The organism is Bacillus pretiosus (assembly GCF_052947655.1).
This window is the reverse complement of record NZ_CM129593.1, coordinates 4,293,091-4,408,433: the sequence shown is the minus strand read 5'-3', so window position 1 is coordinate 4,408,433 and position 115,343 is coordinate 4,293,091. Positions and strand designations below refer to the sequence as shown.

At 36.6% G+C, this 115,343-nt stretch carries 114 protein-coding genes, 2 tRNA genes and 4 other annotated features (1 of these 120 running past the window's edge); of the genes, 95 read left to right on the top strand and 21 right to left on the bottom strand.

Annotated elements, in window-relative coordinates; translation table 11 throughout:
- The 4 genes from pheS to ACU8YW_RS22660 all read left to right on the top strand — a co-directional run.
- Positions 1-1,022, top strand: the 3' portion of a protein-coding gene (gene pheS / locus ACU8YW_RS22675; protein ID WP_000388220.1) for a phenylalanine--tRNA ligase subunit alpha. The gene continues 13 nt to the left of window position 1, outside the view; only the last 1,022 of its 1,035 coding nucleotides appear in the window; the start codon falls outside the window, past its left edge; the stop codon is at positions 1,020-1,022.
- Positions 1,023-1,040: 18 nt separating this feature from the next.
- Entirely contained in the window at positions 1,041-3,461 is a 2,421-nt protein-coding gene (gene pheT / locus ACU8YW_RS22670) for a phenylalanine--tRNA ligase subunit beta (RefSeq protein WP_088609280.1), read from the top strand.
- A gap of 142 nt (positions 3,462-3,603) precedes the next feature.
- Positions 3,604-3,855, top strand: a binding site (T-box leader).
- Positions 3,856-3,907: 52 nt separating this feature from the next.
- Entirely contained in the window at positions 3,908-5,299 is a 1,392-nt protein-coding gene (asnS, locus tag ACU8YW_RS22665; protein ID WP_000432172.1) for an asparagine--tRNA ligase, read from the top strand.
- A 92-nt stretch (positions 5,300-5,391) separates the two neighbouring features.
- Complete coding sequence (locus tag ACU8YW_RS22660; RefSeq protein WP_087985370.1) at positions 5,392-5,526, top strand: YuzL family protein; 135 nt, start codon at positions 5,392-5,394, stop codon at positions 5,524-5,526.
- 44 nt (positions 5,527-5,570) lie between these two features.
- Here the strand turns inward: ACU8YW_RS22660 and ACU8YW_RS22655 are convergent, their stop codons facing one another.
- The 3 genes from ACU8YW_RS22655 to rnhC all read right to left on the bottom strand — a co-directional run bounded on the left by ACU8YW_RS22655 (position 5,571) and on the right by rnhC (position 7,148).
- Positions 5,571-5,813: a hypothetical protein gene (locus ACU8YW_RS22655; RefSeq protein ID WP_088064540.1), complete on the bottom strand. Its 243-nt coding sequence runs from the start codon at positions 5,811-5,813 to the stop codon at positions 5,571-5,573.
- Positions 5,814-5,826: 13 nt separating this feature from the next.
- Positions 5,827-6,096, bottom strand: a complete 270-nt coding sequence (locus tag ACU8YW_RS22650) for a hypothetical protein (protein ID WP_088064539.1) — start codon at positions 6,094-6,096, stop codon at positions 5,827-5,829.
- Positions 6,097-6,212: 116 nt separating this feature from the next.
- Complete coding sequence (gene rnhC, locus ACU8YW_RS22645) at positions 6,213-7,148, bottom strand: ribonuclease HIII (protein WP_088064538.1); 936 nt, start codon at positions 7,146-7,148, stop codon at positions 6,213-6,215.
- A 124-nt stretch (positions 7,149-7,272) separates the two neighbouring features.
- Here rnhC and zapA point away from each other — a divergent pair, with 124 nt between their 5' ends.
- The 12 genes from zapA (at position 7,273) to srtB (ending at position 22,411) form a co-directional block, all read left to right on the top strand.
- Positions 7,273-7,542, top strand: coding sequence for a cell division protein ZapA (gene zapA / locus ACU8YW_RS22640; protein ID WP_000082701.1), 270 nt, complete (start codon positions 7,273-7,275; stop codon positions 7,540-7,542).
- Position 7,543: 1 nt separating this feature from the next.
- Positions 7,544-8,083, top strand: a complete 540-nt coding sequence (locus tag ACU8YW_RS22635) for a CvpA family protein (RefSeq protein ID WP_000565411.1) — start codon at positions 7,544-7,546, stop codon at positions 8,081-8,083.
- Positions 8,084-8,138: 55 nt separating this feature from the next.
- Complete coding sequence (gene polX, locus ACU8YW_RS22630) at positions 8,139-9,857, top strand: DNA polymerase/3'-5' exonuclease PolX (protein WP_088064537.1); 1,719 nt, start codon at positions 8,139-8,141, stop codon at positions 9,855-9,857.
- Between the two features lie 19 nt (positions 9,858-9,876).
- Positions 9,877-12,237 carry an endonuclease MutS2 gene (locus tag ACU8YW_RS22625; RefSeq protein ID WP_048544317.1) on the top strand — a complete coding sequence of 787 codons (2,361 nt, stop codon included), beginning with the start codon at positions 9,877-9,879 and terminating at the stop codon, positions 12,235-12,237.
- A gap of 194 nt (positions 12,238-12,431) precedes the next feature.
- Entirely contained in the window at positions 12,432-13,121 is a 690-nt protein-coding gene (locus ACU8YW_RS22620; RefSeq protein ID WP_088064536.1) for a 23S rRNA pseudouridine(2604) synthase RluF, read from the top strand.
- 108 nt (positions 13,122-13,229) lie between these two features.
- Positions 13,230-13,480: a binding site (T-box leader), on the top strand.
- A 117-nt stretch (positions 13,481-13,597) separates the two neighbouring features.
- Positions 13,598-14,923, top strand: coding sequence for a branched-chain amino acid transport system II carrier protein BrnQ6 (gene brnQ6 / locus ACU8YW_RS22615; protein ID WP_048544310.1), 1,326 nt, complete (start codon positions 13,598-13,600; stop codon positions 14,921-14,923).
- 498 nt (positions 14,924-15,421) lie between these two features.
- Entirely contained in the window at positions 15,422-16,129 is a 708-nt protein-coding gene (isdC, locus tag ACU8YW_RS22610; protein ID WP_098133590.1) for a heme uptake protein IsdC, read from the top strand.
- Positions 16,130-16,148: 19 nt separating this feature from the next.
- Positions 16,149-18,896 (top strand): NEAT domain-containing hemophore IsdX2, encoded by a 2,748-nt coding sequence (isdX2, locus tag ACU8YW_RS22605; protein ID WP_446894003.1) that lies wholly within the window; start codon positions 16,149-16,151, stop codon positions 18,894-18,896.
- A gap of 75 nt (positions 18,897-18,971) precedes the next feature.
- Positions 18,972-19,847, top strand: coding sequence for a heme ABC transporter substrate-binding protein IsdE (isdE, locus tag ACU8YW_RS22600; protein WP_088064533.1), 876 nt, complete (start codon positions 18,972-18,974; stop codon positions 19,845-19,847).
- A 27-nt stretch (positions 19,848-19,874) separates the two neighbouring features.
- Positions 19,875-20,858 (top strand): FecCD family ABC transporter permease, encoded by a 984-nt coding sequence (locus ACU8YW_RS22595; protein ID WP_087985361.1) that lies wholly within the window; start codon positions 19,875-19,877, stop codon positions 20,856-20,858.
- Complete coding sequence (locus ACU8YW_RS22590) at positions 20,848-21,618, top strand: ABC transporter ATP-binding protein (RefSeq protein WP_000403736.1); 771 nt, start codon at positions 20,848-20,850, stop codon at positions 21,616-21,618. The genes ACU8YW_RS22595 and ACU8YW_RS22590 overlap by 11 nt, the downstream gene beginning before the upstream one ends.
- Before the next feature lie 31 nt (positions 21,619-21,649).
- The gene (srtB, locus tag ACU8YW_RS22585) at positions 21,650-22,411 is read left to right on the top strand and encodes a class B sortase (RefSeq protein WP_088064532.1); all 762 of its coding nucleotides are present in this window, start codon (positions 21,650-21,652) and stop codon (positions 22,409-22,411) included.
- A 68-nt stretch (positions 22,412-22,479) separates the two neighbouring features.
- Here srtB and isdG read toward each other — a convergent pair whose 3' ends face one another.
- Positions 22,480-22,803: a heme oxygenase gene (gene isdG / locus ACU8YW_RS22580; RefSeq protein WP_000587825.1), complete on the bottom strand. Its 324-nt coding sequence runs from the start codon at positions 22,801-22,803 to the stop codon at positions 22,480-22,482.
- A 295-nt stretch (positions 22,804-23,098) separates the two neighbouring features.
- Here isdG and ACU8YW_RS22575 point away from each other — a divergent pair, with 295 nt between their 5' ends.
- Complete coding sequence (locus ACU8YW_RS22575) at positions 23,099-24,298, top strand: class I SAM-dependent rRNA methyltransferase (protein ID WP_446894002.1); 1,200 nt, start codon at positions 23,099-23,101, stop codon at positions 24,296-24,298.
- Positions 24,299-24,337: 39 nt separating this feature from the next.
- Here ACU8YW_RS22575 and ACU8YW_RS22570 read toward each other — a convergent pair whose 3' ends face one another.
- On the bottom strand, positions 24,338-24,532 hold the full coding sequence (locus ACU8YW_RS22570; RefSeq protein ID WP_001014310.1) for a YwbE family protein: 195 nt from the start codon (positions 24,530-24,532) through the stop codon (positions 24,338-24,340).
- The gene (locus tag ACU8YW_RS22565) at positions 24,533-24,706 is read right to left on the bottom strand and encodes a hypothetical protein (protein ID WP_048544295.1); all 174 of its coding nucleotides are present in this window, start codon (positions 24,704-24,706) and stop codon (positions 24,533-24,535) included.
- Between the two features lie 169 nt (positions 24,707-24,875).
- Between ACU8YW_RS22565 and ACU8YW_RS22560 the strand changes: the two genes are divergently transcribed.
- The 6 genes from ACU8YW_RS22560 to ACU8YW_RS22535 all read left to right on the top strand — a co-directional run bounded on the left by ACU8YW_RS22560 (position 24,876) and on the right by ACU8YW_RS22535 (position 30,070).
- Entirely contained in the window at positions 24,876-25,568 is a 693-nt protein-coding gene (locus ACU8YW_RS22560) for a response regulator transcription factor (protein WP_087985356.1), read from the top strand.
- A 1-nt stretch (position 25,569) separates the two neighbouring features.
- Positions 25,570-26,505 carry a HAMP domain-containing histidine kinase gene (locus ACU8YW_RS22555; protein ID WP_088064531.1) on the top strand — a complete coding sequence of 312 codons (936 nt, stop codon included), beginning with the start codon at positions 25,570-25,572 and terminating at the stop codon, positions 26,503-26,505.
- Between the two features lie 124 nt (positions 26,506-26,629).
- Positions 26,630-27,553, top strand: a complete 924-nt coding sequence (locus tag ACU8YW_RS22550; RefSeq protein ID WP_088064530.1) for an ABC transporter ATP-binding protein — start codon at positions 26,630-26,632, stop codon at positions 27,551-27,553.
- A 188-nt stretch (positions 27,554-27,741) separates the two neighbouring features.
- Positions 27,742-28,446, top strand: a complete 705-nt coding sequence (locus tag ACU8YW_RS22545; RefSeq protein ID WP_149213771.1) for an ABC transporter permease — start codon at positions 27,742-27,744, stop codon at positions 28,444-28,446.
- A gap of 34 nt (positions 28,447-28,480) precedes the next feature.
- Positions 28,481-29,353, top strand: a complete 873-nt coding sequence (locus ACU8YW_RS22540; RefSeq protein WP_426934084.1) for a DUF4097 family beta strand repeat-containing protein — start codon at positions 28,481-28,483, stop codon at positions 29,351-29,353.
- 24 nt (positions 29,354-29,377) lie between these two features.
- Complete coding sequence (locus ACU8YW_RS22535) at positions 29,378-30,070, top strand: ABC transporter permease (RefSeq protein WP_149213773.1); 693 nt, start codon at positions 29,378-29,380, stop codon at positions 30,068-30,070.
- A gap of 62 nt (positions 30,071-30,132) precedes the next feature.
- Here ACU8YW_RS22535 and ACU8YW_RS22530 read toward each other — a convergent pair whose 3' ends face one another.
- A complete protein-coding gene (locus ACU8YW_RS22530) occupies positions 30,133-30,465 on the bottom strand; it encodes a YfjL-like protein (protein WP_087985349.1) in 333 nt (110 codons plus the stop codon).
- 138 nt (positions 30,466-30,603) lie between these two features.
- Positions 30,604-31,107, bottom strand: a complete 504-nt coding sequence (locus ACU8YW_RS22525; RefSeq protein WP_149213775.1) for a DinB family protein — start codon at positions 31,105-31,107, stop codon at positions 30,604-30,606.
- 552 nt (positions 31,108-31,659) lie between these two features.
- On the opposite strand from ACU8YW_RS22525, the gene ACU8YW_RS22520 reads away from it, so the two are divergent.
- The 8 genes from ACU8YW_RS22520 (at position 31,660) to uvrC (ending at position 40,546) form a co-directional block, all read left to right on the top strand.
- Positions 31,660-32,868 carry a BclA C-terminal domain-containing protein gene (locus ACU8YW_RS22520; protein WP_426934083.1) on the top strand — a complete coding sequence of 403 codons (1,209 nt, stop codon included), beginning with the start codon at positions 31,660-31,662 and terminating at the stop codon, positions 32,866-32,868.
- Positions 32,869-33,057: 189 nt separating this feature from the next.
- Positions 33,058-34,743 (top strand): long-chain-fatty-acid--CoA ligase, encoded by a 1,686-nt coding sequence (locus ACU8YW_RS22515; RefSeq protein ID WP_446894001.1) that lies wholly within the window; start codon positions 33,058-33,060, stop codon positions 34,741-34,743.
- A 106-nt stretch (positions 34,744-34,849) separates the two neighbouring features.
- Complete coding sequence (gene fadR / locus ACU8YW_RS22510) at positions 34,850-35,437, top strand: fatty acid metabolism transcriptional regulator FadR (RefSeq protein ID WP_000742213.1); 588 nt, start codon at positions 34,850-34,852, stop codon at positions 35,435-35,437.
- An 11-nt stretch (positions 35,438-35,448) separates the two neighbouring features.
- A complete protein-coding gene (locus ACU8YW_RS22505) occupies positions 35,449-36,225 on the top strand; it encodes an enoyl-CoA hydratase (protein WP_426934082.1) in 777 nt (258 codons plus the stop codon).
- Positions 36,226-36,303: 78 nt separating this feature from the next.
- Entirely contained in the window at positions 36,304-37,077 is a 774-nt protein-coding gene (gene etfB / locus ACU8YW_RS22500) for an electron transfer flavoprotein subunit beta (RefSeq protein WP_001029035.1), read from the top strand.
- A 36-nt stretch (positions 37,078-37,113) separates the two neighbouring features.
- A complete protein-coding gene (gene etfA, locus ACU8YW_RS22495; protein ID WP_000101967.1) occupies positions 37,114-38,091 on the top strand; it encodes an electron transfer flavoprotein subunit alpha in 978 nt (325 codons plus the stop codon).
- A gap of 208 nt (positions 38,092-38,299) precedes the next feature.
- The gene (gene trxA / locus ACU8YW_RS22490) at positions 38,300-38,614 is read left to right on the top strand and encodes a thioredoxin (RefSeq protein WP_001018943.1); all 315 of its coding nucleotides are present in this window, start codon (positions 38,300-38,302) and stop codon (positions 38,612-38,614) included.
- A gap of 147 nt (positions 38,615-38,761) precedes the next feature.
- On the top strand, positions 38,762-40,546 hold the full coding sequence (gene uvrC, locus ACU8YW_RS22485) for an excinuclease ABC subunit C (protein ID WP_426934081.1): 1,785 nt from the start codon (positions 38,762-38,764) through the stop codon (positions 40,544-40,546).
- Between the two features lie 114 nt (positions 40,547-40,660).
- Here uvrC and ACU8YW_RS22480 read toward each other — a convergent pair whose 3' ends face one another.
- The gene (locus ACU8YW_RS22480; RefSeq protein WP_000042225.1) at positions 40,661-41,110 is read right to left on the bottom strand and encodes a YslB family protein; all 450 of its coding nucleotides are present in this window, start codon (positions 41,108-41,110) and stop codon (positions 40,661-40,663) included.
- Between the two features lie 299 nt (positions 41,111-41,409).
- Between ACU8YW_RS22480 and sdhC the strand changes: the two genes are divergently transcribed.
- The 4 genes from sdhC (at position 41,410) to ACU8YW_RS22460 (ending at position 45,137) form a co-directional block, all read left to right on the top strand.
- Positions 41,410-42,036 carry a succinate dehydrogenase cytochrome B558 gene (gene sdhC / locus ACU8YW_RS22475; RefSeq protein WP_000678354.1) on the top strand — a complete coding sequence of 209 codons (627 nt, stop codon included), beginning with the start codon at positions 41,410-41,412 and terminating at the stop codon, positions 42,034-42,036.
- A 13-nt stretch (positions 42,037-42,049) separates the two neighbouring features.
- Positions 42,050-43,843, top strand: coding sequence for a succinate dehydrogenase flavoprotein subunit (gene sdhA, locus ACU8YW_RS22470; protein WP_000676749.1), 1,794 nt, complete (start codon positions 42,050-42,052; stop codon positions 43,841-43,843).
- A complete protein-coding gene (gene sdhB, locus ACU8YW_RS22465) occupies positions 43,836-44,597 on the top strand; it encodes a succinate dehydrogenase iron-sulfur subunit (protein ID WP_001291827.1) in 762 nt (253 codons plus the stop codon). Before sdhA ends, sdhB begins: the two co-directional genes overlap by 8 nt.
- Positions 44,598-44,690: 93 nt before the next feature.
- Positions 44,691-45,137: an acyl-CoA thioesterase gene (locus tag ACU8YW_RS22460; RefSeq protein WP_000822749.1), complete on the top strand. Its 447-nt coding sequence runs from the start codon at positions 44,691-44,693 to the stop codon at positions 45,135-45,137.
- 36 nt (positions 45,138-45,173) lie between these two features.
- Here the strand turns inward: ACU8YW_RS22460 and ACU8YW_RS22455 are convergent, their stop codons facing one another.
- Positions 45,174-45,953 (bottom strand): M15 family metallopeptidase, encoded by a 780-nt coding sequence (locus tag ACU8YW_RS22455; protein ID WP_048541274.1) that lies wholly within the window; start codon positions 45,951-45,953, stop codon positions 45,174-45,176.
- Positions 45,954-46,218: 265 nt separating this feature from the next.
- Here ACU8YW_RS22455 and motA point away from each other — a divergent pair, with 265 nt between their 5' ends.
- Both motA and motB read left to right on the top strand, forming a co-directional pair.
- The gene (gene motA, locus ACU8YW_RS22450) at positions 46,219-47,013 is read left to right on the top strand and encodes a flagellar motor stator protein MotA (RefSeq protein ID WP_060488187.1); all 795 of its coding nucleotides are present in this window, start codon (positions 46,219-46,221) and stop codon (positions 47,011-47,013) included.
- Complete coding sequence (motB, locus tag ACU8YW_RS22445; RefSeq protein WP_001256743.1) at positions 47,003-47,791, top strand: flagellar motor protein MotB; 789 nt, start codon at positions 47,003-47,005, stop codon at positions 47,789-47,791. Before motA ends, motB begins: the two co-directional genes overlap by 11 nt.
- A 24-nt stretch (positions 47,792-47,815) precedes the next feature.
- Here the strand turns inward: motB and ACU8YW_RS22440 are convergent, their stop codons facing one another.
- Positions 47,816-48,643 (bottom strand): 5'-nucleotidase, lipoprotein e(P4) family, encoded by an 828-nt coding sequence (locus ACU8YW_RS22440; protein WP_426934080.1) that lies wholly within the window; start codon positions 48,641-48,643, stop codon positions 47,816-47,818.
- 343 nt (positions 48,644-48,986) lie between these two features.
- Between ACU8YW_RS22440 and ACU8YW_RS22435 the strand changes: the two genes are divergently transcribed.
- The 3 genes from ACU8YW_RS22435 (at position 48,987) to ACU8YW_RS22425 (ending at position 51,644) form a co-directional block, all read left to right on the top strand.
- The gene (locus tag ACU8YW_RS22435) at positions 48,987-49,871 is read left to right on the top strand and encodes an ABC transporter ATP-binding protein (RefSeq protein WP_142954172.1); all 885 of its coding nucleotides are present in this window, start codon (positions 48,987-48,989) and stop codon (positions 49,869-49,871) included.
- Between the two features lie 2 nt (positions 49,872-49,873).
- Positions 49,874-51,094 (top strand): ABC transporter permease, encoded by a 1,221-nt coding sequence (locus ACU8YW_RS22430; protein WP_088123467.1) that lies wholly within the window; start codon positions 49,874-49,876, stop codon positions 51,092-51,094.
- A 118-nt stretch (positions 51,095-51,212) separates the two neighbouring features.
- A complete protein-coding gene (locus ACU8YW_RS22425; RefSeq protein ID WP_000512998.1) occupies positions 51,213-51,644 on the top strand; it encodes an Rrf2 family transcriptional regulator in 432 nt (143 codons plus the stop codon).
- A 59-nt stretch (positions 51,645-51,703) separates the two neighbouring features.
- On the opposite strand, the gene ACU8YW_RS22420 is transcribed toward ACU8YW_RS22425, so the two are convergent.
- Together ACU8YW_RS22420 and ACU8YW_RS22415 are read right to left on the bottom strand one after the other, a co-directional pair.
- Entirely contained in the window at positions 51,704-52,369 is a 666-nt protein-coding gene (locus ACU8YW_RS22420; RefSeq protein WP_000913204.1) for an MIP/aquaporin family protein, read from the bottom strand.
- Between the two features lie 143 nt (positions 52,370-52,512).
- Entirely contained in the window at positions 52,513-53,478 is a 966-nt protein-coding gene (locus ACU8YW_RS22415) for a DMT family transporter (protein ID WP_048541288.1), read from the bottom strand.
- Between the two features lie 100 nt (positions 53,479-53,578).
- Here ACU8YW_RS22415 and ACU8YW_RS22410 point away from each other — a divergent pair, with 100 nt between their 5' ends.
- Entirely contained in the window at positions 53,579-54,151 is a 573-nt protein-coding gene (locus tag ACU8YW_RS22410) for a helix-turn-helix domain-containing protein (protein ID WP_098764102.1), read from the top strand.
- 66 nt (positions 54,152-54,217) lie between these two features.
- On the opposite strand, the gene ACU8YW_RS22405 is transcribed toward ACU8YW_RS22410, so the two are convergent.
- Positions 54,218-54,403 carry a PspC domain-containing protein gene (locus ACU8YW_RS22405; protein WP_000044337.1) on the bottom strand — a complete coding sequence of 62 codons (186 nt, stop codon included), beginning with the start codon at positions 54,401-54,403 and terminating at the stop codon, positions 54,218-54,220.
- A gap of 334 nt (positions 54,404-54,737) precedes the next feature.
- Here ACU8YW_RS22405 and ACU8YW_RS22400 point away from each other — a divergent pair, with 334 nt between their 5' ends.
- The 6 genes from ACU8YW_RS22400 (at position 54,738) to ACU8YW_RS22375 (ending at position 59,856) form a co-directional block, all read left to right on the top strand.
- Positions 54,738-55,979, top strand: a complete 1,242-nt coding sequence (locus ACU8YW_RS22400; protein WP_075312488.1) for an amidohydrolase family protein — start codon at positions 54,738-54,740, stop codon at positions 55,977-55,979.
- A 98-nt stretch (positions 55,980-56,077) separates the two neighbouring features.
- On the top strand, positions 56,078-57,373 hold the full coding sequence (locus tag ACU8YW_RS22395; protein ID WP_426934079.1) for a purine/pyrimidine permease: 1,296 nt from the start codon (positions 56,078-56,080) through the stop codon (positions 57,371-57,373).
- A 165-nt stretch (positions 57,374-57,538) separates the two neighbouring features.
- On the top strand, positions 57,539-57,763 hold the full coding sequence (gene gerE, locus ACU8YW_RS22390; RefSeq protein ID WP_000659484.1) for a spore germination transcription factor GerE: 225 nt from the start codon (positions 57,539-57,541) through the stop codon (positions 57,761-57,763).
- 186 nt (positions 57,764-57,949) lie between these two features.
- On the top strand, positions 57,950-58,237 hold the full coding sequence (locus ACU8YW_RS22385; RefSeq protein ID WP_048541328.1) for a hypothetical protein: 288 nt from the start codon (positions 57,950-57,952) through the stop codon (positions 58,235-58,237).
- A 158-nt stretch (positions 58,238-58,395) separates the two neighbouring features.
- Positions 58,396-59,058: a type 1 glutamine amidotransferase domain-containing protein gene (locus tag ACU8YW_RS22380; RefSeq protein ID WP_046956269.1), complete on the top strand. Its 663-nt coding sequence runs from the start codon at positions 58,396-58,398 to the stop codon at positions 59,056-59,058.
- Between the two features lie 159 nt (positions 59,059-59,217).
- Positions 59,218-59,856 (top strand): TetR/AcrR family transcriptional regulator, encoded by a 639-nt coding sequence (locus ACU8YW_RS22375; protein ID WP_088064521.1) that lies wholly within the window; start codon positions 59,218-59,220, stop codon positions 59,854-59,856.
- 50 nt (positions 59,857-59,906) lie between these two features.
- Here the strand turns inward: ACU8YW_RS22375 and ACU8YW_RS22370 are convergent, their stop codons facing one another.
- Positions 59,907-60,590: a type 1 glutamine amidotransferase domain-containing protein gene (locus ACU8YW_RS22370; RefSeq protein WP_426934078.1), complete on the bottom strand. Its 684-nt coding sequence runs from the start codon at positions 60,588-60,590 to the stop codon at positions 59,907-59,909.
- Between the two features lie 369 nt (positions 60,591-60,959).
- On the opposite strand from ACU8YW_RS22370, the gene ACU8YW_RS22365 reads away from it, so the two are divergent.
- From ACU8YW_RS22365 to ACU8YW_RS22325, 9 genes are all read left to right on the top strand, one after another.
- Positions 60,960-62,285, top strand: coding sequence for an MFS transporter (locus tag ACU8YW_RS22365; protein WP_426934077.1), 1,326 nt, complete (start codon positions 60,960-60,962; stop codon positions 62,283-62,285).
- Positions 62,286-62,494: 209 nt separating this feature from the next.
- Positions 62,495-63,304, top strand: coding sequence for a glutamate racemase (gene racE / locus ACU8YW_RS22360; protein WP_000774000.1), 810 nt, complete (start codon positions 62,495-62,497; stop codon positions 63,302-63,304).
- 131 nt (positions 63,305-63,435) lie between these two features.
- The gene (gerM, locus tag ACU8YW_RS22355) at positions 63,436-64,485 is read left to right on the top strand and encodes a spore germination protein GerM (RefSeq protein ID WP_097908278.1); all 1,050 of its coding nucleotides are present in this window, start codon (positions 63,436-63,438) and stop codon (positions 64,483-64,485) included.
- A 128-nt stretch (positions 64,486-64,613) separates the two neighbouring features.
- The gene (gene rph / locus ACU8YW_RS22350) at positions 64,614-65,351 is read left to right on the top strand and encodes a ribonuclease PH (RefSeq protein WP_001261765.1); all 738 of its coding nucleotides are present in this window, start codon (positions 64,614-64,616) and stop codon (positions 65,349-65,351) included.
- 11 nt (positions 65,352-65,362) lie between these two features.
- On the top strand, positions 65,363-65,971 hold the full coding sequence (locus ACU8YW_RS22345) for an XTP/dITP diphosphatase (RefSeq protein WP_142310503.1): 609 nt from the start codon (positions 65,363-65,365) through the stop codon (positions 65,969-65,971).
- 13 nt (positions 65,972-65,984) lie between these two features.
- Complete coding sequence (locus tag ACU8YW_RS22340; protein WP_097908276.1) at positions 65,985-66,488, top strand: metallophosphoesterase; 504 nt, start codon at positions 65,985-65,987, stop codon at positions 66,486-66,488.
- A gap of 109 nt (positions 66,489-66,597) precedes the next feature.
- A tRNA-Gly gene (locus tag ACU8YW_RS22335) sits at positions 66,598-66,671 on the top strand.
- Position 66,672: 1 nt separating this feature from the next.
- Positions 66,673-66,746: transfer RNA gene (locus tag ACU8YW_RS22330), tRNA-Arg, on the top strand.
- Positions 66,747-67,158: 412 nt separating this feature from the next.
- Complete coding sequence (locus ACU8YW_RS22325) at positions 67,159-67,359, top strand: hypothetical protein (protein ID WP_000124458.1); 201 nt, start codon at positions 67,159-67,161, stop codon at positions 67,357-67,359.
- An 85-nt stretch (positions 67,360-67,444) separates the two neighbouring features.
- On the opposite strand, the gene ACU8YW_RS22320 is transcribed toward ACU8YW_RS22325, so the two are convergent.
- Positions 67,445-68,059, bottom strand: coding sequence for a PH domain-containing protein (locus ACU8YW_RS22320; RefSeq protein ID WP_000473869.1), 615 nt, complete (start codon positions 68,057-68,059; stop codon positions 67,445-67,447).
- A gap of 518 nt (positions 68,060-68,577) precedes the next feature.
- Here ACU8YW_RS22320 and ACU8YW_RS22315 point away from each other — a divergent pair.
- From ACU8YW_RS22315 to ysxC, 7 genes are all read left to right on the top strand, one after another.
- Entirely contained in the window at positions 68,578-68,826 is a 249-nt protein-coding gene (locus ACU8YW_RS22315) for a hypothetical protein (protein ID WP_001983650.1), read from the top strand.
- A 197-nt stretch (positions 68,827-69,023) separates the two neighbouring features.
- Positions 69,024-70,022, top strand: coding sequence for a hypothetical protein (locus ACU8YW_RS22310; protein WP_046956273.1), 999 nt, complete (start codon positions 69,024-69,026; stop codon positions 70,020-70,022).
- 309 nt (positions 70,023-70,331) lie between these two features.
- Entirely contained in the window at positions 70,332-71,609 is a 1,278-nt protein-coding gene (tig, locus tag ACU8YW_RS22305) for a trigger factor (RefSeq protein WP_000729261.1), read from the top strand.
- Positions 71,610-71,873: 264 nt separating this feature from the next.
- Complete coding sequence (gene clpX, locus ACU8YW_RS22300) at positions 71,874-73,133, top strand: ATP-dependent protease ATP-binding subunit ClpX (RefSeq protein WP_000472285.1); 1,260 nt, start codon at positions 71,874-71,876, stop codon at positions 73,131-73,133.
- Between the two features lie 106 nt (positions 73,134-73,239).
- Complete coding sequence (gene lonB, locus ACU8YW_RS22295) at positions 73,240-74,910, top strand: ATP-dependent protease LonB (protein ID WP_000119166.1); 1,671 nt, start codon at positions 73,240-73,242, stop codon at positions 74,908-74,910.
- A gap of 184 nt (positions 74,911-75,094) precedes the next feature.
- Positions 75,095-77,425 (top strand): endopeptidase La, encoded by a 2,331-nt coding sequence (gene lon, locus ACU8YW_RS22290; RefSeq protein ID WP_000097312.1) that lies wholly within the window; start codon positions 75,095-75,097, stop codon positions 77,423-77,425.
- On the top strand, positions 77,422-78,018 hold the full coding sequence (gene ysxC, locus ACU8YW_RS22285) for a ribosome biogenesis GTP-binding protein YsxC (protein ID WP_000869124.1): 597 nt from the start codon (positions 77,422-77,424) through the stop codon (positions 78,016-78,018). The genes lon and ysxC overlap by 4 nt, the downstream gene beginning before the upstream one ends.
- Before the next feature lie 36 nt (positions 78,019-78,054).
- On the opposite strand, the gene ACU8YW_RS22280 is transcribed toward ysxC, so the two are convergent.
- Positions 78,055-78,471, bottom strand: coding sequence for an organic hydroperoxide resistance protein (locus ACU8YW_RS22280; RefSeq protein ID WP_048541345.1), 417 nt, complete (start codon positions 78,469-78,471; stop codon positions 78,055-78,057).
- Positions 78,472-78,473: 2 nt separating this feature from the next.
- The gene (locus ACU8YW_RS22275; RefSeq protein WP_098135087.1) at positions 78,474-78,926 is read right to left on the bottom strand and encodes a MarR family winged helix-turn-helix transcriptional regulator; all 453 of its coding nucleotides are present in this window, start codon (positions 78,924-78,926) and stop codon (positions 78,474-78,476) included.
- A gap of 415 nt (positions 78,927-79,341) precedes the next feature.
- Between ACU8YW_RS22275 and hemA the strand changes: the two genes are divergently transcribed.
- The 32 genes from hemA (at position 79,342) to pheA (ending at position 112,771) form a co-directional block, all read left to right on the top strand.
- A complete protein-coding gene (hemA, locus tag ACU8YW_RS22270) occupies positions 79,342-80,676 on the top strand; it encodes a glutamyl-tRNA reductase (protein WP_098135089.1) in 1,335 nt (444 codons plus the stop codon).
- A gap of 17 nt (positions 80,677-80,693) precedes the next feature.
- Positions 80,694-81,527 (top strand): cytochrome c biogenesis protein, encoded by an 834-nt coding sequence (locus ACU8YW_RS22265; RefSeq protein ID WP_097889234.1) that lies wholly within the window; start codon positions 80,694-80,696, stop codon positions 81,525-81,527.
- Positions 81,528-81,542: 15 nt separating this feature from the next.
- Positions 81,543-82,472, top strand: coding sequence for a hydroxymethylbilane synthase (hemC, locus tag ACU8YW_RS22260; protein ID WP_088609691.1), 930 nt, complete (start codon positions 81,543-81,545; stop codon positions 82,470-82,472).
- A gap of 2 nt (positions 82,473-82,474) precedes the next feature.
- Positions 82,475-83,227 carry a uroporphyrinogen-III synthase gene (gene hemD, locus ACU8YW_RS22255; protein ID WP_088064513.1) on the top strand — a complete coding sequence of 251 codons (753 nt, stop codon included), beginning with the start codon at positions 82,475-82,477 and terminating at the stop codon, positions 83,225-83,227.
- 20 nt (positions 83,228-83,247) lie between these two features.
- Positions 83,248-84,237: a porphobilinogen synthase gene (hemB, locus tag ACU8YW_RS22250; protein ID WP_088064512.1), complete on the top strand. Its 990-nt coding sequence runs from the start codon at positions 83,248-83,250 to the stop codon at positions 84,235-84,237.
- The gene (gene hemL / locus ACU8YW_RS22245; protein ID WP_088609690.1) at positions 84,237-85,526 is read left to right on the top strand and encodes a glutamate-1-semialdehyde 2,1-aminomutase; all 1,290 of its coding nucleotides are present in this window, start codon (positions 84,237-84,239) and stop codon (positions 85,524-85,526) included. The genes hemB and hemL overlap by 1 nt, the downstream gene beginning before the upstream one ends.
- A 79-nt stretch (positions 85,527-85,605) precedes the next feature.
- Positions 85,606-86,613: a stage VI sporulation protein D gene (gene spoVID, locus ACU8YW_RS22240; protein WP_142310851.1), complete on the top strand. Its 1,008-nt coding sequence runs from the start codon at positions 85,606-85,608 to the stop codon at positions 86,611-86,613.
- 62 nt (positions 86,614-86,675) lie between these two features.
- Positions 86,676-87,701: a spore coat protein YsxE gene (ysxE, locus tag ACU8YW_RS22235; protein WP_088064510.1), complete on the top strand. Its 1,026-nt coding sequence runs from the start codon at positions 86,676-86,678 to the stop codon at positions 87,699-87,701.
- Positions 87,702-87,859: 158 nt separating this feature from the next.
- Positions 87,860-88,092: a binding site (T-box leader), on the top strand.
- A gap of 38 nt (positions 88,093-88,130) precedes the next feature.
- The gene (locus ACU8YW_RS22230) at positions 88,131-90,776 is read left to right on the top strand and encodes a valine--tRNA ligase (protein ID WP_000072220.1); all 2,646 of its coding nucleotides are present in this window, start codon (positions 88,131-88,133) and stop codon (positions 90,774-90,776) included.
- Positions 90,777-90,867: 91 nt separating this feature from the next.
- Complete coding sequence (locus ACU8YW_RS22225) at positions 90,868-92,169, top strand: bifunctional folylpolyglutamate synthase/dihydrofolate synthase (protein ID WP_098135094.1); 1,302 nt, start codon at positions 90,868-90,870, stop codon at positions 92,167-92,169.
- A gap of 165 nt (positions 92,170-92,334) precedes the next feature.
- The gene (locus tag ACU8YW_RS22220) at positions 92,335-93,297 is read left to right on the top strand and encodes a stage II sporulation protein B (protein ID WP_088123459.1); all 963 of its coding nucleotides are present in this window, start codon (positions 92,335-92,337) and stop codon (positions 93,295-93,297) included.
- A 220-nt stretch (positions 93,298-93,517) separates the two neighbouring features.
- The gene (locus ACU8YW_RS22215; RefSeq protein ID WP_075312532.1) at positions 93,518-94,093 is read left to right on the top strand and encodes a Maf family protein; all 576 of its coding nucleotides are present in this window, start codon (positions 93,518-93,520) and stop codon (positions 94,091-94,093) included.
- A gap of 47 nt (positions 94,094-94,140) precedes the next feature.
- Positions 94,141-94,818, top strand: a complete 678-nt coding sequence (radC, locus tag ACU8YW_RS22210) for a DNA repair protein RadC (RefSeq protein ID WP_016135385.1) — start codon at positions 94,141-94,143, stop codon at positions 94,816-94,818.
- 157 nt (positions 94,819-94,975) lie between these two features.
- Complete coding sequence (mreB, locus tag ACU8YW_RS22205) at positions 94,976-95,995, top strand: cell shape-determining protein MreB (RefSeq protein ID WP_000466737.1); 1,020 nt, start codon at positions 94,976-94,978, stop codon at positions 95,993-95,995.
- A gap of 41 nt (positions 95,996-96,036) precedes the next feature.
- Positions 96,037-96,888 carry a rod shape-determining protein MreC gene (mreC, locus tag ACU8YW_RS22200; protein ID WP_098135097.1) on the top strand — a complete coding sequence of 284 codons (852 nt, stop codon included), beginning with the start codon at positions 96,037-96,039 and terminating at the stop codon, positions 96,886-96,888.
- 14 nt (positions 96,889-96,902) lie between these two features.
- Positions 96,903-97,448 carry a rod shape-determining protein MreD gene (gene mreD / locus ACU8YW_RS22195; RefSeq protein WP_000975757.1) on the top strand — a complete coding sequence of 182 codons (546 nt, stop codon included), beginning with the start codon at positions 96,903-96,905 and terminating at the stop codon, positions 97,446-97,448.
- 35 nt (positions 97,449-97,483) lie between these two features.
- A complete protein-coding gene (minC, locus tag ACU8YW_RS22190) occupies positions 97,484-98,170 on the top strand; it encodes a septum site-determining protein MinC (protein WP_000391511.1) in 687 nt (228 codons plus the stop codon).
- 2 nt (positions 98,171-98,172) lie between these two features.
- Positions 98,173-98,970, top strand: coding sequence for a septum site-determining protein MinD (minD, locus tag ACU8YW_RS22185; protein WP_000503312.1), 798 nt, complete (start codon positions 98,173-98,175; stop codon positions 98,968-98,970).
- Positions 98,971-99,103: 133 nt separating this feature from the next.
- On the top strand, positions 99,104-99,850 hold the full coding sequence (gene spoIVFA / locus ACU8YW_RS22180; RefSeq protein ID WP_088064478.1) for a stage IV sporulation protein SpoIVFA: 747 nt from the start codon (positions 99,104-99,106) through the stop codon (positions 99,848-99,850).
- Positions 99,843-100,703 carry a stage IV sporulation intramembrane metalloprotease SpoIVFB gene (spoIVFB, locus tag ACU8YW_RS22175; protein WP_098135100.1) on the top strand — a complete coding sequence of 287 codons (861 nt, stop codon included), beginning with the start codon at positions 99,843-99,845 and terminating at the stop codon, positions 100,701-100,703. Before spoIVFA ends, spoIVFB begins: the two co-directional genes overlap by 8 nt.
- A gap of 67 nt (positions 100,704-100,770) precedes the next feature.
- Positions 100,771-102,159: an Rne/Rng family ribonuclease gene (locus ACU8YW_RS22170; RefSeq protein WP_088064476.1), complete on the top strand. Its 1,389-nt coding sequence runs from the start codon at positions 100,771-100,773 to the stop codon at positions 102,157-102,159.
- A gap of 77 nt (positions 102,160-102,236) precedes the next feature.
- Positions 102,237-102,314 (top strand) — a sequence feature (ribosomal protein L21 leader region).
- A gap of 14 nt (positions 102,315-102,328) precedes the next feature.
- The gene (rplU, locus tag ACU8YW_RS22165; protein ID WP_000270907.1) at positions 102,329-102,637 is read left to right on the top strand and encodes a 50S ribosomal protein L21; all 309 of its coding nucleotides are present in this window, start codon (positions 102,329-102,331) and stop codon (positions 102,635-102,637) included.
- An 11-nt stretch (positions 102,638-102,648) separates the two neighbouring features.
- Positions 102,649-102,993, top strand: a complete 345-nt coding sequence (locus ACU8YW_RS22160) for a ribosomal-processing cysteine protease Prp (protein WP_002001054.1) — start codon at positions 102,649-102,651, stop codon at positions 102,991-102,993.
- Positions 102,994-102,996: 3 nt separating this feature from the next.
- The gene (rpmA, locus tag ACU8YW_RS22155) at positions 102,997-103,287 is read left to right on the top strand and encodes a 50S ribosomal protein L27 (RefSeq protein ID WP_000944957.1); all 291 of its coding nucleotides are present in this window, start codon (positions 102,997-102,999) and stop codon (positions 103,285-103,287) included.
- Between the two features lie 63 nt (positions 103,288-103,350).
- Positions 103,351-103,899 carry a sporulation initiation phosphotransferase B gene (locus tag ACU8YW_RS22150; RefSeq protein ID WP_098135103.1) on the top strand — a complete coding sequence of 183 codons (549 nt, stop codon included), beginning with the start codon at positions 103,351-103,353 and terminating at the stop codon, positions 103,897-103,899.
- Positions 103,899-105,182 carry a GTPase ObgE gene (gene obgE / locus ACU8YW_RS22145; protein ID WP_000497119.1) on the top strand — a complete coding sequence of 428 codons (1,284 nt, stop codon included), beginning with the start codon at positions 103,899-103,901 and terminating at the stop codon, positions 105,180-105,182. Before ACU8YW_RS22150 ends, obgE begins: the two co-directional genes overlap by 1 nt.
- 137 nt (positions 105,183-105,319) lie before the next feature.
- Positions 105,320-106,027, top strand: a complete 708-nt coding sequence (locus tag ACU8YW_RS22140) for a response regulator transcription factor (protein ID WP_098135106.1) — start codon at positions 105,320-105,322, stop codon at positions 106,025-106,027.
- Positions 106,017-107,099, top strand: a complete 1,083-nt coding sequence (locus ACU8YW_RS22135; RefSeq protein ID WP_046956287.1) for a HAMP domain-containing histidine kinase — start codon at positions 106,017-106,019, stop codon at positions 107,097-107,099. The genes ACU8YW_RS22140 and ACU8YW_RS22135 overlap by 11 nt, the downstream gene beginning before the upstream one ends.
- Positions 107,100-107,192: 93 nt before the next feature.
- Positions 107,193-107,969 (top strand): ABC transporter ATP-binding protein, encoded by a 777-nt coding sequence (locus ACU8YW_RS22130; protein ID WP_426934076.1) that lies wholly within the window; start codon positions 107,193-107,195, stop codon positions 107,967-107,969.
- On the top strand, positions 107,944-109,866 hold the full coding sequence (locus ACU8YW_RS22125) for an ABC transporter permease (RefSeq protein WP_097908216.1): 1,923 nt from the start codon (positions 107,944-107,946) through the stop codon (positions 109,864-109,866). Before ACU8YW_RS22130 ends, ACU8YW_RS22125 begins: the two co-directional genes overlap by 26 nt.
- A gap of 49 nt (positions 109,867-109,915) precedes the next feature.
- The gene (locus ACU8YW_RS22120) at positions 109,916-111,823 is read left to right on the top strand and encodes an ABC transporter permease (RefSeq protein WP_262720057.1); all 1,908 of its coding nucleotides are present in this window, start codon (positions 109,916-109,918) and stop codon (positions 111,821-111,823) included.
- Between the two features lie 96 nt (positions 111,824-111,919).
- On the top strand, positions 111,920-112,771 hold the full coding sequence (gene pheA, locus ACU8YW_RS22115) for a prephenate dehydratase (protein ID WP_262720056.1): 852 nt from the start codon (positions 111,920-111,922) through the stop codon (positions 112,769-112,771).
- 112 nt (positions 112,772-112,883) lie between these two features.
- Here the strand turns inward: pheA and ACU8YW_RS22110 are convergent, their stop codons facing one another.
- From ACU8YW_RS22110 to ACU8YW_RS22100, 3 genes are all read right to left on the bottom strand, one after another.
- Entirely contained in the window at positions 112,884-113,531 is a 648-nt protein-coding gene (locus tag ACU8YW_RS22110) for an MOSC domain-containing protein (RefSeq protein ID WP_149213784.1), read from the bottom strand.
- A gap of 83 nt (positions 113,532-113,614) precedes the next feature.
- Positions 113,615-114,157 (bottom strand): transcription repressor NadR, encoded by a 543-nt coding sequence (locus tag ACU8YW_RS22105; protein ID WP_000812272.1) that lies wholly within the window; start codon positions 114,155-114,157, stop codon positions 113,615-113,617.
- Complete coding sequence (locus tag ACU8YW_RS22100; protein WP_088064471.1) at positions 114,157-115,299, bottom strand: IscS subfamily cysteine desulfurase; 1,143 nt, start codon at positions 115,297-115,299, stop codon at positions 114,157-114,159. The genes ACU8YW_RS22105 and ACU8YW_RS22100 overlap by 1 nt, the downstream gene beginning before the upstream one ends.
- Between the last annotated feature and the right edge of the window lie 44 nt (positions 115,300-115,343).

The following is a 115,343-nucleotide window of genomic DNA, read 5'->3' as shown; positions in this document are numbered from 1 at the left end:
TAAAAGAGCTAAAGCAAAAAGCGTTAGAGCTTATTGAAGAAGCGAAAGAGCTAAAGGGCTTAAACGACGTACGCGTAGCGTATTTAGGAAAAAAAGGTCCAATTACAGAAGTATTACGCGGCATGGGAAAATTATCAGCAGAAGAGCGTCCACGTATGGGAGCATTAGTAAATGAAGTACGTGAAGCGATTCAAACGCGTTTAGAAGACAAAATTGGAAACTTAGAAAAAGCAGTAATTGAAGCGAAATTAGCTACGGAAACAATTGATGTTACACTACCAGGCCGTCCTGTTGAAACAGGTTGTCACCATCCGTTAACAGCTGTTGTTGAGCAAATTGAAGATGTATTCATCGGTATGGGGTATGAAGTAGCTGAAGGAACAGAAGTAGAAAAAGACTACTACAACTTCGAAGCATTAAACTTACCGAAAGATCACCCAGCGCGTGATATGCAAGATACATTCTACATTACAGAAGAAACGTTACTACGTACACATACATCTTCTGTGCAAGCACGTACGATGGAAAATAATAAAGAAAAAGGCCCAATTAAAATTATTTGTCCTGGTAAAGTGTATCGCCGCGATGACGATGATGCGACGCATTCACACCAATTCATGCAAATTGAAGGTCTTGTAATTGATAAAAACATTCGCATGAGTGACTTAAAAGGTACACTGCAAGTATTCGTGAAAAAGATGTTCGGTGAAGATCGTGAAATCCGTCTTCGTCCAAGTTTCTTCCCATTCACAGAGCCATCTGTAGAGATGGATATTTCTTGTATGATGTGTCACGGCAAAGGTTGCGGCACTTGTAAAGGAACTGGCTGGATCGAAATTTTAGGCGCAGGTATGGTTCATCCGAACGTACTTGAAATGGCTGGTTATGATTCAAAAGAATATCAAGGTTTCGCATTCGGTATGGGCGCAGAGCGTATCGCAATGTTGAAATACGGCGTAGATGACATTCGTCATTTCTATACAAATGATGTACGTTTCTTACAACAATTCAAACGAGCGTAAGGGAAGGAGAGGATAAGTATGTTCGTATCATATCGTTGGTTACAAGAGTATGTAGATATTAAAGATGTAACAGCACAAGAACTAGCAGACAAAATCACGAAAAGTGGTATTGAAGTAGAAGGTGTTGAATTATTAAATAAAGGTGTAAAAGGTGTTGTAGTTGGTCACGTATTAGAATGTGAAAAACACCCAGAAGCTGATAAATTAAGCAAATGTTTAATCGATATCGGTGAAGAAGAGCCAGTTCAAATTATTTGTGGAGCTGCTAACATTGCAAAAGGTTTAAAAGTACCAGTTGCAAAAGTTGGTGCTGTACTTCCTGGCAACTTCAAAATTAAAAAAGCAAAACTACGTGGTGAAGCTTCTCACGGTATGGTTTGTGCGCTTCAAGAGCTTGGTATTGATGGAAAGTTAGTTTCAAAAGAATATGCAGACGGTATCTTCATCTTCCCAAGTGACGCTGAAGTTGGTGCAGACGCACTTGAAATTTTAAACTTACATGATGAAGTACTTGAGCTTGGTTTAACACCAAACCGTGCAGATTGCTTAAACATGTTAGGTGTTGCATATGAAGTCGCTGCTATTTATGGCCGTGAAGTAAAACTTCCAGCTATCAGCTTACAAGAAACAGCAGAAAAAACTTCTGATTACATTTCTGTAAGTGTAGAAGCGAAAGAAGAAAACCCATTATATATTGCAAAAATGGTGAAGAACGTAAAGATTGGTCCATCACCAATGTGGATGCAAACGCGCCTTATGGCAGCTGGCATTCGTCCAATTAGCAATGTAGTGGATATTACAAACTACATTTTAATGGAATACGGTCAACCGTTACATGCATTCGATTACGATAAATTAGGTTCAAAAGAAATCGTTGTTCGTCTTGCAAAAGAAGGCGAAAAAATTGAAACGTTAGATGATCAAGAGCGTACGTTACAAAGCCACCACCTTGTAATTACAAACGGAACAAAAGCTTTAGCTGTTGCTGGTGTAATGGGCGGAGCGGATTCTGAAGTTACAAATGAGACAGTAAACGTTTTAATTGAATCTGCATACTTTGCAGGTCAAACAGTGCGCCGTACATCAAAAGACTTAGGTCTTCGCAGTGAATCAAGCGCACGTTTTGAAAAAGGAATCGATCCAACACGTACATTTGAAGCAATTCAACACGCAGCTGCTTTAATGGCGAAATACGCTGGCGGAGAAGCACTTGAAGGTGTAGTAGAAGCTGACAACTTACAAGTACAAGAGCGTACAGTATCTGTTACTGCTGAAAAAGTAAACCGTGTATTAGGTACAAATATTTCTGCAAGTGAAATGGGTACAATGTTCACAAACTTGAAATTCCCATTCACAGAAGTAGAAGGAACATTCCATGTGAATGTACCAGCACGTCGTCCTGATATTACAATTTCAGAAGACTTAGTAGAAGAAGTGGGTCGTCTATACGGTTATGACCACATTCCAGTTACATTACCTTCTGGAACAATGACTCGTGGTAAATTAACATCAGCACAAACGAAACGTCGTAAAGTACGTCGCTTCCTAGAGGGTGCTGGTTTATATGAAGCGATCACATATTCATTAACAAGCGCTGATAAAGCGAAGCAATATATGGTCGAGCCAAATGAAAAAGCTCCTGTAAATCTTGCACTTCCAATGAGTGAAGAGCGTAGCCAACTTCGTTTAAGCTTAGTACCGCAATTACTAGAAGCTGTTTCATATAATGTGGCACGTAAAAACGATAGTGTTGCTTTATACGAAGTAGGTTCTGTCTTCTTACCAACAGAAGCAGGAGAACTTCCGAAAGAAGAACAACATCTTGCCGGTGTTATGACAGGACTTGCTCTTCACCATGCATGGCAAGGTGAGAAGAAAGTAGTAGACTTCTTCGTTGTGAAAGGTGTACTAGAAGGATTATTCGACGTACTTGGCGTTGCAAACCAAATCACTTATGCACCAGCAAAACGTGAAGGGATGCACCCAGGTCGTACAGCTGACATCGTATTAGATGGCGAAGTAATTGGTTTCATCGGTCAATTGCACCCAGAAGCAGAAAAACAATTAGATGTGAAAAATACATTCGTATTCGAATTATCTCTTGTAAAAGTATTTGGTGCAGACGCAGAAGAAACTTACTACACAGCAATTCCACGTTTCCCATCTATGACACGTGATATGGCTGTTGTCGTAACGAAAGAAACAAAAGCTGGTGAAATGAAGCAAGTTATTGCTGAAGCTGGCGGAGAACTTCTGAAAGACGTAACGCTATTTGACTTATACGAAGGTGAAAAAATGGAAGAAGGCAAGAAATCACTTGCATTCTCTATGACATACTTCGATGCAGAACGTACGTTAACAGACGAAGAAGTAACAGAAGCACATAACCGTGTATTAACAACGGTAGAAGAGAAGTTTGGTGCGGAGTTACGTAAGTAATGAGAAATTGCCGGATTAAGCCCGGCAATTTTTTTATGGCACGATTGTCGGAAAATCGATATATTACAAAAATCGCTGATATATTTTTTGGTATCTTGCATCTTTCTCTCGAATGTAGTACATTAATTTTAGTTTAACAAAATGAAAGACGATGATAAGGAAAAGTAGTATATACTATAATCCAAAGCGAGTCAGGGACGGTGAGAGCCTGATGAGGCGGTATATGTGAAGAACACCTTGGAGTTGCTAACCGAAATTGAATCTTGTATTCAAGAGTAGACTTAGACGGGAATCCGGCCTGTTACAAACCGGGAAGTATGTATTACATACGAGTTAAAGTTGGTCTTTATGACAAATTGGGTGGTACCGCGAAGTTTAACCTTTCGTCCCTTTATGGATGAAAGGTTTTTTTGTATTTAAATATATGTGCAAAGGAGAATTTCACTATGGAAAACACATTAGTAAAAAGTCTGTATAGAGATACAGATAAATACGCAGGTCAAACAGTACAAGTATCAGGGTGGATTCGTAACTTACGTGATTCAAAAGCATTTGGTTTCATCGAATTAAACGACGGTAGCTTCTTTAAAAGCGTTCAAATCGTTTTCGATACAGAGTTAGAAAACTTCAAAGAAATTGCAAAACTTCCACTTAGCTCTTCAGTTAAAGTAGAAGGTACAGTAATTGCAACGCCTGGAGCGAAGCAACCATTTGAAATTAAAGCAGAAAAAATTGATATCGAGGGCTTATCAGATTCTGATTACCCACTTCAAAAGAAACGTCACACGTTTGAATACTTACGTACAATCGCTCACTTACGTCCAAGAACAAATGCATTCTCTGCAACGTTCCGTGTACGTTCTGTCGCAGCATTTGCGATTCACCAGTTCTTCCAAGAGCGTGGATTCGTACATGTTCATACACCAATCATCACTGGTAGTGATACAGAAGGTGCAGGCGAAATGTTCCGCGTAACAACGCAAGATTTAAACAACGTACCAAAAGGTGAAGACGGACAAGTTGATGAATCAAAAGACTTCTTCGGCAAAGAAACAAACTTAACAGTAAGTGGACAGCTGAACGCTGAAGCTTATGCATTAGCATTCCGTGACGTATACACATTCGGACCTACATTCCGTGCAGAAAACTCTAACACAACTCGTCATGCAGCTGAGTTCTGGATGGTTGAGCCGGAGATTGCATTCGCTGAATTAGGCGACGTAATGGATCTTACAGAAGATATGCTGAAATATGCAATGAAATACGTACTAGAGCATGCACCAGAAGAAATGGAATTCTTCAACAGCTTCGTTGATAAAACAGTTCTTGAGCGCATGAACAACGTAATCAACTCTGACTTCGGTCGTATCACATATACAGAAGCAATTAAAGTGCTTCAAGAGTCAGGTGCTGACTTCAAATATCCAGTAGAATGGGGTATTGACTTACAAACAGAGCACGAAAGATACTTATCAGAAGAAATTTTCAAACGCCCTGTATTCGTAACTGACTATCCAAAAGACATTAAAGCGTTCTACATGCGTATGAATGAAGATGGAAAAACAGTAGCTGCTACTGATCTTCTAGTTCCTGGCATCGGCGAATTAATCGGCGGAAGCCAACGTGAAGAAAGAATGGACGTTTTAGTAGACAGAATTAAAGAATTAGGTATGAACGAAGAGGACTACTGGTGGTACTTAGAACTTAGAAAATACGGCGGTACAAAACACGCTGGATTCGGTCTAGGTTTCGAGCGCTTCCTAATGTACATCACTGGCATGGCTAACATCCGTGACGTAATTCCATTCCCAAGAACTCCAGGTTCTTCTGAATTCTAAAATATGAAAAAAGCGAGAGGATTTCCTCTCGCTTTTTATTTTGCATAGTTTATTACCTCGTAGCAAAAAGTAACACGAAGGGGTGAATATAAATGAGTAAAAAAGTGAAAAAAGATCATTCAAGATCAAGCCTTGGTTCTCCAGAAATAGAAGGACAAGGAACGACGGCACATGAAACAGGTTCTCATAAAGTATCTTCATCAAATAAGAAGCAGAAAAGAAGTTAACATAAAAAAGGAGAGTCTTGGCGGCTCTCCTTTTTTTATATGTATTACACCTTAATTTCTTTTGTAATTTTATCTACATCTTTGTCTAATCGATCTAAATAGAAAAACCACAGTAAACTCATAAGCACGTAATAGATAGCCATCACACCAAGATTATCAGATATATTTTCGAATGTAGATTTAGTAGTGAAAAAAGCTCCCCAAATGGTAGAAATAGTGAGGTAAGAAAGTGGGCCCACGAGGTGTACGAAAACATATAATACCTTTTTAACTTTTACAGCGTTCATATGAAATATCTCCTTATGTAAACAATCCTTTTTTTCTAATCATAGATTCAAGTTCCTCACAGAAGTACTGTAGTTTTGCTGGATTATGTATTAACAAGCGGGCATCGTGTTTCCCGATAAATCTTCGAATCCGAAAGTTTAATAAGAAAGAACGGCCATAACGCTCTATTAAATCGTTGAACTCTCGTTGTTCACTTAGTAGCTGAATGTTTTCTCTAATTTCAAACTGTCTTTCGTGTGGATCGCCTAGTAAAATATTTAGAATCATTTGTAGAAGTAGCAATGGGAATCTCCTCCTATGTTAGAATAATCTGTATATTTTAATTGTAACAAAATTATAAGGATAATAGTAGGGGAAACAAAAAAACAGGAGTTTGTAGCCTCCTGTTTTTGTCGATACTATTTTAATAAGCGAAACGCCTTCTCCTTATTAGCGAAATGCATTTTCACAAACTCAGGTAATCGTTCTTTACCAAGCTTTTGAATTAATTTAGCAGCTGCAATATCAACTTGTTTACCAGCACCTTTTGGAAGTGGCATACCGGCTTTTTTGCTTAGTTCGTCAAACTGTTTTACGAATGAGTAACGAGCTAAAATGGAGGCAGCGGCTACTGCTAAGTGTACGCTTTCGCCTTTCGTCGCGAAGTAAACATTTTCACGCTGTACCTGTTTTTGTTTTGCTAAATATTTGTAGTATGTATCAGGTTGTGTGAATTGATCGATTAAGACGCCTTCAGGTTTTGTAGGTGCAATTTTAGCTAATAAGTTTGTAATAGCTTTATTATGCAGTAAAGCTTTTAACTTACCTTGGTTGTTTCCTTTATCAAATAGCTCGTTATATTTTTCATTATGAAGGACAAGAGAGCTGTAAGGAACAACGTGTAGAAGTTGTTTTGCAATGGCAGTAATTTGATCGTCATTTAAGTTTTTAGAGTCTTTTACACCAAGTTCTTTTAACAGTGGGATTTGCTCCGCATCCACATATACAGCAACTACTGTCATCGGTCCGAAGAAATCACCAGTACCAACTTCATCTGACCCTACGATAGACATTGTACCGATGGAAGCAGGGGGTGCATAACGGTGTGAATCTACAGATTTTTTTACAGCTGTTTTCGGTGTTTGAGAGACAGTTTGCCAACGAGAAGCTTCTGCTTCAGCACGGCCACCTTGGAACATTACTTTTCCAGATTTATAAGCTGTAATCGTGCAAGATGGCACCTTTGCCATGAAGATCCCGCCTTGTGGGGTTTTTGGACTAAGCGCTTGTTTGTATTGTTGTTTCATGTCTTCAATTACTGTAGAACTTGTTTGTATTACGATAGAATTTGACAAGATGGTCGCTCCTTTTTTTATATTGTTATTTTTATCATATCGGATTGTTCTTTCTGTTTCCATAATATGATGGTTCATGGTATGATAAACTTTAGGATTCTGTACGTGATTGGAGGCCGGTGAGTTGTCACAACAAAAGGGAAAGAAAAGTCGAATTAATGTAGAAATCTATGGTCAACAATATTCAGTTGTTGGCGATGAAAGTACAAGTCATATCCGCATGGTAGCAGCGATTGTGGATGATAAAATGCGCGAACTCAATGCCAAGAATCCTTCGCTTGACACGAGTAGACTAGCGGTATTGACGGCAGTAAACGTCATACACGATTACATAAAATTAAAAGAAGAACATGAGAAATTGAAAGAAAGTATGACAAAAAAAGGAATGGAATAACATGATTGATATTATTATCATTTTACTGCTTGTTATGGGATTTTTCCTCGGCTTACGCAGAGGGTTTATTCTGCAACTTGTAAAGTTAACAAGCTTTATTATCGCATACCTTGTTGCATACTGGTACTGTAAAGATTTAGCGCCAGCACTTGCGAAATTTATTCCGTATCCATTTGATAAAAACGTATCTGTTCCAGAATGGATTGATGCAAATAATATTGAGACAGTATTTTATCAAGCACTTGCGTTTATCATATTGTTTATTATTACAAAAATTGCACTTTCATTACTTGGTAATTTGTTAAATATGTTTGCAGAAATACCGGTTTTAAAGCAAGTCAATGCGTTTGCGGGGGCAATCCTCGGATTTTTAGAAGTATATATTATTTTGTTTGTTTTAATTATCGTTGGAAACATTCTTCCAATTGAACAAATACAAACACCATTACAAAAATCATCAATTAGCAAAATAATTGTAGACGATACACCGATTCTTTCTGAAAAGGTGAAGGAACTATGGCAGACAGGTAGCAGAGTATAACTTCTCTTTTTTCGGAAAGAGGAGTTTTTTTCTATGAAAGAAAGGCGGGGTAATGATGAAAGTAAATAAAAAACAAGTTATTAAATTACTAGAGACAATTGGGCTTTTTATGGAACTAAAGGGCGCGAATCCATTTAAAATATCTGCATTTCGTAAGGCGGCGGCAGCATTAGAAAGTGATGATCGTAGTCTTTCTGAGATTGAAGATTTCACGAAGATTCCGGGCATTGGAAAAGGAACAGCAGCAGTTATTCAAGAATATATAGAATCGGGAACATCTGAAGTATTACAAGAGCTTGAAAAAGAAGTGCCAAGTAGCTTATTACCGTTATTAAAATTACCAGGCCTTGGTGGTAAAAAGGTAGCTAAGTTATATAAAGAACTTGGTGTTGTTGATATGGAATCGCTAAAAGCGGTTTGTGAGGAAAATAAAGTACAAGCTTTAGCAGGTTTCGGTAAGAAGACAGAAGAGAAAATATTAGAAGCAATCGATCAAGTAGGCTCTCGTCCAGAGCGTTTACCAATCGCAATGGTATTACCTATTGCCGGGGAAATAGAGGAGAAATTGTCGAATATTGCTGAAGTAATTCGTTTCTCTCGTGCTGGTAGTTTGCGCCGTGTTCGTGAAACAGTGAAAGATTTAGACTTTATCATTGCAACGACAGAACCAGCTGCAGTACGTGAGCATTTACTGCAATTTGATAATATGATTGAAGTAATCGCAAGTGGAGATACAAAAGTTTCTGTTCGTCTTCAATATGAATATGATATTTCAATCGATTTCCGTTTAGTAAAACCAGAAGAATTTATTACAACCCTTCACCATTTCACAGGATCAAAAGATCATAACGTAAAAATGCGCCAAATCGCGAAAGATAGAGGCGAGAAAATTAGTGAGTACGGTGTAGAAAACTTAGAAACAGGTGAAGTGAGAACATTTGAAACAGAAGAGGAGTTCTTCGCTCATTTCGGTCTTCCATTTATCCCACCAGAAGTGCGTGAAGATGGAAAAGAAATTGAATTAATTAAAGAGTATCCAAACTTAATTCAGTTCTCTGACATACAAGGTGATTTACATATGCATACAACATGGAGTGATGGTGCTTTTTCCATTGAAGAGATGGTACAAGCGTGCCGTGCTCGTGGATATAAGTTTATGGCGATTACTGATCACTCACAATACTTGAAAGTAGCGAACGGTTTAACGAAAGAGCGCCTTCGTGAACAAGCGAAAGAAATTGAACGTATGAACGAAAAGTATCCAGACATTACAATTTTACGCGGAATTGAAATGGATATTTTACCGGATGCAACACTTGATTTTGACGATGAAGTATTAGCAGAATTAGATTATGTCATTGGAGCGATTCACTCTAGCTTCTCACAAGACCGTGAAACGATTATGAAACGTCTTCGTGCTGCGCTGGAGAATAAGCATGTCACAATGATTGCTCATCCGACAGGACGTCTTCTTGGACGCCGCGAGGGCTATGATGTGGATACAGATTTATTAATCGAGCTCGCAAAAGAAACAAATACAGTTTTAGAATTAAATGCGAATCCGAACCGTCTAGATTTAAGCGCGAAATTATTAAAACAAGCACAAGATGCTGGTGTAAAAGTAGCGATTAATACGGATGCTCATACGCTTGAAATGTTAGAAGATATGGAAACAGGTGTAGCAGCAGCACGTAAAGGTTGGATTCAAAAAGATAACGTGATTAACACGTGGAATATCGAACGTTTATTAGACTATATTAAACGTAATAAGTAACACAAGGGGGACCTGCAACATGTTAGAAAGAACGTTGCGTGTATTAGAATACAATAAAGTAAAAGAACAATTACTTGAACATACAGCCTCTTCACTTGGCCGTGACAAAGTGAAGCATTTAGTGCCAAGCACTGATTTTGAAGAAATTGTAGAAATGCAAGATACAACAGATGAAGCAGCGAAAGTCATTCGTTTAAAAGGTAGTGCACCATTAGGTGGTATTACGGATATTCGCTCAAATGTGAAGCGTGCAAAGATTGGAAGTATGTTAAGCCCGAATGAACTACTTGATATTGCCAATACGATGTATGGTAGTCGCAATATGAAACGTTTCATTGAAGATATGGTTGATAATGGTGTCGAGCTTCCAATTTTAGAAACTCATGTCGCTCAAATTGTATCTTTATATGATTTAGAAAAGAAAATTACAAATTGTATCGGTGATGGCGGTGAAGTAGTCGATAGCGCAAGTGATAAACTGCGTGGTATTCGTACTCAAATTCGTACTGCGGAAAGTCGTATTCGTGAAAAGTTAGAAAATATGACGCGTTCTTCCAACGCGCAAAAGATGCTGTCTGACGCGATTGTAACGATTCGTAACGAACGTTACGTAATCCCGGTAAAACAAGAATACCGCGGTGTATATGGCGGTATTGTTCACGATCAATCAGCTTCTGGGCAAACGTTATTTATTGAACCACAAGTCATTGTAGAGTTAAATAACGCGCTTCAAGAAGCACGAGTGAAAGAAAAACAAGAAATCGAACGCATCTTATTGATGTTAACAGAAGAAGTGGCAGTAGAAGCGGATATCGTTTTATCTAACGTAGAAGTAGTTGCGAATCTTGACTTTATTTTTGCGAAAGCTTTTTATGGGAAGCGTATAAAAGCAACGAAACCAATCGTAAATAACGAGCGTTATATGGATTTAAGACAAGCACGTCATCCGCTTATTGATCCAGAAATTATCGTGCCAAATAACATTATGTTAGGGAAAGATTTCACGACAATTGTTATTACAGGACCAAATACAGGTGGTAAAACAGTTACGCTGAAAACAGTTGGTATTTGTGTGCTAATGGCGCAATCTGGCCTTCACATTCCAGTAATGGATGAATCAGAGATTTGTGTATTTAAAAATATCTTTGCCGATATCGGTGATGAGCAATCGATTGAACAAAGTTTAAGTACGTTCTCCTCACATATGGTGAACATTGTTGATATTTTAGAAAAAGCTGATTTTGAAAGCTTAGTTTTATTCGATGAATTAGGTGCTGGAACAGATCCGCAAGAAGGGGCTGCATTAGCAATTTCAATTTTAGATGAAGTATGTAATCGTGGTGCTCGCGTTGTTGCTACGACGCATTACCCAGAATTAAAAGCATACGGATATAACCGTGAGAAAGTTATTAATGCGAGCGTTGAGTTCGACGTGAACACATTAAGCCCAACGTATAAATTATTAATCGGTGTACCAGGACGTAGTAATGCCTTTGAAATTTCGAAGCGCCTTGGACTATCTGATCGCGTGATTGATCAAGCTCGTAACCACATTAGTACAGATACAAACAAAATTGAAAATATGATTGCGAAGTTAGAAGAAAGTCAAAAGAATGCAGAGCGTGACTGGAACGAAGCAGAAGCACTTCGCAAGCAATCTGAAAAACTGCATCGCGAATTACAGCGTCAAATTATTGAATTTAATGATGAGCGCGATGAAAAATTATTAAAAGCGCAAAAAGAAGGGGAAGAAAAAGTCGAAGCTGCAAAGAAAGAGGCAGAAGGCATTATTCAAGAACTTCGTCAATTGCGTAAAGCACAGCTTATAAACGTGAAAGACCATGAGCTTATTGAAGCGAAGAGCCGTCTAGAAGGTGCGGCGCCAGAGCTTGTGAAGAAACAAAAAGTAAACGTGAAAAACACAGCGCCAAAACAACAATTACGCGCAGGTGATGAAGTAAAAGTGTTAACGTTTGGTCAAAAAGGTCAATTGCTTGAAAAAGTAAGTGATACAGAGTGGAGCGTACAAATTGGTATTCTGAAGATGAAAGTGAAAGAATCCAATATGGAATACATTAATACACCGAAGCAAACTGAGAAAAAAGCAGTCGCAAGTGTGAAGGGTAGAGATTATCACGTTTCGTTAGAGCTCGATCTTCGCGGTGAACGTTATGAAGATGCAATGATGCGCGTTGAAAAATATTTAGACGATGCACAGCTTGCAAGCTATCCGCGCGTATCAATTATTCACGGTAAAGGAACAGGAGCGCTTCGTCAAGGTGTACAAGATTACTTGAAGAAACACCGCGGTGTGAAAAACTACCGCTACGGTGACATGGGCGAGGGAGGCCTAGGCGTAACAGTTGTCGAATTAAAATAGCAAACAACGAAACAAAGGGGAACCATTATATGTTTATGGACAAACTTGCAAAAGTATTGTTAGCTTGTTGCGGAATATTTTTGGTAATTGGGGTTATTTATTTAGTTGTTTTTGCGAAGTAAAAGAGCGTCAATCGTGGCAGAGTCATATTGCCATAGATTGACGCTTTTAATATATAGGAAAAGGAATAAGCTATGAAAATCAACCAATACATAAGCGAAGCAAAATCCTGTTCAAGACGCGAAACAGACCGCCTTATTAAAGCAGGACGCGTCTGTATTAACGGTGAAATGTGTACGCACGGTGCACTTGTGAGCAATGGTGATGTTGTAACGATTGATGGACAGGTTATTGCAAAAGAAGAGAAGGAAAAGGTGTATATTGCCTTTCATAAACCAATCGGAATTACTTGTACAGCAGCCGATCATATTGAAGATAATATTATTGATTATATCAATTACCCAGAGCGTATCTTTCCTGTTGGGCGATTAGATAAAGCGTCGGAAGGACTAATCTTATTAACGAATGACGGTGCGATTGCAAATCAAATTTTACACGGTGATCATGAGCACGAGAAAGAATACATCGTTACGGTTGATAAGCCGTTTACAGATTGGTTTATTGATGAGATGTCCAGCGGTGTAAAGATTAAAGATGGAATGACGAAGCCTTGTAAAGTGACGAGAGTGGATCAATCTACATTTCGCATCGTTTTAACGCAAGGAATGAACAGACAAATTCGTAGAATGAGCCGTGCTTTCGGGTTTACTGTAACAAAGCTAAAGCGGGTTCGTATTATGAATATAGAGCTAGATGATCTAGAAGTGGGAAAATGGCGTAACATTACAGCTGAGGAATTAGAAATATTAATAGGGCAAATATAGGGAGGGGAAATTTTCTCCCTATATTTTTTTGTCAGAAAAAATAAAACTATTGATTTTTTAAAAAATAGCCCATATAATAAAAAACAACAAGTTTCGACAAGATATTTTATAAAAGTAATGATGAGGACATGAGTTGTTTTTGACGATTCTCAGAGAGGGAAGCCTAGGCTGTGAGCTTCCTAATACGGAAAGGCAAACTTACCACCTCTAAACTTCAAGAGTGAACTGCATGATGCATTGTAATTCTTGGCGGATAAAACCGTTATCAATTTACACGAGCTATAAAATGAGCTTATTTTGTTATAAATTCATTTTATTAGAATAAGGGTGGAACCACGATTTCAACACTCGTCCCTTTGTTAGGGACGGGTGTTTTTTGCGTTCTTTTACGGGGAAGTATGCTTGAAAGAGGATATGTGACGGTCTTTAATTCAGAATATTTTGTTAATCTAAAAATATGTAGGAGGTTAGTAGAAATGAAATCATCTTTAAAGTTTTCTGAGATGTTTGCAATAAGTTTAATGTTGTTTGCACTATTTTTCGGTGCAGGTAATATGATTTTCCCGCCGGCTTTAGGGCAAGGTGCTGGAACAGACGTATGGATCGCGTTATTTGGCTTTATCGTAACAGGTGTTGGATTACCTTTATTAGGGGTAATTGTTATAGCTCTAAAGGGAGATATTAATGAGCTAGCGGGACGTGTACACCCTGTATTCGCACTTGTTTTTATCACTGCAATTTATTTATGTTTAGGCGTATTCGTAAGTGTTCCGCGTACAGGAACAGTTGCTTATGAAATGAGTGTTGCACCATTTTTACCAAGTGAGATAGCTGGTCAATCTTATCCACTTGTTATCTTTACATTCATTTTCTTTGCAGTAACTTTCTATTTAGCTTTAAACCCATCGAAATTAGTGGGCCGCATCGGTAAAGTATTAACTCCGATTTTGTTAGCTGTTATAGCAATTATCGTAGGTAAAGCAATTATTACACCAATTGGAGAATTTGGTGCACCGACAGAAGCGTATAATGCTCCGCTCTTTAAAGGTTTTATTGATGGATATTTAACTTTAGATGGACTTGCAGCACTTGTTTTCGGAAATGTTGTTATTAATGCTTTAAAAGCAAAAGGCGTTACAAATAAGAACAGCATTGCAAAAGTAACAATCTTTGCAGGATTTATTGCAGCGCTCGGTTTACTACTTGTTTATTTAGCACTTGCTTATCTGGGAGCTTCTAGTGTGTCTCTTGGAATGGGAGCAAACGGAGGAATTATTTTAACAAACGTTGTAAATCATTTATTTGGTAGTTACGGAACTTTATTATTAGGGATCGCAATTACAGCGGCATGTTTAACAACTTCTGTAGGTATTGTTGCAGCTTGTGGGGAATATTTTTCTTCCTTATTACCAAAGCTTTCTTATCAAAAGGTTGTTTTCATCTTCTGTGTATTAGCATTTATGGTAGCAAACCTTGGGTTAACTCAGTTAAACGCATTAGCATTACCGATTTTAATTGCAATTTATCCAATTGGTATCGTACTGATTGTATTATCACTTGTTGAAAACTATATTCGTCTTCCATTAGCTATGTATGTAGGCGGTATTGTAGGAGCATTTGCAATTAGCTTCTTTGATGGATTGCATAATGCAAATCTTCAAGTAGCGGCCCTTGCTCCTATCTTAGATAAAATTCCACTATATAGTGTAGGGATTGGTTGGCTAGTTCCGGGTATCATTGGAATTGCAATTGGATATGTAGTTTCTTTATTTCAAAAGCAAGAAGTTGCTGTAGAAAAATAGTGAAAAGAGGCTTTCTATGAAAGAAAGTCTCTTTTTTTGTAGAAAAAATTGCATATAGGGAAATTTAGATATTAAAAATTTTATACGTAATATAGTTGACAAAAAAATTAGCATTAGGCTAAGATTGACTTAGTTGTGGAAATATTAGAAGGAAAGTGAGGAGTGAAAGGTATAAGGTTTTCTATAACGATATCATTTTGTAGATAGAGGTGATAGAGTAGGAGAATGGTTAGTTTTATTTTTTTTGACCTTCATTGAGAATGATAATCATCAAAAGAAATAGGGACTTATGTTAAAATGTAAATCGCTCTTTATAAGGAATAGGGAGGGATATTATTTTTAGCACATAGTGAGAATGATAATCAATAATATCTATATTACATAAATAAATTACAATTAAATAATGGTAGAGGATTATTATTTTTTTCTTATATATTGAGAATAATTATCATTTTCAAAAAGTGTGGATGAAAGATAAACAAGGAGGAAGTAAGCCAAATGAGAAAGATTTCTGTATTACCCGCTTTTATTATGACATTCGTATGTATGCTAGCTTTTTTCGTAGTGCCATTTGGACAAGCTTCGGCAAATGTAGCTGACGGTACTTACGATATTAACTATGTCATACAAAAAGCAGAAAATGATTCAGCTTCAATGGCAAATGATTATTTTGAAAAACCAGCTAAGTTAATTGTGAAAAATGGTGAGATGAGAGTACAAATTCCTATGAATCATAGTGCTTGGATTACAGAATTTAAAGCACCAGAGAACGGAAACTTTGTTGATGCAAAAGTTGTTAGTAAAGATGAATCTGCAGATAAAAGAATTGTAGAGTTTAAAATAGACGACCTATCTAAACCAGCAGCTGTAAAAATTCATGTTGTTGTACCTAACGTAAATTATGACCATAACTACACAATTCGCTTTGCATTTGATGCAAATGTAAAAGCGGTAGGTGGAGAAAATAAAGCAACTACTGTAACAAAGAATAATGATCAAACAAAAACAGATACACAAGTAAAAGAAGAAGTGAAGAAAGAAGAGAGTAAAGAAGCAAATAAAGAGGCAAGCAAAGGAACAAATGAAAGTGGAAAAGCTGAAAAAACAGATAACCCAAAAACAGGCGATGAAGCACGCATCGGATTATTTGCAGTGTTAATTCTTATTTCAGGTGTTTTCTTAATTCGTAAAGTACGTCAAAACTAAATAAAGGAGCGTTATTCCATTGAATAGATATCTTAAAATTGTTGTTGCGATGTGTTTAATGATATTTACATTCGTATCAACATTACAACCTCTTGCAGTTCAAGCAGCAAGCCAACTAGCTGACGGTGAATATTCAATCGGTTTCAAAGTTCTTAAGGATACATCAGATGAAGAATCTATGATGAATCAATACTCTGTAAGTCCAGGAACTTTAAAAGTGAAGGATGGGAAGAAGAAGGTATCCTTTACGTTAGAACATAGTTCATGGATCACGAAGTTTGAAACAGAAAAAAGTGGCCAGTTTGTTGCGACAAATGTAATTAGTGAAGATAAAGAAAAAGATACACGAGTAGTAGAATTTGAAGTGGACGATGTAGAGAAAGTATTAAATGCGAAAGTAAAAGTAGACATAGACTTTTTAAATTATCATCATGACTATGATGTGCGTATTGCATTTGATCAAAATAGTATTACACCGATTCATGTAGAAAAACCAAATGAAAAAGAGGATCCAGCAAATAAGCCAGATCCAAATGAAAAACCGGATCCAAGTCAGAAGCCCGACCAAAAGCCTGACCCAGATCAACAACCCAATTCTAACACAATTAACGATGGGAATTATAGTATTCCATTTAAAGTGTTAAAAGATAAGACAGATGAAGAATCTAAGATGAATAATTACATGGTAAATCCAGGAGTATTAAAAGTAGAAAACAGTAAGAAAAAGGCAATTGTAACACTAACAAGTAGCTCATTAATTAAAAATTTCCAAACGGAAAAAGATGGCGCATTTGCTGATGCAAAAGTAGTGAGTGAAGATAAAGAAAAAGATACAAGAGTAGTAGAGTTTGAAGTGGACGATTTATCAAAAAAATTAAATACAAAAGTATTTATCGAAATGGCATCAAGAAACTATAAGCAAACACATGATGTACAACTTTTATTTGAACAAGATAAACTTGAGCCAATTAAGAACGAAGAAAAGCAACCAGACGGTGATAAAAAGCCAGAGGTAGAGAAACCAGAAGTAGAGAAGCCGAATGTTGAAACAATTAAAGACGGTGAATACAGCATCAGTTTCAAAGCTTTAAAAGATCAAACAGAAGAAATTTCAATGATGAACACGTATACGAAGAGTCCGGGCGTGTTAAAGGTGAAAGATGGTAAAAAATATGTATCATTCACATTAACGAATAGTGCATGGATTACAAAGTTTGAATTTGAGAAAAATGGTTCGTTCGTTGATGCGAGTGTATTAAGTGAAGATAAAAAAGCTGATACACGCGTAGTGGAAGTAGAAGTAGACGATGTATCTAAAAAGTTAAATGCAAAAGTAAAAGTAGATATCGATTCAATGAATTATCACCATTTTTATGACATTCAATTTGCATTTGATAAAGGTAGCATTAAACCGTTAGATAACCAAGGCGGAAACAATAACCAAGGCGGAAACGATAACCAAGGCGAAAACGATAACCAAGGCGGAAACAATAACCAAGGCGGAAACGATAACCAAGGCGGAAACGATAACCAAGGCGAAAACGATAACCAAGGCGGAAACGATAACCAAGGCGGAAACGATAACCAAGGCGGAAACAACAACCAAGGTAACAACGCAACCATTGATCCAAAAGCCCTTAAAGATGGTGAATACAGCATTGGCTTTAAAGTTCTAAAAGATCAAACAGAAGAAATTTCAATGATGAACACATATACAAAGAGTCCAGCTGTACTAAAAGTGAAAGATGGTAAGAAGTATGTATCGTTTACATTAACGAATAGTGCATGGATTACAAAGTTTGAGTTTGAGAAGAATAGTTCTTTTGTTAATGCAAAAGTATTAAGTGAGAATAAAGAGCAAAATACAAAAGTAGTAGAGTTAGAAGTAGATGATTTATCTAAAAAATTAAACGCAAAAGTAAAAGTAGATATTGATGCGATGAATTATCACCATTTCTACGATGTTCAATTTGTATTTGATCAAGATAGTATTAAAGTTTTAGGTAACCAAGGCGAAAACGACAACCAAGGCGGAAACGACAACCAAGGCGGAAACGATAACCAAGGCGGAAACGATAACCAAGGTGGAAACAACAACCAAGGCGGAAATAGTAAGCCAAAAGTAATAGTTGATCCAAGAAATTTAGTGGATGGTCAATATGATATTCCATTTAAAGTGTTAAAAGATAAAACAAATGAGCTTTCAAAGATGCATGACTATACTGTACACCCAGCAAAATTAATCGTTAAAGATGGTAAAAAGTACATTGAGATGACGTTGAAAAATAGTGCATGGATTACAAAATTCCAAACGGAAAATAACAGTCTTTTTGCTGATGCGAAAGTAGTAAGCGAAGATAAAAATGCAAATAGGAGAGTAGTGCAATTTGAAGTAAGTGATTTATTTGCAAAATTAAATGCAAAAGTAAAAGTTGATATCAACGAAATGAACTACCATCATTTCTACGATGTCCAAATTCAATTTGATACAAATAATATTGGTGTGTTAGGCACGATTAAAGAGGATCCAAAAAATAATCCGAACAATCCAGTGATTACACCGAAAGTAGATAATGTAAAAAAAGTAGATAATCCTGATTTTAACCGAAATGCAGATGATAAGAAGAAAAAAGAAGATCAAAAAAATGATTCAAAAAAAGAGAAAAACTCAAAAACGGCAGATACAGCACAACTAGGTTTATACATGGTGCTATTGCTTGGGTCACTTGCTTTACTAGTTCGTAAATATAGAGCAGGAAGATTGTAATTTTTGGAGTCTTGATGCATGTTCGCATGCATCAAGACTTGTTTCATATTGTTTGGAAAGGAGTGGTGATTGAGAGTGAAGAAAATTGCTAGTGTACTAATGGCTATCATTCTATTAGTGAGTATAGCTGGATGCTCGGCGCCCAAAAAAGAAGCAGCAAAACAGGTAAAGAGTGAGAGTAAAGAGAGAATTGTTGCAACGACAGTTGCTGTTACTGAAATTATGGATGCGTTAGAAGTAGATTTAATTGGTATTCCAACAAGTACGAAAGATTTACCAAAGAGATATAAAGGTTTACCTGAAGTCGGGAATCCGATGAGTCCTGATATGGAAAAGGTAAAGTCATTAAAGCCGTCAGAAGTATTATCCGTGACAACACTTGAATATGAATTAAAGCCAGTTTTTGATGGTGTGGGCACGAAAGCAAATTTTTTAGATTTAACAAGCTTGAAAAATATGCAAAATTCCATTAGCGATTTAGGTAAGCAATATGGACGTGAAAAGCAGGCTGAAGCAGTTGTAACGAAGTTAGATAACAAGGTTGCAGAGATTAAAAAAGCAGTAAAGGGAAAGAAAGAACCGACAGTGCTTATTTTATTAGGTGTACCAGGGAGTTATTTAGTAGCAACAGAGCATTCTTATATTGGAGATCTAGTGAAACAACTAGGTGGCAAAAATATTGCGCAAGGTGAACAAGTAGAGTATTTAGCTTCTAATACAGAGTATTTAAAAAAAGCTGATCCAGATATTATTTTACGAGCAGCTCATGGTATGCCTGATGAAGTTGTGAAAATGTTTGATAAAGAATTTAAAACAAATGATATTTGGAAACATTTCGTTGCCGTTAAAAATAACCGTGTTTACGATTTAGAAGAGCGCTTATTTGGGACGACAGGTAATTTAGCAGCAATGGAAGCGTTAGATGAATTGAAAAAAATGATGTATCCGTGATGCATTTTAATATAAAGGAAGAGTGGAATGAATAAAAAAACTTGGAGTTTCCTCATTGTTACTGCATTGCTTATTGTTATGACATCATTGTCAGCGATGAAAGGGAGTTTAGAAATAGGTATTGTTGAGCTTGTGCAAGGGATATTTACAGGGGGAAATGAAGATGTTGAAGTGATTAAAGATTTACGTTTCCCACGTATTATTATTGCACTATTTACTGGAGCAGCTCTGGCCGTTTCAGGTGTGCTTTTTCAAGCTGTTATGAAAAATCCACTTGCTGATGCTGGGGTAATCGGGATATCTTCTGGAGCAAGTTTTATGACACTTGTTATTATTACGCTATTCCCGCAATTCTTTTTCTGGACACCAGTATTCGCCTTTTTAGGTGGTGCGTTTGCATGTTATCTCGTTTATGCATTTTCATGGAAGTCAGGGTTAAGTCCGCTTCGCATTATTTTAGTTGGTATAGCTATTAATGCAATGTTCACTGGATTAAATGAATCGTTCATTACGATTTGCGGATACTTCATTAAGAGTATTAAGCAAACGACGACTTCTAACATAACGATGAAGACGTGGGACGATGTAGAAATAATGGTTACATATGGAACGATTGGTCTTATTCTTGCTCTGTTTGTAGGAGCTTGGTGTAACTTATTATCGCTACAAGATAAGACTGCGAAAAACTTAGGTTTGCACGTGACGAGAGTTCGTCTTATTATTTCTGCTATTGCAGTACTTTTAGCAGCAGTATCAACAGCAATTGCAGGTGTTATTGCTTTCGTAGGATTACTCGTTCCGCACATTTCAAGACAACTAGTCGGTTCGGATCATAAAGTATTAATTCCATTTTCTGCTCTTGCAGGAGCGTTATTAATTTTGACGGCGGATACGATTGGAAGGTTAATTGTGCCACCTAACGAAATTCCAGCAGCGACGATTATGGCAGTGATTGGTGGCCCATTCTTAATATTCTTGCTTAGAAAGAGTGATAAAGTTCATGGAAATTAAAAATGTAACCTTTTCGTATGATAATGTAACGGATCGATTAAAGTCGGTTAGTAGTGAAATAGAAATTGGTAAAATTACAACAATTATTGGTCCAAACGGTTGCGGGAAATCGACATTACTTGGTGTGATGTCAAGAAATCACGACCCTCGTAGCGGAGAGATAATACTCGATGGGAAGGCGATTAGTCAATATAAACCGAAAGAGTTTGCTAGAAAGTTAGCCGTTGTCCATCAACAAAATGAAGCACCGGCAGACATGACGGTAGAGAAATTAACAAGTTATGGTCGTATGCCTCATAAAAATATTTTTTCCTCGCAAACTGATGAAGATAGAGAAGCAATCGAAAGGGCTTTAGCATGTACGAATTTGCTAAGTAAACGTGATAAAGAGATTCACGCCTTATCTGGTGGAGAAAGACAACGTGTTTGGATTGCCATGACGTTAGCTCAGAAAACACCAATGCTCTTTTTAGATGAACCGACAACATATTTAGATATTTATTATCAACTTGAAATATTAGAGCTAGTAAAAGAGTTAAATGAAGTACATGGATTGACGATCGTTATGGTATTACATGATATCAATCAGGCGATTCGCTATAGTGATCATATTATTGTTATGAAAGACGGCGAAATTGTTACGAAAGGTAAGCCGAATGATGTTGTGACAGAAAGTATGATAAAGACGATATACGGTGTAGATGTCGTTGTAAAGCAAGATGAAGATACAGGGTTGTATATGGTCCCAATGGGTATTTAAATATGCGAACAATCCGTTTTGAGGTGATGATTTGAGTAGTAAAAAAGAACGGAAGAAGAATTCTTTTTTTCAACGAATACTTACAGTTGTTTTTTTAGGTACCTTTTTCTATTCAGTATATGAATTAGGTGATATTTTCATGGATTACTATGAAAATCGTAAAGTAATGGCCGAAGCACAAAACATTTATGAAAAGAGTCCGATGGAAGAGCAATCACAAGACGGGGAAGTACGTAAACAGTTCAAAGCTCTGCAGCAAATTAACCAAGAAATAGTTGGATGGATTACGATGGATGATACACAAATTAATTATCCAATCGTTCAGGCGAAAGACAATGATTACTATTTATTTCGTAATTATAAAGGTGAAGATATGAGAGCAGGCAGCATTTTTATGGACTATCGTAATGATGTGAAATCTCAAAATCGAAATACTATTTTATATGGTCACCGTATGAAAGATGGTTCTATGTTTGGAAGTTTAAAGAAAATGTTAGATGAAGAGTTCTTCATGTCGCATCGTAAATTATATTACGATACATTATTTGAAGGATATGATCTTGAAGTGTTCTCGGTGTATACAACAACAACTGATTTTTATTACATTGAAACGGATTTTAGCAATGATACGGAATACACATCGTTTTTGGAGAAAATTCAAGAAAAATCGCTGTACAAAACGGATACAAAATTGACAGCGAGTGATCAAATCGTAACACTTTCGACGTGTGACTATGCACTTGATCCGGAAGCAGGAAGATTAGTCGTGCATGCGAAACTAGTAAAGAGATAGTAAAAAAAGTATAGAATATGAGAAGTGGTAACGCTTCTCATATTCTATACTTTAAAAAAGAAATATGTTTACTGTGCTGCAGCCATTGGCATACGTACAACTTCAACATTGTAGTAAGTGATTTTATTATCAAGAATATATTCTGGCATCCCACCTTGATGTGAATGAGCATCTTTAAATGCTGAGCTCTTCGTCCAACCTTGGAAATCTTCTTTTGCATTCCAGCGTGTGCTAATTGTTACTTCATCATAATCAACTGTATTTTGCGTTAAAAGAACTTCTAATCCTAAAAAGCCTGGCATCGTTTCGACTTGACCTACTTTATTAAAACGCTCAATTAATTTATGTCCATTTCCCTTTGTAATTTTAGCTGTATTTGTAACAATAATCATGTTTTATTCCTCCTATAAATGTAGCCTTTATTTTCGAGAACTCATATACATTAAATGATAATGAAAATCATTATCAATGTCAATGGTAAATGTGAAATAAATAAGTTTTTTGATTATTTTGGACAGTAAGATTTCCATTTCAAAATGTAGTAAATATGTGGCGGTTAAGTGAGAGAATGAGCGAGTTGTACTAGCAAAGCAATAATATGGTATAGTGAAACGAGGCTGTTTTTTCAGGCTCGTTTTTTAAATGCTTCCTATAGAGAAAGCATGCAAATGGAAAGGAAGTTATTATATGCGATCAGAAGTAACTGTAAAAATAAAACCGAAATTTATAAAAGAAATTAAAAGTGGATATCCGCTTATTTTAAAAGATGCGATTCAAAATTTAAATGATGTTCAGGAAGAAGGAACAATCATTAAAGTAGTAGATGAGAAGAACCATTTTGTCGGAAAAGGTTATTATGGAAAACAAAATAAAGGATACGGCTGGATTTTAACGAGAAAAGAGAGTGAACAAATTAATCAATCTTTCTTTGAAAGTAAAATAAAATCTGCCTTACATAAACGAAAGCAATTTTACAAATCAAGTGATACGACAGCATTCCGTGCCCTAAATGGTGAAGGTGATGGTCTTGGAGGCTTAATTATTGATTATTATGACGGCTATTATGTAGTAAGTTGGTATAGTGAAGGGATTTATACTTTCAGAGATGAGATTATAGCAGCTCTTCAAAAAGTAGCAAACTTTAAAGGTATTTATGAGAAAAAGCGTTTTGATACGAAAGGGAAATACATTGAAGGCGATGATTTCGTAGCAGGAGTACGCGGTGAGTTCCCGCTTATCGTAAAAGAGAACGGTGTGAACTTTGCTGTTTATTTAAATGACGGAGCGATGGTTGGTGTATTTTTAGATCAGCGTAACGTTCGAAAACAAATTCGTGATAAATATGCAAAGGGGAGAACAGTATTAAATATGTTCTCTTATACAGGTGCTTTCTCTGTATTTGCAGCGCTTGGCGGAGCGAGTAAAACGACGAGTGTCGACCTTGCAAATCGTAGTTTAAGTAAAACGATTGAGCAGTTTAGTGTAAATGAAGCTGATTATGAAGCGCAAGATATTATTGTAGAAGATGTATTTCTTTACTTCAAATATGCAGCTAAGAAAAAGATGAAATTTGATATGGTCGTACTTGATCCTCCAAGTTTTGCACGCTCAAAAAAATATACATTTAGTGCAGCGAAAGATTATAAAAACTTACTAAAAGAAACAATTGCGATTACAGAAAATAACGGGATTATCGTTGCTTCTACAAACTGTAGCGCATTTGATATGAAAAAGTTTAAAGGATTTATCGATACGGCATTTAAAGAAATGAATGGCAAATATAAAATATTAGAAGAACATTCTTTACCAGAAGATTTTCGTACCATTGATCAATTCAAAGAAGGAGACTATTTAAAAGTAGTTTTCATTGAGAAAATTAAAGGGTAATAAAGAAAAAGGAGCTCGAGTTTACTTGAGCTCCTTTTCTTATTGAACGATATTTTGTACTCTACCGACTTGCCCGTCCTGCAATCGTACTTTAATGCCATGTGGATGAGAAGGGGAGTTTGTTAAAATATCTTTTACAATTCCACGTGTTAATTTACCGGTGCGTTGATCTTGTTTTAATACAATATCAACTTCAAGACCGGGTGCGATATTAGAACGTTTTTGTCCGTTCATTTATACACCTGTACGTCTACGTTGGTTGTTTGTTTTCTTCGTTTGTTGGTTTTGTAATTTTTTCGTTGCTTGGCTTTGATTTGTATTATTTGCACCATTTCCATTTCCTTGCTTTTTCTTTGCAAGTTGTTCACGCATTAAATCAGCTAAGCTTACTTTTTTGTTTTCTGACATGATAAGTCTCCTTTATATAAAGTTAATTATGAACAATAGTAGTGAATTTTATCATATCATTGTTAAGGAAGGAAGGGAAGTTGGTTTGAAAATTCATATAATTCTTTCCAGTATTCATTCGTTACGATACAATTGAAATGTTAATGTTTGTAAAAAAGGGGATAGACATATGTCACATCATATTTTATTAGTTGAAGATGATATTTCAATTCAAGAGATGGTGGAAAAGTATTTAATAAAGGAAGGTTTTCAAGTTACAATCGCGTCTGACGGAGAAGAAGGGGTGCAAGCATTTTTTAAATCATCCTTTGATTTAGTTATCCTCGACATTATGATGCCAAAGCTAGATGGCTTAGAGGTTGTGCGAATCATTCGGGAAAAAAGTGCCGTTCCGATTTTAATGATGTCGGCAAAAGATACAGATGTTGATAAAGCTGTTGGATTAGGACTTGGAGCAGATGATTACATTTGTAAGCCGTTTTCTATGATTGAATTGGCTGCACGTGTAAAAGCGGGTATTCGGAGGTCTACGAAATATTCGGCTACAGAAACAACAGAAAAGATGATTCAAATTGGTGATTTGACAATTGACCCAATTAATTTTACGGTTGAAAAAAACGGAAAGTCGCTCAAACTTACTTTAAAAGAATTTGAGATTTTAAAGCTATTCGTAAAGAATCAAAATCGTGTATTTACGAAAGCGCAAATATATACGTTAGTTTGGAACGAAGAGTATTACGGTGATGATAATGTTATAAATGTTCATATGAGAAGATTGCGCGAGAAAATTGAAAGTGATCCATCTAATCCAGAGTATATTAAAACGTTATGGGGCATCGGCTATAAGTTGGAAGTGATGTAATATGGTCAATTTGTTAATAGGTATTATTTTTACATTGTTATGTGTCATTTACATACAGTATAAAATGAGAAAAAACAGTAGCAAAAATTTACGATACACATATGAAAAGCTAGAAAGCATTGTAAATGAACAAACAGGCGAGAAGTTACTCGTTATGACAGATGATCTACAATTACAAAAATTATTAGTGGCAATTAATCAATTATTAGCTGCAAAACAGAAAACGAATGCAGATCATGCAAAAGTAGAAATTTCGATGAGAAAAATGCTTTCAAATATTTCACATGATTTAAAGACGCCACTAACAGTTATTCTTGGATATACAGAAATGTTAAATAAGGATAAAGCGATGAGTAAAGAAGAACAGCAAATATTACTTGAAAAGGTGCATGTGAAAACACTAGAAGTAATGGAACTAATTCATAAGTTTTTTGATTTAGCAAAATTAGAATCTGGTGACAAGGCAATCGAGATGACAAAAGTAAATATGAATGAAGTTTGTCGGGAGAAGATTTTATCTTTTTATGATTTAGTGACGACGAAAGGGTTTCAAGTTCATATTGATATACCAGAAAGAAATATATATGCACTTGGAAATGTAGAAGTATTAGGTAGAGTATTGAATAATTTAATATCAAATGCAATTACATATGGAGACGATGGAAAGACACTTGGTGTGACGTTAAGAGATGATGAAACGAGTGTGTATATAGATGTATGGGATACAGGGAAAGGAATTGATGAATCTCATATTGATAAAGTGTTTGAGCGTATGTACACACTTGAAGATTCAAGAAATAGATTGTACCAAGGGAGCGGTTTAGGGTTAACGATTACGAAACGGCTTGTGGAAGCGATGGATGGAAAAATTCACCTTTCTAGTAAGCCATATAAAAAAACGATTTTTACAGTTGTATTAAAAAAGATGCTGTTTTAGCTTGTAGAGAAGTAGATTCTACAAGCTTTTTTCAGCGTAAGGAATTTGTAAGGAACGGGTAAGAAAAAAGAGATTTCCATTGTCTATTATAGAAATATAAAGTAGTGCGAAAGGAGAAAACGACATGACATATATATTAAAAACGAATCAGTTAACGAAAGTGTTTAAAGGGAAAGAAGTTATTTCTAGCGTCAACATGCATGTGAAAAAAGGAGAGATTTATGGTTTCTTAGGACCGAATGGTGCAGGTAAAACAACGATTATGAAGATGATTACAAATTTAATAAAACCGACGAGCGGTGATATTGAAATTTTTGGTGAGAAGTTAACGGATACATCTTATGAATTGTTAAAGCGCATGGGGACAATTATCGAATATCCAATCTTTTATGATAAATTAACGGCGAAGGAAAACTTAGAATTACATTGTGAATATATGGGGTATTACGACAAGAACGCAATTGATCATGCTTTAAATTTAGTGAAATTGCACGGTATAGATGATAAAAAAGTAAAAGATTTTTCATTAGGTATGAAGCAACGACTTGGTATTGCAAGGGCAATCATGACAAAGCCAGAATTACTCATTTTAGATGAACCTATTAACGGCTTAGATCCAATTGGTATTAAAGAATTACGAGACTTATTTAAAATGCTCTGCAAAGAATATGGTATTACGTTATTAGTCTCTAGTCATATTTTAGGCGAGATGGAACAAATGGCGGATACAATTGGTGTAATTCAAAATGGAAAACTAATAAAAGAAGTTTCAATGAAGAGTATTAACGGAAAACAAACAGAGTACATTGAAATTACTGTTCTTGATGTGAAGCGTGCAGCTTATATTTTAGAAGATAAACTCGGTATAAAAAATTACAAAATAATGAGTGGAAATATGATTCGTGTGTATGAATTGGCGGCGACACAGCAAGCCATTTCAAAAGCACTTATTATGAACGATGTAGAAATTGAAAGTATTAATAAGAAACATAGTTCCTTAGAAGAATATTTCTTAAATGTAATGGATGGAGAGGGTATTCATGCTTAACGGATTGTTAGTGAATCTAGTAAGCGGATTGATCGTACTGTTCATAAGTGGGATTTTATATTATAGGAAACCAGAGAGGAAATGGTTGTTGATTCTACTAATGATAGGAATGTTAAGCGTAGTTACGGCTGGAATTAGAATGTTACCAGTGTAGAGACAGTTATATAAAGAATGGAGGCGTGGTTTATATGTTTAAATTAATGAAGCTCGAATGGAAGAAACATCAATTATCTAGTTACTTTAAAAGTGTAGCAATTTGTATTATAGCAATTTTCGTTGCAGTAAGCCTTATGGCATGGGGAATGAAAGCTGAGGAAGACATGCTCTTCTCTGACTTTACACAGAACATGGCTTTAGTAAATATTTTTATTAGAATAACATTCATTATTTTTAGTTCGGTCATTTTATCACGTTTAGTAATTGATGAGTATAAGAACAAAACGATCCAACTATCATTTATGTACCCACTGCAAAGGAAAATGTTAATGAGAGCGAAATTAACAATTGTTTTTTGTTTTTGTTTTGTGAGCACGATTATCGCTACTTTTATTATTAGTTTGCTCGTATATTTTGTGAGTCCAATGATGGGACTGATTGAAACGCCAGCCACGATAGGTGAAATAATAGCTATCGTTCCAGCTACTATTATAAGTGCATTTATGATATCTGGTATAAGTTTAATTCCCTTATTTTTTGGGATGAGAAAGAAATCAACACCGACAACGATTACTTCGGCAGTAATAATTGGTATGTTGATTAGTGGTAACGTTGGGGCTGAAAGCAATCAAGTAAGTATGTTTGATTTTATAGCTATCCCAATAGTGCTCTGTTTATTAGGGATTTTTATTAGTTATCTATCGTTTCGTAAAATCGACAAGATCGATGTGGCGTGAAGCAAGCCTAAAACAAAAACGAACTGGGGTATGAATGGTGAAAAAAATAATAGTAATTGCAATATTATTTTTGACAATTGCTAGTGCGGTTTTTGGCTTTAAGGTATTTCAGGGGAAAGATTTTAAGAAAGAAAAGTCTTTTGAGATAAATCATATAAAAGAAATAGAAGTGAAAAATGAAGACTGGGATATTGAATTTAAAGGTACAGAAGCTAACAAAATAGTAATTTCGGCTCAAGGTAAACAAGTGGATAAAGAGATAGACCCTGTCGAAATAGAACATGAAGGGAATAAAGTTATAGTTAAGCAAAAACAAAAGGCGACCAGATTCTTTAATGGTTTTACGTTTAGGAAGAAAAATAGTATATCGATAGCTGTTCCGAAGAAAGGAATAGATAAAATTGTATTAAATAATAAATCGGGTGATGTGAAAATAAGGGATATAGTAGTAAAAAGTATCGTGACAAAAGGCAAGTCTGGAGATGGAATGATTACAGGACTATCGGCAGAGAAGGGTGAATTTACATCCGAAAGCGGAGATTTAATGTTAAAAGATAGTTCATTACAAGAAGTAAATATAACTTCTACTACTGGCGATAATTATGTGAAAAATATAAAAAACGAAAATATGAACATTACTTCAACATCCGGTGAAGTATTACTGAAAGATATGAAAGAAGGAAAATCGTTATTGGTAGAAACAAAATCAGGGGATATTGGCGTACGGTATAAAGGTGTCCCGGCATCATTGAAGCTTATGGCTAAAAGTAATTCGGCTGACGTAATAGTGGATTTAAAAGGACTTAAGAAAGATAAAAATACAGAAAAAATAAAAGTAGGAACGATTGGTGATGCAAAAAACAAAGTGGAGATTTTAAGTAAAACAGGGGTAATTTATATCGATTAAAATGTAAATGAAAGGAGGACTATTATGCTACGTCTTATGAAGCTAGAACTGAAGAAATTTAAGATTGGATGGTATGTGAGGGGAGCAATTATTGCAAATATCGCTATACTGGCATTACTGATCTTTACGAGCATCGTTTCTCAAATAGAAGGAGATCCAGAAATAAGAGATCCACAGATGGTTTTGTTAATGGCTAGTACATTAGTAAGAGCAACATTTATTATTTTTGGTAGTGTGTTAATCGCAAGGTTAATAATTAGTGAATATAAAAACAAAACAATACTACTTATGTTTTCTTATCCAATTAACCGAAAGAAAATGATGGTTAGTAAGTTGGTTATTACAGCAACATTAACATTTATAACAGTTATTTTATCTAATATTTTAGTAGTAGGAGTGTTCTTTGGGCTAGATAGCTATTTTTCAATTCTTCCTAATTCATTCACAGTAGATCAATTGATGCGAGAAGGGATAAACCTTGTTCCTTTAGCCGTTGCAACTGCAGGAATAAGTTTAATCCCACTATATTTCGGAATGCGTAAACGTTCAGTGCCAACTACAATTGTTTCATCTCTTATCGTTGTAGCAATTGCAATGAATAGCACTACGTTTTCTGTAGCAACTTTTCTTCCTCTTCAACTAGCATTGGCAGCAATTGGAGTTGTGATTGCATGTTACGGAATTAAAAATATAGAGAAGGAAGATGTAACTGTATGACAAGAATAAGAAAAAAGAGTTGGCGTTACACCAACTCTTTTTTGTATATGCATGCTTCGTTACTACTCTGTAAACTTGGAGTGTTTGCTTAAATACGCTTGTACTCCTGGAGAAATATTAAAGTTATTAGGACTTTTATATTCAATAGTAAACTCTCCGTCTTTACTTGTTTCAAAGGAGATTGCATAGCTATTCATTTTAGCATCGTAAGAAGTATTTTTGACTTCCGCATCTAGATTAAAGTATTTTGTAATATATTCTTTTGATTCCGTAACTGCTGTTTGTTTTCCCCAAGGGGTACCATAACTTGTGCAATAAAGAGACACACTGATAACTCCGATAATAGAAGTTAGTAAAATAGTTCCCATAGCTATTTTTTTATTTTTTGTATTCAATTTGGTTGCCCCTCCTCATAATATGTATTCATTTTAACGTATTTTTTCCATAAAACAACCATTTAGCAAAAAATAGTTTCACATGAAACAAGTTACAGAAAAAGACAAGATGTGTAAACACCTTGTCTTTTTTTGTGGTTACATTTTAGGAGCTTCCATTCCAGCCGCGGCCCATTCTTCTTTTGCAGGACCATATACGCCAGGGACGGTTAAACCAGCTTGGCGCATTAAAACAGTCATTTGTCCGCGATGGTGATTTTGATGATTAATGAGTGTCATTAAAAATATAGAATTCGGCATAGGACGACCAAAGAAGTCATTAATAGTAGCTAAGTCTTTATCAGTCCATTCGCCTTGAAGAGCTTCAACAAAAGCTACATTCACTTTACGGTATTGATCAGCAATTGTTGTTGCAGAAGTTGGTACAGGATAATCCTTCGATTCTCCTTCAAACTTAAGCCCTGTGCCAGATAGCATAACTGGAATTGCAGTCACGATATGCCAAGCAACTCTGCCTAATGTCCAGTGCCCAGGTGCAATTTCTTGTGATAAAGACTCATCTGTTAATGTATCGAGCATCTTTTGAGTAGACTCAGCCTCGTATGTCCATGATTGCAAGAAGCCTTCAATAGTTTGGTACATATTTATCCCTCCTAGTTAGTTCATAGGTTACATTCGTGAAAAAAAGATAGTTTCCTTTTGACCTTATAAGAATGAATAAAAAAGGAGACTTCCAAGAAGCTCCTTTTTAACTTTCTTCCAACTTTTTCTCACCAACCATAAGAAATAAGGTGCTCCAAGTACAGCAACATTCAAATTTGCGTAACGATAAAGAGTTGAATAATTGTTGAGCCGAGAGCTGAAATACCGATTTCTATTAAAGCAAGGGCTGTTGAGCTAAATCCTAATTTCCATGAAAAAAAGGGAAATTTCAACTGCAAGTAGTCCACTGATGAATACACTAATTGGATTGAAGTTTATATGTATATGCAGAATGAAGAAAAAGAATTTCGTTTGAGCAAGAAGGCGAAAGTACAAGCAAAAAGAGAGCGAATCGCATGTAATAATTACTAGAATGTATGGAATAAATCTGTGTTTATCCCGACTAGGTAAAGTATTTCTTTGTTATTTAAATAGATGTTTTTTAACTCGGCGATTGTACTTAAAAGATTGAATGTGAAGGAAGTGGTCAACATGTCTTCATGGCGCAATAATATCAATGGGTATTGTGAGTGTAATAATCAAAATGGTGTACATGTTGATTCTTGCTGTTTTAGTTGTGATGGGACAGTTCCTAAGCTGGGCCCAACAGGTCCGACGGGAGTAACAGGTTCAACAGGTTCAACAGGAGCGACAGGAATAACAGGAGCAACAGGTCCAACGGGAGTAACGGGAGCAACAGGTCCAACAGGAGCGACGGGAGTAACAGGGGCAACAGGTCCAACGGGAGCAACGGGAATAACAGGAACAACGGGTCCGACGGGAGCAACAGGAATAACAGGAGCAACGGGAATAACAGGAGTAACAGGTCCAACAGGAGCGACGGGAGCAACAGGAATAACAGGGGCAACAGGTCCAACAGGAGCGACGGGAATAACAGGAACAACGGGTCCGACGGGAGCAAAAGGAATAACAGGAGTAACAGGAGTAACAGGTCCAACAGGAGCGACGGGAGTAACAGGAGCAACAGGTCCAACAGGAGCGACGGGAATAACAGGAACAACGGGTCCAACAGGAGCGACGGGAGCAACAGGAATAACAGGGGCAACAGGTCCAACAGGAGCAACGGGAATAACGGGAGCAACAGGTCCAACAGGAGCGACAGGAATAACAGGAACAACGGGTCCGACGGGAGCAACAGGAATAACGGGAGCAACAGGAATAACAGGAGCAACGGGTCCGACGGGAGCAACAGGAATAACAGGGGCAACAGGTCCAACAGGTCCAACGGGAGTAACGGGTTCAACAGGAGCAACGGGAATAACAGGTACAAGTATCACGGCGACGTATGCATTTGCAAATAATACGTCAGGAACAGCTATATCGGTACTTCTTGGTGGAACGAATGTCCCGCTTCCAAATAATCAAAACATCGGTCCAGGTATTACTGTTTCTGGGGGGAATACAGTATTTACGGTTGCAAATGCTGGGAATTATTATATTTCATACACGATTAATATAACGGCTTCATTATTAGTCAGTTCACGGATTACAATTAATGGAGCACCACTTGCTGGGACAATTAATTCTCCTGCGGTAGCAACTACATCATTTAGTGCAACAATCATTACAACTCTTGTAGCAGGAGATGCTATTAGTTTGCAACTATTTGGTTTGTTAGCTGTTGCAACATTATCAACAACTACACCAGGAGCTGTGTTAACGATAATAAGATTAAGCTAAACAATAACTCTCTTATTTTTTTATAGATTAGGAGAGTTTGTACATATAATAAGAAGTTAATGGAGTGAAGCATAGTTATATAAAAGTCAGAATATTATGATTGTAACGTTATGGCGACTATAATATAATGAAACCAACCATCATGAATGAACATTCATTTATTTTTATGTATTTGAAGGGGGAATGAAGATGGAAAAACCATGGTTGAAAAGTTATCCAGAAGAAATTCCAAGTATGATTTCTTATGATATTCAGCCGCTTCATAGATATGTGGAACAGGTGGCTTCTCGTTATCCAGAAAAGAAAGCGCTTCACTTTTTGGGGAAGGATATTACATTTTCAGACTTCCACGATAAGGTGAAGAGGTTTGCAAATTATCTTCAAAAGCTCGGTGTGGAAAAGGGGGATCGAGTTGCTATTATGTTGCCGAACTGTCCGCAATCTGTAATTGGTTATTATGGTACATTACTTGCGGGAGGTATCGTAGTACAAACAAATCCACTATATACAGAAAGAGAATTAGAATACCAGCTTCATGACTCGGGAGCAAAAGTAATTCTTTGTCTCGATTTAGTGTTTCCAAGAGTAACGAATATTCAATCTGCTACAAAAATTGAACATATTATCGTAACTCGGATTGCGGACTTTTTACCCTTCCCTAAAAATTTACTTTATCCATTTGTACAAAAAAAGCAGGCAAATCTTGTTGTGAATGTGTCGGAAAGCGAAACGATTCATCTATGGGAATCAGTAGAAAGAGAAAGTAATGTTAATGTTGAAGTTCCTTGTGATCCTGAAAATGATCTAGCCCTTTTACAGTACACAGGAGGAACAACTGGATTTCCGAAAGGCGTTATGTTGACGCATAAAAACCTTGTTTCGAACACTTTAATGGGAGCTCATTGGCTATATAATTGTAAAGAAGGGGAAGAAGTAATTCTTGGTGTCCTTCCGTTCTTTCATGTGTATGGGATGACAGCTGTAATGAATTTAAGTATTATGCAAGGATATAAAATGGTGCTGATTCCGAAGTTTGATATGAAAATGGTTTTTGAAGCGATAAAAAAACATAAAGTCACACTATTTCCAGGGGCACCGACCATTTATATTGCTCTATTAAATAGTCCCCTCTTAAAAGAATATGATATTTCTTCTATTCAAGCTTGTATTAGTGGATCTGCCCCGCTTCCTGTAGAAGTACAGGAAGAGTTTGAGAGAGTTACAGGTGGGAAATTGGTAGAAGGTTATGGATTAACGGAGTCGTCGCCAGTTACACATGGAAATTTTTTGTGGGAAAAACGCGTGCCAGGAAGTATTGGTGTGCCGTGGCCAGATACAGAGGCAAACATTATGTCACTTGAAACTGGAGAGGCTTTACCTCCGGGTGAAATTGGTGAAATTGTTGTAAAGGGTCCTCAAATTATGAAAGGGTATTGGAATAAGCCAGAAGAAACAGCAGCTGTATTACAAGACGGGTGGCTTCATACAGGGGATGTTGGTTACATGGATGAAGATGGATTTTTCTATGTGAAAGACCGTAAGAAAGATATGATTGTTGCGAGTGGATTTAATGTGTATCCTCGCGAAGTAGAAGAAGTATTATATGAGCATGAAAAAGTGCAAGAAGTAGTGACGATTGGAGTTCCCGATCCGTACCGGGGAGAGACAGTTAAAGCATTTGTTGTGTTAAAAGAAGGTGCGGAGTGTTCTGAGGAAGAATTAAACCAGTTTGCGCGTAAATATTTAGCGGCTTATAAAGTGCCGAAAGTATATGAGTTTAGAGATGAACTGCCGAAAACGACAGTCGGAAAAATTTTACGCCGTGTCCTAATAGATGAAGAGAAAAGAAAAAATGAGGATGAGCAAACGGGCTAAGGCCCTTTCTTTTTGAAAAAATAGGATTGACACTTTTCTAAATAGTCAGTATTATAAGAATATGAATGGCTATTCATTCAGTCATCTTCTTGAAGGGGACAGTAAAGTGAAGAAAAATAGACCGAAATACAATCAAATTATTGATGCGGCAGTCATTGTGATTGCGGAGAATGGGTACCACCAAGCGCAAGTTTCTAAAATAGCAAAGCAAGCTGGGGTAGCTGATGGCACGATTTATTTATATTTTAAAAATAAAGAAGATATATTAATATCCTTATTCCAAGAGAAGATGGGAGATTTTGTCGAAACAATTCGTCAAAAAACAGCAGGAATTGAAAGCGCTGTATCGAAGTTATTCATGTTGGTAGAAACGCACTTCTTGCTGTTATCACAAAATGATCCTCTTGCTATCGTTACGCAATTAGAGCTAAGACAGTCCAATCAAGACTTACGCCTGAAAATAAATGAAGTATTAAAAGGCTACTTACAAGTTATGGATGAGATTTTAGAGACAGGTATAAAGCAAGGTGAATTCCAAGCGGATTTAAATGTTCGCGTGGCAAGACAAATGATCTTTGGAACAGTAGATGAAGTTGTGACCAATTGGGTAATGAGCGATCATAAGTATGATCTGGTCGCACTTTCAAAAACGGTACATGGGCTACTTATTGCAGCTTGTGGTTATCGTCAATAATGGGAGGGATCATGTTGAAATTCCTATCTGTAAGAGTTGAAGATCATATCGCGGTGGCGACGTTAAATCATGCGCCGGCAAACGCGATGTCTTCACAAGTTATGCATGACGTTACTGAATTAATTGATCAAGTGGAGAAGGATGATAACATTCGTGTTGTTGTTATTCACGGTGAAGGGCGCTTCTTCTCGGCGGGAGCAGATATTAAAGAATTTACATCTGTTACTGAAGCGAAGCAAGCGACAGAATTAGCGCAGCTTGGACAAGTTACGTTTGAGCGTGTTGAAAAATGTTCAAAACCAGTTATCGCGGCAATTCATGGAGCGGCACTTGGCGGCGGCCTTGAGTTTGCTATGTCTTGCCACATGCGCTTTGTAACTGAAAGTGCAAAACTTGGTTTACCTGAATTAACACTTGGATTAATTCCTGGATTTGCAGGTACACAGCGATTACCACGTTATGTTGGGAAAGCGAAAGCTTGTGAAATGATGTTAACAAGTACACCGATTACTGGTGCAGAAGCATTAAAATGGGGACTTGTTAACGGAGTTTTTGCTGAAGAAACATTTTTAGATGATACGCTTAAAGTTGCAAAACAGATTGCTGGAAAAAGCCCAGCGACGACTCGTGCTGTACTAGAGTTATTGCAAACGACGAAATCGTCTCATTATTATGAAGGTGTACAACGCGAAGCTCAAATCTTTGGTGAAGTATTTACGGGTGAAGATGGAAGAGAAGGTGTAGCAGCGTTTTTAGAAAAACGTAAGCCTTCATTTAGTGGCAGGTAGTTCAATTATTTTTTTAATATAAATTAACAGAAAATTAAAATTGATAGAATCTTTCTGAAAAACAAGGGGGTAAATGGAATGAACATCTACGTACTCATGAAACGAACATTTGATACAGAAGAAAAAATCGTAATTAAAAACGGTGCAATTTACGATGGCGAAGCGGAATTCATCATCAACCCTTACGACGAATATGCGATTGAAGAAGCAATTCAAGTAAGAGACGCACAAGGTGGCGAAGTTACTGTTGTAACAGTCGGTGGCGAAGATAGTGAGAAAGAACTTCGTACGGCATTAGCGATGGGCTGCGATAAAGCTGTATTAATTAATATTGAAGATGATGTGGAAAATGGTGACCAGTTCACGACAGCAAAAGTACTTGCTGAATATTTAAAAGATAAAGATGTAGATTTAATTTTAGGGGGGAACGTTGCAATTGATGGTGCATCTGGACAAGTTGGTCCACGCGTAGCAGAAGCGTTAAATATTCCGTACGTAACGACAATTACAAAACTTGAAATTGACGGTACAAACGTGAAGATTGAGCGTGATGTTGAAGGTGATACGGAAGTGATTGAAACTTCATTACCAGTTTTAGTAACAGCACAACAAGGTTTAAATGAACCTCGTTATCCATCGCTTCCAGGTATTATGAAAGCGAAGAAAAAGCCACTAGAAGAAGTAGAATTAGATGATTTAGATTTAGAAGAAGATGATGTGGAAGCAAAGACAAAAACAATTGAAATCTATTTGCCTCCTAAGAAAGATGCAGGAAAAGTGTTACAAGGCGAGCTGCAAGATCAAGTAAAAGAACTTGTATCGTTGCTCCATACAGAAGCGAAAGTAATCTAATAAAATACGAAATTATATATGCAGGAGGGAAAATCTATGGCTCGTAAAGTATTAGTAATGGGTGAAGTTCGTGATGGATCGCTACGTAACGTTTCGTTTGAAGCGGTAGCAGCAGCAAAAACAATTGCAGAAGGCGGTGAAGTAGTAGGTCTTCTAGTTGGAGACAGCGTTGCCTCTTTTGCAAATGAATTGATTCATTACGGTGCAGATCGCGTTGTGACAGTTGAAAATGATAAATTAAAATCATATACATCTGATGGTTATGCACAAGCATTTTCAGCTGTATATGCTGAAGAAAAGCCAGAAGGTATTGTATTTGGACATACAGCACTGGGTAAAGATTTATCACCAAAATTAGCAGCGAAGCTTGAAGCTGGTCTAGTTTCTGACGTAACTGCTTTAGATGTTGAAGGTGGAAATGTTATCTTTACTCGTCCAATTTACTCTGGTAAAGCGTTTGAGAAGAAGATTGTAACAGACGGTATCTTATTTGCGACAGTGCGTCCAAATAACATTGCGACGCTTGAAAAAGATGAGTCTCGCAGTGGTGACGTGTCTTCTATTACAGTAGATGTGAAAGATTTACGTACAATTATTCAAGATGTCGTCCGTAAGACGGCAGAAGGTGTTGACCTTTCTGAAGCGAAAGTTATTATCGCTGGTGGACGCGGTGTGAAGAGTGAAGAAGGATTCAAGCCATTAAAAGAGTTAGCTGACGTATTAGGCGGCGCTGTTGGAGCATCTCGTGGTGCTTGTGACGCTGAGTATTGCGATTACTCATTACAAATTGGTCAAACTGGTAAAGTTGTTACGCCAGACCTATACATTGCATGCGGTATTTCTGGTGCGATTCAGCATTTAGCTGGTATGTCTAACTCAAAAATAATCGTTGCGATTAATAAAGACCCAGAAGCAAGTATCTTCAAAGTAGCTGACTATGGTATTGTTGGCGATCTATTTGAAGTCTTACCTCTTTTAACAGAAGAGTTTAAAAAGTTAAAAGTACATTCATGATTTGAGTACCCTTGAGTTCCAAGTGAAGTACCCCTATATAGAAAAGGTGAGAGATCCCCTGTCTCTCATCTTTTTAGTATTTAATCCGTATTTTTATATAGTATAAAGGAACACTTTTTTGTTACAATACATAACGATACATATTATTCGCCACGTATATAAGTTAATGATATACTCTTGGTAGAATATACTTGAAGGAGGAAATAAAATGGCAATTGTAAATGCAAATGACCAAAGCTTCGCAGCTGAAACTAGCGAAGGTGTTGTATTATTAGATTTCTGGGCACCTTGGTGTGGACCTTGTAAAATGATCGCTCCTGTATTAGAGGAAATTGATGCAGAATTAGGCGAAAAAGTAAAAGTAGTAAAAGTAGACGTGGATGAAAACCAAGAAACTGCTCGTCAATTCGAAGTAATGAGCATTCCAGCTCTTTTCGTATTAAAAGACGGTAAAGTAGTTGATCAAGCGTTAGGTTACAAACCGAAAGAAGCGTTAGTAGAATTAGTTTCTAAACACTTCTAAAATAAAGGGCTACCATTTGGTAGCCTTTTTTATTTTCCTTTTTTACACCTTTCCGTTACAATAAAAGAACGTATGTTGGGTGTTTTGGCATAGTATGTTTTCATGTGAAAATAAAGATGCTAAGCATGTAGAAATGGAGGGTAACGAGTGCACGAACATTTAAAAGAAAAATTGGCTATTTTACCAGATCAACCTGGTTGTTATTTAATGAAAGATAAGCAAGGAACGGTTATATATGTCGGAAAGGCAAAAGTGCTTAAAAATCGTGTGCGCTCGTACTTTACTGGTTCGCATGATGGAAAAACACTGCGGCTTGTAGGAGAAATTGTAGATTTTGAATATATTGTAACCTCCTCAAATCTAGAGGCTCTCATTTTAGAGTTAAACTTAATAAAAAAACATGATCCAAAATATAATATTCAATTAAAAGATGATAAAACATATCCTTTTATTAAAATTACAGCTGAGAAACAGCCGCGATTACTTATTACGCGAAATGTAAAAAAGGATAAGGGAAAGTATTTTGGTCCTTATCCGAATGCACAATCAGCTCATGAAACGAAAAAGCTGCTAGATCGTATGTATCCGCTTCGTAAGTGCTCAAATATGCCAGATAAAGTTTGTTTATATTATCATATGGGTCAATGTTTAGCGCCTTGTGTGAAAGAAGTGACGGAAGAACAAAACAAAGAAATTGTAGATGAAATTATTAAGTTTCTAAATGGTGGGCATAAAGAAGTTCGTTCAGAATTAGAAACAAAGATGTATGAAGCTTCAGAGAAACTAGAATTTGAACGTGCAAAAGAGTTGCGGGATCAAATTGCTCATATCGATGCGATTATGGAAAAACAAAAGATGATTATGAGTGACTTAGTGGATCGTGATATGTTTGGGTATGCAGTTGATAAAGGATGGATGTGTGTTCAAGTTTTCTTCGTTCGAAAAGGAAAGCTAATTGAACGTGATGTTTCTATGTTTCCAATCTACGATGAACCAGAAGAGGGATTTTTAACGTTTATCGGTCAATTTTATGAGAACAGCAGTCATTTTAAGCCGAAGGAAATTGTCGTTCCAGGAAGTATAGACTCAGAGTTAGTAGAGCGCTTTTTAGAAGTTGAAGCGACACAGCCGAAACGTGGTAAGAAAAAAGATCTTGTAGAATTAGCAAATAAAAATGCGAAGATTGCTCTTGAAGAGAAATTCTACTTAATTGAACGTGATGAAGAGCGAACGATTAAGGCGGTAGATCATTTAGGGAAGCAGCTCGGGATTGAAACACCTTATCGTATTGAGGCGTTTGATAACTCAAATATTCAAGGGACAAATCCTGTTTCTGCAATGATTGCTTTTATCGATGGGAAACCAGCTAAAAAAGAATATAGGAAATATAAAATTAAAACGGTTCAAGGACCAGATGATTATGAGTCTATGAGAGAAGTTGTGAGACGCCGTTATACAAGGGCGCTGAAAGAGAGTTTGCCTTTACCAGATTTAATCATTATTGATGGTGGAAAAGGGCATCTGGCAGCTGTAAGTGATGTTCTAGAAAACGAACTCGGTTTATATATTCCGATGGCAGGGCTTGTAAAAGATGACAAACATAAAACTTCCCATTTAATTATTGGAGATCCACCTGAACCTGTGATGCTTGAGCGAAATAGCCAAGAATTTTATTTATTGCAGCGCATTCAAGATGAAGTGCATCGATTTGCGATTACATTCCATCGTCAATTACACGGGAAATCTGTCATTCAATCAGCACTGGATGATATTCCTGGAATTGGAGATAAACGAAAAAAGATATTGTTGAAACATTTTGGGTCGCTAAAAAAGATGAAAGAAGCTTCTGTAACGGAATTTGTCGAAGCGGGTATGCCGAAAAATGTCGCAGAGACGATTTATACTTATTTAGCGGATAAGAAGACGTTGTAGTTTACAACGTCTTCTATTTTTTGGTATAATTTCTGAAGATTTAAAATAAACCCAACTGAATGAAAATAAAAAAAAGTCAACTAAACTTATATGTCTAGTTGACTGTAGGTAATGCTACACTTCAATGAGATCTTTTATATCCCATTTCACAAGAAATGTAATAGAGTCTGAACGTTTTTTCTTTTCTTCATAGGACTCTGCAACTACGTTTCGTTGCTTTTGAATTTGTTCAGCGATGAATCCAGCTTCTAATTGATAAGAAGAATGTCTGTTTTGTTTTTGACGTTCAGCGATGAGTGTGCCTTTAAGTTGGAACTGCATTTCACGACGCTTATGTTCAATAATGCTTAAAGTGCCCCAGCCAGCTTTTTCAAAGAACTGAATGACTTCTTCAATTGTTTCTAGTGGATATTTTCTTGCAAGGTTTCTACCAGACCAGTATAAAATACCATCTAAATCGTTACCGATTAAATCAGGTAGTAATTCTTCACGTAGCAATTCATAAGCGAAGGCGTTCAATGAAACATCTTCTAAAGATGTTGTATCGATTGTATTTTTACTCACAATATTCCCCTCTTTCTATAGGGATTATTATATAACATTTCTCATTTATAAAAACAGATTTTTCTTTGGGAAAATCTGAATATATAAGAAGGGAAAAAGAATTGGCAAATTATATGCAAATTATGTATACGTTTTCTTGACGCTTCGACAAAAATAGGGGTAAAATGAACTTGTTATCAAATTATGCTGAAATATTTCGAATAATTTTTTCAGTTTTTCTTATGCCAATAGTGAAAAAACATTATTGTTGTAAATTAATCTGAAAACAGCAGTCAAACATTCAAGGGGGTAATGGGGACATGAAAGGCCGCGAGTATACGTTTCGTAAGTGGCACTCATTAATGGGGGTCATCCCGGTTGGTGTCTTTTTGACGCAACATCTAATTGTAAACAACTTTGCAACAAGAGGAGCAGAGGCTTTTAACAAAGCTGCAGGCTTTATGGAGCTCCTTCCATTCCGGTATGCGCTAGAGATTTTCATCATCTTTTTACCGATACTGTACCATGCAATATATGGCTTATATATTGCATTTACAGCTAAGAACAATGCGGTTTCTTACGGTTATTTCCGTAACTGGATGTTCGTCTTCCAAAGAATTTCAGGTATCGTTACACTGATTTTCATTTCTTGGCACGTCTGGGAAACTCGTATTCAAGCAATGCTAGGTAAAGAGGTAAACTATGATATGATGGCAGATATTTTAAACAATCCAGCTATGTTTGCATTCTACTTAGTTGGTGTTGTTTCAACAATTTTCCACTTTGCAAATGGACTATGGACATTCTGCATAAGCTGGGGAATTACAGTATCTCCACGTTCACAAAGAATCTCTACTTATGTAACATTAGCTATTTTCTTAGGTCTATCTTATGTAGGTGTGAGTGCATTATTAGCGTTCATCGATCCACAGCTAGCAAACCAGTAAGGAGTGGGAGAGCATGAAAGGGAAACTTATAGTAGTCGGCGGTGGCTTGGCCGGCTTAATGGCAACGATTAAAGCGGCGGAAGCAGGAGTAAATGTTGAACTATTTTCTTTAGTACCAGTAAAACGTTCACATTCTGTATGTGCCCAAGGTGGAATTAACGGTGCCGTAAATACGAAAGGTGAAGGGGATTCTCCATGGATCCACTTTGACGATACAATTTATGGTGGGGACTTCTTAGCGAACCAACCGCCAGTTAAAGCAATGTGTGAAGCAGCACCTGGTATCATTCATTTAATGGACCGTATGGGTGTTATGTTCAACCGTACGGAAGAAGGACTTCTTGATTTCCGTCGTTTTGGTGGAACACAACATCACCGTACAGCATTTGCTGGTGCAACAACTGGACAGCAATTACTATACGCATTAGATGAGCAAGTACGTCGTCACGAAGTAGCAGGACTTGTAACGAAATATGAAGGTTGGGATTTCTTACGAGCTGTTGTTGATGACGAAGGTGTGTGCCGAGGAATCGTTGCACAAGACTTACAAACAATGGAGATTAAAAGTTTCCAAGCTGATGCTGTGATTATGGCAACAGGGGGCCCTGGTATCATCTTTGGGAAATCAACTAACTCTATTATTAATACAGGTACAGCAGCTTCTGCTGTATATCAACAAGGCGCATATTATGCAAACGGCGAGTTCATTCAAATTCATCCAACGGCAATTCCTGGAGACGATAAATTACGTCTTATGAGTGAATCGGCACGTGGTGAAGGTGGCCGTGTTTGGACATATAAAGATGGTAAACCATGGTACTTCCTAGAAGAAAAATATCCGGCTTACGGAAACCTTGTACCTCGTGATATTGCAACGCGTGAAATCTTTGACGTTTGCGTAGAGCAAAAACTAGGTATTAACGGTGAAAACATGGTGTACTTAGATCTTTCTCATAAAGATCCGAAAGAACTAGATATTAAACTTGGTGGAATTATTGAAATCTATGAGAAGTTTACAGGTGATGATCCTCGTAAACTACCAATGAAAATCTTCCCAGCAGTTCACTATTCAATGGGCGGACTATGGGTTGATTATAAGCAGATGACAAGTATTCCAGGTTTATTTGCAGCAGGTGAGTGTGATTATTCTATGCACGGTGGTAACCGTCTAGGTGCGAACTCACTATTATCAGCAATTTACGGTGGTATGGTAGCAGGACCGAACGCGATTGAGTATATGAAAGGTCTTTCTAAATCGTCTGATGCTGTTTCATCTACTGTATATGAGCAAAATGAATTAATCGAAACAGAGAAATTTAACAATATTTTAACGCTTGATGGTAACGAAAATGCATATGTTCTTCATAAAGAGCTTGGAGAATGGATGACAGATAACGTTACAGTAGTTCGTGAAAATAAAAAGCTACTAGAAACTGATGCGAAAATTGAAGAGTTAATGGCGCGTTACAAACGCATTAACATTAACGATACAGCGAGATGGAGTAACCAAGGTGCTTCATTTACACGCCAACTTGCAAATATGTTTGAGTTAGCACGTGTTATTACAATTGGCGCATATAACCGTAATGAGAGCCGCGGGGCGCATTACAAACCTGAATTCCCAAATCGTGATGATGCAAACTTCTTAAAAACTACGATGGCGAAATTTGAAGGAGAAGGAAATGCACCAGCATTCCATTACGAAGAAGTGGATGTTTCATTAATTAAACCACGTAAACGTGACTATTCCTCAAAACATGATGTAGCTGCTAAGGGTGAAGAGAAGGGGGATAAGCAACATGTCTGAGAAAACAATCCGCCTCATCATTACGAGACAAGATGGACCAGACGCTCAAGCGTTTGACCAAGAGTTTGAAATTCCATATCGTCCAAATATGAACATTATTTCGGCACTGATGGAAATTCGTCGTAATCCTGTTGATTCAAAAGGAAACCAAACGACTCCGATTGCATGGGATATGAACTGTTTAGAGGAAGTATGTGGCGCATGTTCGATGGTGATTAACGGAAAACCACGTCAATCATGTACAGCTCTTATTGATCAGTTAGAACAACCAATTCGCTTAAAACCGATGAAGACATTCCCAGTTGTACGTGACTTACAAGTTGACCGTAGTCGCATGTTTAACGCTCTAAAACGCGTTAAAGCTTGGATTCCAATTGATGGTACGTATGACTTAGGACCAGGACCAAGAATGCCTGAGAAGAAACGTCAATGGGCTTATGAGCTTTCAAAATGTATGACATGTGGTGTTTGCTTAGAATCATGTCCAAACGTAAATAGTAAATCTGACTTTATTGGACCAGCACCGTTATCACAAGCTCGTTTATTCAACTCACATCCGACGGGTGAAATGCATAAAGCAGATCGCTTACGTGCAATTATGGGAGATGGAGGACTTGCAAACTGTGGTAACTCTCAAAACTGTGTGCAATCATGTCCAAAGGGTATTCCATTAACAACTTCAATTGCGGCATTAAACCGTGATACAACAATTCAATCGTTTAAAGATTTCTTTGGTAGCGACAATAACTATTAATAAATATTGCCTCTTCATGTTGAAGAGGCAATATTTATAACTTTATTTTTCTGTTTATTCTGTTTATTTTGAGGGCGAAAAGGAGAGGAAACAATGAAGAGGATTTCTTATATTGAAGACTTTGAGCGATGGGAAAGTGGTTTTTCATTTTACAATCCTGTAAAAGTTCGTTTTGGTGAAGTAGATATGTTTGGGCATGTAAATAATGTCGTTGCCTTTACCTATTTTGAAGAAGCACGTATCGCATTGTTTAAAGAACTTGGATTTATGCAAGAATGGACGCATGAATCTTCAGAAACGATGATCGTTGTTGCAGATTTACAATGTAATTTTATTAAGCAAATATATTTTGATGAACAGTTGAAGGTGTATGTAAAAGCGGGATCGGTTGGGAATTCTTCTTTAGATTTGCATTACATGGTGAAGAATGCAGAAGGAGAAGCTTGTTTAGTCGGCCGTGGAATGATGGTTCAAGCATCGAAAAAAACGGGAAAAGGCGAACCGTGGCCTGAAGAATGGAAGAAAAAATTACTACAATGATAGAGTGAAAGAAAAATAAGAGAGCAATTTGCTCTCTTATTTTTTGTCTTTCATTGCTTCTTCTAATGTTAAATGATGTTTATATATGTATGTAGCGTATGGATTACCAACGTAGCGCAAATGCCACGGTTCATATGAATATTCTGTTGTTTCTGTTTTATCTTCTAAATAACGAATTACAAAGCCAAATTCATGGGCATGTTTTGCAACCCATTTTCCTTCGGCTGTCTCTCCAAAAATAGGTTCTAATTGGAATTTAGCAGATTTTGAACTAATATCCATTGCTAAACCAGTTTGATGTTCACTCGTACCAGGAATGGCACTTACTGAATCAGCTTCAGCTTTTCCTTGACGTCTAACGTATGTATCATGTAATGATTTTTGGCGTTTGTATGAACGATAACCAGATACAGCTGTAAGTTCAAGTCCTTCTTTCTTTGCCGCTTCAAACATATTTTCAAGCGCATCTGCAGCATCTTTACGCAGCAATGTTTTTTCTTTATCTTTTGGACTAGTAAATGGTACGTTTGGTCTTGTTAAGTCTTCAGGTATGTATCCGTCTGGTAGTTTTCGATGTTTATTAACTAAGACAAGATTAGACTCTGGATTTGTTACAACGGAAAAATCATTTTCTAGCTTCTTTGCAGTATGATCAGCTTTTGGAAAAGCAGGAATCTCTTCTTTTTGGTGATTACTATGCTGTTGACTTTCGACAGCTTTCGCCTCATTTTGTAGTGGTGATTTAGAACTAAAGTAAGCGAAAGAAGTGATACCGATTACAATAGTAGTGGCAGAAATAATGATTATCTTTTTCATGATACCTTGTAATCACAGTCCTTTCTTAATAAAATATGTATCGTTTTTTATTATAAGTCTAGTTTACTGAAAAAGAAATATAAGAGTCGTAACGTAATAGAAATGCAAAGAAAATGTCAGAAAATGTGTGAAATTGTAGTATTTTTTCATTTAATTCATTTCTTATCTTTCATGAAATGAATTTTTTATGTAATATATATACATAAGAAGATGTAGCGATTATCGAGAATAAAGAACTTCTTGTATAGACTAGGAGTGAATGGGAATGGATTTTGCAACAATTATTGGACTTATTTTAGGATTTGTAGCGGTAGTAGTAGGGATGGTCGTCAAGGGCGCTGACATAAATGCCTTATTGAATCCTGCCGCAGCATTAATTATTTTTATCGGTACATTTGCTGCAGTATGTATAGCATTTCCGATGAATCAACTAAAAAGGGTTCCAAAATTATTTAAAGTTCTTTTTGGTTCAAATAAAAAGGATTTAAGTTATGAACAGTTGCTAGAATTATTTGTTCATTGGACATCAGAAAGTAGAAAATATGGTATTTTGTCTTTAGAGCAACAATTAGACAAAATTCAAGATGAATTTCTTTTGCGTGGTATGAAATTTGTGATTGATGGCGTATCCGCAGAAGATCTAGAACAGATTTTAGAAGCTGAATTAGAAGCAATTGAAGAAAGGCATGCAAAAGGAGCGGCAATTTTTTCTCAAGCTGGTACATATGCACCGACATTAGGGGTTTTAGGTGCTGTTATTGGTCTTGTAGCTGCACTTGGCAATTTAACTGATATTGAAAAGTTAGGTCACGCTATTTCGGGTGCTTTTATTGCAACGATTTTTGGTATTTTTTCAGGCTATGTATTATGGCATCCATTTGCAAATAAACTAAAGCAAAAATCTGCAGCTGAATTAGAGAAAAAACGTTTAATTATTGATTGTTTATTAATGTTACAAGAGGGTACATATCCGTTTATTATGAAGAACCGCATTTTAGGTGCACTTTCTGCAACTGAGCGTAAAAAGCTAGAAAAAGGAGCAGAAAAAAATGCGGAGTAAAAAAAATAGAAGAGGCAAAAAGAAAAAACACGAAGAACATATCGATGAAACTTGGTTAATCCCTTATTCTGATATGTTAACGTTGTTATTTGCATTGTTCATCGTTTTATTTGCGATGAGTAGTATAGATGCTGCGAAGTTCAAACAGATGGCAGTAGCATTTCGAAGCGAATTAGCAGGTGGAACAGGAAATAAAGAGTTTTTAAGTGATCAGAAGCCAAATGATGAAAAGGAATTATCAGCAAGTAGCCTTGAGGCAGAACAAGCAAAAAAACAAGAAGAAGCTAGAGAAAAAGAAAAAAAAGAAATGGATGAATTGAAAGCATTACAAAAAAAGATTGATCAATATATTAATGAGAAACAATTATCCTCTTCTTTTCAAACTAAATTAACTGAAAAGGGATTAATGGTGACAATATTAGAGAATGTGCTGTTTGATTCGGGGAAAGCAGATGTGAAGTTAGAATCACTAGGGATTGCAAAAGAGATGTCTAGCTTACTTGTTTCAGCGTCACCTCGTGAGATTACAGTATCTGGTCATACGGATAATGTCCCTATTGCCAATGCGCAGTTTGCATCGAACTGGGAATTAAGTACGCAGCGTGCAGTTAATTTTATGCAAGTATTACTCCAAAATAAAGAATTACAACCAGAAAAATTTAGTGCGATTGGTTACGGAGAATACCGTTCAATTGCTCCAAACGATACACAAGAAGGAAAGGCAAAGAATAGGCGTGTGGAAGTGTTTATCTTGCCTTTAACAGAGAAGGGAAAATAAAGAGGATGGCGAATGCCATCCTCTTTATTTTGCATCAAATGATTTTAAGTTGTCGCGACGGATTTTATCTTTTTCAGCATCTGATTTTTTGAAATCATAATCATATAAAGCGCCTTCCCAATCGCCATACATCGGATTCGGGAAAATAATAAATTTCTCACCAAATTGTTCTTTTGAATCTGCAACTGTTTGATTGCGATCTTTTACAGATTTCCCATCAAAACCAGTGAAATCAGATAAGTTATCACCGAAGAATAAGACGATATCATGTGTTTGCGAAACGAGTTCACGGCGTTTTTCTTTTCCTTTTTCTTTCGGATCTTGTAGTAATATATGTTCTTTCGTTGCTTGAGGAGCACCTACACGCTCAAGATTTTTAATTGTTGCATCTAGTTGGTTCGTTTTACGATTTGAGATGTAGTAAATATCTACACCTTTAGATTCTGTATATTTTAAGAAATCAATTGCGCCTGAAAGGGCTTCAGCTTCAGCCTTATTAATCCAGTCATCCCATTTATACGGATAGCCTTTTCCTGTTTTTACGCTCATTGCTTGATGAGGACTGTTGTCTAAAACCGTTTCATCTAAATCAAGTACGATAGCAGGTTTTTTCTCTGTCCCTTTTGCAAGAGCTGCATCAAGCTTCAATTGACCGATATTGTATCCTTGGTAGTAAAGTGCTTTCGTTTCACCGGCTGTTTGATACCATAAATCAGCCATTAATTGCTGTTCTGTTAATTTTACTTTTTCTTCTTTTGCCACTGTTTTCTCTGGTGTTCCTGAACATGCTACAAGCGATGTAGATAGAACCGCTACAGATAATAAAGTGGTAATACCCCTCTTCATCTTCATATGTATCCTCCTTGATGTTAGAAAATCATCTTATATTATATATTAAAATATAAAAATTTTTTTATGAACATTTGCATATTGTCTTTTGTATATATAGTAGTATGTCCTATATTAGAAAGATGAGAAAAATAATGGAAATCATTTTGACAACTTTTATTGTCGAAATGACAATTATAATTGACAAATGACATGATATTATTTACAATTTTAACTAAATAGAACAAATGATGGATTAAGGAGATGTTACATACTAAGAGGATGAAGTGTAGTGCTATATTTTATCCTGAATAAACATAGTCTTTGAAAGAGAGTATGAATGATATTAAAGGGGAGGCTTTATACTTTGAGTTTACAAATTCAGAACTTAACGAAACTATTTGGGGAATCAAAAGCAGTGAACGGTTTGCAAATTTCGTTACCAAAAGGTGAAGTGCTAGGATTACTTGGACGAAATGGTGCAGGAAAAACAACGACAATCAAAATGCTTCTCGGATTATTAACGCCTAATGAAGGATCTATTACATGGGATGGAAAATCATTTGGGACTAGTGGGGTAACGATTGGGTATTTACCGGAAGAAAGAGGTTTATATACAAAAAGTAGAGTAATAGACCAGTTGCGATATTTTGGTAGATTAGAAGGAATGTCGAAAAAAGAAGTAGATCTTGCTATTGATCACTGGTTAGAGCGATTAGCAATACCGGAATATAAATTTAAAACGGCAGGAGAGCTTTCAAAAGGAAATCAGCAAAAAATCCAATTAATTGCTGCTCTTCTTCATAATCCTGAACTTCTCATTTTAGATGAACCATTTAGTGGATTGGATCCAGTTAATGCTGGAATGTTAGCTAGCATTATTGAAGAACAAGTACAGGGCGGAAAGACCATTATTTTATCTAGTCATCGTATGGAACAAGTAGAGGCTTTTTGCCAACATGTATGTATTTTGAAAAAAGGCGAAGCAGTCGTAAAAGGCCAGTTAAGTGATATTAAAAAAGAGTACGGTTTCCGTAATTTAACGATTGAAGATACAGAAGAGAATGCGAAGGGATTAGAAGCTATTCATGTATCGTATGAAAAACAACAAGGTCTTCTTTATGTGCAAGTACAAGATGATGCAGAAGCTCTAAAGATTTTACAACAGTTGCAAGAACAAGGTGTTACCTTACGACAATTTAAAATGTTAGAGCCGACGTTAAACGAAATCTTTGTAGAGAGGGCGAAATAACGATGCGTAAATTTTCTCACGTATTTTCATTTTATTTCAGGGAAGCATTTTTATCTAAAAAATCATTAATTACGAGTGCGATTTTATTTTTAGTTGTGTTTGGACTTTTCGCATTTAATCATTTCACTGCTGATAACGATAAAGGAAAAGATAAATTTGCGGTAGTAACGGAAAGCGATACTTATAAAGTGCAAGAAAGTGATGTAACAAAGTTACTTCCGTCTGCTAAAGTAACTGTAGAAAATAAGGATAAATTTAATGAGCTACGTAAGCAAGTGGAAGATGGGGATTTAGACGGTTTATTCCATATTACAGAAAAGAATGGTATTCCGGAAGTGACGTATATGTATAGTGGTTTTCCGAGTCAATCAACTGCTACACTTATGGCAAGTTATTTAAAGGAACAGTATACAGCGGTAATGATTGAAAAAAATAATGTATCTACCGAAGTAGCAAAACAGTTACAGATGGAAATTCCGTTAAAACAAGAAGCAGTAAAGGATCATGCATCTTCCTTTGGAATTGGTTATGTTTTTTCGTTTGCTTTATATATGTTTATTATTGTGTTTGGAACTGCAATTGGGACGACGATAGCCTCTGAAAAGTCATCTCGTGTTATGGAGTTAATGCTTCCGAAAGTAAAACCATTAACAATGCTACATGCCAAAATTTTAGCAATTGTTTCTAGCGCTTTACTATTACTAGTTATTGCTTCCTTCGGTTTTCTTGTACCATATCTATTAGGTTGGGTAGATTTAGAAAACGCATCTTTAATAGGACTTACACTAGACTTTTCTAAATTGGATGCGGTAGTAATTAGTATGTTCGTTGTATATTTTGTTACGGGCTACTTACTATATGCAATGTTATATGCAGCGGTTGGGGCTGTTGTATCAAAAATTGAGGATGTGCAATCTCTTTCGTTCCCAATTACTATGTTAGGTATAGCAGCATTTTTCATTAGTATTAAATCATTATTTGATCCTAATAGTACATTAGCTGTAGTTAGTTCATATATTCCATTCTTTACACCTATGGTTACATTTTCAAGACTTGTAGCTGGTGAAGCAGGTGCTGTAGAAATTGGTGTGACGTTAGTAATTTTATTGGTGACTATCGTTATCATCAATATGCTTGCAAGCCGCATTTACGTAAATGGCGTAATGAATTACTCAGATAAAGTGAAATTTAAAGATTTAGCGAAGTTTATAAAGCGTCAATAATGAGAGAAAAGTATGATTTCCTATTGGAATCATGCTTTTTCTTTATGTATAAATTAAAAATAGTATATAATAATAAGAGTCGTCTTTTAATAGAATGAATAAAAAGGAGGGTGTGCAGATGGGGATTAGTAGTCGTTTTACAGTAGGTGTTCATATGTTAACGTTACTTGCGATAGATCGAAACTCTCGCTGTACCTCTGAATGGATTGCTGGTAGTGTGAATACAAATCCAGTTGTGATTCGTCGCATTACAGGAATGTTGAAGAGAGCAGGACTTGTTGATGTACAAGCTGGTAAAGGTGGTACGACACTTGCTCGTGATTTAGAAGAAATTACATTACTTGATGTATATAAAGCAGTGGAAGTTGTAGAAGAAGGACAACTATTTTCCTTCCATGAAAATCCCAACATTGAATGTCCAGTAGGAGCTAATATTCAATCAGTATTAGAAATTATTTTAATGCAAGCGCAAGAAGCGATGGAAAACGTACTTGCAAATGTAACGGTAGATCAATTAGTTACAAACTTAAAGTCTAAAATGAAAGAGTAAAAAAGCGAGCAACCTCATAATGAGGGCTCGCCTTTTTTTATTCAGAAATATTGAAAATTCTATTTTTCAGTATTTAAAATGAATTTACCAACAATAGCTGCTACGATACCACCAAGAATTGGTGCTACGATGAATACCCATAGTTGAGAAAGTGCTTCTCCGCCAGCGAATAGAGCTGGTGCGATACTACGAGCTGGGTTAACAGAAGTTCCAGTTAACGGAATTCCTAATAAGTGAACTAAAACTAATGTGAAACCAATTACTAATCCTGCTAGAGAAGAACTTCCTTTTTTACCTGTTACAGCAACGATAACTAAAATGAATACGAAAGTTAAAATAAATTCAACTAGAAATGCTCCAGATAAACCAAGAGTTCCAAAACCATTTTGTCCTAAATTATCTAAAGGTGTTTTAGCAGAGCGTAAAATCGTTACTAACGTTGCAGTTCCTAATAAACCACCTAAAATTTGAGCTAATACATAATAACAAAGTTCCATAGCGTTCATTCTTTTGTTGATGAACATAGCTACTGATACTGCTGGGTTAATGTGACATCCAGAAATTGTTCCGATGCTATATGCCATAGCCACAATAGATAGACCGAAAGCCATAGCGATTCCTAATGTTCCAATTCCTTCAATTCCGCCGCCAATGACAGCTACTCCAGTTCCGAATAATACAAGTACAAATGTACCAATAAATTCAGCGATTGCTTTTTTTAACATAATTTACCTCCTAATATTGCGCATGAAACGTATTATAACATAGGTTTTAGTATAAACAGCTAATGAAATACTATTCTGATAAGGCGAAATAGGGGGACAATAAAAAAAGAGTATAGTTCTTTGTTAGAGAACTATACTCTTTTTTATGCAGTTTTTTTCTGCTTAACGACTGGAGCAGAACGGTTTAAAACGCTATTTGCAACCATTCCTAACATAATAATAATCATTCCTAGTAGGGAAAGACCACCAGGAAATGAACCATTCAAGAAAACAATTTCGCCAAGCACGGTAAAGACCATCGTTCCAGCTTGCGTTGCTTCAACAGCTCCAAGTAGAGAGAGGTTATCTTTGGCTAAGTCAGTAGCAAAGAAAAATGTCATCGTCGCAATCACGCCAGAACATAAGGCTAACAAAAATCCTTGCAACATTTGGCTGGATGTTGGAATACCGGTAGTAGAAAATCCATATATACCAAGTAAAATTGTTATAGGTAGACTTCCTATTGCCATTCCTAATACACGTTGGAACGTATCAAGACGTCCGCCAACAAGTTCCATCATTTTTCGGTTGCCGAATGGATATAAGAAGGCTGCTACTACGACAGGTAAAAAACCTGAAATGAACTGAGTCATTGTAATATGACCTGCTGCAGTCGCTTGCATACAAATTACACCAAGTAAAATAAATAATGCGACATATAAACTACGAAGTGGAATTTTTCCGCGTACAAGTTTTGTGCCTGATTTCGTTTCTAATTTAACGAAGAATAATGGTGATAAAAGTAAACCTGCTAATATAGTAACTTGCCAAGTTCCAGCAACGAGCCAAGCTGGAGAAAAGACAGCTGCGAAACTTAATAAAGAATAGAAACCAATACCAGCAACGGAACCCCATCCGATCCACGCTAATGGATGTTTCTTTAATTCTTCCCATAAACCCCTTAAGTTTTTGCGAAATAAAACGATAAGGAATAAAATAGGGAGAGCAAATAAAAAACGGAAGGAAGCTGTCCAGGCCCAGCTCGTTCCAGATACATTCATCGCTCGATTAATAATAAAGGTTGCGGAGAAAAAGGCTGATGATAAAAGGCCTAATAAAATTGCGCGCATGAAGTATAGCACTCCTTTCGGAATTTGATGATTATGTATAGTATAATATACTTAAAAATAATAAAAGTAAACTATTTTATACTTTAAGGTGGTTTTATAGATGAAAGAACATGAAGATATGCAAACGAAAGAAGTCATTCAGCAAGTAGGTCAGCTATTAAGACAAATTCGAAATGAACAAAAATTAAGTTTAGAAGAATTAGCCCAAAAAACAGGGGTTAGTAAATTAACATTAGGAAAGATAGAAAGAGGTGAAACGAATCCGACGTTAGCTGTCATTTGGAAAATAACGAAAGGGTTATCGATTCCTTTATCGAGATTGATGGTTGTTGGAGAACCTGTAGCTGTGGCGCGCTGCGGAGAAGGATTTGCAGTAGATGTAGGACAAGCATGGCATTTAGAAACGATGTTCCGCTATACGAAAGAAACGGGGATGGAAATGCACCGTGCTTGTTTAAGGTCGAATAGTATATATGAACCAGAAGCTCATCATGAAGGTGCTATTGAACTTGTAACGGTAATGAAAGGGAAAGTATCGATTCAAGTGGAAAACGATGTATACGAATTGAATGAGTTTGATTCTATTCAATTTGAAGCGAATAAAAAACATAGTTATAGAAATGAAGAAGATGAAGTAGCAGTATTACATTTAACGATGAAATATTCTTCATAAAAAAATCACCTATAGAATTCTATAGGTGATTTTTTTATATTTCGATTAAGTATATGCAGGATGCCACTAGTACGAACGTGGCATAAGTAATAAACAAATGAAATAAACTAAAAAACCAGTCCCAAAACATAAAACAGCAATGACCCAAAGTATGCGAATGAGGGTAGAGCTAATATCAAAATATTCTCCTAAACCGCCACATATACCAAATAGCATTTTATCAGTTTCGGATTTACATAACCTTTTTGACATCTTCCAATCCACTCCTTTTTATCCCGCTTTAACGAGCAGTAAGAACTCCACCTAAAAATTCAGCGAAAGCAAAGAAGTTAGGTGGGGATTAACTGCCCGTAAAAGCCCGATTGGTTTAACTAATGATCAGTGGGGGGATGAACAACCCCCCCACTGATCAAAGTTTCACTTTATAGCAAGCTATATAATTCTATTCTATATGGAAATTTATGAGAAGACTATGCGGTTGTATTACATTTTTTTTAGGGAACAGTCGTATTAATTGTCTTAATTTTCAGTTGATATTAAAATTATAGTAAGAGGTAACTTTTAATAAAGGGTGGGGGAAATAGAGATGACAGTATATTGGCTGACTAATGTAATGCTTGAATCGGGGTATACATATGAAGAGGGGAGAATTTCCCAAACAGAAACAGAGTTATGTAGTTTACTCATTGAAGATGGACGAATTAAAAAAATGATAGCAGGGGCTGTTCAAGAGGAAGGAGTATTAATTCTTGATGCTAATCGTTTATTGATTTTGCCAGCTTTCGAAGAGATGCATATTCATATTGATAAGACATATTATAGTGGCCCTTGGAAAGCTTGTATGCCAGCAGAGAATATTTTTACGCGTTTTAATGAAGAAGAAAAAATTCTGCCGAAGCAATTAGCAACTGCTCAAGATAGGGCGGAAAATATGTTAGCGTTATTGCTTCGAAATGGTGCAACGAATATAAGAACGCATTGTAATGTTGATCCGATTATTGGACTTGGTAATTTGGAGGCGACGTTAGCGGCGTTGGAAACATATAAAAATCAGGTTTCTGGTAGAATTGTTGCTTTTCCACAACATGGATTATTGCGTAGTAATTCTGTACAACTTGTGAAAGATGCGATGCGTATGGGTGCGCATCTAGTCGGTGGAGTGGATCCAGCTACAGTGGATAATGATATTGAAAAATCATTACATACCATTATGGATATCGCAGTAGAATTTAATGCGGATGTTGATATTCATCTGCATGATGCGAATAATCTTGGGACGTTTACGATGAAGCGATTGGCAAGTTTAACAGAAGAAGCGGGATGGCAAGGTCGCGTAACAATTAGTCATGCACTTGGACTTGGTGGTGTTACGGATAAAGAAGTTGAAGAAGTGGCGGAAAGACTAGCTGCTTTAAATATTGATATTACTTCAACGGTGCCAATTGGGAAACAAGTAATCCCAATTCCGTTATTAGATAAAAAAGGTGTGAAAGTTTCATTAGGAAATGATAGTATTACTGATCATTGGTCACCGTTTGGCACAGGTGATATGCTGCAAAAGGCAAATCGATTAGCGGAACGTTTTGGCTGGAGTGACGAAAGGTCTTTAGGAAAAGCCCTTCACTTTATTACGGGAGGAAAAGAAACGTTAAACAATGAAGGGAAGCGAGCATGGCCGAATGTAGGAGATGAAGCGAGTTTTGTTTTGACGAATGCAACATGTACTGCTGAAGCGGTAGCGCGTCAAACAGAGAAACGTTTAGTCGTGCATAAAGGGAATATTGTTGTTGGAAGTTTAAATGAGGTGGAATTAAATAATCTTGTGTAAAAGAATCGTGTAAATGTTTTGAGGAGGGTTCTAATTGTGAGTGTAGAACCCTTCTTTGTTATGCTTGCAATATATTTCTTACAGGGAAGCTAGAAAGGATGAAAAATTTGGACAATCAACATAACCAAAATCATATTATGGGAACTTTGCAATGGTTTATATTTTTATTAGCGAATTCAATCGCACTACCAATTGTCGTTGGCGGATTATTTTATCTTACAACGGAAGAAATATTTTATTTAATGCAGCGTACGTTTTTTGTAGTTGGTATATCTTCTTTTTTACAAGGGTGGCTTGGACATAGACTACCAATTGCGGATGGACCAGCTGGATCGTGGGTTGGAGTATTTACCGTACTTGCTTATGCAACGGCCGGGCAAGATCAATTACATAGTACGTTGCAAATTTTAGAATTAGGAATGATAATTTCCGGTGTTATTTTAATAGGATTAGGAGTCACTGGTTTTATCGGACGTATTTTATTTTTATTCACGCCGCTTGTGACAGGGACGTTTTTACTTTTATTATGTTTACAATTAAGCGGTGTATTTCTAAAAGGAATGCTAGGAATTACTGCTACTGTTTCTCAAATCGATGGATTTACAGCGATAATTGCGTTTAGCATATTTCTTTTCGTTATTATACTATCTAACTTCGGAAAAGGTTTTGTCAAAAGTTATGCGGTTTTAATAGGATTAATTAGTGGGTGGATTCTTTTTCTCATTGCAGGAAAAATGACGATTCCATCTCAAGTAACTCATTTTGTGCAACTTCCGCAAATATTTGCTTGGGGACTTCCAAAGTGGAATACAGGTATGGCTGTATCCAGTTTCGTTATGGTATGTATTTTAGTTTCAAATACAGTGGCAGCTATTATAGCAATTAATCAAGCTACCATTCAAAAGGGGACTATTGAACAAAAACAGTTGAAGGGTGGTACGTGGGTTGGAGGGATTTCGCATATCATTTCTTCTGTATTTTCAACTGTAGGTGTCGTGCCGTTACCAGCAACGGCAGGATTTATACGTTTAACGAAACAAAAATATATACGATCGTTCTTACTAGCATGTTTGTTACTAGTCGTAATGTCGTTGTTTCCAAATATTATTCGTTACTTAGCATCGTTACCACCCGCTGTCGCATCTGCGGTTTTAATGGCTTCGTTCGTACAGTTAATTGGAATTGGGTTTCATAATATAAAACAAGTGCCAATGAGCGAAAGGAATGTAACGGTTTTAGGAGTTTCTGTATTATTTGGAAGCGGTGTTATGTTTTTACCGTCTGGAGCACTCCAATCACTGCCATCTGTTATGCAATATATATTCGGAAATGGTTTGTTCGTAGGTACAGTTGTCAGCATATTACTAGAACAAATATGGCGTAATGAAAAGTGAGTGGATACAAAGAGTGTCTGCACTGTATAAAAGTCTAAAATAACATGTGAAATAAAGCCTATTTTCATTCACCACCCGCACATTTCGTTCATACAATATCTTGACTAAATAAACACCCAACTTACACATACACGGCTCTGGCTTAAGCAAGGAGGTTTATACCAGTTGAAGGAAAAAGCGTATCAATCTAAACCGTTACTCACAAAGAGAGAGAGAGAAGTATTTGAATTACTGGTTCAAGATAAAACAACGAAGGAAATTGCAGGTGAACTTTTTATCAGTGAAAAAACAGTACGCAACCACATCTCAAACGCAATGCAAAAGCTAGGAGTTAAAGGACGTTCACAAGCAGTTGTTGAGCTTCTTCGCATGGGAGAGCTCGAACTATAAAAAGAAAGCCGACTTTTATATGAAGAGTCGGCTATTTTTCTGTTTATATTTTGAACTTAAAAAGGTATTTCAGACTTTGAGAAGGAAGATATGTTTAAGAAAGAAACGTTAAAAATAACTACTTTAGAACATGATGAGGCATTCAGGGTAGGTATCTGTGTCATTTACAAATAAGAAGGTGCAAATATGAAGTTGTATTTTAAGGATATGGAGATAGGTGAAATTAAAGATGTTTTTGGAGACATGCCATGGATGTATGGAACAATTCGTCTATATGAAAATAGTAAACCGTTCCAAAAATATTTTCGTGAGATGGTAGACGAAGATAGTGGATTTGATTTTGAAAGCATAGATCCTGAATTTTTATATGAAGGAAATTGGTCTGTTTTTGATGAGGATAATCAGCGGTATTTAGGGATTGATATACCTGCTATTCATATGGAGGATAACACGATTGCGTGGCGTTGGAGATAAAAGTTATAAGGTTGTGAAAATCTTCGTACGAAAGAATTCAAACGATAACAACAAGCTGACCTTTTGTATAAAAGTCAACTTGTTGTTATCGTTTTTTCCGCTTGCTATATGAATGATAAGAACATTCCATACATAAATAGGTAGTAAGGAGGGGGGATATGTTGAAAAGGATATTGTTAGTTTCAACAAGCGCTCATGATATGAATGGACACCCGACTGGTTTGTGGCTGGAAGAGCTCGCAGCTCCTTATAATGTATTTAAAAAAGCTAAGTTCGATGTTGATATTGTGTCGATAAAGGGCGGTAAAGTACCTATTGATAGAGTGTCTATTCCGAACGGGATACCTCGTGAATTTAAGTATGTCGCTTCTTTATTGCAAAATACGAAGCCGATCTCAAATGTTCATTTTTCGGATTATGATGCGGTTTTATTTGGTGGTGGGCACGGGGCAATTGTAGATTTTCCAGGTAATCCATATGTTGCAAATTTGATTGAGAATATGTACAACAATAATCGGATTGTAGCGGCTGTTTGTCACGGAGTAAGTTCTTTAGTCGGTGTGAAAAATAAAGATGGCTCGTTTTTTGTTGCCGGTAAGCGTATAACAGGTTATACAAACGATGAGGAAAAAGCTGTGCATTTAGAAAAGCGAGTGCCGTTTTTATTAGAAAGTAAATTGAAAGAAGAAGGAGCTTTGTTTTATGTTGCTCCAAATTTCACACCGCATGTAGTAGTAGATGGGCGTTTAATTACAGGGCAAAACCCGCAGTCTAGTATGGAAATAGGGAAAGCTATAAGAAGAGCTGTAAATAAATTATAGAAAAGGTGCTCGCTACTCATAAAGGTAGCGGGCATTTTTTCAGTAGTGTAAATGAAAAAGATTTAAACTAAAAAGATGTATTGAGTATAGTGACTTCATTTATAATTAATCGTGAATTTGCTATACTATTTTGTATGGACAAAAGGGGAGGCTCTTTTAATGAGAAAAGTTGCGTGTGCAAATACTTATATTAATAAAATAAAGCCCGTTATTAGAAAAACGAGTTTTAGCCAATTGAAAATAGATGAAATTGCGAAATATATGGATATTAGTAAAGCTACTTTATATAAACGTTTTTCTTCAAAAGATGAGATTATTGAAGCGGTGGTAGAAGATTTTATGAACTATCTTCTTGAAGGAGATGCGGATAATCAAGATGAAAGTATGTCTTTTGCAGAACGTTTCCAAAAGACGTTTATCCACTCTTTAAAATGTGTGACATATATTTCTGATGTCTTTTTACAAGATTTGAAAGAGGCATATCCGCATTTATCTGATCAGCTAGTCACTGCACAACAAAATCGTAATCATAATTTGCAAATGTTTTTTGAAGCGGGTATGGAACAAGGCTACTTTAATAAAATGAACGCACAATTATTTATGGTGCAAGATGATGTGATGTTAAGACGTATTATAGATCATTCTTTTTGTATTCAGTACGATATTACGTTAAAGAAAGCGATACTTGATTTTTATCAATTGAAGAAGTATCAACTTTTTAAACCAGAGTATATAGATACAATTGATGATTCCGAAATTGAAAAAGAAGTTATTGCTATTTTGCAAATGATTTCGTAAAAAAGCAGGTTTTCCTATGATAATGGAAAACCTGCTTTTTTTATCACCTGTTATTTGTTTACGTGTTGTAATACTAATTTAGCTACTGAACCACCTGAAGCTGGGTTTTGACCAGTGATAACACGATTATCTTCTATAGCATAAGCTTCCCAAGGTTGCGCAGCTTTTTCGTAAAGTCCTCCATTTTTAATGAGTTCATCTTCTGTTAAAAATGGAACAAATTGATCTAATTCAGCTAGTTTTTCTTCTTCGTTTGAAAAACCTGTTACTTTTTTACCACTAATTAAACGTTCCCCATTACTTAATGTGATATGAAATAAACCAGCAGCTCCGTGACAAACAGAGGAAACGATTCCGCCATTTTCATAAATGTTGCGGCTAATCATTTGAAGTTCTTTATTTTCTGGGAAGTCCCAAATTACACCGTGACCGCCTGCGTAATAAATGACGGAGTAGTCTGCTAGATTCACTTCACTCGGTTTCATTGTAGAACCGAGACGATTCATAAATTCTTTCTTTTGATACCATTCCCAATCGATGCTCTCCGCCATTGCTAAACTATGCGGATCAATTGGTGTATAACCGCCTTGTGGGCTGACATAATCTACTTCGTAACCAGCTTCTTCTACTTTTTTAACGAAATGGACAGCTTCACCAAGCCAAAGACCAGTAGCTCTATTTAAATTTGGATATTTTTCTACGCTCGTTAATACGACTAACATTTTTTTCTTCATCATAATCCTCCTATAATGTTTCTTCTATATAAAAGCTCTTTATTTACTTAATTTTATTAAGTTAGAAATTGCAAACTTGAATAACCACGTCAGTCCTCCTTATATCGGATTCGAAATTAGTGTATAACAATTTTTGAACAAAGTAAACTAAAAACACTAATTTAGTTTACTTTGTATATTTTTCGTTGACAAACTGTAATGCTGAAACTATGATAGTTCCATGAATATCGAACAACGTACATGTTTCGTTTCGAATTCAGTTTGTCGCGCGATAAATTTATACATTTGATGAAGTTGTTTAGTGTTGAGAGAAGCGCTAAACAACTTTATTTTCATTTGCAGCTACTACAATCAGGAGAGGTGTTACACATGGGGAAAGATATAAGTAACCATTCAAAATGGTTTGTTTTCACATTATGTTTTATCGTTTTATTAGGACCGATGAATGCGGTTTTATTTAATGTAGCGTTAGAAGATATTGCTAATGATTTATCCATTAGCCAATCGAAAGTAAGGTGGGTTGTAGTAGGTTATTCCTTGGTTGTCGGTATTGGTTCGATGATCTATGGGAAGCTGGCTGATCGTTACAGTGTAAAAAAACTATTAATTATTTCAATCATCATATTTGTAGCGGGTTCTATTATTGGATTTATGAATCAATCTTATACGATTACCATTCTTGCAAGATTAGTGCAGGCGAGTGGAGGAGCGGCGTTTATTGCGCTTAGTATGATTGCAGTGGCAAAATTAGTTGTTCCTGATAAGAAGCCTGATGCATTAGCGATGATCAGTTCTTCTATTGCATTAGCAATAGGTATTGGTCCTTTAGTTGGCGGGGCTATTACAAATACATTGGGTTGGCCATATTTATTTTTATTTATGGTTATTTCAGTAGTTGGGATTTTCTTACTTATAAAATTTATGCCAGAAGAAGCACAGCATACGGATGAAGCGTTTCATTTTGATTACATTGGAGCGGTGTTATTATTTGCGTTCATTACGACTGTTTTATTAGGTGTAAATATTAATAGTTGGCTATTTGTGTTATCGGTAGTTTTCTTATTTTTATTCACGGTTCGTATGAAGAACGCGGAGCATCCATTTATTGATATTGAGTTGTTTGCAAATAAACCATTTCTTCGTTTAATAGCGGTCGGATTTATAATGAATGTGGCGTTATGTGCTAGTTTATTATTATTACCATTGCTGTTAGGAAGAGAGCACGGATTGTCTCCATTCGTTATCGGAATTGCATTGTTTATTGCATCACTCTTTGGTATTGTATCTAGTTTTATTACTGGAAAAATTGTCCCTTCCTTTGGAAATGTGAATATGATTTATGTAGCGTCTGTCATTATGATCGTTGGCTTTTTAATTTTAGGGTTTATTCCGAATGGGAACATAGTCGTTATTGTAGTGGCGATTATTTTAACATTTATGAGTTATTCAGCTATTCAAGTATCATTAAACACATTTATACCGAAAACATTACATCCAACTAAAGTTGGAGTCGGTCTTGGTTTATATAATTTAATTAACTTTTTCGGTATGGCATTTGGACCAGCTGTAGCGAGCAAAATTATGGAATCTACAAATAGTTATCGTTTGAATTTTATTTTAATTGTCATTTTAATTTCTTCTCATTTCTTCTTATTAATAGGAATGTCTTCTTTCCAAAAAAAGATGGAGCAATAAATACGCGCTTTATATAGAAGAAACCGACTTTCATATAGAAGGTCGGTTATTTTTCTGTCTTGCAAATTATGAAAAAAAGGAGCAAAATAAAAAAGTCCTAGTCTATACAGGTACAAATGAAAATTTTCATACAGAAGCAGTTTAAGTTAGCGAACTTAAAGTGTGTAAAATATAATGATAAAATAAGATGATGAATGAGAAAACGGGTGATGAAGTTGAATAGAGCAATCGGTGTTATCGATTCAGGAGTTGGCGGTTTAACAGTAGCGAAGGAATTAATTCGTCAGTTGCCGAAAGAGCGTATTATATATTTAGGGGATACGGCACGTTGCCCTTATGGTCCACGTTCTCGAGAAGAAGTGCGTCAATTTACGTGGGAAATGACGGAGCATTTACTAGATTTAAATATCAAAATGTTAGTTATTGCGTGTAATACAGCAACCGCGGTTGTATTAGAAGAGATGCAGAAACAATTACCAATTCCAGTGGTAGGAGTTATTCACCCAGGATCACGTACAGCTTTAAAAGTGACAAACACGTATCATGTTGGGATTATTGGAACGATTGGAACGGTGAAAAGTGGTGCATACGAAGAAGCGCTAAAGTCTATTAATAACCGTGTTATGGTAGAAAGTTTAGCGTGTCCGCCTTTCGTTGAGCTTGTAGAGAGTGGGAATTTTGAAAGTGAAATGGCGTATGAAGTTGTACGAGAAACGTTGCAACCGCTGAAAAATACTGATATTGATACACTTATTTTAGGTTGTACACATTATCCAATTTTAGGTCCTGTTATTAAAAAAGTAATGGGAGATAAAGTACAACTCATTAGTTCAGGTGATGAAACAGCGCGCGAAGTAAGTACAATTTTATACCATAGTAAAATGTTGAATGAGGGAGAGGAACAAAGTGATCATCTCTTCTTAACGACAGGAAAAATAGGCCTATTTAAAGAAATTGCATCAAAATGGTTCGGTCAACCGATTGAAAATGTGAAACATATTCATTTAGAAAAAGAATAATAGTAGAATCCATATAAGTGAGCTCCTGAGAAATCAGGAGTTTTTTTGTTTATAGGAAGCACAGCTTGTTCTAAAAAGTGAAACAGCTCGTATACATAATAGTACAAACTTAGATTTTAGGGGGGAATGGCATGCCTAAATCCACTTTTAAATGGGTTGTTGGTGCTACTGTGAGCGCTGTTTTACTAACAGGGTGTGGCTTTATAAATCAGGAGAAAGCAACGGAACAAATTGATCCGCCAAAACAAGTTACGTATACAGAGGGTGGAAAGAAAGAAGTAGCTAAGAAAGATAAGCAAGGACAAACGGTGAATAGAGAACTATACCTTGTTGATAAAAATGGCTATGTTGTACCGCAAACGTTAGCTATACCTACTCCGAAAGCGAATGAGGTCATTCAGCAAACGTTAGAGTACCTTGTGAAAGATGGACCGGTAACGAATTTATTACCGAATGGGTTCCGTGCAGTCATTCCAGCGAATACATCGATGACACTAGATTTGAAAAAAGATGGGACGGCAGTCATTGATTTCTCTAAAGAAATGAAAAACTATGCAAAAGAGGAAGAGCGTCAGATGGTTGAGTCAATAGCCTGGACGTTGACGCAATTTAAAGAAATAAAACAAGTGCAGTTCCAAATAAATGGTGAGAAATTGGCAAAGATGCCTGTTGGTGGTACACCGATTGGTGAAGGGGTGAGCCGTGCTAATGGTATCAACTTCGATGATGAACAAGTAGCGGATGTAACAAATACAAAACCGGTTACACTTTATTTTATGGCACAAAATAATAATAAGCAGCAATACTACGTACCAGTAACACGCCGCGTTGTAGAAGGAAAAGAAAATGATTATGCAGCAATTGTAGATGAACTTGTAAAAGGACCGATTCATCAATCGCTTCTGAATGATTTTAATCCAGGAGTTAAGTTGATTACGAATCCGAAGTTACAAGATGGAAATCTTACATTAAACTTTAATGAAAATATATTTATAAACCCAGATAAAAATATGGTTTCAAATTACGTATTGAAGTCGTTAGTTTTATCTTTAACAGAAAAGAAAGGCGTGAAAAGTGTTTCTATTGAAGTAAATGGTAAAGCGAATCTTATAGATGAAAAGGGCGGAAAGTTAATAAAACCTGTCGATCGTCCAGAAAACGTGAATACAGGTAGTTTTTAATCTTCAATAATTTGATATACTTAAGTAAGAAAGGGGAATTGCTTTTTGGGTTCCTCTTCTTTTATTGTATACATATCATACATTTAAATTTGGCTATACTAACAAGTAGTTATGAGGAGGTTATTTTTATGCGAGTAGATGGTAGAGAGAAAACAGAATTACGCCATATACATATTCATACGAATTATTTAAAACATCCAGAGGGATCAGTATTAATTGAGGTTGGGGATACAAAGGTAATTTGCTCAGCGACAATTGAAGAGCGTGTCCCACCGTTTATGCGTGGAGAAGGAAAGGGCTGGGTAACAGCTGAATATGCGATGATTCCACGTGCAACAGAACAACGTACAATTAGGGAATCAAGTAAAGGGAAAGTAACAGGACGTACAATGGAAATCCAGCGCTTAATTGGACGAGCATTACGTGCGGTAGTTGACTTAGAAGCACTTGGTGAGAGAACGGTTTGGATTGATTGTGATGTTATTCAAGCGGATGGTGGAACGAGAACTGCTTCTATTACAGGTGCATATGTAGCAATGGTATTAGCGTTTGAGAAGTTATTACAAGCAGAAAAAGTATCTAAAATTCCAGTAAAAGATTATTTAGCAGCAACGTCAGTAGGAATTGTTGAAGAGCAAGGTGTTGTTTTAGATTTAAACTACGCAGAAGATTCTAAAGCAGACGTTGATATGAACGTAATTATGACTGGAAAAGGTCAGTTTGTTGAAGTGCAAGGAACTGGAGAAGAGGCGACGTTTAGCAGAGCGCAGTTAAATGAATTACTTGATGCTGCGGAACAAGGTATCTTCCAACTAATCGACATGCAAAAAGAAGCGTTAGGTGACATCGTATCTCATATAGAGTAGAGGTGGAAAGTATGAAACAAGTTGTTGTAGCGACAAAAAATATAGGGAAAGTACGTGAATTTGCTGAGTTATTTGAGCGATTTGATTTAGAAGTAAAATCATTGCACGATTTTCCTCATATTGAAGAAGTCGAAGAAACTGGTGAAACATTTGAAGAAAATGCGATCTTAAAAGCGGATAGTCTGAGTAGACAGCTGAATGCGATCGTAATCGCGGATGATTCAGGTCTTATTGTAGATGCTTTAAATGGAAAACCAGGCGTGTATTCAGCTCGTTTTGCTGGAGAGCCGAAAGATGATCAAGCGAATATTGATAAAGTGTTACAAGAATTAAATGAAATAGCGTTTGAAAAGCGTAAAGCTCGTTTCTACTGTGCATTAGCAGTGGCTTTCCCTGAAGGGGATAAAAAGCCTGTCATTGTAAACGGGACGTGCGAAGGGTATATTTTAGAGCAGCGCCGCGGGGAAAACGGCTTTGGATATGATCCGATTTTTTATGTGGAAGAATATAAAAGAGCGATGGCGGAACTAAGTTCAGATGAGAAAAATGCCATTAGCCACCGTGGACGTGCTCTTCGTAAGCTAGAAGAAAAAATCCCTGAATGGTTTTTAGGAGAATAAGGGAGAGAGATTGATGAAAGCTTTAATCGTAAGCGATAGTCATAGCTCCGTGAAGGAATTACAGCAGTTGAAAGAGAACTATGAAGGAAAAGTAGATGTCATGATTCATTGCGGTGATTCAGAGCTAACGCCTGCTCATGAAGAGCTGCAAGGTTTCCATGTTGTAAAAGGGAACTGTGATTACGCTAACTTTCAAGATGAAATTGTAACTGATGTAGATGGCATTCGTTTCGTAGTTGTGCACGGACATCGTCATAACGTGAAAATGACATTACAAACATTAGCGTACCATGCGGAAGAGGTAGGGGCGCAAGTTGCATGCTTCGGACACTCTCACGTATTAGGTGCAGAATTAATCGATGACGTTTTATTTATTAATCCAGGCAGTATTTTATTGCCACGTCAGCGTGTAGAAAAGACATTTGCTTTATTAGAAATGGATGAAAATCAAATGGAAGTTCGTTTTGAAACATTAGACGGACAACTAGTTGAACAAGCAGTTTTTAAAAGAGGATAAGAAAAATTATCCTCTTTTAAAAAAGGTGTTGACTTTATGTATGGTTATACATATAATAAATATTGTCGATAGGGCAACAGCGCTAACGAAGAAAAATAAAATAACATATGCGGGTGTAGTTTAGTGGTAAAACAAGAGCCTTCCAAGCTCTGGTCGAGAGTTCGATTCTCTTCACCCGCTCCATGTCCCAGTAGCTCAGCCGGATAGAGCATACGCCTTCTAAGCGTACGGTCGGGAGTTCGAATCTCTCCTGGGACGCTAAAAAAACCTTGTTATCTTTTGATAACAAGGTTTTTTGTTTGTTTAAAAATTGATGTATGTGCAAGAGGTGTAAAAAATATAAAGTAACATATGATAATTATTATATACAACAGATTAAAGTGCATTAAGAAAAGAGCGCTATTTATGCGCCCTATTTCTCTTGTTTAATTTAAAGAATCAATAGGCTTATGATGAAACTTAAATCCATATCTATATTATCCCAATTGTTCACTTAGAATATTATAAAACTTTTTACCATTCTAGTACGATTAAGCAGCCGTTATCGGAACTTATCCCCGACAGTGTGTTACAATTAATAGAAGCGGAAAACGAGAATCTCCAATTGACTGGACGTGTGATTGGTTGGACAGTTTAAGAAGGTTGTATAAAAAAGGGAGATGGCGCAAAGATGGCTAGATCAAATGAGAATGATTTAACAGAGAAATTGGCAGAAGGTCACCGGAAATATGGTGATGGCAACTTTACAGTACAGAACATCGGTGATGAAACTAACCCAGATTGGACTGTTGTAAAAAATGTGAGGAAGGGATCGGCAGGCATTCGTGAAGGAGAAGATATATTAAGACTGCGATCAAAATATATAAAATAGTACGGAAATGGGCGGAGTGGGAGTTCAAATCTCTCCTGGGACGCTAAGAAACCCTTGTTATCTTTTGATAACAAGGGTTTCTTGTTTAGTTATTAATAAACTTCTCAAATACAAAACCATAATCTTTCACGTTATATTGTTTCTTCGTATCAACGAGCCAGTTAAAGGCGATCTCGTTCATTTCTTTAAATTGTTCTGCTAAATTTACTTGTGCGTTTGAAATACGGCTGAAAGCGTTAGATGCCATATCTAGACTTTTATGTGCATACTGTAATGTAATATCGTTGTCGTATGAAATTTCTTCTATTTTAAGTAAAGCCTTATATAAATCTTTTAATTCTTCAATATGTTTTTTATGAACATCAATTGAATAATGCTCATCCCCCATCTGGAACTTAATTTCTACGTCTAAATCAATCGTTCCTGCAGTTTCAAGTGCTACGTTTTTAATTTGATACTTACTATAACTAAAGCGGCGTAGTGTACGTTTTTTACTTGTTGCACTTGTACCATCTAGGTGGATTAATCCTTTGTTTGTGAAACAATATTCATCTGATTTTGATTTGATTAAAAAATAAATTTTCTCCCCATCTTCATGCATCACGTAATCATCAGCATCAACTTTATCGTAATCTTTCGGTGTAATGACAGAACCTACATCGCTTAGCCCTAATACATCTGCAGCCATTTTTTTAAACATACATAATCCCCCTTTTAAATTAAATTCTTAATTGTATAAAAATATATTAACACGATTTCAATAAAGTGTTTTCTTATAATTAAAAACATTTGAAGGTAAGTTAAGAAAAGTAACAAATAATTATTTCAACCCTAAGTTATTTAGTAAATCTATCAGTTTAAGAGTGGATTCTCCGAAAAATAACCAGGAGAAAAAGTTAATTTTGCAAGTAATTATAGAGAAATTCCGTGAAAACCTCTCAAGTAATATGAGGTTTTTTTCTATCCATTTTGAAATCTTACAATTCTGTAAGGTAACTGTAAGGAAGTTCGATGGTAACAAATTGCTAATCCTCTATAATAAAGGTAACAACGATAAAACGAGGAGGAAGAAATGATGAAAGGATTAATTGTAACGGGTTTAACAGTTGCTTTTGGATTTGTAGCGTATGAGAAATTAACGTATGTAGTTGATGTTGTAAAACATTTAATCGCTTAGTAAAAAAACTGCCATGAGAGGGAAAGGGAATGAGTGAATGAATGGAATGGTTATTTGGAATTATAGGTACTTGTAGTGTAGTGTTATTGTTCTTTGTCCCGAGTGGTATACTTAGTTCGACAACGAGTTTGTTCTTCTTAAGTTTGTTTGCTTGTACGATGCTTATTATTATGTTTTTAATGAAGCGAAGTAAACCAATCTTCTATTTTAGCATGATTGTTATGGCAATTATTGTTCTCCAAATTATTACCCTTGTTATATACCCCACTATTATAAAAGCTTTCCATTAATGATGAATCCTCTGCTTTAATTGCTGAGGATTTTTATTTGTACATTTTTAATTTTTAGTAAGGATTTGTTTATATCGAAATGTAAAAATTAAATATTCCCATATTTCAAACAAAGGGTTTTGGGATGTTGTGTTCTTATTACTCATTTGATATATTTACTTTAAAGATAATTAAAATCTAGAAAAAGAGGCGGACGTATGGATAAAAAAGAAAATACGGTCGTATTGTTTCCACAACTATCAGAGCGATATATTGATGAAGGTTTTTTAGCACTGAAAGAGCGGAAATTCGAAGATGCATTGCGCTGCTTTGAAATATTACGTCAGTATAATGCAGAAACGGAACAAACGGAACTCGCTTCTGTTATTTGTTTGTTAGAATTAAAACATATGGAAGAAGCGAAAGACAAATGTGAACAGTTACTTGAAACAGGAGCTGTATTATTTGGTGATATTCTTGAAACATATGTGACGATTTTAGTTCAAACAAATGATTATGAAGGTGTCATTGAAATCGTTGAAAAGGTTTTGCAAACGAAAGATGTAATGCCTGAGCAAAAGGAAAAATTAGCACAGCTCGCTTTATTTGCAGAAGGTATGTTAAGTGAAGTAGATACGTCACTAGTCGATTCGAATTTTGAATTGGATGAGTTTACTAATGAAATGTTTGGAGAAAACTTTGGGCAAAAGCTAAGAGCGATTCAGCAACTTTCGTTAAAAGACTTGGATCTTGCATTACCTATTTTAAAGAAATTTTTAATAGACGAAAAACAGCACCCTTATTTGAAAACTTCTATTTTATATAAAATGATAGAAAATCAAATAGAAGAAGAGATAGAGGTAGAAAAGTTTGGAAATACGATCAAGGTGATTCCAGCATTTACAGGTCATAATGAGGAGCAATCCAATAACATTATACATACATTATCAAGCCGATTAGAGCAAAATTATCCCGATATATTTGATGCGATGGTTACATATTGGAAAGAATTGCGAATTAGCGTTTTCCCATTCGCTCTATTAATGGATAAAGTGGAGATTTGGGCTGCTGTTTTAGAGAGAATTGGAAGAAAGCGTTTCGGATTGACTATTGATGAAGAAGAGCTTATGACAGCGTATAATATTGAATTAGAAGAGTTTCATATTGCCTATCAATGGTTATTACGTGTTGAAAGAGAAGGATATTTGCCCGTATAATTATGAAAAAGAATCGTTCGGTTCTTGAAACGAGCATATTCTATGTTATAATGTAAGGGTTGCAAAAGGCAGAAATCTGCCTGTTTGTAAGAGAAGAGAAGTGTAATTCTCTTACTTAATATGTTTCATATTATTCTCGAACAAAATATACCGTAGTTGTCTTTTAGGCAATTAGTAGATTGGAACATTATATCTGAAAGCTTTTGCTAGAGGATTATTTGTACTTTTGTTATTTCAAAAAAGAGATAATGAAGATTTTAATCTATAGAGGTATGTGCATACATTATTATAGTTGGAGGGAAAGAATAAATGGCTGCAAAATGGGAAAAATTAGAAGGTAACGTAGGCGTTTTAACAATCGAAGTTGATGCTAAAGAAGTAAACAACTCTATCGACGCTGCGTTCAAAAAAGTAGTACAAACAATTAACGTACCAGGTTTCCGTAAAGGGAAAATGCCTCGTCCGTTATTCGAACAACGCTTTGGTATCGAATCTTTATACCAAGATGCTTTAGATATCATCTTACCAAAAGCATACGGTGAAGCGATCGATGAAGCTGGTATCTTCCCAGTTGATCATCCTGAAATCAACATCGAGAAGTTCGAAAAAAATGCTAACCTTATCTTCACTGCAAAAGTTACAGTGAAACCTGAAGTTAAATTAGGTGAGTACAAAGGTTTAGCAGTAGAAAAAGTTGAAACAACTGTAACTGACGAAGATGTAGAGAACGAATTAAAATCTTTACAAGAGCGTCAAGCTGAACTAGTTGTTAAAGAAGAAGGAACTGTTGAAAACGGTGATACAGCTGTAATCGACTTCGAAGGTTTCGTTGATGGCGAAGCATTTGAAGGCGGAAAAGGCGAAAACTATTCTCTTGCAATCGGTTCTGGTACTTTCATCCCTGGTTTCGAAGAGCAAGTAATTGGTCTTAAATCTGGTGATTCTAAAGAAGTTGAAGTATCATTCCCAGAAGAGTACCACGCTGCTGAATTAGCTGGTAAACCAGCTACATTCAAAGTAACAATTCACGAAATCAAAACAAAAGAACTTCCTGAGTTAAACGACGAGTTCGCTAAAGAAGCTGACGAAGAAGTTGCAACTCTTGATGAATTAAAAACAAAACTTCGCACAAACTTAGAAGAAGGCAAAAAGCACGAAGCTGAGCACAAAGTACGTGACGAAGTAGTAGAATTAGCTGCTGCTAACGCTGAAATCGAGATTCCAGAAGCTATGATCGACACTGAGTTAGATCGTATGGTTCGTGAATTCGAGCAACGTTTAAGCCAACAAGGCATGAACCTTGAGCTTTACTACCAATTCACAGGTACTGACGCTGACAAGTTAAAAGAGCAAATGAAAGAAGACGCTCAAAAACGCGTAAGAATCAATCTTGTTCTTGAAGCTATCATTGAAGCTGAAAACATCGAAGTTACTGAAGAAGAAGTAACTGCAGAAGTTGAAAAAATGGCTGAAATGTACGGTATGCCAGTAGACGCTATCAAGCAAGCTCTTGGAAGCGTAGACGCTTTATCTGAAGACCTTAAAGTGCGTAAAGCTGTAGACTTCTTAGTAGACAACGCTGCATAATAAAATAACAAGGCGCGATTTTAATCGTGCCTTGTTTTATAAATATAGAAATATATTTATAAAACTTTTCGATGAAGAAGGAAAACTTCCTTTACAAGTCGAATATACATATTTCAAAAGTTTTAAAATTTTTTTATTTGTACATAACTAGTCATATTATTTGTATTTCTCGCCACGTAGTGACATAATATGTATTTACATACGATACATTTATCGTGTACATACGAAGGCAAGAGGTTAGCACTTTGTAAGGGGTGTGAAAATATGTTTAAATTTAATGATGAAAAAGGTCAATTAAAATGTTCTTTCTGTGGTAAAACACAAACGCAAGTTCGAAAGTTAGTTGCAGGTCCAGGTGTTTACATTTGTGACGAGTGTATCGAACTTTGTACTGAAATTGTACAAGAGGAGCTTGCGAAGGACGAAGAAGTAGAATTCAAAGATGTACCGAAACCGGTAGAAATTCGTGAAATCTTAGATGAGTATGTCATCGGACAAGATAACGCGAAAAAAGCACTAGCGGTAGCGGTATATAACCATTACAAACGCATTAATTCTAACAGTAAAATTGATGATGTAGAATTAGCGAAGAGTAATATTTCACTTATTGGGCCAACTGGTAGTGGTAAAACATTATTGGCACAAACATTAGCGCGTATTTTAAATGTTCCATTTGCAATCGCGGACGCAACATCTTTAACAGAAGCTGGTTATGTAGGGGAAGATGTAGAAAACATCTTACTAAAATTAATCCAAGCAGCTGATTATGATGTAGAGAAAGCGGAAAAAGGAATCATTTATATTGATGAGATTGATAAAGTGGCACGTAAGTCCGAAAATCCATCAATTACACGTGATGTATCTGGTGAAGGTGTACAGCAGGCACTTCTGAAAATTTTAGAAGGTACTGTAGCGAGCGTTCCACCTCAAGGTGGTCGTAAGCATCCGCATCAAGAGTTCATTCAAATTGATACAACGAACATCCTATTCATTTGTGGTGGAGCGTTTGATGGCATTGAGCCAATTATTAAACGTCGCCTTGGTGAGAAAGTAATTGGATTTGGTGCCGAGAAGAAAAATGCTGATGTAAATGAGAAGCATGTTTTATCTCACGTTTTACCAGAGGATCTTTTAAGATTCGGTTTAATTCCGGAGTTTATCGGTCGTCTTCCAGTTATTGCGAACCTAGAGCCGCTTGATGAAGATGCTCTTGTAGATATTTTAACGAAACCGAAAAATGCACTTGTTAAGCAATTCCAAAAATTATTGGAGCTTGACGATGTTGAGTTAGAGTTTGAAGAAGGTGCACTAGTTGAGATTGCGAAAAAAGCAATTGAACGTAAAACAGGTGCTCGTGGACTTCGTTCTATTATTGAAGGCTTAATGCTTGATGTAATGTTCGAACTTCCATCTCGCAAAGATATCGAGAAGTGTATTCTGACGAAAGAAACAGTAGCTGATAATGAACCGCCGAAATTGGTGTTACAAGACGGTACTGTACTTGATACAAAAACATCTGCATAGTGCGAAGAAGAAACAGCAATTTTTATAATTGCTGTTTTTCTTTATGTTTAGCTATGTTCCTCCGCGGAAATACTAAATGATAAAACATTGCGGGAGGAAATAAATTATGAGCTGGACAAATATATTTTTACTTGTTCAACTTGTTTTTGGTGTAATTGTCGGATTGTATTTTTGGCATTTACTTCGAAATCAGCGAACACAAAAAGTTTCAATTGATCGAGAATCGAAAAAAGAATTAGAACAGCTTCGTAAAATGCGTGAGATTTCTTTAACAGAGCCGCTTGCGGAGAAGGTACGTCCTACATCCTTTTTAGATATTGTAGGGCAAGAGGACGGGATTAAGTCGTTGAAAGCGGCTCTTTGTGGTCCGAATCCGCAACATGTAATTATATATGGTCCGCCAGGTGTCGGGAAGACAGCGGCAGCACGCCTTGTATTGGAAGAAGCGAAACGCAATCCGAAATCTCCATTTCGTACGAATGCAACATTTATCGAACTTGATGCGACGACAGCAAGATTTGATGAACGTGGTATTGCAGACCCATTAATTGGTTCAGTCCATGATCCGATTTATCAAGGGGCAGGTGCAATGGGGCAAGCGGGTATCCCACAGCCGAAAAAAGGGGCTGTAACAGATGCGCATGGTGGTATTTTGTTCATTGATGAGATTGGTGAATTACATCCAATTCAAATGAACAAAATGTTAAAGGTGTTAGAAGATCGGAAAGTATTTTTGGAAAGTGCGTACTATAGTGAAGAAAATTCGATGATTCCAACGTATATACATGATATTTTTCAAAAAGGTTTGCCAGCCGATTTTCGCTTAGTTGGGGCGACGACACGTTCGCCAGAGGAGATTCCTCCTGCTATTCGGTCACGCTGTTTAGAAGTGTTTTTCCGTGAGTTAGATACAGAAGAGATTCAAAAAGTAGCGAAGAATGCAGCTGATAAAGTGGAAATGCAAATAGGTAAAAATGGTGTTGAAATGATCGGGATGTATGCAAGAAATGGACGAGAAGCAATTAATCTTGTACAAATTTCTGCTGGTATGGCAATAAATGAAGAACGTTCTTTCATTAAAGATGAAGATATAGAGTGGGTTGTTCACTCTAGTCAACTTACACCGAAATATGAAAAACGTATTTATCCTATTCCGAGAATCGGTCTTGTAAATGGACTTGCTGTATACGGACCAAATACAGGCGCGTTATTAGAAATTGAAGTAACAGCAATCAAGGCGAAAGATAAAGGGTCGGTAAATGTTACCGGGATTGTGGAAGAGGAAAGTATTGGTAGTCAAACGAAATCCATCCGCCGTAAAAGTATGGCGAAAGGTTCTGTAGATAATGTATTAACAGTACTTCGTTCTCTAGATGTGTTGCCAGAAGGGTACGATATACATATTAATTTTCCAGGTGGTATCCCAATTGATGGGCCTTCGGCAGGTATTGCTATGGCAACAGGTGTATATTCAGCAGTGCATCGTACGTATGTGAGTAATGAAGTAGCGATGACCGGTGAGATAAGTATACACGGGGAAGTGAAACCTATTGGTGGTGTGTACGCAAAAATAAAAGCTGCGAAAAAAGCAGGTGCTAAGAAAGTCATCATTCCTGCTGAAAACATGCAACCGTTTTTGTATACAATAAAAGGAATTGAAATCATTCCTGTTCGTAAGTTAAAAGAAGTATTTGAGCTAACATTTATGCAGGAAAATATGCATCGAGACCTTGATATACATACTACTGTAGACGAAACAGATGCACAATCAATGTGAGAATGAACGATAATAAAATTTGCCAGACTTCGTTTAAGTTTGTATGCTTAAGCGGAGTCTTTTTTCCTTTTTAAAAGGGAGAAAAAACGAGGGATTTACAATTGCGGAAAATCTCTGCAATTGCATCTAGATGTATTGTAATATAAAATAGTTGAACAGGAGTTTAATTTATTATGGAGGTGCTATGTCTAGTATGAATACGAATGAAAGAATCGTACCCCTCCTACCATTAAGAGGCGTTCTCGTATATCCAACGATGGTTCTGCATCTTGATGTAGGACGTGATAAATCGATACAAGCACTAGAGCAGGCGGCAATGGATGAAAATATCATCTTTTTAGCGATGCAAAAAGAAATGAATATCGATGATCCGAAAGAAGATGACATATATAGTGTAGGTACAGTGGCGAAAGTGAAGCAAATGTTAAAATTGCCGAACGGTACGCTTCGTGTCCTTGTAGAGGGTTTACATAGAGCTGAAGTAGTAGAGTTTATCGAAGAAGAGAATGTAGTGCAGGTTTCTATCAAAACGGTAACTGAAGAAGTGGAAGATGATCTAGAAGAGAAAGCTCTTATGCGTACATTACTGGAGCATTTCGAACAATATATTAAAGTTTCGAAAAAAGTTTCAAATGAAACATTTGCAACGGTAGCTGATGTGGAAGAGCCAGGAAGATTAGCTGATTTAATTGCTTCTCACTTGCCGATTAAAACGAAGCAGAAACAAGAAATCTTAGAGATTGTATCTGTGAAGGAACGATTACATACACTTATTTCAATTATTCAAGATGAACAAGAGTTACTTAGTTTAGAAAAGAAAATTGGACAAAAAGTGAAACGTTCAATGGAGCGCACGCAAAAAGAATATTTCTTACGTGAGCAAATGAAGGCGATTCAAACTGAACTTGGTGATAAAGAAGGTAAGGGCGGGGAAGTTGAAGAACTTCGTGAGAAAATTGAACAATCAGGAATGCCTGAAGAAACAATGAAGGCTGCACTGAAAGAATTAGACCGTTATGAAAAGTTACCAGCAAGTTCTGCGGAGAGCGGTGTTATTCGTAATTATATGGATTGGTTATTAGCACTTCCGTGGACAGAAGCGACAGAAGATATGATTGATCTTGCTCATTCTGAAGAGATTTTGAACAAAGATCATTACGGGCTTGAGAAGGTAAAAGAGCGCGTACTTGAATATTTAGCTGTGCAGAAGTTAACGAATTCATTAAAAGGACCTATCCTTTGCTTAGTAGGACCTCCTGGGGTCGGGAAAACATCGTTAGCGCGTTCGATTGCAACATCATTAAATCGTAATTTTGTCCGTGTATCCCTTGGTGGTGTACGTGATGAATCTGAAATCCGTGGTCACCGTCGTACGTATGTTGGAGCGATGCCAGGACGCATTATTCAAGGTATGAAAAAGGCGAAAACAGTTAATCCAGTCTTTTTATTAGATGAGATTGATAAAATGTCTAACGACTTCCGTGGAGATCCATCAGCGGCATTACTTGAAGTGTTAGACCCAGAACAAAACCATAACTTCAGTGATCATTACATTGAAGAACCGTATGATCTATCGAAAGTTATGTTTGTAGCAACTGCGAATACACTTTCAAGTGTTCCAGGTCCGCTGCTTGACCGTATGGAAATTATTTCGATTGCTGGCTATACAGAACTTGAAAAAGTTCACATTGCCCGTGAACATTTATTGCCGAAACAATTAAAAGAGCATGGCTTACGAAAGGGTAATTTACAAGTACGTGATGAAGCACTTCTTGAAATTATTCGTTATTATACACGTGAGGCCGGTGTTCGTACGCTAGAGCGTCAAATTGCAAAAGTTTGTCGTAAAGCAGCAAAAATTATCGTTACAGCAGAACGCAAGCGTATTGTAGTAACAGAGAAAAACATTGTTGATTTACTTGGTAAGCACATATTCCGTTATGGGCAAGCTGAAAAAACAGACCAAGTTGGTATGGCAACAGGGTTAGCGTATACAGCAGCAGGCGGTGATACACTTGCGATTGAAGTGTCTGTAGCGCCAGGTAAAGGGAAATTAATTTTAACAGGGAAACTTGGGGATGTTATGAAAGAATCCGCACAAGCAGCGTTTAGCTATATTCGTTCTCGTGCAGAAGAACTTCAGATTGATCCGAATTTCCATGAGAAAAATGATATTCATATTCATGTTCCAGAAGGAGCAGTTCCAAAAGATGGACCGTCAGCAGGTATTACGATGGCAACGGCACTTATTTCTGCACTAACAGGTATTCCTGTAAGTAAAGAAGTGGGGATGACAGGTGAAATTACACTTCGTGGTCGTGTATTACCAATTGGTGGTTTAAAAGAAAAAACATTAAGTGCTCACCGCGCAGGCTTAACAAAAATTATTTTGCCAGCAGAAAACGAGAAAGATTTAGATGATATTCCAGAAAGCGTAAAAGAAAACCTTACGTTTGTGCTTGCATCTCATTTAGATGAAGTATTGGAGCACGCATTAGTAGGAGTGAAACAATGAAAGTAACAAAAGCAGATATTGTAATTAGTGCTGTTAAACCAGAACAATATCCAGACAGTGATTTACCAGAAATTGCATTAGCAGGTCGTTCAAATGTCGGGAAGTCTTCCTTTATTAATAAAATTTTAAATCGTAAAAAGTTAGTACGTATTTCTTCTAAACCAGGGAAAACGCAAACGTTGAACTTTTTCTTGATCAATGAGATGATGCATTTTGTTGACGTTCCAGGTTATGGATATGCGAAAGTATCTAAAACAGAGCGCGCAGCATGGGGCAAGATGATTGAGACTTACTTTACAACACGTGAGCAATTAGACGCAGCTGTATTAGTAGTTGATTTACGTCACCAACCGACAAATGATGACGTGATGATGTATGATTTCTTAAAGCATTATGAAATCCCAACAATTATTATTGCGACGAAAGCCGATAAAATTCCGAAAGGGAAATGGCAAAAGCATTTAAAAGTTGTAAAAGAAACGCTTGCTGTTGAAATTGGCGATGAAATCGTTCTATTCTCTTCTGAAACAGGACTTGGAAAAGAAGAAGCGTGGAAGGCAATTCATAGAATGACAAAAACAAAAAACGCGTGACGAATGTCGCGCGTTTTTTTTATTTACTAAATTTTTTTATCGTACGTTTAATGTAACCTCAATATTACCTCTTGTTGCTTTCGAATAAGGACATACACCGTGAGCGGCTTCTACAAGTTCTTGTGCTTCGTCATGAGAGACGCCAGCAACATGTACATCAAGTACAGCAGATAGGCCGAAACCACCATCTGTATCTTTTCCGATAGAAACGTGAGCAGTTACTTCTGTACTTTCTACTTTCACACGTTTTGTACGAATGACAAGTTGTAATGCACTATCAAAACAAGCGGCATAACCAGCAGCAAATAGTTGTTCTGGATTCGTTGCCTCTCCGCCTGCACCACCTAGTGCTTTCGGCATTTTTACATCAAGATTTAATATGCCATCATCTGAAATTACTTTTCCGTTTCTTCCACCTGTAGCAGTTACTGAAGCAGTATATAATTTATCCATGTTTATTCCCCTTTTCTATCATTAATTGTTTTCATTGTTTCAATTAGTTTATTTAATTGAATTAATAAAGAACGATATTCTTGTTCTGTAATTCCTAAATTTGTTGCCATTGTTTTCGGCAATGAACAAGCCTTTTCTTTTAAGTCTTTACCTTGTTCTGTTAATTTAATACAAACTTTGCGCTCATCTTCTTTGGAACGAACGCGTTTTACAAGTTTTAATGATTCCATTCGTTTTAACATAGGTGTTAACGTACCGGAATCTAAAAATAGACGTTCTCCAATTTCTTTTACTGTTAGTCCATCTTGCTCCCATAGTACGAGTAAAGTAATGTACTGGGGATACGTAATACCCATATCTTCTAAATATGGTCGATAAAAGCGGGTAACTTCTTTAGAACAGGCGTAAATAGAAAAACAAAGTTGGTTATCTAGATGTAAAGAATTCTCTGTCATACATAACTCCTTTCTAATTAAGTTGTGCACAATTTAATTTTATAAAATCAATATAACGAAAAAGAAATACAATGTCAAATACATTGTATTGAGAAAGTTTGTGCTACAATTTGGAACAATCATACATATTTTTCTTCATGATGAAAGAAGATAGGAAAGATGATGTTATAATTCATATGGAATAGTTTCCATCACTTGATTATGAGGGCTTTTTTTGGTAACGTACAAATAGAGTTATTAATTTATAATCATTATAAAGTAGAAAGTCTTTATTAGTTTTACTGAATCTCCTTTATTACATACGGAGAATAAATAAAAAATAATCGGTTGTTCACACGATTGTCAGATTCATAAGAGGAAAGTTGTATTATGATAGTAGATAAAGTGATAAAACGGGTGAAGGGGGACATGCTGCGTGCATATTCTTGTTGTTAGTGTAAATTATCGAACAGCCCCTGTAGAATTTCGTGAGAAACTCACATTTCAGGCAGCAGAGCTAGAGCAAGCAATGACTACATTACAAAATCAAAAGAGCGTGTTAGAGAATGTCATTGTATCAACTTGTAATCGCACTGAGATTTACGCTGTTGTCGATCAATTACACACGGGACGGTATTATATTAAGAAGTTTTTAGCTGATTGGTTTCAGCTTGAAATAGAAGAAGTCGCACCATATTTAACCATTTTTGAACAAGACGGTGCAATAGATCATTTATTCCGCGTGACGTGCGGTTTAGATTCTATGGTAGTTGGAGAAACACAGATTTTAGGCCAAATAAAAGATAGCTTTTTAGAAGCGCAACAAGTAAAAGCGACAGGCACAATTTTTAATGAGTTGTTTAAGCAGGTGGTTACGTTAGCGAAACGTGCGCACTCAGAAACGACGATTGGTGAAAGTGCGATGTCTGTTAGCTATGCTGCTGTTGAGCTCGGAAAGAAAATATTTGGTGAGTTAACAGATTGTCATGTGCTTATTCTTGGTGCTGGTAAGATGGGTGAGCTGGCACTGCAAAACTTATATGGAAGCGGTGCTCGAAAAGTAACCGTCATGAATAGGACGTTTACGAAAGCGGAAGTAATGGCTGAGAAATATATGGGACATGCAAAGCCTTTAAGTGAATTGCAATGTGCATTATTAGAAGCAGATATTTTAATTAGTTCAACTGGTGCATCTGAATATGTCATTACGAAAGAGATGATAACAAAGGTAGAGAAAATGCGCTCTGGTCGTCCGTTATTTATGGTGGATATTGCAGTGCCACGTGATATTGATCCAGCGATTGATGAACTAGAAGGTTCTTTTTTATATGACATTGATGATTTGCAAGGAGTAGTGGAAGCAAATCGTGCTGAGCGTTTGAAAGAAGCAGAGAAAATTCAATTTATGATTGAAGAGGAAATTGTTTTATTTAAAACGTGGTTAAGTACACTTGGTGTTGTTCCGTTAATAGCAGCTCTTCGTGATAAGGCACTTGCTATCCAAAGTGAAACGATGGAAAGCTTGGAACGAAAAATACCGAATCTTAGTGATCGTGAGAGAAAAGTAATTAGTAAGCATACGAAAAGTATTATTAATCAATTATTAAAAGACCCAATTTTAGTAGCGAAAGAAATTGCTGCTGAAGAGGGAGCAGACGAAAAATTAGCGTTATTTGCAAAGATTTTCGACTTAGAAATGGAAGATGTAGAGAGTTGTGCGGAAGAAGTAGAACATAAAAGAGCGTGGACACCATCCGTTCCATCTTTATAATTTGGAAGGATGATCGGATGAGTTTTTTAAATAACAGTATTATTTATCATATTGCAATTATTTTATATGCTTGTAGCATTAGTTTATATTTTATAGATTATTTCCAAAGTAACCGAAAGGCGAACCGATTAGCTTTTTGGTTACTTTCGATTGTATGGGTTCTGCAGTCTATCTTTATGTTACTTAGGGCTACAGATTCAGAAACGAACCCTATATTAACTTTATTATCAGGGATTTATTTTTATGTTTGGCTATTGATTACGATGTCGTTAGTCATTAATCGATTTATGAGAATTGACTTTCTAGTCTTTTTTACAAATGTTGTCGCATTTGGCGTAAGCGCTTTTTCTATTTTTACACCGCTCGGAAAGATGTCGCCGGTACTGGCAGAGCAATTAGTTTCAGAACTTGTATATGTACATGTCGGTATGGCTATTATTTCTTATGCAACTTTTACTGTATCGTTCATTTTTTCTATTATGTATTTATTGCAATATCGCCTATTAAAAAAGAAAAAATGGAATGCGAGATTAAGAAGGTTAGGGAATTTACCGAAGCTAGAATCGATGTCTTACGGATTAAATTTATTTTCTGTTCCATTTTTCTTATTAGCTATATTATTAGGATGCATATGGGGATATACGAAATTGGACAATTTCCATTGGTATGATACGAAAGTGATTGGGTCTTTTGTCGTTCTATTTGTATATTGTGCTGGCCTATATTTACGAGTGGCAGATGTGTTGCAAGGGAAGAAAATCGTGCAGTGGAACATCGGAGCATTTCTCGTAATGCTAATCAATATTTTTCTATTAAGCAGTTTATCCAACTTCCACTTTTGGTATTTATAATGAGGAGAGAGAATTATGCGCAAAATTATTGTAGGGTCACGAAAGAGTAAATTAGCATTAACGCAAACAAACTGGTTTATTGATCAGTTAAAAGCACTAGGTTTACCATATGAATTTGAAGTGAAAGAAATCGTCACAAAAGGTGATGTTATTTTAGATGTTACTCTTTCAAAAGTAGGCGGAAAAGGCTTGTTTGTTAAAGAGATTGAACATGCGTTACTTACGAAAGAAATTGATATGGCTGTACATAGTATGAAAGATATGCCGGCCGTACTTCCAGAAGGATTAATGATTGGTTGTACACCGAAGCGTGTTGACCCTCGTGATGCTTTTATCTCAAAAAGCGGAGCAGCGTTTAAAGAGTTAGCAGAAGGCGCTATTTTAGGTACGAGTAGTTTAAGACGCAGTGCACAATTATTAGCTGCGAGACCAGATTTACAAGTGAAGTGGATTCGAGGAAATATCGATACACGTTTACGTAAATTACAAGAAGAGGATTACGATGCAATCATTTTAGCAACAGCTGGATTACAAAGAATGGGCTGGGATAATGAAGTTATTACAGAACATTTAGATGAGACGTTATGTGTACCTGCTGTAGGACAAGGTGCATTAGCGATTGAATGCCGTGAGGATGATAAGGATTTACTACAGTTGTTAGCGCATATGAATGATGCAGTAACAGAAAGAACAGTGGCGGCAGAACGAGTATTTCTTCATAAACTTGAAGGTGGCTGCCAAGTTCCGATCGCTGGATATGCAACTCTTACAGAAAATGATGCAATCGAATTAACAGCTCTTGTCGGTTCTATGGACGGTTCTATTTTATTGAAAGAGATAGTAGTAGGAACTAATCCAGAGGAAGTAGGATTAGAGGCTGCGGACCGTTTAATTAAACAAGGCGCCAAAGAACTCATTCTTGCTGCAAATAAGGGGCAACAATAAATATGAACGCTCTCGCTGGCAAAACGGTATTAATTACACGTGCCCAGCATCAAGCGAAACAAATGAGTGTAGCGGTGAAAGAAAAGAGCGGAATTCCATTGGAAATTCCGCTTTTGCGTATGGAAGGTATGTCTCATAGGCAAATTCAACATATAGCAGGGCACCTGCATTCGTATGACTGGGTTATTTTTACGAGTAAAAATGGAGTAGCTTTTTTTCTAGATAGTTTGAGAAAGAAGCTACCCGCAAAGACTAAAATTGCTGCAGTAGGCGTGAAAACAAGGTTAGAGTTAGAAAAGCGGGGCTATCAAGTGGACTTCGTTCCAACTGCATTTGTTGCAGAAGTATTTGCAGAAGAGTTTGTAAAAAGACTAAGTGGAAACGAGTGCATTTTATTTCCGAAAGGGAATTTAGCAAGAGATGTAATTCCAGTTGCACTTCGCGAAATTGGTGTTTCTCTAGATGAGCTAATCGTATATGGTACGAAAGAGAATGTAGGGAAAAGGCAAGAGCTTATAGTAGCGTTAGAAGTAGGGAAAGTAGACATTATTACATTTACAAGCCCTTCAACTGTTACTAGTTTTGTTCGTTTACTTGAGGGTACAAACTGGAGAGAATGGACAAAAAACTGTACAATTGCTTGTATAGGGCCTATTACGGAAAAAGAGGCGATCCTTTATTTTCCACATGTTATTATGCCGAAAGAGTACACTGTAGAAGCATTACTACAATGCATTTGTGAATCTATAAAATAAAAGAATGGGGATAGAAATCTATGAACTCTTTACAATTTAATCGTCATCGTCGCTTAAGACAAAGCGGTAATATGCGTGCGCTTGTGCGTGAAACGTTTTTACATACGGAAGATTTTATTTACCCTATTTTTGTATTAGAAGGAGAAAATGTTCGTAATGAAGTGCCTTCTATGCCAGGCGTATATCAAATATCTTTAGATTTATTGCAAGCTGAAATGCAAGAGGTTGTTGATTTAGGTATTCGTTCTGTTATTGTATTTGGTTTACCTGCTGAAAAAGATGAAGTTGGATCATCAGCATATTGTGATCATGGAATTGTGCAACGTGCAATTAAGCAAATTAAAGGTGAATTCCCTGAGCTAGTAGTAGTTGCAGATACATGTTTATGTCAATTCACAAGCCATGGTCATTGCGGTGTAATTGAAGATGGTATTATTTTAAATGACGAGTCTCTTGCAGTTCTTGCGAAAACAGCTGTAAGCCAAGCGAAAGCAGGAGCGGACATTATTGCGCCATCAAACATGATGGACGGATTCGTAACAGCAATTCGCCATGCATTAGATGAAAATGGTTTTGGACACGTACCAGTAATGTCGTACGCTGTGAAATATTCATCAGCATTTTACGGACCATTCCGTGATGCGGCGCACGGTGCTCCGCAATTTGGTGATCGTAAAACATATCAAATGGATCCAGCGAACCGTATGGAAGCATTCCGTGAAGCAGAATCAGATGTAATGGAAGGGGCAGATTTCTTAATTGTAAAGCCAGCTCTTTCTTACTTAGATATCGTTCGTGATGTGAAAAATAACTTTAATTTACCAGTCGTTGCTTATAACGTAAGTGGTGAATATTCGATGATTAAAGCAGCAGCGCAAAATGGTTGGATTAATGAAAAAGAAGTTGTACTTGAAAAATTAATTAGCATGAAACGTGCAGGAGCAGATTTAATTATTACGTATCATGCTAAAGATGCAGCAAGATGGTTACAAGAAGGAGGCGCTAAATAATGAAAAAGTTTGATAAGTCGATTGCGGCGTTTGAAGAGGCGCAAGATTTAATGCCTGGTGGCGTAAATAGCCCCGTTCGTGCTTTTAAGTCTGTTGGTATGAATCCGTTGTTTATGGAGAGCGGAAAAGGCTCTAAAGTATATGATATCGATGGAAATGAATACATCGATTACGTATTATCATGGGGTCCTTTAATTCATGGTCATGCGAATGATCGTGTTGTTGAAGCTTTAAAATCTGTTGCTGAAAGAGGAACAAGCTTCGGTGCCCCAACGGAAATTGAGAATAAATTAGCGAAACTTGTTATTGAGCGCGTACCATCAATTGAGATTGTACGTATGGTTAACTCTGGAACAGAAGCGACAATGAGTGCGCTACGTTTAGCTCGTGGTTATACAGGACGTAATAAAATTTTGAAATTCATCGGTTGTTACCACGGTCATGGTGATTCGTTATTAATTAAAGCCGGTTCTGGTGTGGCGACGCTAGGTTTACCAGATAGCCCAGGTGTACCAGAAGGTGTAGCGAAAAATACGATTACCGTAGCGTATAACGATTTAGAAAGTGTGAAATACGCTTTCGAACAATTTGGTGATGATATTGCTTGTATAATTGTAGAACCAGTAGCAGGAAATATGGGTGTTGTTCCTCCGCAACCAGGATTTTTAGAAGGTCTTCGTGAAGTAACAGAGCAAAATGGTGCATTGCTTATTTTTGATGAAGTCATGACAGGATTCCGAGTTGCTTATAATTGCGGACAAGGTTATTACGGTGTAACACCTGATTTAACTTGTTTAGGTAAAGTAATCGGTGGTGGCTTACCAGTAGGAGCATACGGTGGTAAAGCAGAAATTATGCGCCAAGTTGCACCGAGCGGACCGATTTACCAAGCAGGTACTTTATCAGGTAACCCACTTGCAATGGCAGCAGGTTATGAAACGTTAGTACAGTTAACGCCAGAATCATATGTAGAATTTGAGCGTAAAGCTGAAATGTTAGAAGCTGGCTTACGTAAAGCGGCTGAAAAACATGGCATTCCGCATCATATTAATCGTGCGGGTTCTATGATTGGTATCTTCTTTACAGATGAACAAGTTATTAATTACGATGCAGCAAAATCTTCAAACTTAGAATTCTTTGCGGCTTACTATCGTGAAATGGTAGAACAAGGTGTATTCTTGCCACCATCTCAATTCGAAGGTCTATTCTTATCGACAGCACATAGTGATGCAGATATTGAAGCGACGATTGCAGCAGCTGAAATTGCAATGTCAAAATTAAAAGCCTAATTGTTGAAAGAAAATCGCTCTCCATAAGGGGAGCGATTTTTTTTATTCATAAAGTCAGCTTTCCATACATAAATCTGTAATGACATATAGTTTGGGAGGGGGAAAAGAAGTGGCAACAGATCATTCATTACGTTTTTCATTAAAAGAATCTGTTTGGTTCCAAAAAGGACAGGAAGTCGAAGAACTTTTGTCAATTTCGTTAGATCCAGACGTTGAGATAGAAGAGCTTGATCATGAAGTTATCGTGAGAGGGCAATTAGATTTAACGGGAGAGTATGTTGCGCGGCAAGATGATTCGGCTTATTCATTAAGAGATTTATCGCCAGCGAAGTCGATTGATTATGTAGAAACAAGGGAAGATGGGGTTAATGAACTTGTTCATTCCTTTCCGCTTGAAATATCAATTCCGAGAAACCGTGTGAAAGTAATTGAAGAACTATATGTATCTATTGAGGAATTTGATTATGAATTAAAGGAAAATGGTTGCTTACAATTATTAGCGGATATATCTATCACTGGTTTATGTGATGAAGAAAGAATCGAGGATGAAGAGGAAGAAACAGCGTATGCTGAGTTAGAGGCTGATTCCGCACAAGAAGATGAAAATAGACCCGCCATGCACGTAGAAGAACCAGTCTATAAGGAATCAGATGAGTGGGAAGATTACGCATTTGAACCGTTTCAACTAGAGGAAAGAAAAGAGCAGGAAGTAGAGGAAGAGGAAATAGAAGAACATGAATTTGTGGAGCGTGAAGAGGAGAAAGAATCAACGCCACAATTTGAATTGTTCGGAAGAAAAGATTTCAAGAAAGAAAAAGCGAAAAAACAAGAAGAGCAAGAAGAAGAAGCGTATTCACAGCGAGATGAAAATGCACTTTATTTAACGAAAATATTTACGAAAGAACCGGAAGAAGAATTTACAAAGTTAAGAATGTATTTCGTGCAAGAAGGGGATACAATCGAATCTGTTGCAGACCGTTATGAAACGTCTGTACAAAACTTATATCGTGTCAATCAAACAGAAGATATATATTTAACTGCGGGACAAATTATTTATATTCCTGTTTCAAGGGCAAAAGCGAAATAAGTGAGTGTTTTCACTCACTTATTTTCCTAAAGGCAATGTTTTGAATAGAAAGGGTTATTCGTATGGATATTGAATTACGAAATCGCTATGAACCCATTGTAAGGCAATATAGATTGGATACACAGCATATGGAAGAGCACGGAAGTGTAACGAAAATTTACACGAATCAAGGTCCGTATGCGCTCAAGAAAATAGAAGACGGGAAATTAGAGAGGAATAACTTTTTGCACCATATTCAATATTTGAAGGAGAACGGTTTTTCAAATTATGTACCTATATACCATGCGACGGATGGAAATTATATTTTAAGTGACGGGACGTATAATTATTATTTAATGCCTTGGTTAGAACGTGCGGAAGGCAATGGCGAGGATAATGATCAATACCATAAAATGTTTCAAACTCTCGGGACGTTACATCAAAAAACGGTGAAAGAAGAAACGTATACAGAAGAAGATTTAGAAAAACATTATACAAATATATCCGATCGCTGGGAGAATGATGGTGAGATGTTAGAAGAGTTTCTCGTAGAATCTGAAGCGAAGTGGTATATGTCTCCGTTTGAATTGCAATATTGTACGTACTATCATCATGTAATGAGGGCGCGTGAGTTTGCAATGAAGCAATTAACTGAGTGGAACGATGCGATGAAAGAAAAAGAAAAAACACGTATTACTTTTGTACATGGTAACGTATCGCTTAATCATTTCTTATTTGATTATGAACGGAATGGCTATTTTATTAGTTTAGAAAAATCTAAGTTTGCCACACCGGTGCAAGATATAGTAGGGTTTTATTCTCGGTCTTTAAATACGTATCCAATTGCGCGAAGTGATCGGTTTGAATGGTATCAAATGTACCAAAAAAATTTCCCTTTTACGAAAGAAGAGCAACTACTCATGTTTGCATATATGACGTATCCATCGCAATTTATTCGGCAAATCCAGTCTTATAAGAAAAGAAGAGAGAGTCGCAATGAGGAAAATGAACTGCTCGGAGTAAAGAGCTTACAACAATCGCATTGGCTCGTTAGCAATATAGAATATTTCCTTTCGCAATTACAAGCTGCTCAGCAAGGGAGCGGATAAAGTGATGGGGTCTTACTGCCCGCAAATAGCGGGAGAAAGAAGATAAGTAGAGGATGCTACTTATCTTCTTTTTTTGCCCAAAAAGCCGTAGTATTAAATTTATCTTGACGAATAGGGTTTCGTTTTTTACACTATTGTATATAATAATTAACAATCATATAAATGCCTTGAAGGGGAAGAGTATAACAAGAAACGTCTTCAGAGAGGAGAATCATTAGCTGGGAGATTCTCTAGATAGTTATGTTAGAAGGTAGCCCTGGAGCATCTTTTCTGAACGGAATAGTTCTCATTAGGAAAAGACGGATTTGTCCGTTATCAAATTAAGAGTATAAGCAAATTCCTGAATTTGTTTGTAAATAAAGGTGGTACCGCGATGTCCCTCGTCCTTTTTTGGATGAGGGGCATTTTTTATTTTAAGGAGGGAAAATAATGTCAAACACGGAAAAGAATTTACCAACTAAATATGATCATATGTCCGTTGAAGAAGGCCTTTATCAATGGTGGCTTGAAGGCAAATATTTCGAAGCAACAGGAGATGAGAAGAAACAACCATACACAATTGTAATTCCACCTCCGAACGTAACTGGTAAGTTACACTTAGGTCATGCTTGGGATACAACTCTTCAAGATATTTTAACTCGTACGAAGCGTATGCAAGGTTACGATGTATTATGGCTTCCAGGAATGGACCATGCGGGTATCGCAACACAAGCAAAAGTAGAAGGGAAACTTCGTGAAGAAGGTATTTCACGTTACGATCTTGGCCGTGAGAAATTCCTTGAAAAAGCTTGGGAATGGAAAGAGGAATACGCGTCTCACATTCGTCAACAATGGGGGAAAGTTGGTTTAGGATTAGACTATTCTCGTGAACGTTTCACATTAGACGAAGGTTTATCTGATGCGGTTAATAAAGTATTCGTTCAATTATACGAAAAAGGCTTAATTTACCGCGGTGAATATATTATCAACTGGGACCCAGCAACACGCACAGCTCTTTCTGATATTGAAGTAATTCATAAAGAAGTTCAAGGTGCATTCTACCATATGAACTATCCGTTAACAGATGGTTCTGGTCATATTCGTCTTGCTACTACTCGTCCAGAAACGATGCTTGGTGATACAGCAGTAGCAGTTCATCCAGAAGACGATCGTTACAAACATTTAATCGGGAAAACAGTTACACTTCCAATCGTAGGCCGTGAGATTCCGATTATTGCTGATGAGTACGTAGAAAAAGATTTCGGAACAGGCGTTGTAAAAATTACACCAGCTCATGACCCGAATGACTTTGAAGTAGGTAACCGTCATGACTTACCACGTATCTTAGTAATGAACGAAGATGGATCAATGAACGAAAAAGCTGGTAAGTATAACGGTATGGATCGTTTCGAATGCCGTAAAGCGTTAGTGAAGGACTTACAAGAAGCGGGCGTATTAGTAGAAATCGAGCCTCATATGCATTCAGTAGGTCATAGTGAGCGTAGTGGTGCAGTTGTTGAGCCTTACTTATCAACACAATGGTTCGTAAAAATGGCTCCACTTGCTGAGAAGGCAGTAGAGCTTCAACAAAAAGAAGAAGAGAAAGTAACGTTCGTACCAGAACGTTTTGAAAACACATACTTACGCTGGATGGAAAACATTCACGACTGGTGTATTTCTCGTCAATTATGGTGGGGACACCGTATTCCAGCTTGGTATCATAAAGAAACTGGTGAAGTATACGTAGGTACAGATGCACCAGCAGATATTGAAAACTGGAATCAAGATAACGACGTACTTGATACATGGTTCAGTTCAGCGTTATGGCCGTTCTCAACACTTGGCTGGCCGGATGAAGATTCAGCAGACTTTAAACGTTATTATTCAACAGATGCATTAGTAACGGGGTATGACATCATCTTCTTCTGGGTATCTCGTATGATTTTCCAAGGTTTAGAGTTTACAGGCGAGCGTCCATTTAAAGATGTATTAATTCACGGTTTAGTTCGTGATGAGCAAGGACGTAAAATGAGTAAATCTCTTGGTAACGGTATTGATCCAATGGATGTTATCGAGAAGTACGGTGCAGATGCAATGCGCTATTTCTTATCAACAGGAAGCGCACCAGGTCAAGATTTACGTTTCAGTATGGAAAAAGTAGAGTCTACTTGGAACTTCATTAATAAAATTTGGAACGCATCACGTTTCGTATTAATGAACATGGATGATATGAAGTATGAAGAAATCGATTTAACTGGGGAAAAATCAGTTGCGGATAAGTGGATTTTAACTCGCTTAAACGAAACAATCGAAAGCGTAACGCGTAACATGGATAAATATGAGTTCGGTGAAGCTGGTCGTTCATTATACAACTTCATTTGGGACGATTTCTGTGACTGGTACATTGAAATGGCGAAACTTCCACTATACGGTGAAGATGAAGCAGCTAAGAAAACAACTCGTTCTATTTTAGCTTACGTATTAGACCAAACAATGCGTCTATTACACCCATTCATGCCATTCGTAACAGAGAAGATTTGGCAACATTTACCGCATGAAGGCGAATCTATTACAGTAGCAGCATGGCCAACAGTTCGTGAAGATTTACAAGATACAGAAGCTGCGGCAGAAATGCACCTTCTAGTTGATATCATTCGCTCTGTTCGTAACATCCGTGCAGAAGTTAATACGCCAATGAGCAAAAAAGTTCAAATGCAAATTAAAGCAAAAGATGAGGCTGTACTTGCTCAACTTACGAAAAACAGCTCTTACATTGAGCGTTTCTGTAACCCAAGCGAATTAATAATTCAAACGGATTTACAAGCACCAGAAAAAGCAATGACTGCAATCGTATCAGGTGCAGAGTTATTCTTACCGTTAGCTGATCTTATCAATCTTGATGAAGAGAGAGCACGTCTTGAGAAAGAATTTGAGAAGTTCGACAAAGAAGTAGAACGTGTACAGAAGAAACTTTCAAACCAAGGTTTCGTAGCGAAAGCTCCTGCAGCAGTTATTGACGGAGAGCGTGCGAAAGAGCAAGACTACCTAGAAAAACGTGAAGCAGTTCGCCAACGTCTAGCAGATCTTGAAAAGTAAAATATTTTTTAGAGGCTCACTATATTGGTGAGTCTCTTTTCTTTGCGTATAATAGGAGTATGAAGGTTGTCTTTTGAAAGGGGAAGCATACGTGATACATACATACGAAGAAGCGATAGGGTGGATTCATAGCCGATTGAAGTTTGGTATTAAACCGGGATTAGAAAGAATGAAATGGATGCTAGAAGAGCTCGGAAATCCAGAGCGTCACATAAAATGTGTTCATCTTGCTGGTACAAATGGAAAAGGTTCAACGTTAACATATATGCGCTACATGTTAGAAGATGCAAAATATAAGGTAGGAACATTTACCTCTCCATATATTGAAACATTTAACGAACGTATTAGTGTGAACGGGACACCAATTGCAGATGAAGAGATTACTGAACTTGTAAAGATGGTAAAGCCAGTCGTTGAAAAACTAGATGGGACGGATTTAGGGGAAGCGACTGAGTTTGAAATTATTACTGTTATGGCAATTTGTTATTTCGGTAAAGTTAATTTCTGTGATGTTGTTTTATTTGAAACAGGGCTTGGAGGGCGCTTTGATTCTACGAATGTTATTCATCCTGTTCTCACGATTATTACAAATATCGGCCACGATCACATGCATATTTTAGGGAATACACTAGGAGAAATTGCATATGAAAAGGCGGGGATTATTAAGTCTGGTGTTCCGGTTATTACTGGTGTACGAGATGAGGAAGCATTGCAAGTCATTCAAAAAGTTGCAAAGGAAAATCATACAAACTTATACGAGATGGGCAAGCATTTTACAGCGTTACATAAACAGTCTGGCGAAGATGGAGAACGGTTCGATTTCACTTGTCCTTTCGCCACTTTTGAAGATGTGCGAATCTCAATGAAAGGTGTTCACCAAGTAGGAAACGCAGCACTTGCACTTATGGCAGTCATGTATGTCAAAACATACTTATCATTTTTAATTGAGGAAGTAGAAATAAGAACTGGATTACAGGAAGCGTATTGGATTGGTCGATTTGAAAAACTGCAAAGCAATCCAGATATTATTATAGATGGTGCCCATAACCCAGAAGGTATCGAAAGTCTTGTGAAAACAGTAGAATCACATTACAAAGATAAAAATGTAATAGTTTTATTTACTGCCCTAGGTGATAAACAATTGCATAATATGGTAGATCAATTAGAAACCATTGCCGATGAAATTATTTTTACAACATTCGCCTTTGATCGTGCTATTTCTGCTGACAAGCTTGCATCGTATTCAAAGAAAGAGTCAAAACTAGTTTTTGAAAATTGGAAAGAGGCAATTGATACGAAGGTTGAAATGATTGGAGAAAATGATGTTTTTATCATAACAGGTTCTCTTTATTTCATTTCGGAAGTTCGAAAATATATTCGCGAGAAAAACTAGATAGTCTTTGCTATCTAGTTTTTTTGTTCTACAAATGAAGTCAAATGCATACATATAAGATAAATATATAGGGTTATTTGGCGAATTCCTCTGACAAATATCTCGTTTTTTTGTGAAATCAATATGATATGATGCGGACAACGATAAGAGGTGAGGTGTGAGTGTATGGACAAGCAATCACGAACGATCTCAGTGAAAGTGAATGGAACAGAAGCGAAGTATGAGGAGAAGAAGAAAGATGAATTTGAATGGATGGTAGTAGAAAGTGAAAGACCGAAAAACGTTGTTCCGTTTCAAAAAGCGAAATTGGTGTCTAAGGAAAAAAAACGAAAGAAGTGGAGCAATACGTTAATTGCAATCGTTGCCACTGCGATTGTTATTGGTACGGCTTTTGGGATGGGAATGCTACAGTTACTTAAAGGACAAGGTGCGACAGGAGGAAGCGAAGTAACAGCTTCGAAGCAGATGCGAAATGAAGAATCAAAGGTGGGCGGAACGGCAGAACAAACACCGGCACCAAAAGAGGAAAAACAAAAAGCACAGACAGGAACGTCATTAGATCCAATGAAATTATTTTTTGTGCAAGGAGGGATTTATTCTTCCGAAGAAAAGGGACAGGCCGCTCTTGAAGAGTGGAAAGGTAATGGAGGCGTTGCAGCTTTAAAACCGAGCGGTGATAAGTATGCATTAGTTGTTGGTATTGCTAGCGATGAACAAGGCATAAATCAATTAATGACGCAGTATAAAAATGATAATGTCTCCGTATTGAAAAAGAACTGGGATATAACAGATAAAGCGTTACTTAAAGATGATAAAGAAGTTGGGGCATTTTTAACAAAAGTACAGCCATTATATACTCATTTAGCAAAATATGCTTCCAGCGTACAAGCTAGTGGAAAAAGTAATGCAAAAGATATAGGTGCGATTGAAAAAGAGTGGAAAGCAATTGAAAAAGAAGGAAAAAGTATGAAGCAGGAAGAAGCAAAGAAATTGTATATGTATACGTCAATAGCTGTGCAAACAGTGAAGGATGGAAAAGGTGATAAGGAATCTTTGGCGAAATTAAATCAAGTTATTATTGATGGTATACTTTCATATGAAAAAATTGTTTCCCAAAAGGTGAAATGATAGGATAATGAAATGACGAAGGAAGAAGTATAGGTACTTCTTTCTTTTCTTTTGAATTTAGAGCAAAGTGCTTTCTCTATGGCAGGAATATAATCGTATTTTAGTAAAAAGTATTATTTTATTTAGAGAAAATAATATTTCTGTCATTTGTGGACAAACTATTCCTTTGATACGATTGATGTAAATGATTCTGCTTCATGTGAGAAAGGAAGGAGAAAATATGAGAAAAATTATTTTAGCATCAGGGTCACCTCGCAGGAAGGAACTGCTTGAGTTAGCGGATGTACCATTTGAAATCATTGTAAGTGAAGTAGAAGAGACGATTGGTGCGTACTCATCACCTTCTGATATCGTTATGTCCCTCGCCCTGCAAAAAGCATCTGCGGTAGCAGAAACGAATAGTGATTACATTGTGTTAGGTGCAGACACAATTGTTACATATGAATCGCGTATTCTTGGAAAGCCTTCTAATGAGGCTGAGGCGAAAGAAATGTTGCGATTATTATCAGGGAAAACACATGAAGTGTATACTGGTGTTGCAATTATAGCGAAAGACAAAACAGTCACTTTTTACGAGCGTACAGAAGTTACGTTTTGGGAATTAACAGAAGAGGAAATTGACGTATATGTTGCATCAAAAGAACCTCTTGATAAAGCAGGGAGTTATGGAATTCAAGGTAAAGGATCTATTTTTGTTCAACATATTCAAGGGGACTACTATAGTGTAGTCGGGTTACCAATTTCACGTCTTGTTCGGGAATTAAAACAATTTAATATTGATGTAACCCATGCGTAAAATTGCATGGGATTTTCTTTGAGAGAACAAATAAAAGGGGTGGAGAAATGAACGGTATTCGTGATGTTGTCAAAGAAGAACAGCCACGGGAGCGTTTATTGTTAGAAGGAGCTGGAAGTTTATCGAATCGGGAGCTTCTTGCTGTGTTACTTAGAACAGGTTCTAAAGAAGAAACAGTTTTAAAGTTATCAGATAAAATTTTACATCACTTTGACGGTTTACGTATGTTGAAAGATGCAACGTTAGAAGAGCTTGTCAGTATACATGGTGTTGGGATTGCAAAGGCAGCCCAGCTTATAGCTGCTTTTGAACTTGGTAGAAGAATGGTACGTTTAGAATATCAAAATAGATATAGCATTCGAAGCCCAGAAGATTGCGCGAGATATATGATGGAAGAAATGCGTTTCCTGCAGCAGGAGCATTTTGTATGTTTATATTTAAACACAAAAAATCAAGTTATACATAGGCAAACCATTTTCATTGGAAGCTTAAACACATCAATTGTACATCCAAGAGAAGTTTTTAAAGAAGCGTTCCGCCGTGCAGCAGCCTCTATCATATGTCTTCATAACCATCCCTCAGGAGACCCCACGCCGAGCCGAGAAGATATTGAAGTAACAAAACGCTTAGTAGAATGCGGCCGAATTATCGGAATTGAAGTGCTTGACCATATTATAATAGGCGACCATAAATTCGTGAGTTTAAAGGAAAAAGGTCATATTTAAGACTATGCTTTTTACTTATTTTGTTTTATAATGTGATTTATGAGTTTTTTGTAGAAATTTATCTACAAAAAGGATAAAGATATAAAAAACGTACTGTTTTTATAATATAAATTAAGAAAAAATGAGTCCGTGAAAACAAGAAAGGAAGATAAATAATATGTTTGGATTTGGTGGATTTACTCGCGATCTTGGAATAGATTTAGGAACTGCGAACACGCTTGTATATGTAAAAGGAAAAGGTGTAGTTTTACGTGAACCTTCAGTAGTAGCGTTACAAACTGATACGAAACAAATCGTTGCTGTAGGTAGCGATGCAAAACAAATGATTGGTCGTACACCAGGAAACGTTGTGGCACTTCGCCCGATGAAAGACGGTGTAATTGCTGATTACGAAACGACAGCAACAATGATGAAATACTACATTCAACAAGCTCAAAAATCAAATGGATTCTTCTCACGTAAGCCTTATGTAATGGTATGTGTACCGTCTGGTATTACAGCTGTAGAAAGACGTGCAGTAATCGATGCGACTCGTCAAGCGGGTGCTCGTGATGCTTATCCAATCGAAGAACCATTTGCAGCAGCAATTGGTGCGAACTTACCTGTTTGGGAACCAACTGGTAGTATGGTTGTTGATATCGGTGGCGGTACAACAGAAGTTGCAATCATTTCTTTAGGTGGTATTGTAACAAGTCAATCAGTTCGTGTTGCTGGTGATGATATGGACGATTCAATCATTCAGTACATTAAGAAAAGCTATAACTTAATGATTGGTGAAAGAACGGCTGAAGCATTGAAATTAGAAATCGGTTCTGCAGGCGAGCCAGAAGGTATCGAGCCTATGGAAATTCGCGGTCGTGATTTAGTAAGTGGTCTACCAAAAACAGTACTAATTCAGCCAGAAGAAATTGCAGATGCATTAAAAGATACAGTAGATGCAATTGTAGAATCTGTTAAAAATACGTTAGAGAAAACTCCACCTGAATTAGCGGCAGACATTATGGACCGTGGTATCGTATTAACAGGTGGCGGAGCATTACTACGTAACTTAGATAAAGTGATTAGTGAAGAAACAAATATGCCAGTCCTTGTTGCAGAAGACCCATTAGATTGCGTAGCAATTGGAACGGGTAAAGCATTAGACAATATCGATCTTTTCAAAACTGCTGCTCGATAATATTGCAAAATAAAAATCAATGAAATTAAGAGGGTGTGAACGTGCCACAGTTTTTCTTAAACAAAAGATTAATTGTTTTGTTAGTTAGTATTATTCTTCTCGTGGCATTGATTGGAATCTCATTGAAAGAACGGAACAGTTTAACATGGCCAGAGCAGTTTGTTAAAGACACTGTCGGTGTTGTAGAACGTGTATTCCAAAAGCCAGCGAAATACGTAGCTGGATTCTTCGAAAATGTAGAGGATGTAAAGCGCACGTATGAAGAGAATAAAGAATTAAAAGCAAAATTAGATAATTATGCAGGTCTATCAGGGAAAGTAAAACAATTAGAAGATGATAACAAGAAGTTACAAGAGTTAACGGGTAAAAAAGAGTTGAATAGCCAATATACTGAAATTCCATCTACTGTTGTTTCTCGTAATCCAGATAAATGGTACGATTTAATCGGAATTGATAAAGGAGCACAGCAAGGAATTAAAAAGGATATGGCTGTAGTAACTTCACAAGGTCTAGTTGGACGAGTGAAAAGTGTATCCCAGTTTACATCATCAGTAGAATTGCTAAGCTCTATGAGCCGAACAAATCGTGTTTCTGCTATCGTACAAGGTGATGAGAAAATCTTCGGATTGATTGAAGGTTACGATAAAGAAAAGCACTTACTTCTTTTCACAAAGATTGGCTCTGATGCAGAGGTAAAACCCGATCAACTAGTTGTAACATCTGGACTTGGTGATATTTTCCCGAAAGGTCTTGTAATTGGAACAATCGTTGATGTTCAGCCAGATCCATACGGCTTAACAAAAACAGCTTATGTAAAACCGGCCGCTGACTTGAATGACGTAGAGCATATTATGGTTGCTAAACGTGCAACGCCTTCAGCGCCATTAGAATAGGAGGGGGAGAAGAGATGATGAAGATTTTAAAAAGAGCAGCTCTTCCTCTTTTGCTCCTTTTTGTTTTTCTATTTGAAAATATGTTTGCTACTATTGTTCCAACAGAGGTTTTTTGGAAAGACAGTATAGCAGCACCTCATTTCTTTATAATTGTGTTATGTTTTATTACTGTGTACTATAGTCCGGTCCAAGGGATTTATTACGGACTCTTATTTGGTTTCTTATTTGATACCGTATACACAGAACTTGTCGGTATATATATATTTGCGTATCCGATTTTAGCTTATTTAGTTTATAGTGTGATGAAGATACTACAATTGAATTTATTTATTGTTGCTTCTATTGTACTAGCTAGCATTGTAGCACTAGAGTATTATGTGTATGGATTTTTAACTTTGTTAGGACGTACTCATATGTCAGCGTATGTCTTTTTCACAGATCGTCTCCTGTCTACTTTATTGCTAAATGCAATTTTCTTATTGATAGTTTGTTTCCCACTGAGACGATATTTAGTGCGTCTTTCAAAAGCGATGGAAGAAAAAGAAAAAAGGATTTTCTAATTTTATGTCGAATTGAATCGGTGGGGTGAACTTTAGTGGAAGAAAAAAAGCAACAAAATGTAACAATAAAAGGGACAAAAGACGGAATAACGCTTCATTTAGATGATTGTTGTTCATTCTCTGAATTACTGGAGGAACTGGATGAAAAGCTTTCTACACATTACTATGATGGTGATGGGCGCTCTTTAATTGAAGTGCATGTGAAAGTGGGAAATCGTTATTTAACAGAAGTCCAACAAGAAGAGATTCGTACGTTAATTCGTAATAAAAAGAATCTTGTTGTGGATTCAATTGAAAGTGATGTTATAACGAAAGCAGAAGCAATAGCTTGGAAAGAAGAAACAGAAATTGTCCCTATTTCCAAAATTGTTCGCTCTGGACAAGTTTTACATGTAAAAGGAAATTTATTGTTAATTGGAGATGTTAATCCAGGCGGAACGGTTATCGCTGGGGGGAATATTTTTGTCGTAGGATCATTAAGAGGAATTGCGCATGCTGGGTATTATGGGGATTCGGATGCTGTAATCGCTGCATCTGATATGAACCCGATGCAACTTCGAATTAGTGATGTGGCAATGCGGGCTCCGGAAGAGAAAGAAGACGGAGCGGAGGCGGCAGAATGTGCGTATATTAATGAGAACAATCACATTGTTGTCGATCGACTGCAACTTCTCACTCATCTTAGACCTAATTTAACAAAGTTAGAAAGGGGAATTGTATAGCTGTGGGAGAGGCAATAGTAATTACATCTGGAAAAGGCGGAGTAGGTAAAACTACAACGTCTGCGAACATTGGTACAGCCCTGGCGTTATCTGGAAAGAAAGTGTGCTTAATTGACACAGATATCGGTCTTCGAAACTTAGACGTAGTAATGGGGCTGGAAAATCGTATTGTATTTGATCTTGTTGATGTCGTTGAAGGGCGTTGCCGTTTACCTCAGGCGCTTATTAAAGACAAGCGTTTTGATGATCTTTATTTATTACCTGCAGCACAAACGAGTGATAAATCAGCGGTAACACCTGAACAAATGGATGAATTAATACAAGTATTACGTCAAGATTATGATTACATATTAATTGATTGTCCTGCGGGGATTGAGCAGGGATTTAAAAATGCGGTAGCTGGTGCGGATAAAGCAATCGTTGTTACGACGCCAGAAGTATCCTCAATGCGCGATGCGGATCGTATTATCGGGCTTTTAGAAAAAGAGGATATTGAACCACCAAAACTTGTTATTAATCGTGTGCGTAGTCATATGCTTCATGAGCAGGATATGTTAGATGTTGATGAAATCGTACGTACATTGTCAATCGAGCTTCTTGGTGTTGTCGAGGATGATGATGAAGTTATTCGTGCTACAAATACAGGTGAACCTGTAGCGTTGCAACCGAGCGGAAAAGCAGCGTTAGCTTATCGTAATATTGCAAGACGCTTGTTGGGTGAGAATGTACCATTGCAAGCATTTGGACAAGAAAAGGTATCGGTATTTACAAAGATGAAAAACTTCTTTGGAATCCGTTAAAGGCACTTCGCGCATATGCGAAGTGCTTTCTTTTTTCTTCACACGAATATCTTCCTTTCCTAGCTCATACATATGTACAAACTGTATACAACTGTTTCTATGTAAATTAGCTTAACGAAAGAAAGGAGACAGTATGAAGAATAGACGTGTAGAAGAAATTAAAAAACGGATTGCGAAAAGGAAGGCAGAGCAAGAAAGGATGGAGGAAGAGCAGTATTTTGCTGGAGGGAATTTTGATAGTGAAACAGTATTTATTGAAGAAGGAGAAAAGGAAATTCATCCTTTATTTCGAAAAGAAGTATTTTTCTTCAAATTTTTGTTATCAGCAATATTAGTTCTTTCTGTCGCTATTTTATATAAGAATGCACCCTCTTCTTTCGACGGTGCTAAAGCTGTTACAGAAAAAGTGATGAAAGAAGAATTTCAGTTTGCTACTGTAGCGAAATGGTACGAAAAGCAGTTTGGAAAACCACTCGTATTTTATTCACCTACTGAGAAAAAAGAAGGAACGATTCAGCAAAAAGATTATGCCATCCCTGCTTCTGGAAAGGTAATGCAAGGGTTTCAAAAAAATGGCCAAGGTGTATTTGTTCAAACAGCTACAAATGCAACTGTTGAGTCAGTGAATGAAGGGCTAGTTGTTTTTGCAGGTAAGAAAGAGGAACTTGGTAATACGGTTCAAATTCAGCATGCAGATGGAACAGAATCGTGGTATGCGAATTTAAATGACATGACAGTGAAATTATATGATTACGTTTCAAAGAAACAAAAAATTGGAACGGTGAATAATGATGCAAATAATAAAAATGGTAAGTTTTATTTCGCGATAAAAAAGAATGAAAAATTTATTGACCCGATTCAGGTGATTTCATTTGATTAAATATAGAGAAGTTTTAACGAAGATTTCAGTGCATCCGTTGTTTTGGGTTATTATTGTTATTGGTATTTTTACGGCTCGTTTTAAAGAGTTAATACTGTTATTTTGTATCGTTCTTATCCATGAACTTGGGCATGCCTTTGCGGCGGCACACTACAATTGGCGTATTAAAAAGATTCAACTTTTACCGTTTGGTGGTGTGGCTGAGCTTGAGGAACACGGGAATAAGTCATTGAAAGAGGAACTTGTTGTTGTAATTGCAGGGCCTATACAACATATTTGGATGATGGTGGTAGGTTATATAGTGTTTGAAGCTGGTTGGCTGGGTGCGGATTTATATTATTTCTTTATATGGAATAATATAATTATTTTAGCATTTAATTTACTACCTATTTGGCCGCTTGACGGTGGAAAAGTATTGTTTAACGTATTATCATATCGTTTTCCTTATTTACAAGCACATGAAAAGATGATGAAATTATCATGTGTTTTTTTTAGTGTAATACTAGTGTGGCAGTTACTTTGGAATAGTAACAATATTATGATGTGGGTACTACTCATATTTTTAGCGGTGTCGTTATATCAAGAGTGGAAACAAAGACAGTATGCCTTTATGCGTTTTTTATTGGAACGTTATTATGGGAACAAAAGAGGAATTGAAAAGATTGCACCTATTGAAGTGCAATCAGAAGATCATTTATATAAGATATTCACAAAATTTCGTAGAGGGTATAAGCACTCTATTATCGTCCATGGAAAATATAAAGAACATTACACATTGGATGAAAATGAATTACTCTATGCGTATTTTACTGAAAAACGAACAACTTCATCTGTTGAAGAATTAATCGGTTAGTGTTGACGATAGCACTAACCTTTTATTATTGTAAAAGCAAAGAAGATTATAAAGTGAGGAAAGAATTTTGAAAACGTTATATATGAACTATGCAGGATCGGAAAAACGCGTTGCAATTGAAGAGAAGAAAAAAATTGTTGAGTTTTTATGGAAACGAAATGAAGAACAAGAGATTGTTGGGCATATTTATGTTGGACGTATCGTAAGAACGATTGCTGGAATGAACGCAGCTTTTGTAAACATCGGTTTAGAAAAACATGCGTACCTTTCATACGATGATGTACCATCTTCTTATCGTATACATGAAGGGCAAGCGGTACTCGTGCAAGTTGTGAAAGAGGCAATTGATACGAAAGGGCCGAAATTGACGGCAAACATAGAATTTACCGGGAAATATGTCGTTTATATGCCATATGATGAAATGCGTGCGATTTCTCGAAAAATAAAAAATAATAAAAGAAGGCAACAGCTACTCCAAATTGAGGTAGAAGGGACAGGAGGTTATATTTTCCGCTCTGCTTCTGAAAAAGGAGAAATTGAAGAAATACAAGCTGAAATGCAAAGGTTACAGCAGTTATATGAAGAGCTAAAAAGAAAAGAGGGGCAAGGAAAGGCACCGTTACTACTTCATCGACCGGCGACCTTTTTAGATCGTGTATTCCAAGAGAATCCGATTGAAACGATTGAAAAAGTAGTTGTAGATACAAGAAGTATAGTAAAAGAATTAGAAGAAAAGGTCGGAAAAGAAAAAGTATCTTTTTATAATGAAAAATCTTCAATGTTTAACCATTTTGGAATAGAGCGTGAGATCGAGAAAGCACTTCAAAAAATTGTGTGGCTCCCGAATGGTGCTTATTTAATTGTGGAACAAATGGAGACGATGACTGTAATTGATGTGAATACGGGCAAGTTTACTGGAAAACAGAATTTACAAGATACAGTCCTTCGTACAAATGAAGTGGCAGCTGAAGAGATTGCACGTCAATTAAGACTGCGTGATATCGGTGGTATGATATTAATTGATTTTATTAATATGAAAAGAAGAGAAGATAAAGAAAAGGTAAGAGAATGTCTGATGGCTGCTATGCAAAATGATCGCACATATACAAGAGTGCTCGGTTTTACAGAGTTAGGGATTTTGGAGATGACACGTAAACGTAAGAAACATTCTTTACGCGACGTATTACTAGAAGAGTGTGTACCTTGCAAAGCGACGGGGTATGTAATGTCATATGAAACAATTGCGTATGAGTTAGAGAGAGAGCTAATCACATATGGAAATATAGAGGATGAGGCAGTATTAATCGCTGCGCCTAAAAATTTGCAAAAACAATTTTTGCAAAAAGAATTACAAAAAAATATTCCATTTGAAATTTATTTCAAAGATGATATGATCGAAAAGTACGCAATTATTCGTTTTGGAAGTAAAACAGAAATTGTAGAACGGAAAAAATAGTTAGCAGAACATTTATTGACAACCGTCTATGATTCATGATAACATCTTTATGTTATAGTTTATAGCACCTAAACGGCTATATGCTACAACCGCACAAGACAGGTTCCCTAAAGACATTTATGTCTACCTCGTTTTTGGCGAGTCTTAGTAATTAAGAGGAGGTGCAAGTATGTACGCAATTATCGAAACAGGTGGAAAACAAATTAAAGTTGAAGCTGGTCAAGCAATCTACATTGAAAAATTAGATGTTGAAGCTGGTGAAACTGTTACTTTTGACAAAGTTCTTTTCGTTGGTGGCGAAAACGTTAAAGTTGGTAGCCCAGTTGTAGAAGGTGCAACAGTTACTGCGAAAGTTGAAAAACAAGGTCGCGCTAAGAAAATCATCGTTTTCAAATACAAAGCGAAAAAGAACAATCGTAAGAAACAAGGTCATCGTCAACCTTACACTAAGCTAGTTGTTGAAGCTATCAACGCTTAATCCAGGTTAACATGATTAAAATTACGATAAGTCGCACGAAATTAGGAAGTATCCAATCATTTAAAATGACTGGACATGCCGATTATGCGCCACATGGACAAGACCTTGTCTGTGCTGGAACTACAGCGGTTGTGTTTGGTTCTATAAATGCAGTGGAAGAACTTTGTAATGTGCAGGCAACTATTGAACTCGGAAGTGATGGCGGATTCTTAACGTATGAATTGCCTAATGATTTAGACGTTCATACAGCAGAAAAAGCACAAACGCTTTTAGAAGGATTGGTTGTTTCGCTTAAGACGATCGAACTTGATTACGGAAAGTATATCCGTTTAATAGAAAAAGTGCAGGAGGTGTAACGTATGTTAAGATTAGATCTTCAGTTTTTCGCATCTAAGAAAGGTGTAGGTAGTACAAAGAACGGTCGTGACTCTCAGTCAAAACGTCTTGGTGCTAAACGCGCAGATGGTCAAACGGTTTCAGGTGGTTCAATTCTTTACCGTCAACGCGGTACAAAAATTTATCCAGGTGTTAACGTTGGTCGTGGTGGCGATGACACTTTATACGCGAAAGTTGACGGCGTAGTACGCTTTGAGCGTCTTGGCCGTGACCGCAAACAAGTGAGCGTATATCCTGTTGCTCAAGAAGCATAAGAACTCACGGAAAACTCTAACCTGAGTGCAGGTTAGAGTTTTTCTATATTAAGGGGTATCTAAATGAATGAAAAATGGACAATTATAGATGCATTGCGTCATTCAAGACATGATTGGCTCAATCGTATGCAGATGGTGAAAGGAAACCTTTCCCTTGGAAAAGTGGAAGAGATTCATAGTCTCATCGATCGTTTTGTCCAAGAAGCGAGACAAGAATCCAATCTGATAGGGCTATCAATGCCTTTATTTTCAGAGTGGATTTTAACATATAATTGGAAACAGCAGCCGTGCTTATTGGAGTACGAAGTATTAGGGAAATTACATAACTTATCTCACTTAGATGAGACTGTATGTATATGGACGAATCAATTTTTCTCAATACTTCAGCATAGTTTAGACGTATATGTTGAAAATTATGTTTGTATCACAATTGAATGTGACGCGGAGAATGCTCGTTTCTTTTTTGATTTTCGTGGTAAGCTAACGAGTGTAGAAAAACTACAGAATTGGCTTGCGAACCAAAACAATAAATGGTATTCCATTTCTTATACAGTACGAGACGAAGAAGTCTCAGTTATATTACAACCAATCGAAAAAAGTGTGGTGAAATAATGTTTGTAGATCAGGTCAAGATATATGTAAAAGGCGGCGACGGTGGTAACGGAATGGTTGCGTATCGTCGTGAGAAGTATGTACCTAAAGGTGGCCCAGCAGGTGGCGACGGTGGTAAAGGTGCAGATGTTGTTTTTGTTGTTGAGGAAGGCTTACGTACATTAATGGACTTCCGCTACCAACGTCATTTCAAAGCTGATCGTGGTCAGCATGGAATGAGTAAAGGTCAGCATGGTCGTAAATCTGAAGATTTAATCGTAAAGGTTCCACCGGGAACAATAGTAAAAGATGAAAAAACAGGTGAAATTCTTGCCGATTTAGTAACGCATGGACAAACAGCTGTAATCGCAAAGGGTGGCCGCGGTGGTCGTGGTAACTCACGTTTCGCAACACCGACGAACCCAGCGCCAGAAATCGCTGAGAACGGTGAACCAGGTCAAGAACGTGATGTCACGCTAGAACTTAAAGTGCTAGCAGATGTTGGACTTGTTGGATTCCCAAGTGTAGGTAAATCTACATTATTATCTGTTGTATCATCAGCGCGTCCGAAAATTGCAGAGTATCACTTTACAACAATCGTTCCGAATCTTGGTGTTGTTGAAACTGGTGATAACCGCAGCTTCGTTATGGCTGACCTTCCTGGACTAATTGAAGGTGCACATGCCGGCGTCGGACTTGGACACCAATTCTTACGTCATATTGAGCGTACACGTGTAATCGTGCACGTTATCGATATGTCTGGTTTAGAAGGCCGTGAGCCATATGAAGATTATGTAACAATCAATAGTGAACTAAAAGAATACAATATGCGTTTAACTGAGCGTCCACAAGTTGTTGTTGCAAACAAAATGGATATGCCAGGTGCAGAAGAAAACTTACAAGCATTTAAAGAAAAATTGGGAGACGAAGTGAAAATTTTCCCAATCTCAGCTGTAACGAAACAAGGTGTTCGTGACTTACTATTTGAAGTAGCGAACTTATTAGAAACAACACCAGAATTCCCAATGTACGATGATGTAGAAGAATCTGAAGCAAGTGTAATGTACAAATTTGAATCTGAATCTAATTTTGAAATTACACGCGAAAGTGATGGCACATTTGTTATTTCTGGTTATGATATTGAGAAAACATTCAAAATGACAGACTTCTCACGTGATGAATCTGTACGCCGATTTGCTCGTCAAATGCGTGGAATGGGTATTGATGAAGCCCTTCGTGCACGTGGTGCAGTAGACGGAGATATTGTAAAAATTCTTGAATATCAATTTGAATTTATCGATTAAGACTGCCGAAATATGGCAGTTTTTTTTTATTGTAAATGTCTGATTCATATAGGAAAAAATACCCACTAATTAAATTTTCAATTTATAATAGAACAAGGAGTGGCTTTGGAAGAATTTTTTATGGGGAGAAAACGAACATGTATAAAATATTAATTGTAGAAGACGATGAAAAAATAGCGGGAATATTAGAGGAGCATTTAGAAAGGTATGGCTATCAATCATTTAGAGCAAGTGATTTACGTCATATAAAAGATGAGTTCGTGAAAATAAATCCTCATCTCGTATTACTGGATATTAATTTACCATATTTTGATGGTTTTTATTGGTGTCGTCAAATTCGTACTGTATCGAATGCGCCGATTATTTTTGTTTCTGCAAGAACAGGGGAAATGGATCAAGTAATGGCGATCGAGAATGGCGGAGATGATTACATTACGAAGCCATTCCATTTAGATATTGTAATGGCTAAGGTGAAAAGTGCACTTCGCCGTGGCTATGGTGAGTATGCCTCTGTTGCTGAGAGTGATTGTTTAGGTGTAAATGGACTGTTGTTATTTCCGTCCCAGCACATTGTTGAGTGGCAGGGGCAACAAACGGAGCTGACAAAAAATGAATTTTACTTATTAGAATGTTTAATGAAACAAGTAAATCAATATGTAACGCGTGAAGAACTGTTAGAAGCCCTGTGGGACGAGGTAGCTTTTGTTGATGATAATACATTAACCGTAAATGTAAAACGCGTAAGGAAGAAACTAGAGGAGCTAGGCATTCAAAATGCGATTGTAACGAAACGCGGATATGGTTATGCGCTTCTTACAGAGTGGGGCGAAGGGCATGAAGGTTAAAAATTACCTCATGGACCGTTTTTCTTTACTACTTTCTTATATTATTAGCCTTTGTTTATTTGGGCTCGTTTTGCAGTTGCAAAGTCTTTTAGAAAAAAGATCCATTGATTGGAGTACGTGGTTATATGGGCTTTTATTAGGGACAGTTGTATTTACTGTATACCTCATTTACGATTATCGAAAACGAAGTGTATTTTTAAAAAGAATCGAAAAATATGTTGCTAGCGGAAATACATTACACGACTCTTTACTTATTGATACTTCTTATACGTCAGAGCAAGAGATGGTTGTTGAATCGTTTACGCTATTAAGACAGCAATATATGAATGAAGTTCATAAACAACATGCGAAAGAACAACAGCAAATGATATTTATGAACCAATGGATTCATCAAATGAAAACACCAGTATCGGTTATAGAATTGCTATTGCAAAAGTTTGGTAAAGAGCATCGTGAAGCAAGAGCAACAGTTGAAAGTATTCGTGAAGAAAATAATCGTATACTAAATGGTTTAGATTTAGCGTTACATATGGCAAGGTTAGAGCAGTTTGCGAAAGATTATAAAGTAGAAGTAGTAAATGTGATAGATATCATCAGGGGTATTATTAATGAAAATCGAAAATCTTTCATTCAATCGTCGGTATTTCCGAAAGTAATGTTTGATGAAGATACCTGTATGGTTGCATCTGATAGAAAATGGCTCAGTATTGCTATAGGGCAAATTGTTGTAAATGCAATTAAGTATACGAAAATTTCAGAAGCAGAGAAAAAGGAAATTCAATTTCAAATTGAAGAGAAAGATCAAAAGGTGTTACTACATATTAAGGACAATGGAATTGGTATTCCAGAGCAAGATGTAAAACGTATATTTGATCCATTCTTTACGGGAATAAATGGCCGTAAAACGAGAGAAGCGACTGGAATGGGTTTATATATTACGAAGGAAATTTGCGATAATTTACATCATGGAATGTATGTGCAATCGGCTGAAGGGGAAGGGACAACATTCACGTTCCAATTTGCAAAAGATGAAGAATATCATACATTAATGAGAAAAATGACAAAACTGTAAGATATCAAAACGTTTTGTAAGGGAAATCACTCGTTTCTTTTTCTTATTTTTCTTATAGTAAGTGTAAGAAGAAAACACATAGGGGGACTAGAAATGAGTGTTCTTGAAGTAAAAGGATTAACAAAAGTGTACCAATCAAAAGGTTCAGTAGCGACGACTGCTTTAAACGATATAAATTTTAAAATAGAAGAAGGCGAATTTGTAGGAATTATGGGGCCTTCAGGGAGCGGGAAAACAACGCTTTTAAACTTATTAGCAACAATTGATAGGCAAACTTCAGGTCATGTGCTTGTAAATGGTGAAGAAATTAATCAAATGCGTGCTGCAAAATTAGCGGAGTTTCGTCGTACACATTTAGGATTCATCTTCCAGGATTTTAACTTACTTGATACGTTATCGATTAAAGAAAATATCATTTTACCACTTGTAATGGCGAAGAAATCTGTAAATGAAATCGATGCGAAAGTGCTTGAGATTGTAAAGTTTTTAAACATCGAAGAAATTTTAAATAAAAAAGTATATGAAGTGTCAGGCGGACAACAACAACGTGCAGCAGCAGCGAGAGCGATCATTCATGAACCTACGCTAATTTTAGCGGATGAGCCAACTGGAAACTTAGATTCGAAGTCAGCAAAATCATTAATGAGTGCATTGCAAGATTTACATGAACAAAAGAAAGTGACAATTGCAATGGTAACGCATGATCCAGTAGCAGCGAGTTATTGCGAACGTATTCTTTTCATTCGCGACGGAGAAATTTTCTCAGAAATACATAAAGGAAGAACGAAACAAGCCTTTTTCCAAGAAATTCTGGACGTACTTGCGATGCTAGGAGGAGAATATCATGAACTTTCGCCAGCTCGCGCTTAATAACGTAAAAGGAAATTGGCGTAATTATAAAGCTTTCCTTATTAGTAGCTGTTTATCGATTGTCGTATTTTTCATGTATGCTTCCTTTATTTATCATCCAGATGTCGTAAGTGGTAATATTAGTATGAGAGAGATGATTTCAAAAGGGCTAGAATCGATGAATTATATTGTAGTCATCTTCTCAGCACTCTTTATTTTATATGCAAATTCAACATTTTTACGAGCAAGAAAAAAAGAGTTTGGTCTATTAACATTAATAGGTGGAACAAAATCTCAACTTGGCCGAATGATTATATTAGAACAGCTTATGTTAGGTAGTATTGCAATTGTAGTAGGTATTGGGCTTGGTATGCTTTGTTCGAAATTATTTTTCCAAGCATTAAGCGTAATATTGAAAATAGATAAAACACTTCCACTCGTATGGAATAGTAAAGCAATTCTTATTACAGCAGGTGTATACTTTATTCTATTTTTAATCCTATCATTGTTTAGTGTTTGGACAGTAGGACGCTTGCAAATTATTGATTTATTAAGAGAAGCAAGAAAACAAAAAGTAGAACCTTTTGCATTTACATCGTTATGTGTAGTTGGTATAGGATGTATTATTGTTGCATATGTACTTAGCTTCCAAGTGACATTTATGAATTTTATCATTCTGTTTTTACCGATTGTAGGGCTGACGATAGGCGGAACTTATTTACTGTTTACACAAGGTAGTACAGTCGTATTAAAAGCATTGCAAAAAAGAAAAAAATCTTTTTATACATACCCAAATATGTTCGTACTTAGCAATCTTATTTATAAAATGAAAGATAACGCTCGTTTTCTATTTGTAATTTCTATTATTACGGCGGTTGTATCTTCAGCAGTTGGTACACTGTACGTATTTTTTGAGGATATGAGTTATAAGGCAGCAACTAGTACCCCGCATGCTATTTCGTATGAGGAAAAGGGAATAAATACGCATAATGTCATAAAAGAAGGGAAAACAAAAGAATTAATAAAAAAACACGGATTTGAAGATGCACGAGAAGTAACGTACGTAAAACTTCCTGGAAGTCAAAAAATCACGATGTTTAACGGTGAACATGAAGTGCCAATGGCGATTGTTTCAGAAAAAGAATATAACGCTGAAGTACGTAAACAAAAGAGAGAGCAAGTTAGAGAAGTTCATAATGCACCAGGTAGTGCAACGATGGTCATAATGGATATAGCGAACGACATGATGAAGATAGATCGTTCAAAACCGTATGAATTTAAAATGAACGGCCAAACGCAGTCTGTTCAATTAAATGAGCCAACTCCATTTTCTGTTTTTAATGATAGTGAATATCTCATTGTGAATGATCAAGATTTTGAGAAATACGCAAAGCTTGTACAGGATGAAGAAAAGACGAAATATTACGGTTATTATATAGAAGACTGGAAAAGTACGGAAGACCTTGTGTTAGATTTGAAAAATGAAATTGCACCAGATAAGCAAATGGAACTAAACAACTCAGTGCTTGCTTATAAAGATATAAGAGAATCAGGAGCAATTACGATGTTTATCGGTTTCTTCGTAGCTGTGCTGTTCTTTTTCTTCGCTTGTAGTATGACATACTTTAAATGGTTTAACGATAAAGAACAAGATCGTATTCAATTTAAATCGTTAAAGAGAATAGGTATGACAGATAAAGAAATTCGCAAAATTGCAATTCGACAAATGGGCGTTATCTTCTTTATCCCAATTTTAATCGGTGCAATTCATAGTGGATTTGCTCTTCATACGTTAGGGAAAATGCTTTATATCGATTTGTGGAAATCAGGAGCGATTGTAATTGGGACGTACGTTGTAGCTTCTGCGATTTACTTTATGATTGCACAAAGAGGATATTTGAAACACGTGCAAAGCTAGAGAAACCTCTAGCTTTTTGCCTATGTAGTAAGTTATAGGGGGACGATAGATGAACATTCGGCAACTAGCGCTACAAAATATAAAAGGAAATTGGCGTAATTATAAAGTGTTTTTCTTAAGTAGTTGCTTTGCAATATTCGCGTCTTTTGCATACATGTCTGTCATTGTACATCCGTATATGCAAGAGACGATGTGGTATCAAAACGTACGCTGGGGACTTATCATATGTAATGTTATAATTATTTCTTTTTTTGTCATATTTATTTTGTACTCTACTTCTATTTTCATAGAGGCACGTAAGAAAGAATTAGGATTATACATGTTAATGGGAGCAACGAAATCTAACGTAATAGGAGTAATTATGACCGAGCAAATATTGATCGGGGTATTTGCTAATATTTTCGGTATTGGGCTTGGTATGATCTTTTTAAAGCTCTTCTTCATGGTGTTTAGTATGTTACTGGGGCTTCCGAAAGAACTCCCTGTCATATTTGACGTGAGAGCAATCGGGGGAACGTTTATTGTATATATGGTCGTATTTGTTGTCTTATCTTTTATAAGTGCTTTGCGTATATGGAATATAAAAATCATTCGGTTATTAAAAGAATTTCGCAAGGATAGAAAAGAGAAGAAAACATCAATGCGGCTTTGTATATTCGGATTTATTTGCTTAGGTATAGGATATGCGTTAGCGTTACAAGCGACTATACCAACGATAGCATTCTATTTTTTTCCTGTGTCTATACTTGTCTTTTTCGGAACGTATTTTTCTTTTACACACGGCACTGCTCAAATATTAGAAATGATAAAACGAAATAAAAAGATTATGTATACATATCCGTATTTATTTATAGTGAATCAATTGTCACATCGAATGAAGGAAAATGGTCGTTTTTTCTTTCTAATGTCAATGGCAACGACGTTTGTAGTTACGGCAACAGGTACGGTGTTCTTATATTTTTCTGGTATGCAAGATATGTGGAGGGACGGGGGCGTGCACTCATTTTCTTACATAGAAAAAGGTACTTCTTCTCACGAAGTCTTTGCGGAAGGCACGGTTGAACAATTATTGCACCAATATGGGTATGATGACTTTCAATCTATGAGTTTTGTTGGAGTGTATGCATCTTTTCAATCCAATAAGGAAGAAACAGAAGTAGCGCCGCTCATTAAAGAAAGTGAATACAATCAAGAGGCAAGAAGACAAAAACAGAAAACGTATCACCCTAAAAAAGGTACAGTTACACTCGTTTATTATAGTAAATACAATCATCCGTATATATATGATCAAAAAGAAATCCAACTACAAGTAATAAATCAAACATATTCATTCGTATTTAACGGTCAGAAGGAAGGGGTGCAACTTAACTATCACCCTTCGCACATTAATGGTCTGTTCTTCGTCATGAATGATGAAGACTTTGACAGTATAGCAAATAAGGTTCCTGATTCTGAAAAAATGATATATAGAGGCTATACATTACCAAATATCGAAAATACGAAAGAATTAAATGGAGCTTTACGGAAACATATGAAACAAGATAATGCATTTCGAAGTAATATGGAGTTATATGTGAATATGAAATCGTTCGGTGATATTACTCTATTTATAGGATCATTCATTAGTATATTATTCTTTCTTACTTCATGTAGTATCGTATATTTTAAATGGTTTCATAATATTGAATCGGACCGAAAGCAGTATGGTGCACTCTCTAAACTTGGAATGACGAAAGAAGAAGTGTGGAAAATTTCCCGTTGGCAATTGTGTATGCTATTTTTTGCGCCAATTATAGTAGGAAGTATGCATAGTGCAGTTGCGTTATATACGTTCCATAATACGATCTTTATGGATGGTTCATTACGAAAAGTAGGCTTGTTTATTCTGTTTTATATCGCTGCATGCATCGTTTATTTCTTTTTCGCTCAAAGAGAATATAGGAAACATTTAGACTAGCGAATGCTAGTCTTTTTTTAATATTCGAAATTTACATAGAAGAATATAAAAAAGTATGGTATAACAGTAAGAAAACGAAAAAGAGGGGAAAAGACGATGATTCGAGTAGGATATTTAGGACCAGAAGCAACATTTACAAATATGGCGGTGAGTCGTTTTTTTCCGGAAGCAGAGCATGTACCGTATCGAACGATTCCAGATTGTATGGATGCAGCTGCAAATGGAAATGTAGATTATGCAGTGGTACCACTAGAAAATGCGATAGAAGGTTCAGTGAATATAACAGTTGATTACCTCGTACATGAGCAACCACTTTCTATTGTAGGAGAAATTACAGTACCAATTCAGCAACATTTACTTGTACATCCGCAGTATGCAGAAGTTTGGGAAGAAGTATATGCAGTGCACTCTCATCCACACGCTATTGCACAATGTCATAAGTTTTTAAATGAAGAATTAAAAGGGGTAACCGTCCGAGATATGACATCAACAAGTGCAGCTGCGCAATATGTGAAAGAACATCCTGAAGAAAAAATCGCTGCCATTGCAAATGAAGCGGCCGCAGAAAAATACGGTTTAACAATTGTAAGGCGTGATATTCATACGCACAAAAACAATCATACACGCTTCCTAGTGCTCCATAAGAAAAAGAAAGCCATACTCCCAAATAACGGAGAAAACCGCGGAGAGAAAACGACGCTTATGATAACGTTACCTGCTGATTATGCAGGGGCACTATATCAAGTGTTATCAGCTTTCGCATGGAGAAAATTAAATCTATCAAAAATCGAATCTCGTCCGATGAAAACAGGACTAGGAAATTACTTTTTCTTAATTGATGTCGATAAAGCATACGATGATGTATTATTGCCAGGCGTAACGATGGAACTTGAAGCGCTCGGTTTTTCTGTTACTGTGCTCGGGAGTTATTATTCTTATTGGTTGTAAGAGAGGTGGATGAACTGTCGATATTTCCCTTCTAATTGCTGGTATAATTTCATCGGATAATACATTTTGTGATAGATAAATAGAATCCCACCTATAAATGGTGGGATTCTATTTATTTTAACTTCGCAAGACGATCCTCTAACTGACCACGCCAAATATCGGCTAGTTCTGGAACAGCAAGAATCTTTTCGATGCCATCTTTATCTTTTCTATTATGAAAATAAATTTCGTTAGAGAACAAGACAGAAACATTGCTCGGTTGACGTTCTAGTAATGTAATTTTTGAATCTTTACGTACGTTCCCTTCTTGAAGAACACGGCATAGGTAACCAGTAAATCCAGTTGCTACAATGCGCGGCAGTATGCCAGGAATACCAAGGCGTTTTGAAATTGTGCTACAAGGTACTCTCGCTTGTGTCACTTGAATGATTGCTTCACCTAGTTGATATGTATCTCCGATGCAAACATCACGCTCTAACATATTTGTTACGGTAATGTTTTCGCCAAATGTGGAAGCTGGAAGCGTAGTTTGAAATTCTTCTTCCCATAGTGCGTAATGTTCGTGTGGGTACACACAAACTGCGCGGTCAGGTCCCCCGTGGTGTTTTAAATCCGCTACATCATCACCACGAAATCCATCTTTTGAGAGAAAAGCTTCTTCTGCAAGTTCTTTACATATACCAGTAATTATTTCTTTATCTTCGCTATATTTCATTTGTTTTGGTTTGCCAATGCTAAAGTGAACGAGTTCAATTCCCATGTTTGAGCCCCTTTACAATTGATTACAATATTATATCACTAAAAAAGCACAGAGAATGATAAAAACTCTGTGCTTTACATGAATTAATAAACGAGAAATCCTGCTTTATCTAGTGCCTCGCAAGCAGCGTCTAATTTCTCTTTCGAATCTGCCTCAATTGTATGTAAGTGAATACCATCTGTTAGTTGCGAAAGATAGGAAGCATTCGTGTTTTCAATTTTTTGTAAATATTGCTCTACATCAAAGCGATTACTTACCATGATGGACGCTGTTAAGTCACCGTATACAGGATGCTCAACTTTTACATCTTTAATCGTAACACCGTGGTCAACAAGCATTGTAAGTTCTTGACGTACTTCCGCTGGTTTATGTTGGCATACAATTACGCGTTCGAAAGCTTGTTGTTTCTCTTGTGGTTTTAAATATAAATACCCTTGAGCAGTCGCAATAATTGGTTCGTTTCGTGCTTTAAGCAAGGAAATATCTTGCACGATAACTTGTCTACTTACATTTGTCTTTTTCGATAGTTCATTCCCAGATAACGGTTCGTTTGCAGCGAGAAGCCACTGAAGGATAAGTTGTCGTCTTTCTTCACCTAAAATCTTTTTTTGTTCATTTTGTTTCATTATGATTTAACACCTCTATAAAATTGATTTCCAATTGTGTGTAGTGCATGAATAGTAGTATCAATTTGATCTTTCGTTGTTTGTTGTCCGAAAGAGAAGCGAACATATTGTTTTGCCTCTTCATACGTTTTTCCAATTGCAAGCATTGTTTTCGAAGGTTCTTGTTTACCGACTTGGCAAGCACTTCCAGTGGAGATGGCAATACCATGGCGATTACATTCTAGCATTGTATATTGACCTTCTATTCCTTTTATTGTAACCCCAACAATATGTGGTAAACAAGAAGTAGAATGACCTTCTACTTGAATTTCTAGAGGAAGCGCTTGTAAATGTCTTAAAAAGTAGGATCGTAACTCTTTAAAACGTAAGCTCTCTTCTTGTTGATTTTTTAATATATTCTCAGCAGCTGTTAAAAAAGATGCGATGCCAGGAACGTTTACTGTACCTGGGCGAAATCCTTTTTCATGAGAAGTTCCTGGAAATATTTGTGCCCAGCGAACTTGGGGATTTATATAGCAAGCGCCAACACCCTTTGGTCCGTATATTTTATGTGCTGAAACAGAGAGACTATCAATTCCCATCTCAAAAACATTGATAGGAAGTTTACCAAATGTTTGTACACAATCTGAATGAAATAAAACGTTATATTTTTTTAAAAGTGCCCCGATCTCTGTGATGTTTTGAACGGTTCCGATTTCAGAGTTTCCATGCTGTATGCTTGCTAGAACAGTATTTTCTGTAATGGCTGTTTCTAAATCATCTAAATGAATTAGCCCACCTTCATCAACAGGAATTTCAGTAATTGTATACCCTTCTGATTGTAAGGATTGAAAATAACTTCGAATGGATGCATGTTCCATAGGTGTTGTAATAATGTGCTTTTTATTTCGAGCATTGAGAAGGGATTGAATCGCAAGGTAGTTGGATTCCGAGCCACCGCTTGTGAAGAATACCCCTTGTTCCTTTCCGCCAATCATTTCAGCAAATGTTTTTCGGCAAACTTGTAATAAAGAAGAGGCTGTTCCTCCAATATCATGTAAACTTTGTTCATTTCCGAAGTATTGCGATGCTGCTTTCATATATGTGTGTAATGCTTCTTCACTCATAGGTGTAGTAGCTGCATAGTCAAGATATATCATCATGTAAGTTCCTCTCCCTAGTAAGAGTTACATTTCTTGTATTTTTT

Bases quoted from the DNA above. Each gene is read 5' to 3' on its own strand.
- pheT (WP_088609280.1), top strand. From the start codon at position 1,041: ATGTTCGTATCATATCGTTGGTTACAAGAGTATGTAGATATTAAAGAT.
- asnS (WP_000432172.1), top strand. From the start codon at position 3,908: ATGGAAAACACATTAGTAAAAAGTCTGTATAGAGATACAGATAAATAC.
- ACU8YW_RS22660 (WP_087985370.1), top strand. From the start codon at position 5,392: ATGAGTAAAAAAGTGAAAAAAGATCATTCAAGATCAAGCCTTGGTTCT.
- ACU8YW_RS22655 (WP_088064540.1), bottom strand. From the start codon at position 5,813: ATGAACGCTGTAAAAGTTAAAAAGGTATTATATGTTTTCGTACACCTC.
- ACU8YW_RS22635 (WP_000565411.1), top strand. From the start codon at position 7,544: ATGATTGATATTATTATCATTTTACTGCTTGTTATGGGATTTTTCCTC.
- polX (WP_088064537.1), top strand. From the start codon at position 8,139: ATGAAAGTAAATAAAAAACAAGTTATTAAATTACTAGAGACAATTGGG.
- ACU8YW_RS22625 (WP_048544317.1), top strand. From the start codon at position 9,877: ATGTTAGAAAGAACGTTGCGTGTATTAGAATACAATAAAGTAAAAGAA.
- ACU8YW_RS22620 (WP_088064536.1), top strand. From the start codon at position 12,432: ATGAAAATCAACCAATACATAAGCGAAGCAAAATCCTGTTCAAGACGC.
- brnQ6 (WP_048544310.1), top strand. From the start codon at position 13,598: ATGAAATCATCTTTAAAGTTTTCTGAGATGTTTGCAATAAGTTTAATG.
- isdC (WP_098133590.1), top strand. From the start codon at position 15,422: ATGAGAAAGATTTCTGTATTACCCGCTTTTATTATGACATTCGTATGT.
- ACU8YW_RS22595 (WP_087985361.1), top strand. From the start codon at position 19,875: ATGAATAAAAAAACTTGGAGTTTCCTCATTGTTACTGCATTGCTTATT.
- ACU8YW_RS22590 (WP_000403736.1), top strand. From the start codon at position 20,848: ATGGAAATTAAAAATGTAACCTTTTCGTATGATAATGTAACGGATCGA.
- isdG (WP_000587825.1), bottom strand. From the start codon at position 22,803: ATGATTATTGTTACAAATACAGCTAAAATTACAAAGGGAAATGGACAT.
- ACU8YW_RS22575 (WP_446894002.1), top strand. From the start codon at position 23,099: ATGCGATCAGAAGTAACTGTAAAAATAAAACCGAAATTTATAAAAGAA.
- ACU8YW_RS22570 (WP_001014310.1), bottom strand. From the start codon at position 24,532: ATGAACGGACAAAAACGTTCTAATATCGCACCCGGTCTTGAAGTTGAT.
- ACU8YW_RS22565 (WP_048544295.1), bottom strand. From the start codon at position 24,706: ATGTCAGAAAACAAAAAAGTAAGCTTAGCTGATTTAATGCGTGAACAA.
- ACU8YW_RS22560 (WP_087985356.1), top strand. From the start codon at position 24,876: ATGTCACATCATATTTTATTAGTTGAAGATGATATTTCAATTCAAGAG.
- ACU8YW_RS22555 (WP_088064531.1), top strand. From the start codon at position 25,570: ATGGTCAATTTGTTAATAGGTATTATTTTTACATTGTTATGTGTCATT.
- ACU8YW_RS22550 (WP_088064530.1), top strand. From the start codon at position 26,630: ATGACATATATATTAAAAACGAATCAGTTAACGAAAGTGTTTAAAGGG.
- ACU8YW_RS22545 (WP_149213771.1), top strand. From the start codon at position 27,742: ATGTTTAAATTAATGAAGCTCGAATGGAAGAAACATCAATTATCTAGT.
- ACU8YW_RS22540 (WP_426934084.1), top strand. From the start codon at position 28,481: ATGGTGAAAAAAATAATAGTAATTGCAATATTATTTTTGACAATTGCT.
- ACU8YW_RS22535 (WP_149213773.1), top strand. From the start codon at position 29,378: ATGCTACGTCTTATGAAGCTAGAACTGAAGAAATTTAAGATTGGATGG.
- ACU8YW_RS22525 (WP_149213775.1), bottom strand. From the start codon at position 31,107: ATGTACCAAACTATTGAAGGCTTCTTGCAATCATGGACATACGAGGCT.
- ACU8YW_RS22520 (WP_426934083.1), top strand. From the start codon at position 31,660: ATGTCTTCATGGCGCAATAATATCAATGGGTATTGTGAGTGTAATAAT.
- ACU8YW_RS22515 (WP_446894001.1), top strand. From the start codon at position 33,058: ATGGAAAAACCATGGTTGAAAAGTTATCCAGAAGAAATTCCAAGTATG.
- ACU8YW_RS22505 (WP_426934082.1), top strand. From the start codon at position 35,449: ATGTTGAAATTCCTATCTGTAAGAGTTGAAGATCATATCGCGGTGGCG.
- etfB (WP_001029035.1), top strand. From the start codon at position 36,304: ATGAACATCTACGTACTCATGAAACGAACATTTGATACAGAAGAAAAA.
- etfA (WP_000101967.1), top strand. From the start codon at position 37,114: ATGGCTCGTAAAGTATTAGTAATGGGTGAAGTTCGTGATGGATCGCTA.
- trxA (WP_001018943.1), top strand. From the start codon at position 38,300: ATGGCAATTGTAAATGCAAATGACCAAAGCTTCGCAGCTGAAACTAGC.
- sdhC (WP_000678354.1), top strand. From the start codon at position 41,410: ATGAAAGGCCGCGAGTATACGTTTCGTAAGTGGCACTCATTAATGGGG.
- sdhA (WP_000676749.1), top strand. From the start codon at position 42,050: ATGAAAGGGAAACTTATAGTAGTCGGCGGTGGCTTGGCCGGCTTAATG.
- sdhB (WP_001291827.1), top strand. From the start codon at position 43,836: ATGTCTGAGAAAACAATCCGCCTCATCATTACGAGACAAGATGGACCA.
- ACU8YW_RS22460 (WP_000822749.1), top strand. From the start codon at position 44,691: ATGAAGAGGATTTCTTATATTGAAGACTTTGAGCGATGGGAAAGTGGT.
- ACU8YW_RS22455 (WP_048541274.1), bottom strand. From the start codon at position 45,953: ATGAAAAAGATAATCATTATTTCTGCCACTACTATTGTAATCGGTATC.
- motA (WP_060488187.1), top strand. From the start codon at position 46,219: ATGGATTTTGCAACAATTATTGGACTTATTTTAGGATTTGTAGCGGTA.
- motB (WP_001256743.1), top strand. From the start codon at position 47,003: ATGCGGAGTAAAAAAAATAGAAGAGGCAAAAAGAAAAAACACGAAGAA.
- ACU8YW_RS22440 (WP_426934080.1), bottom strand. From the start codon at position 48,643: ATGAAGATGAAGAGGGGTATTACCACTTTATTATCTGTAGCGGTTCTA.
- ACU8YW_RS22430 (WP_088123467.1), top strand. From the start codon at position 49,874: ATGCGTAAATTTTCTCACGTATTTTCATTTTATTTCAGGGAAGCATTT.
- ACU8YW_RS22425 (WP_000512998.1), top strand. From the start codon at position 51,213: ATGGGGATTAGTAGTCGTTTTACAGTAGGTGTTCATATGTTAACGTTA.
- ACU8YW_RS22420 (WP_000913204.1), bottom strand. From the start codon at position 52,369: ATGTTAAAAAAAGCAATCGCTGAATTTATTGGTACATTTGTACTTGTA.
- ACU8YW_RS22415 (WP_048541288.1), bottom strand. From the start codon at position 53,478: ATGCGCGCAATTTTATTAGGCCTTTTATCATCAGCCTTTTTCTCCGCA.
- ACU8YW_RS22410 (WP_098764102.1), top strand. From the start codon at position 53,579: ATGAAAGAACATGAAGATATGCAAACGAAAGAAGTCATTCAGCAAGTA.
- ACU8YW_RS22405 (WP_000044337.1), bottom strand. From the start codon at position 54,403: ATGTCAAAAAGGTTATGTAAATCCGAAACTGATAAAATGCTATTTGGT.
- ACU8YW_RS22400 (WP_075312488.1), top strand. From the start codon at position 54,738: ATGACAGTATATTGGCTGACTAATGTAATGCTTGAATCGGGGTATACA.
- ACU8YW_RS22395 (WP_426934079.1), top strand. From the start codon at position 56,078: ATGAAAAATTTGGACAATCAACATAACCAAAATCATATTATGGGAACT.
- ACU8YW_RS22385 (WP_048541328.1), top strand. From the start codon at position 57,950: ATGAAGTTGTATTTTAAGGATATGGAGATAGGTGAAATTAAAGATGTT.
- ACU8YW_RS22380 (WP_046956269.1), top strand. From the start codon at position 58,396: ATGTTGAAAAGGATATTGTTAGTTTCAACAAGCGCTCATGATATGAAT.
- ACU8YW_RS22375 (WP_088064521.1), top strand. From the start codon at position 59,218: ATGAGAAAAGTTGCGTGTGCAAATACTTATATTAATAAAATAAAGCCC.
- ACU8YW_RS22370 (WP_426934078.1), bottom strand. From the start codon at position 60,590: ATGAAGAAAAAAATGTTAGTCGTATTAACGAGCGTAGAAAAATATCCA.
- ACU8YW_RS22365 (WP_426934077.1), top strand. From the start codon at position 60,960: ATGGGGAAAGATATAAGTAACCATTCAAAATGGTTTGTTTTCACATTA.
- racE (WP_000774000.1), top strand. From the start codon at position 62,495: ATGAAGTTGAATAGAGCAATCGGTGTTATCGATTCAGGAGTTGGCGGT.
- gerM (WP_097908278.1), top strand. From the start codon at position 63,436: ATGCCTAAATCCACTTTTAAATGGGTTGTTGGTGCTACTGTGAGCGCT.
- rph (WP_001261765.1), top strand. From the start codon at position 64,614: ATGCGAGTAGATGGTAGAGAGAAAACAGAATTACGCCATATACATATT.
- ACU8YW_RS22345 (WP_142310503.1), top strand. From the start codon at position 65,363: ATGAAACAAGTTGTTGTAGCGACAAAAAATATAGGGAAAGTACGTGAA.
- ACU8YW_RS22340 (WP_097908276.1), top strand. From the start codon at position 65,985: ATGAAAGCTTTAATCGTAAGCGATAGTCATAGCTCCGTGAAGGAATTA.
- ACU8YW_RS22325 (WP_000124458.1), top strand. From the start codon at position 67,159: ATGGCTAGATCAAATGAGAATGATTTAACAGAGAAATTGGCAGAAGGT.
- ACU8YW_RS22320 (WP_000473869.1), bottom strand. From the start codon at position 68,059: ATGTTTAAAAAAATGGCTGCAGATGTATTAGGGCTAAGCGATGTAGGT.
- ACU8YW_RS22315 (WP_001983650.1), top strand. From the start codon at position 68,578: ATGGAATGGTTATTTGGAATTATAGGTACTTGTAGTGTAGTGTTATTG.
- ACU8YW_RS22310 (WP_046956273.1), top strand. From the start codon at position 69,024: ATGGATAAAAAAGAAAATACGGTCGTATTGTTTCCACAACTATCAGAG.
- tig (WP_000729261.1), top strand. From the start codon at position 70,332: ATGGCTGCAAAATGGGAAAAATTAGAAGGTAACGTAGGCGTTTTAACA.
- clpX (WP_000472285.1), top strand. From the start codon at position 71,874: ATGTTTAAATTTAATGATGAAAAAGGTCAATTAAAATGTTCTTTCTGT.
- lonB (WP_000119166.1), top strand. From the start codon at position 73,240: ATGAGCTGGACAAATATATTTTTACTTGTTCAACTTGTTTTTGGTGTA.
- lon (WP_000097312.1), top strand. From the start codon at position 75,095: ATGTCTAGTATGAATACGAATGAAAGAATCGTACCCCTCCTACCATTA.
- ysxC (WP_000869124.1), top strand. From the start codon at position 77,422: ATGAAAGTAACAAAAGCAGATATTGTAATTAGTGCTGTTAAACCAGAA.
- ACU8YW_RS22280 (WP_048541345.1), bottom strand. From the start codon at position 78,471: ATGGATAAATTATATACTGCTTCAGTAACTGCTACAGGTGGAAGAAAC.
- ACU8YW_RS22275 (WP_098135087.1), bottom strand. From the start codon at position 78,926: ATGACAGAGAATTCTTTACATCTAGATAACCAACTTTGTTTTTCTATT.
- ACU8YW_RS22265 (WP_097889234.1), top strand. From the start codon at position 80,694: ATGAGTTTTTTAAATAACAGTATTATTTATCATATTGCAATTATTTTA.
- hemC (WP_088609691.1), top strand. From the start codon at position 81,543: ATGCGCAAAATTATTGTAGGGTCACGAAAGAGTAAATTAGCATTAACG.
- hemD (WP_088064513.1), top strand. From the start codon at position 82,475: ATGAACGCTCTCGCTGGCAAAACGGTATTAATTACACGTGCCCAGCAT.
- hemB (WP_088064512.1), top strand. From the start codon at position 83,248: ATGAACTCTTTACAATTTAATCGTCATCGTCGCTTAAGACAAAGCGGT.
- hemL (WP_088609690.1), top strand. From the start codon at position 84,237: ATGAAAAAGTTTGATAAGTCGATTGCGGCGTTTGAAGAGGCGCAAGAT.
- spoVID (WP_142310851.1), top strand. From the start codon at position 85,606: ATGACATATAGTTTGGGAGGGGGAAAAGAAGTGGCAACAGATCATTCA.
- ysxE (WP_088064510.1), top strand. From the start codon at position 86,676: ATGGATATTGAATTACGAAATCGCTATGAACCCATTGTAAGGCAATAT.
- ACU8YW_RS22230 (WP_000072220.1), top strand. From the start codon at position 88,131: ATGTCAAACACGGAAAAGAATTTACCAACTAAATATGATCATATGTCC.
- ACU8YW_RS22220 (WP_088123459.1), top strand. From the start codon at position 92,335: ATGGACAAGCAATCACGAACGATCTCAGTGAAAGTGAATGGAACAGAA.
- ACU8YW_RS22215 (WP_075312532.1), top strand. From the start codon at position 93,518: ATGAGAAAAATTATTTTAGCATCAGGGTCACCTCGCAGGAAGGAACTG.
- radC (WP_016135385.1), top strand. From the start codon at position 94,141: ATGAACGGTATTCGTGATGTTGTCAAAGAAGAACAGCCACGGGAGCGT.
- mreB (WP_000466737.1), top strand. From the start codon at position 94,976: ATGTTTGGATTTGGTGGATTTACTCGCGATCTTGGAATAGATTTAGGA.
- mreD (WP_000975757.1), top strand. From the start codon at position 96,903: ATGATGAAGATTTTAAAAAGAGCAGCTCTTCCTCTTTTGCTCCTTTTT.
- spoIVFA (WP_088064478.1), top strand. From the start codon at position 99,104: ATGAAGAATAGACGTGTAGAAGAAATTAAAAAACGGATTGCGAAAAGG.
- rplU (WP_000270907.1), top strand. From the start codon at position 102,329: ATGTACGCAATTATCGAAACAGGTGGAAAACAAATTAAAGTTGAAGCT.
- ACU8YW_RS22160 (WP_002001054.1), top strand. From the start codon at position 102,649: ATGATTAAAATTACGATAAGTCGCACGAAATTAGGAAGTATCCAATCA.
- rpmA (WP_000944957.1), top strand. From the start codon at position 102,997: ATGTTAAGATTAGATCTTCAGTTTTTCGCATCTAAGAAAGGTGTAGGT.
- ACU8YW_RS22150 (WP_098135103.1), top strand. From the start codon at position 103,351: ATGAATGAAAAATGGACAATTATAGATGCATTGCGTCATTCAAGACAT.
- obgE (WP_000497119.1), top strand. From the start codon at position 103,899: ATGTTTGTAGATCAGGTCAAGATATATGTAAAAGGCGGCGACGGTGGT.
- ACU8YW_RS22140 (WP_098135106.1), top strand. From the start codon at position 105,320: ATGTATAAAATATTAATTGTAGAAGACGATGAAAAAATAGCGGGAATA.
- ACU8YW_RS22135 (WP_046956287.1), top strand. From the start codon at position 106,017: ATGAAGGTTAAAAATTACCTCATGGACCGTTTTTCTTTACTACTTTCT.
- ACU8YW_RS22130 (WP_426934076.1), top strand. From the start codon at position 107,193: ATGAGTGTTCTTGAAGTAAAAGGATTAACAAAAGTGTACCAATCAAAA.
- ACU8YW_RS22125 (WP_097908216.1), top strand. From the start codon at position 107,944: ATGAACTTTCGCCAGCTCGCGCTTAATAACGTAAAAGGAAATTGGCGT.
- ACU8YW_RS22120 (WP_262720057.1), top strand. From the start codon at position 109,916: ATGAACATTCGGCAACTAGCGCTACAAAATATAAAAGGAAATTGGCGT.
- pheA (WP_262720056.1), top strand. From the start codon at position 111,920: ATGATTCGAGTAGGATATTTAGGACCAGAAGCAACATTTACAAATATG.
- ACU8YW_RS22110 (WP_149213784.1), bottom strand. From the start codon at position 113,531: ATGGGAATTGAACTCGTTCACTTTAGCATTGGCAAACCAAAACAAATG.
- ACU8YW_RS22105 (WP_000812272.1), bottom strand. From the start codon at position 114,157: ATGAAACAAAATGAACAAAAAAAGATTTTAGGTGAAGAAAGACGACAA.
- ACU8YW_RS22100 (WP_088064471.1), bottom strand. From the start codon at position 115,299: ATGATGATATATCTTGACTATGCAGCTACTACACCTATGAGTGAAGAA.